At 62.7% G+C, this 106,149-nt stretch carries 79 protein-coding genes and 1 pseudogene; 54 read left to right on the top strand and 26 right to left on the bottom strand.

Annotated elements, in window-relative coordinates; all coding sequences use genetic code 11:
• Positions 1 to 572 precede the first annotated feature (572 nt).
• Positions 573 to 2,318: an NAD-dependent malic enzyme gene (locus G520_RS0108525; RefSeq protein ID WP_051229279.1), complete on the top strand. Its 1,746-nt coding sequence runs from the start codon at positions 573 to 575 to the stop codon at positions 2,316 to 2,318.
• 72 nt (positions 2,319 to 2,390) lie between these two features.
• Here G520_RS0108525 and G520_RS22180 read toward each other — a convergent pair whose 3' ends face one another.
• Positions 2,391 to 4,013 (bottom strand): methyl-accepting chemotaxis protein, encoded by a 1,623-nt coding sequence (locus tag G520_RS22180; protein ID WP_169449824.1) that lies wholly within the window; start codon positions 4,011 to 4,013, stop codon positions 2,391 to 2,393.
• Positions 4,014 to 4,222: 209 nt separating this feature from the next.
• Here G520_RS22180 and G520_RS0108535 point away from each other — a divergent pair, with 209 nt between their 5' ends.
• Together G520_RS0108535 and G520_RS0108540 are read left to right on the top strand one after the other, a co-directional pair.
• Positions 4,223 to 4,972 carry an MgtC/SapB family protein gene (locus G520_RS0108535; RefSeq protein WP_036665837.1) on the top strand — a complete coding sequence of 250 codons (750 nt, stop codon included), beginning with the start codon at positions 4,223 to 4,225 and terminating at the stop codon, positions 4,970 to 4,972.
• 68 nt (positions 4,973 to 5,040) lie between these two features.
• The gene (locus G520_RS0108540; protein ID WP_028535279.1) at positions 5,041 to 5,817 is read left to right on the top strand and encodes an HAD-IIA family hydrolase; all 777 of its coding nucleotides are present in this window, start codon (positions 5,041 to 5,043) and stop codon (positions 5,815 to 5,817) included.
• Between the two features lie 59 nt (positions 5,818 to 5,876).
• On the opposite strand, the gene G520_RS22185 is transcribed toward G520_RS0108540, so the two are convergent.
• Positions 5,877 to 7,118, bottom strand: a complete 1,242-nt coding sequence (locus G520_RS22185) for a dicarboxylate/amino acid:cation symporter (protein ID WP_036665840.1) — start codon at positions 7,116 to 7,118, stop codon at positions 5,877 to 5,879.
• Between the two features lie 258 nt (positions 7,119 to 7,376).
• Entirely contained in the window at positions 7,377 to 9,218 is a 1,842-nt protein-coding gene (locus G520_RS0108550; protein ID WP_028535280.1) for a sigma-54-dependent Fis family transcriptional regulator, read from the bottom strand.
• A 238-nt stretch (positions 9,219 to 9,456) separates the two neighbouring features.
• Between G520_RS0108550 and adh the strand changes: the two genes are divergently transcribed.
• Both adh and G520_RS0108560 read left to right on the top strand, forming a co-directional pair.
• Entirely contained in the window at positions 9,457 to 10,977 is a 1,521-nt protein-coding gene (gene adh, locus G520_RS0108555; RefSeq protein ID WP_028535281.1) for an aldehyde dehydrogenase, read from the top strand.
• Positions 10,978 to 11,085: 108 nt separating this feature from the next.
• The gene (locus G520_RS0108560; protein WP_028535282.1) at positions 11,086 to 11,334 is read left to right on the top strand and encodes a hypothetical protein; all 249 of its coding nucleotides are present in this window, start codon (positions 11,086 to 11,088) and stop codon (positions 11,332 to 11,334) included.
• A gap of 39 nt (positions 11,335 to 11,373) precedes the next feature.
• Here G520_RS0108560 and G520_RS0108565 read toward each other — a convergent pair whose 3' ends face one another.
• From G520_RS0108565 to G520_RS0108575, 3 genes are all read right to left on the bottom strand, one after another.
• A complete protein-coding gene (locus tag G520_RS0108565) occupies positions 11,374 to 12,996 on the bottom strand; it encodes a methyl-accepting chemotaxis protein (protein WP_028535283.1) in 1,623 nt (540 codons plus the stop codon).
• 365 nt (positions 12,997 to 13,361) lie between these two features.
• Positions 13,362 to 14,462: a glycerol dehydrogenase gene (locus G520_RS0108570; protein ID WP_028535284.1), complete on the bottom strand. Its 1,101-nt coding sequence runs from the start codon at positions 14,460 to 14,462 to the stop codon at positions 13,362 to 13,364.
• Positions 14,463 to 14,608: 146 nt separating this feature from the next.
• Complete coding sequence (locus tag G520_RS0108575; protein WP_028535285.1) at positions 14,609 to 16,102, bottom strand: MFS transporter; 1,494 nt, start codon at positions 16,100 to 16,102, stop codon at positions 14,609 to 14,611.
• Between the two features lie 73 nt (positions 16,103 to 16,175).
• Between G520_RS0108575 and G520_RS22190 the strand changes: the two genes are divergently transcribed.
• Positions 16,176 to 17,207: a LysR family transcriptional regulator gene (locus G520_RS22190; RefSeq protein ID WP_051229281.1), complete on the top strand. Its 1,032-nt coding sequence runs from the start codon at positions 16,176 to 16,178 to the stop codon at positions 17,205 to 17,207.
• A gap of 32 nt (positions 17,208 to 17,239) precedes the next feature.
• Here G520_RS22190 and G520_RS24895 read toward each other — a convergent pair whose 3' ends face one another.
• Together G520_RS24895 and G520_RS0108590 are read right to left on the bottom strand one after the other, a co-directional pair.
• Complete coding sequence (locus tag G520_RS24895; RefSeq protein ID WP_156876912.1) at positions 17,240 to 17,608, bottom strand: helix-turn-helix domain-containing protein; 369 nt, start codon at positions 17,606 to 17,608, stop codon at positions 17,240 to 17,242.
• Positions 17,609 to 17,912: 304 nt separating this feature from the next.
• Positions 17,913 to 18,101, bottom strand: coding sequence for a hypothetical protein (locus tag G520_RS0108590; protein ID WP_028535286.1), 189 nt, complete (start codon positions 18,099 to 18,101; stop codon positions 17,913 to 17,915).
• Positions 18,102 to 18,523: 422 nt separating this feature from the next.
• Here G520_RS0108590 and G520_RS0108595 point away from each other — a divergent pair, with 422 nt between their 5' ends.
• Positions 18,524 to 18,973 (top strand): acyl-CoA thioesterase, encoded by a 450-nt coding sequence (locus G520_RS0108595; protein WP_036665843.1) that lies wholly within the window; start codon positions 18,524 to 18,526, stop codon positions 18,971 to 18,973.
• A 24-nt stretch (positions 18,974 to 18,997) separates the two neighbouring features.
• Here G520_RS0108595 and hutH read toward each other — a convergent pair whose 3' ends face one another.
• Both hutH and mnmC read right to left on the bottom strand, forming a co-directional pair.
• Positions 18,998 to 20,524, bottom strand: a complete 1,527-nt coding sequence (gene hutH, locus G520_RS0108600) for a histidine ammonia-lyase (RefSeq protein WP_028535288.1) — start codon at positions 20,522 to 20,524, stop codon at positions 18,998 to 19,000.
• Positions 20,525 to 20,643: 119 nt separating this feature from the next.
• The gene (gene mnmC / locus G520_RS0108605; protein WP_028535289.1) at positions 20,644 to 22,614 is read right to left on the bottom strand and encodes a bifunctional tRNA (5-methylaminomethyl-2-thiouridine)(34)-methyltransferase MnmC2/FAD-dependent 5-carboxymethylaminomethyl-2-thiouridine(34) oxidoreductase MnmC1; all 1,971 of its coding nucleotides are present in this window, start codon (positions 22,612 to 22,614) and stop codon (positions 20,644 to 20,646) included.
• A 160-nt stretch (positions 22,615 to 22,774) separates the two neighbouring features.
• On the opposite strand from mnmC, the gene G520_RS0108610 reads away from it, so the two are divergent.
• Positions 22,775 to 24,781, top strand: a complete 2,007-nt coding sequence (locus G520_RS0108610; protein ID WP_028535290.1) for a methyl-accepting chemotaxis protein — start codon at positions 22,775 to 22,777, stop codon at positions 24,779 to 24,781.
• A gap of 75 nt (positions 24,782 to 24,856) precedes the next feature.
• Entirely contained in the window at positions 24,857 to 27,433 is a 2,577-nt protein-coding gene (gene clpB, locus G520_RS0108615) for an ATP-dependent chaperone ClpB (RefSeq protein WP_028535291.1), read from the top strand.
• 6 nt (positions 27,434 to 27,439) lie between these two features.
• Here clpB and G520_RS0108620 read toward each other — a convergent pair whose 3' ends face one another.
• Positions 27,440 to 28,105, bottom strand: a complete 666-nt coding sequence (locus G520_RS0108620) for a YadA-like family protein (RefSeq protein ID WP_028535292.1) — start codon at positions 28,103 to 28,105, stop codon at positions 27,440 to 27,442.
• Positions 28,106 to 28,593: 488 nt separating this feature from the next.
• Here G520_RS0108620 and G520_RS0108625 point away from each other — a divergent pair, with 488 nt between their 5' ends.
• The 4 genes from G520_RS0108625 to G520_RS0108640 all read left to right on the top strand — a co-directional run bounded on the left by G520_RS0108625 (position 28,594) and on the right by G520_RS0108640 (position 39,391).
• On the top strand, positions 28,594 to 30,753 hold the full coding sequence (locus tag G520_RS0108625) for a type I secretion system permease/ATPase (protein WP_246542748.1): 2,160 nt from the start codon (positions 28,594 to 28,596) through the stop codon (positions 30,751 to 30,753).
• The gene (locus G520_RS0108630; protein ID WP_036665846.1) at positions 30,750 to 32,156 is read left to right on the top strand and encodes an HlyD family type I secretion periplasmic adaptor subunit; all 1,407 of its coding nucleotides are present in this window, start codon (positions 30,750 to 30,752) and stop codon (positions 32,154 to 32,156) included. The genes G520_RS0108625 and G520_RS0108630 overlap by 4 nt, the downstream gene beginning before the upstream one ends.
• A 446-nt stretch (positions 32,157 to 32,602) precedes the next feature.
• Positions 32,603 to 36,454 carry a retention module-containing protein gene (locus G520_RS0108635; RefSeq protein ID WP_028535295.1) on the top strand — a complete coding sequence of 1,284 codons (3,852 nt, stop codon included), beginning with the start codon at positions 32,603 to 32,605 and terminating at the stop codon, positions 36,452 to 36,454.
• Positions 36,455 to 36,478: 24 nt separating this feature from the next.
• Positions 36,479 to 39,391 (top strand): VCBS domain-containing protein, encoded by a 2,913-nt coding sequence (locus G520_RS0108640; protein ID WP_084637547.1) that lies wholly within the window; start codon positions 36,479 to 36,481, stop codon positions 39,389 to 39,391.
• Between the two features lie 26 nt (positions 39,392 to 39,417).
• On the opposite strand, the gene G520_RS22205 is transcribed toward G520_RS0108640, so the two are convergent.
• The gene (locus G520_RS22205) at positions 39,418 to 40,017 is read right to left on the bottom strand and encodes a transglutaminase-like cysteine peptidase (protein ID WP_169449825.1); all 600 of its coding nucleotides are present in this window, start codon (positions 40,015 to 40,017) and stop codon (positions 39,418 to 39,420) included.
• A gap of 202 nt (positions 40,018 to 40,219) precedes the next feature.
• On the opposite strand from G520_RS22205, the gene G520_RS22210 reads away from it, so the two are divergent.
• Both G520_RS22210 and trhP read left to right on the top strand, forming a co-directional pair.
• The gene (locus G520_RS22210) at positions 40,220 to 41,581 is read left to right on the top strand and encodes a TolC family outer membrane protein (protein WP_084637549.1); all 1,362 of its coding nucleotides are present in this window, start codon (positions 40,220 to 40,222) and stop codon (positions 41,579 to 41,581) included.
• A 157-nt stretch (positions 41,582 to 41,738) separates the two neighbouring features.
• On the top strand, positions 41,739 to 43,085 hold the full coding sequence (gene trhP, locus G520_RS0108655; RefSeq protein ID WP_028535297.1) for a prephenate-dependent tRNA uridine(34) hydroxylase TrhP: 1,347 nt from the start codon (positions 41,739 to 41,741) through the stop codon (positions 43,083 to 43,085).
• Positions 43,086 to 43,107: 22 nt separating this feature from the next.
• Here trhP and G520_RS0108660 read toward each other — a convergent pair whose 3' ends face one another.
• The 3 genes from G520_RS0108660 to G520_RS0108670 all read right to left on the bottom strand — a co-directional run bounded on the left by G520_RS0108660 (position 43,108) and on the right by G520_RS0108670 (position 44,727).
• Positions 43,108 to 43,590, bottom strand: a complete 483-nt coding sequence (locus G520_RS0108660; protein ID WP_028535298.1) for a hypothetical protein — start codon at positions 43,588 to 43,590, stop codon at positions 43,108 to 43,110.
• 79 nt (positions 43,591 to 43,669) lie between these two features.
• Positions 43,670 to 44,152, bottom strand: a complete 483-nt coding sequence (locus G520_RS0108665) for a hypothetical protein (RefSeq protein ID WP_028535299.1) — start codon at positions 44,150 to 44,152, stop codon at positions 43,670 to 43,672.
• A gap of 71 nt (positions 44,153 to 44,223) precedes the next feature.
• Complete coding sequence (locus G520_RS0108670; protein ID WP_028535300.1) at positions 44,224 to 44,727, bottom strand: hypothetical protein; 504 nt, start codon at positions 44,725 to 44,727, stop codon at positions 44,224 to 44,226.
• A 547-nt stretch (positions 44,728 to 45,274) separates the two neighbouring features.
• Between G520_RS0108670 and G520_RS0108675 the strand changes: the two genes are divergently transcribed.
• From G520_RS0108675 to argS, 6 genes are all read left to right on the top strand, one after another.
• Positions 45,275 to 46,372, top strand: coding sequence for a polyamine ABC transporter substrate-binding protein (locus G520_RS0108675; protein WP_028535301.1), 1,098 nt, complete (start codon positions 45,275 to 45,277; stop codon positions 46,370 to 46,372).
• A gap of 67 nt (positions 46,373 to 46,439) precedes the next feature.
• Positions 46,440 to 47,579: an ABC transporter ATP-binding protein gene (locus G520_RS0108680; protein WP_051229284.1), complete on the top strand. Its 1,140-nt coding sequence runs from the start codon at positions 46,440 to 46,442 to the stop codon at positions 47,577 to 47,579.
• The gene (locus G520_RS0108685) at positions 47,576 to 48,481 is read left to right on the top strand and encodes an ABC transporter permease subunit (RefSeq protein ID WP_028535303.1); all 906 of its coding nucleotides are present in this window, start codon (positions 47,576 to 47,578) and stop codon (positions 48,479 to 48,481) included. The genes G520_RS0108680 and G520_RS0108685 overlap by 4 nt, the downstream gene beginning before the upstream one ends.
• On the top strand, positions 48,478 to 49,317 hold the full coding sequence (locus tag G520_RS0108690; RefSeq protein WP_028535304.1) for an ABC transporter permease subunit: 840 nt from the start codon (positions 48,478 to 48,480) through the stop codon (positions 49,315 to 49,317). The genes G520_RS0108685 and G520_RS0108690 overlap by 4 nt, the downstream gene beginning before the upstream one ends.
• Positions 49,318 to 49,370: 53 nt before the next feature.
• On the top strand, positions 49,371 to 50,846 hold the full coding sequence (locus tag G520_RS0108695; protein ID WP_028535305.1) for a DUF3138 family protein: 1,476 nt from the start codon (positions 49,371 to 49,373) through the stop codon (positions 50,844 to 50,846).
• Between the two features lie 143 nt (positions 50,847 to 50,989).
• Positions 50,990 to 52,702: an arginine--tRNA ligase gene (gene argS / locus G520_RS0108700; RefSeq protein ID WP_028535306.1), complete on the top strand. Its 1,713-nt coding sequence runs from the start codon at positions 50,990 to 50,992 to the stop codon at positions 52,700 to 52,702.
• Between the two features lie 70 nt (positions 52,703 to 52,772).
• Here argS and G520_RS0108705 read toward each other — a convergent pair whose 3' ends face one another.
• Positions 52,773 to 53,954 carry an acetyl-CoA C-acetyltransferase gene (locus tag G520_RS0108705; RefSeq protein ID WP_028535307.1) on the bottom strand — a complete coding sequence of 394 codons (1,182 nt, stop codon included), beginning with the start codon at positions 53,952 to 53,954 and terminating at the stop codon, positions 52,773 to 52,775.
• A gap of 203 nt (positions 53,955 to 54,157) precedes the next feature.
• Positions 54,158 to 55,924, bottom strand: coding sequence for a PHA/PHB synthase family protein (locus tag G520_RS0108710; RefSeq protein ID WP_028535308.1), 1,767 nt, complete (start codon positions 55,922 to 55,924; stop codon positions 54,158 to 54,160).
• 232 nt (positions 55,925 to 56,156) lie between these two features.
• Between G520_RS0108710 and G520_RS0108715 the strand changes: the two genes are divergently transcribed.
• From G520_RS0108715 to G520_RS0108790, 16 genes are all read left to right on the top strand, one after another.
• A complete protein-coding gene (locus G520_RS0108715; protein WP_028535309.1) occupies positions 56,157 to 56,804 on the top strand; it encodes a fumarylacetoacetate hydrolase family protein in 648 nt (215 codons plus the stop codon).
• Positions 56,804 to 57,208, top strand: a complete 405-nt coding sequence (locus tag G520_RS0108720) for an RNA-binding S4 domain-containing protein (RefSeq protein ID WP_028535310.1) — start codon at positions 56,804 to 56,806, stop codon at positions 57,206 to 57,208. Before G520_RS0108715 ends, G520_RS0108720 begins: the two co-directional genes overlap by 1 nt.
• A 65-nt stretch (positions 57,209 to 57,273) precedes the next feature.
• Positions 57,274 to 58,434 carry an MFS transporter gene (locus G520_RS0108725; RefSeq protein WP_028535311.1) on the top strand — a complete coding sequence of 387 codons (1,161 nt, stop codon included), beginning with the start codon at positions 57,274 to 57,276 and terminating at the stop codon, positions 58,432 to 58,434.
• Between the two features lie 251 nt (positions 58,435 to 58,685).
• The gene (leuC, locus tag G520_RS0108730) at positions 58,686 to 60,092 is read left to right on the top strand and encodes a 3-isopropylmalate dehydratase large subunit (RefSeq protein ID WP_028535312.1); all 1,407 of its coding nucleotides are present in this window, start codon (positions 58,686 to 58,688) and stop codon (positions 60,090 to 60,092) included.
• Between the two features lie 12 nt (positions 60,093 to 60,104).
• Positions 60,105 to 60,743 (top strand): 3-isopropylmalate dehydratase small subunit, encoded by a 639-nt coding sequence (leuD, locus tag G520_RS0108735; RefSeq protein WP_028535313.1) that lies wholly within the window; start codon positions 60,105 to 60,107, stop codon positions 60,741 to 60,743.
• A 17-nt stretch (positions 60,744 to 60,760) separates the two neighbouring features.
• A complete protein-coding gene (leuB, locus tag G520_RS0108740) occupies positions 60,761 to 61,825 on the top strand; it encodes a 3-isopropylmalate dehydrogenase (RefSeq protein ID WP_028535314.1) in 1,065 nt (354 codons plus the stop codon).
• Between the two features lie 115 nt (positions 61,826 to 61,940).
• Positions 61,941 to 63,053: an aspartate-semialdehyde dehydrogenase gene (gene asd / locus G520_RS0108745; protein WP_028535315.1), complete on the top strand. Its 1,113-nt coding sequence runs from the start codon at positions 61,941 to 61,943 to the stop codon at positions 63,051 to 63,053.
• Positions 63,054 to 63,280: 227 nt separating this feature from the next.
• Positions 63,281 to 64,300, top strand: a complete 1,020-nt coding sequence (locus tag G520_RS0108750) for an aspartate-semialdehyde dehydrogenase (RefSeq protein WP_028535316.1) — start codon at positions 63,281 to 63,283, stop codon at positions 64,298 to 64,300.
• Between the two features lie 125 nt (positions 64,301 to 64,425).
• On the top strand, positions 64,426 to 66,066 hold the full coding sequence (locus G520_RS0108755) for a motility hub landmark protein FimV (protein WP_028535317.1): 1,641 nt from the start codon (positions 64,426 to 64,428) through the stop codon (positions 66,064 to 66,066).
• Between the two features lie 88 nt (positions 66,067 to 66,154).
• Positions 66,155 to 68,146, top strand: coding sequence for a type IV pilus assembly protein FimV (locus G520_RS0108760; protein ID WP_211222792.1), 1,992 nt, complete (start codon positions 66,155 to 66,157; stop codon positions 68,144 to 68,146).
• Positions 68,147 to 68,262: 116 nt separating this feature from the next.
• Complete coding sequence (gene truA / locus G520_RS0108765; protein WP_028535319.1) at positions 68,263 to 69,051, top strand: tRNA pseudouridine(38-40) synthase TruA; 789 nt, start codon at positions 68,263 to 68,265, stop codon at positions 69,049 to 69,051.
• Between the two features lies 1 nt (position 69,052).
• Positions 69,053 to 69,682 carry a phosphoribosylanthranilate isomerase gene (locus G520_RS0108770; protein WP_028535320.1) on the top strand — a complete coding sequence of 210 codons (630 nt, stop codon included), beginning with the start codon at positions 69,053 to 69,055 and terminating at the stop codon, positions 69,680 to 69,682.
• Entirely contained in the window at positions 69,669 to 70,868 is a 1,200-nt protein-coding gene (trpB, locus tag G520_RS0108775) for a tryptophan synthase subunit beta (RefSeq protein WP_028535321.1), read from the top strand. Before G520_RS0108770 ends, trpB begins: the two co-directional genes overlap by 14 nt.
• 10 nt (positions 70,869 to 70,878) lie before the next feature.
• Positions 70,879 to 71,667 carry a tryptophan synthase subunit alpha gene (trpA, locus tag G520_RS0108780; protein WP_028535322.1) on the top strand — a complete coding sequence of 263 codons (789 nt, stop codon included), beginning with the start codon at positions 70,879 to 70,881 and terminating at the stop codon, positions 71,665 to 71,667.
• A gap of 75 nt (positions 71,668 to 71,742) precedes the next feature.
• A complete protein-coding gene (accD, locus tag G520_RS0108785; RefSeq protein ID WP_028535323.1) occupies positions 71,743 to 72,612 on the top strand; it encodes an acetyl-CoA carboxylase, carboxyltransferase subunit beta in 870 nt (289 codons plus the stop codon).
• Between the two features lie 270 nt (positions 72,613 to 72,882).
• Positions 72,883 to 73,533: a LuxR C-terminal-related transcriptional regulator gene (locus tag G520_RS0108790; RefSeq protein WP_028535324.1), complete on the top strand. Its 651-nt coding sequence runs from the start codon at positions 72,883 to 72,885 to the stop codon at positions 73,531 to 73,533.
• Between the two features lie 167 nt (positions 73,534 to 73,700).
• Here G520_RS0108790 and G520_RS0108795 read toward each other — a convergent pair whose 3' ends face one another.
• Both G520_RS0108795 and tsaD read right to left on the bottom strand, forming a co-directional pair.
• A complete protein-coding gene (locus tag G520_RS0108795; RefSeq protein ID WP_028535325.1) occupies positions 73,701 to 75,605 on the bottom strand; it encodes an ATP-binding cassette domain-containing protein in 1,905 nt (634 codons plus the stop codon).
• 57 nt (positions 75,606 to 75,662) lie between these two features.
• Entirely contained in the window at positions 75,663 to 76,700 is a 1,038-nt protein-coding gene (gene tsaD / locus G520_RS0108800) for a tRNA (adenosine(37)-N6)-threonylcarbamoyltransferase complex transferase subunit TsaD (protein WP_028535326.1), read from the bottom strand.
• 100 nt (positions 76,701 to 76,800) lie between these two features.
• Between tsaD and G520_RS0108805 the strand changes: the two genes are divergently transcribed.
• The 11 genes from G520_RS0108805 to flgL all read left to right on the top strand — a co-directional run bounded on the left by G520_RS0108805 (position 76,801) and on the right by flgL (position 86,791).
• Complete coding sequence (locus G520_RS0108805) at positions 76,801 to 77,217, top strand: OsmC family protein (RefSeq protein WP_028535327.1); 417 nt, start codon at positions 76,801 to 76,803, stop codon at positions 77,215 to 77,217.
• A 167-nt stretch (positions 77,218 to 77,384) separates the two neighbouring features.
• Complete coding sequence (gene flgB / locus G520_RS0108810) at positions 77,385 to 77,798, top strand: flagellar basal body rod protein FlgB (RefSeq protein ID WP_028535328.1); 414 nt, start codon at positions 77,385 to 77,387, stop codon at positions 77,796 to 77,798.
• Positions 77,799 to 77,803: 5 nt separating this feature from the next.
• On the top strand, positions 77,804 to 78,214 hold the full coding sequence (flgC, locus tag G520_RS0108815) for a flagellar basal body rod protein FlgC (RefSeq protein WP_028535329.1): 411 nt from the start codon (positions 77,804 to 77,806) through the stop codon (positions 78,212 to 78,214).
• Between the two features lie 20 nt (positions 78,215 to 78,234).
• Complete coding sequence (locus G520_RS22215; protein WP_051229285.1) at positions 78,235 to 79,017, top strand: flagellar hook assembly protein FlgD; 783 nt, start codon at positions 78,235 to 78,237, stop codon at positions 79,015 to 79,017.
• A 21-nt stretch (positions 79,018 to 79,038) separates the two neighbouring features.
• Positions 79,039 to 80,313 (top strand): flagellar hook protein FlgE, encoded by a 1,275-nt coding sequence (gene flgE / locus G520_RS0108825; RefSeq protein ID WP_028535330.1) that lies wholly within the window; start codon positions 79,039 to 79,041, stop codon positions 80,311 to 80,313.
• A 34-nt stretch (positions 80,314 to 80,347) separates the two neighbouring features.
• Positions 80,348 to 81,103 carry a flagellar basal body rod protein FlgF gene (locus G520_RS0108830; RefSeq protein ID WP_246542774.1) on the top strand — a complete coding sequence of 252 codons (756 nt, stop codon included), beginning with the start codon at positions 80,348 to 80,350 and terminating at the stop codon, positions 81,101 to 81,103.
• Positions 81,104 to 81,135: 32 nt separating this feature from the next.
• Positions 81,136 to 81,921 (top strand): flagellar basal-body rod protein FlgG, encoded by a 786-nt coding sequence (gene flgG, locus G520_RS0108835; protein WP_028535332.1) that lies wholly within the window; start codon positions 81,136 to 81,138, stop codon positions 81,919 to 81,921.
• A gap of 43 nt (positions 81,922 to 81,964) precedes the next feature.
• Positions 81,965 to 83,062, top strand: coding sequence for a flagellar basal body P-ring protein FlgI (locus G520_RS0108840; RefSeq protein ID WP_028535333.1), 1,098 nt, complete (start codon positions 81,965 to 81,967; stop codon positions 83,060 to 83,062).
• 51 nt (positions 83,063 to 83,113) lie between these two features.
• The gene (gene flgJ, locus G520_RS0108845) at positions 83,114 to 84,019 is read left to right on the top strand and encodes a flagellar assembly peptidoglycan hydrolase FlgJ (protein ID WP_028535334.1); all 906 of its coding nucleotides are present in this window, start codon (positions 83,114 to 83,116) and stop codon (positions 84,017 to 84,019) included.
• Between the two features lie 54 nt (positions 84,020 to 84,073).
• Positions 84,074 to 85,858 carry a flagellar hook-associated protein FlgK gene (flgK, locus tag G520_RS0108850; RefSeq protein ID WP_028535335.1) on the top strand — a complete coding sequence of 595 codons (1,785 nt, stop codon included), beginning with the start codon at positions 84,074 to 84,076 and terminating at the stop codon, positions 85,856 to 85,858.
• Between the two features lie 18 nt (positions 85,859 to 85,876).
• A complete protein-coding gene (gene flgL / locus G520_RS0108855) occupies positions 85,877 to 86,791 on the top strand; it encodes a flagellar hook-associated protein FlgL (protein ID WP_028535336.1) in 915 nt (304 codons plus the stop codon).
• Positions 86,792 to 86,813: 22 nt separating this feature from the next.
• Here flgL and G520_RS0108860 read toward each other — a convergent pair whose 3' ends face one another.
• Positions 86,814 to 87,602 carry an enoyl-CoA hydratase-related protein gene (locus G520_RS0108860; protein WP_028535337.1) on the bottom strand — a complete coding sequence of 263 codons (789 nt, stop codon included), beginning with the start codon at positions 87,600 to 87,602 and terminating at the stop codon, positions 86,814 to 86,816.
• Positions 87,603 to 87,614: 12 nt separating this feature from the next.
• Positions 87,615 to 88,403, bottom strand: a complete 789-nt coding sequence (locus G520_RS0108865; protein ID WP_028535338.1) for an alpha/beta fold hydrolase — start codon at positions 88,401 to 88,403, stop codon at positions 87,615 to 87,617.
• A 151-nt stretch (positions 88,404 to 88,554) separates the two neighbouring features.
• On the opposite strand from G520_RS0108865, the gene G520_RS0108870 reads away from it, so the two are divergent.
• From G520_RS0108870 to speA, 3 genes are all read left to right on the top strand, one after another.
• Positions 88,555 to 90,333, top strand: coding sequence for an EAL domain-containing protein (locus G520_RS0108870; RefSeq protein ID WP_028535339.1), 1,779 nt, complete (start codon positions 88,555 to 88,557; stop codon positions 90,331 to 90,333).
• Between the two features lie 122 nt (positions 90,334 to 90,455).
• Complete coding sequence (locus tag G520_RS0108875; protein WP_028535340.1) at positions 90,456 to 91,745, top strand: NAD(P)/FAD-dependent oxidoreductase; 1,290 nt, start codon at positions 90,456 to 90,458, stop codon at positions 91,743 to 91,745.
• A gap of 291 nt (positions 91,746 to 92,036) precedes the next feature.
• Positions 92,037 to 93,917 carry an arginine decarboxylase gene (speA, locus tag G520_RS0108880; RefSeq protein WP_028535341.1) on the top strand — a complete coding sequence of 627 codons (1,881 nt, stop codon included), beginning with the start codon at positions 92,037 to 92,039 and terminating at the stop codon, positions 93,915 to 93,917.
• A gap of 58 nt (positions 93,918 to 93,975) precedes the next feature.
• On the opposite strand, the gene G520_RS23940 is transcribed toward speA, so the two are convergent.
• Together G520_RS23940 and G520_RS22225 are read right to left on the bottom strand one after the other, a co-directional pair.
• A complete protein-coding gene (locus G520_RS23940; RefSeq protein ID WP_051229286.1) occupies positions 93,976 to 98,160 on the bottom strand; it encodes an ATP-binding protein in 4,185 nt (1,394 codons plus the stop codon).
• A gap of 12 nt (positions 98,161 to 98,172) precedes the next feature.
• Complete coding sequence (locus G520_RS22225; RefSeq protein ID WP_051229287.1) at positions 98,173 to 98,919, bottom strand: response regulator; 747 nt, start codon at positions 98,917 to 98,919, stop codon at positions 98,173 to 98,175.
• Between the two features lie 344 nt (positions 98,920 to 99,263).
• Between G520_RS22225 and G520_RS0108895 the strand changes: the two genes are divergently transcribed.
• Complete coding sequence (locus tag G520_RS0108895) at positions 99,264 to 99,992, top strand: pseudouridine synthase (protein WP_028535342.1); 729 nt, start codon at positions 99,264 to 99,266, stop codon at positions 99,990 to 99,992.
• A gap of 23 nt (positions 99,993 to 100,015) precedes the next feature.
• Positions 100,016 to 101,029 (top strand): hypothetical protein, encoded by a 1,014-nt coding sequence (locus G520_RS22230; protein ID WP_051229288.1) that lies wholly within the window; start codon positions 100,016 to 100,018, stop codon positions 101,027 to 101,029.
• A gap of 352 nt (positions 101,030 to 101,381) precedes the next feature.
• Here the strand turns inward: G520_RS22230 and G520_RS22235 are convergent, their stop codons facing one another.
• The 3 genes from G520_RS22235 to G520_RS0108915 all read right to left on the bottom strand — a co-directional run bounded on the left by G520_RS22235 (position 101,382) and on the right by G520_RS0108915 (position 104,977).
• Positions 101,382 to 102,689 carry a DEAD/DEAH box helicase gene (locus tag G520_RS22235; protein ID WP_211222794.1) on the bottom strand — a complete coding sequence of 436 codons (1,308 nt, stop codon included), beginning with the start codon at positions 102,687 to 102,689 and terminating at the stop codon, positions 101,382 to 101,384.
• Positions 102,690 to 103,058: 369 nt separating this feature from the next.
• Positions 103,059 to 103,856 carry a response regulator gene (locus tag G520_RS0108910; protein WP_028535343.1) on the bottom strand — a complete coding sequence of 266 codons (798 nt, stop codon included), beginning with the start codon at positions 103,854 to 103,856 and terminating at the stop codon, positions 103,059 to 103,061.
• A 119-nt stretch (positions 103,857 to 103,975) separates the two neighbouring features.
• Entirely contained in the window at positions 103,976 to 104,977 is a 1,002-nt protein-coding gene (locus G520_RS0108915; RefSeq protein ID WP_028535344.1) for a class 1 fructose-bisphosphatase, read from the bottom strand.
• Positions 104,978 to 105,499: 522 nt separating this feature from the next.
• Here G520_RS0108915 and G520_RS0108920 point away from each other — a divergent pair.
• Positions 105,500 to 106,149, top strand: a pseudogene (locus tag G520_RS0108920) (bifunctional aconitate hydratase 2/2-methylisocitrate dehydratase); the annotation flags it as partial.

The following is a 106,149-nucleotide window of genomic DNA, read 5'->3' on the forward strand; positions in this document are numbered from 1 at the left end:
ATGGGGAAGTTCTCGAGCGCGCGCAGGGTATGCACACCATAGTAGGCTTCGTCCGGTACGTCTTTATCTCCCAGCAGATCGTGTTCGATGCGATAGGTGTTCATGGTGGCTTCTCCTGTAAATGCGGGCGGCGGCGCTGACTGCCGGCTTCACCCCGTATAAGCAGGTGTTGTGCCATGGCGGAGTATCGTCTAGTCATATAGCAAGGCATTGAAAATAAACGGGTTGTTGAACCGGCTCGATATCGTTCGTTCGGTTTTCCGAACGCGCGCCGTCGCTGCCGATTCGGCGTCGCGAACGACTGTCGACAGGGAGAGGTGACGGGATGCCGACGCGTGTGCGGCAATCTGTACGGTATTCCGAATGCGACTCATTTTACTTTGCGGGAGAAGGGGGCAAAATCAAAGGTTTGCACGGCCTGTATCGTTGCGCATCGCCAGGCACGGCTTGTGCTAGTGACGGGGTGATGCCGCGCACGCTGCGGCGAGCTTGAATTGATCTGACGCCAGGGCGGACGCGCTCCGTTTTGCGTAAAATATCATTTAATAGTTATTTGATGATGGAGATTTGAAATGGGTTCCAAGTTTAGTGCGGCACCGGTGCCGAAGCATGCGACCGTGTGTTCGATAGAAACGGCTTTGTCTGAAATGGACCTGTTGTCCGACCCCTTGCTGAACAAGGGAACCGCTTTTACCGAAGCCGAACGCGATCAGTTCGGTCTGCACGGCCTGCTTCCCCCCAATGTCATGACGATCGAAGAACAGGTATCGCGCCGGCTGGAAGCGCTGCGCGCGCTGCCGACCGACCTCGATCGCTACGTGATGCTGCGCGAGTTGCAGGACACCAACGAGACCCTGTTCTTCGCCTTGCTGACGGATCACATCGAAGAGATGCTGCCGGTTATCTACACCCCGACCGTCGGCGCCGGCTGCCAGCGTTTCAGCCAGCTCTACCGCAAGCCGCGCGGCCTGTTTCTCAGCATCCCGCACAAGGACCTGATCCGCAAGATCCTGGCCAATCCGCGCTTCGACAACGTCGAAGCCATCGTGGTGACCGACGGCGAACGCATTCTCGGCCTCGGCGACCAGGGTGCCGGCGGCATGGGTATCCCGATCGGAAAACTGGCGTTGTACTCCGGTGTCGGCGGTCTGCACCCGGCCACCACGCTGCCGATCACGCTCGACGTCGGTACCGACAATCAGGAGCGCCTGGCCGATCCGCTCTATATCGGCTGGCGCCATGAGCGCGTGCGTGGCGATGAATACGATGCCTTTATCGATGAATTCATCCGCGCGGTGAAAGAACGCTGGCCGCACGTGCTGCTGCAGTGGGAAGACTTCGCCAAGAACAATGCCAGCCGCCTGCTGGAACGCTACCGCGACGAGCTGTGCTCGTTCAACGACGACGTGCAGGGCACCGCCGCCGTCGCGACCGGCACCCTGCTGGCGGCGATCAATGTCACCGGCAAGCCGCTGACCGAACAGCGCATCGCCGTGTTCGGCGGGGGCTCTGCCGGCTGCGGCATCGCTTCGCTGATCCAGCGCACGCTGGTCGAAGCCGGTCTGACGGCTGAAGAGGCGGCCGGCCGCTTCTACGTCGTCGACCGTTTCGGTCTGATGCTGGAAGGCGTCGTGCCGATGGAGTCGCTGGAGCCGTTCCAGCGTCGTTTCGTGCAGAAAGCGTCGACGGTCGACGGCTGGGAGCTGGAACAGGCGGGTCGGGTCTCACTGTTCGATGTGATGAAGAATGCGCATCCGACGGTGCTGATCGGCGTATCGGGCCAGACCGGCGCTTTCAGCGAGAAGATCGTGCGCGAAATGGCGCGCCACACCGAGCGCCCGGTGATCTTCCCGCTGTCCAACCCGACCGCCAACAGCGAAGCGCGGCCGCAGGATCTGGTCGAGTGGACCGGGGGACGCGTGGTGATGGGAACCGGCAGCCCGTTTCCGCCGATCGACCGCAACGGCGTCGAGTTCAAGGTCGATCAGACCAATAACTCCTATATCTTTCCGGGCGTCGGTGTTGCCGCCATCGCGTTGAAGATTCCCCGCATTACCGATGCGCTGTTCATGGCCGCGGCCAAGGCCCTCGCGGAATTGTCGCCGGCCCGTCTCGATGCGCAGGCCAATCTGCTGCCGCCGGTCAGCGATCTGCGCAGCGTGTCGCGCGCGGTGGCTCTGTCGGTCGGGAAGCAGGCGCTGGCCGATGGCCTGATCCACGATCTGAGTGCGCAGCAGATCGCGCGCCTGGTCGACGAAAAAATCTGGGAACCGCGCTATCCGGAGATGCGCTTGAGCGAAGACGGCACGCAGGCCTGAAGCCTCGCTGCCCGTGCACGAAGAAGCCCGGCCTTGTGCCGGGCTTTGTCGTGCACGGGCAGGCCGTCTTGGCTAAAGTGTGTACTGCGCAAGAATGCCTATCTGGATATGGGCCAGCTCGTTGAGCCGGGCCGCGCTGCTGGCGGTTTGCTCTGCCGCTGCGCTCGACTGCCCTGTCATCTGCGCCGTCTGTTCCACCTGCGCGGCGATGGCATTGCCGGCGCTGCCTTGCTCCTGGATGGCCAAGGTGATTTCGTTGACCCGGTCGGCGGTGTCGTGCGAAGAATTGCCGATGCGTCCGATGGCCTGGGCGGCGACATCGGCGCGCCCCACACCCGTCGTGACCAGGTCTTCCGCCGATTGCATCTGGGCGGTGGCGTCCTGTGAATGCTTCACCATGGTTTCGATGGTGGCGGCGATTTCCTGCGTGGACAGTGTCGTACGCTCCGCCAGCTTGCGGACTTCATCGGCGACGACGGCGAAGCCACGCCCCTGTTCTCCTGCGCGTGCCGCTTCGATGGCGGCGTTGAGCGCCAGCAGATTGGTCTGCTCCGCGATCTCGCCGATGACATTGATGACACTCCCGACCTTGCCCGTATAGCGCACCATTTCCCGGATGCTCGAGCCGGCCGTCCCGACCACGCTGGAAATCTCATGGATGTCGCGGATGGTCTGGCCTATCGTGTCTCCGCCTTCGCGGGCGAGCGCGCCGGCTTCGCTGGCGAGGTTATAGGTTTCGTGTGCGCGATCGGCGACGTGGTTGATGCTGACTGTCATCTGCTCCACCGTCGCGGCCATGGCGGCCGAAGCTTCGCTCTGCTGCGTTGCGGCATCGGCCACTTGCCCGGCTGTCTGCTTCAACTGATCTGCGGCAGCGGCCACTTCGTTGGCACCGTCCAGTATTTGGCCGAGATTGGCGCACATGCGTTGCTGCAGATGATTGAAGGCGGCGGCGGTGCGGCCAAGCTCGTCCTGGGTCAGGACATCGATGCGGGTGGTCAGATTCTGAGAGACGCTGATCTCTTCCATCACTTCGCGAAAGGTGTTGAGCCGACGGCGTATCATACTGGCCAGGCGGTAGCCCAATGCCCCGACAATCGCGGCGACGGCGATCAGGATGCCGAGCTGCGAGGCTTTCTCGATGGCGTAGGCATGCTCGTTGGTCTGGCGCAGCGTGGCGGCGAGCCGGGCGTTGTAGTCCATGTGCGCCGACAAATCGCGGTTCACCGCGACGGCGGCGCGGCGGAACTCGCTGTCCGGCGCTATCGCCTGCTGCAGGCCGATGGTGTCGTTGGCGCGAGATCGTGCAAAAACCGTCGCCTGAACCGCCATATAGTGGTCCATATCGGCTTTTTCCTGCGCGAGCATTCTGCGCTCGTCATCATCGGCGGCGAGGTCTTTTTCAAAACGTGCGATATCCTGCAGGAAATGATCGTGCAGGGCGGCGACACGCTGTTCGTAGGCGAGCTTGTCTTGCGCGCCGGCGGCAAGCGCATGGTCGCGGGTGGCGATGCGGATCTGGCTGGCGGTGTCGCGCGCGTCGTCGAGCAACTGGATGGCGGGTATTTCCCGTCCCTGTATCAGCTCGAAGCGCTGCTGGGCCGTGCTCAGCCCCCACAAGCCGTTGACTCCGATGCCGAGCAGCCCGAGCAAGGCGAACAGCAGCATAACGGTGATACGTCCGGCAATACTCATGTCAGCCTCCATCTGAATATTCATTCAAGCGAGTTATGCCTTAAACGTTCCTTCACAACAACAGACCGCGATTGCCCGGGGTCAAGTAATGACCATCGCATCGAAGGGGGCGACGATTTCGGCTTGAACACTGCATGAATCATGCTAGCGATGTTGCGTACATGTAGGCATGTATACTTAAGGGTCGATGCATGCTTTCAGGAAGCTATATGCCAGTGACATTATCTGAATTGTTTTCACAGTACTGGGGCGCTCCCAAGTTATTCATCAACCTGATGATCTTTTTGCATCTGCTGGGTTCGCTGGCACTCGGGATGATGGTGGGCTACGAGCGGTCCTACAACGGCAGGGCGGCCGGCATGCGCACCTACGGACTGGTCTGCATGGCATCGACGGCGGCTGTCGTCATCGTCGGGTATTCGCAGAGCTGGTATGGCGGCGGGTTGGGCAATATGCTGCACGGGGATATGACCCGGGTGGCGCAGGGCATCCTCTCCGGCATCGGCTTTCTTGGTGCCGGCCTGATCATGAAGGAGGGCTTCAGCATCAGCGGACTGACTTCAGCCGCCTCGATCTGGGCATCGGCGGTGATCGGCATCCTGGTCGGGGTCGGTTTCTATGCCGCTGCCATCATGCTGGCAGTGCTGGCTGTCCTGTGCCTGGTTGTGGTCAGCCGTATCGAGAGAATGTTGCCAGGCCGGGCGAGTCTGTACATCACGATGCGTTTCTCGCGCGACCATCCATGGACGATGGAGCGCCTGCGCGGCGATCTGGACAGCTTCGGTTTCATCCTGCACGAGGATTCTCTGTCGGTGCGGGTAAGCGAGGCATCTTCAGAGTGGAGTTATATGGTGTCCGCCAAGGACAAGAAAAATACCCGCACGGTCACGCATCTGACGATGGATATCCTGCGGGTCGAGCATATCGAAGAATTCAGCGTGCAGCCGGCACGAAATTGAGAGACGGGCCATGGCCCGCCAGCGCGTGGCATGGATGCCGCGCAAACGATCACTGAGAAGGGAAAGTCATGGGCAAGAGCATTATTTCCGACATGGATGGCGTGATTTATCGTGGCAAGCAGCTGATTCCGGGGGCCCGGGAGTTCGTGCAACGCCTGTTCGATACCCGAACTCCGTTTCTGTTTCTGACCAATAACGCCGAGCAGACTCCGCTCGATCTCAAGCTTAAACTCGAAGAACTCGGGATTCCGGGCTTGAGCGAGGACAATTTTATTACCAGTGCGATGGCGACGGCGATGTTCCTGAAAAGCCAGAAGCGCAAGGAGCAAGCGACCGCCTATGTTGTCGGCGGCGGTGGTCTGATCAATGAGCTCTATAACGTCGGGTTTTCCATTTCCGAATCGCGTCCCGACTATGTCGTGGTCGCCAAATCGTCGACTTTCAGTTTCGAGCAATTGAAAAAGGCCGTGCGCCTGATCGACCAGGGCGCCAAATTCATCGGCACCAATCCCGACATGATCGACCCGGTCGAGGGGGGGTACGAACCGGCTGCCGGGACGTTGCTGGCCGCCATTTCGGCCGCGACCGGCAAAAAACCGTATATCGTCGGCAAACCCAATTCTCTGATGATGTTGCTGGCGACACGCAAGCTGGGGGTACATCCTGATGATGCCGTCATGATTGGCGATAGGATGGATACCGATATCGTGGGCGGACTGGAGGCGGGCATGCGAACGGCGCTGGTGCTCTCCGGTGTCTCCACGCTGGCGTCGGTCAGCCATTTCCCCTATCAGCCCGACTATGTCTTTGACAGCGTTGGCGATATCGACCCGTTGGCCTTGTAAGACGGACAAAAAAAAACGCATCGCAGCCGCCGGCTGCGATGCGTATCCGAAAAGACGGCTCAGAGCTCTTCGTTCTGTGCCCCGATAGCGCGTTCCGACTGGGCGACCACGGTCGTGGCCAGCGCGTTGCCGATCACATTGGTCGCGGTGCGGAACATGTCGAGGAAGTGGTCGACGCCGAGCAGCAGCAGGACGCCGGCCTCCGGCAGATGGAACATCGGCAGCACGGCCGCCACCACCACCAGCGCCGAGCGCGGAACGCCGGCGATCCCCTTGCTGGTCACCAGGAGCACCAGCAGCATGGTGATCTGCTGGCCGAGGCTCAGCGGAATGTTATACACCTGGGCGATGAACAGCGAGGCAAAAGCCGAGTACAGCATCGAGCCGTCCAGATTGAAGGAATAGCCGAGCGGCAGCACGAAGCCGGCGACACGTTCGCTGACGCCGAACTTCTCCAGTTGCTCCAGGACTTTCGGGTAGGCGGCTTCCGAACTGGCGGTGGCGAAGCCGAGCAGGAAGGGGGTACGCATGCTTTTGAGCAGCGCGAACACCTGGCGGCCGAGAAAGGCGTAGCCGGCTGCGACCAGGATGGCCCACAAGGTCAGCGTGGCCAGGATGAAGGTGCCGAGGAAGCGGGCGTAGACAGCCAGGATGCCCAGACCGTCTGTGGTGATGGTGGCGGCTACCGCGCCGAACACGCCGAGCGGGGCCAGGCACATCACATAACCGGTTACCTTGAGCATGACATGCGAAATCTCTCCGATGGTGCCGAGCAGATAGCGCGGTGCCTTGTCCTTGATCGCACCCAGTGCAAAGCCGAAGAACATCGAGAAGATCACGATCTGCAGCACTTCGTTATTGCTCATCGCCTCGAAGAAGCTCTTCGGGAACATGTGCGCGACGAAATCCTTGAGATTGAGCGCATTGGCCTTGATGGTGCTGGCAGCGCCGTCGGTCGGGATCGGCAGGTTGTAGCCGACGCCAGGTTGCATCACATTGACAAACAGCAGGCCGAGGAATAGCGAGATCAGCGAGGCGACGACGAACCAGCCCATGGCCTTGACCCCGATGCGTCCCACCGACTTCGAGTCACTGCTGGCAACGCCGTAAACCAGCGTGGAGAAAATCAGGGGGCCGATGATCATCTTGATCATGCGCAAGAAGATATCCGTCAACAGCGCGAAGTTGGCGGCCAGGTCCTTGGCGGCCTTGGGGTCGAGTGAATTGTGGTTGATATAGCCGACGACGACCCCGAGAATCAGCGCGATGCTGACCCAAAGGGTGATTTTGTTTGTTTTCAACGTACTTCTCCAGTTCATTGTGATCGCCTGCCCGCCGCCTGCGGGGCTTTCCGCTGCGTCTGCGCGCAATTGGACGGAGAGTGGCAATGCAACCTGCAGGGTCGCACTCAGGGCGAGCGGGGCGTGACAGGTGCCACGGACGACATTACCCAAATATCGGAACTAACCGATCAAGCTCGCGATTTTATGGGTTTTGCCTTGAATGTGCCACCCGCATTGTGTGACCCGCAGCGACATCGACCCTCTCCATGACCGGGGTCAGTGTTTGCTGCCGAGTTTGCGGTAGATGGTGTTGCGCGAAATGCCGAGGGCGCGCGCCGCCGCGGAAACATTGCCGCGATGGGCGGTGACGGCCGCCGCGATGGCATCGTGCTCCTGCCTGCTCAAGGCGACCGAGGGGGCGTCGTCGGGCATGAAGTCGTCGGGCAGATGCGCGGGGCGGATCACGCCATCGTCATCTGCGATCGCGCAGGCGGTGCGCAACAAGGCGGCCAGCTGCCTGAAGTTGCCGGGCCAAGCGTAGCGGTGGAACAGGGCCATGACCTCGGGTGAAACCTCGCGCGCGCCGCAATGCCGGCTTTCTGCCTGCAGGATCTTGCGTACGATGACATCCAGATCGCTGCGCTCGCGCACGGGAGGCAGGCGGACGACGAGGCCATTGATGCGATAGTACAGGTCTTCGCGAAAGCGTCCCGCGGCTATCATGGCCTGCAAGTCGCGGTTGGTCGCGCAGATCAGGCTGAAATCGACCGCGAGCGGGCCGCTGCCCCCGAGCGGCTCGACCTCGCGTTCCTGCAGTACCCGCAACAAGCGCATTTGCAGCGGCAGCGGCATGTCGCCGATTTCATCGAGGAACAGGGTACCGCCGTTGGCTTGCATGAGCTTGCCGCGGTAGCCCTTGCGCCGGGCACCGGAAAAAGCGCCGTCGACATATCCGAACAGTTCGGATTCGATCAGGGTTTCCGGGATGGCCGCGCAGTTGACCGCGACAAAGCTGGCGCCGGCGCGCGGAGAGTCGCGATGGATGGCCTGCGCGAGCAATTCCTTGCCGGTCCCGGTCTCGCCGGTGATGAGAATCGGGATGTCGCGGCCGATGACTTTGGCCACTTTGTCCAGCAGCCTGCCGACCTGGGCGTCGCCGGTGTTCAGGTAGCGCAGATGGGGCAGGGCGGAGGTCCCCGGCGTCGGCGCGGGTGCGGCCCCGGGCGTGGCGCCGCGCCATTGCGCCTGCACGCAGACCTGCACGCCGCCGTGCAGGTGCAGCTCCAGCCAGGCGCTCTGCAAGCGGCAGCGCTCGAGCAGCGCGCCGGGGGCGATGCCGAACAAGGCCGCCAGAGTCCGCTCGTGGGCCATGCCATCCAGTCCCAGCTGAAAGCGCGCGCTGCCGTTCGCCGCCAGCAGGATTCCGTCGCCGGAAAAGGCGACCAGCCCTTCCATCAGGGTGCCGATGAATTCGCGGCGGCTGTGGAAACGCAAATAGAAACCATGACCGAAGGCATGATCGAACAGATGGTTCTCTATCATCTGTGCCGACATGCGGACCAGGGCCAGGGTGTGGGCGTGATAGCCGCGTTGATCGCCCGTCACATCGAGAATGCCTCCGAGCTGGCCGGAGGGTTCGAAGATGGGAACGCTGGAGCAGGTTAGGAACTGGTTGGCGCGCAGAAAATGCTGGGTGCCGTGGACGGTGACGGCACGGCGCTCGGCCAGTGCGGTGCCGATCGCGTTGGTGCCCTGATGCTCCTCGTTCCAGTCGGACCCGGCGCGCAGGGCGACGCGCGCGGCTTTCTTCAGAAAATCGTCATCGCCGAACGAGTGGAGGATCAGGCCCTTGGCATCGGTCAGCGCCACCATGCTGTGCGTATTGGCGATCTGCTGATACAAGGCTTCCATCACCGGCAGCGCATGGGTCTGCAGCGCGCGGTTCTGCTCGCGGCGCAGGCGCAGCACATCGGCCGCCAGGATGGGGTAGTGCGGGGTATCGTACTCGAGCAGACCGTAGCCGCGCGAACGCTGGTGCGCCCGGTCGAGGCCGCCGTCGGACGGGGGGTCCGCTGGCATCCCCCCTTGCGTTGTCGTCGCTACGGTCCGCTCCGGCATGCTTTGCTCTCCTCTAGACGTGACAACTGTCACACGCCCCGTGACAGTTGTTGCAGATTGGTACAGCTCCTGTCGCCGCCGCTGCCGCTCATGAGCGGCGAGGACGCGTAAGTCCTTGTATTACAGGCCCGCCGAGACACGTATGACGTTTTTACCCTGATGGCACGCCGATTGCAATTGGCAAGGCTCCGGCGTCGCATCAGGTGGCGGCGGAGCCACAACACGGGAGACTACGCTCATGAATCAGGCAGAAATGCAGCATCTCGGTTTGCCCTTTCCCTTCAAGCAGGAATACGGCAATTTTATCGGCGGCGAGTGGGTCGCCCCGGTGGACAATGTCTATTTCGACAACACGACGCCGATCAACGGCGAGGTCATCTGCCGCGTCGCCCGTTCCGGCGCCGCCGATGTCGAGCTGGCACTGGATGCCGCCCATGCCGCGCGTGTGGCCTGGGGACGTACATCGGCTGCCGATCGCGCCAACCTGCTCAATCGCATCGCCGACCGCATGGAAGCCAATCTGGCCATGCTCGCGGCGGCGGAGTCCATCGACAACGGCAAGCCCATCCGCGAGACGCAGGCGGCCGACCTGCCGCTGGCCATCGACCATTTCCGCTATTTTGCCGGTTGCATCCGCGCGCAGGAAGGCGGTATTTCGGAACTGGATCGTGACACCGTGGCCTATCATTTCCAGGAGCCGCTGGGAGTGGTGGCACAGATCATTCCGTGGAATTTCCCGTTGCTGATGGCGGTGTGGAAGCTCGCCCCCGCGCTGGCCGCCGGCAACTGCGTGGTACTCAAGCCGGCGGAACAGACTCCGGCTTCCATCATGGTCCTGATGGATTTGATCCGCGATCTGTTGCCGCCCGGCGTCGTCAATGTGGTCAACGGCTTCGGGCCCGAAGCCGGCAAACCGCTGGCCATGAGCCCGCGCGTGGCCAAGGTCGCGTTTACCGGCGAAACCGGCACCGGACGCCTGATCATGCAGTATGCGAGCCAGAACCTGATCCCGGTCACGCTGGAGCTGGGCGGCAAGAGCCCCAATATTTTCTTTGCGGATGTGATGGATCGCGACGATGCCTATTTCGACAAGGCCCTGGAAGGCTTTGCCATGTTCGCGCTCAATCAGGGCGAGGTGTGTACCTGCCCGTCGCGCGCGCTCGTCCAGGAGTCGATTTTCGATCGCTTCATGGAGCGGGCGGTCAAACGCGTTGCGGCGATCAAGCAAGGGCACCCGCTGGACCCGAACACCATGATAGGCGCTCAGGCATCGCGCGAGCAGTACGACAAAATCCTGTCCTATCTGAAGCTGGGGCCGGAGGAAGGCGCGCGCTGCCTGATCGGGGGCGCGGCGGCGAAGCTCGGCGGCGGGCTGGAAAACGGCTACTACATCCAGCCGACTGTGTTCGTCGGCCATAACAAGATGCGCATCTTCCAGGAGGAGATTTTCGGGCCGGTGGTTTCGGTCACCTCCTTCCGCGACGAAGACGAAGCGCTGGCCATTGCCAACGATTCGCTGTACGGCCTGGGCGCGGGGCTGTGGACACGCGATTCGACGCGCGCATACCGCTTCGGACGCGCGATCGAGGCCGGGCGGGTGTGGACCAACTGCTATCACGCCTATCCGGCGCACGCCGCGTTCGGGGGGTACAAGCAGTCGGGCATCGGCCGCGAGAATCACAAGATGATGCTCGCGCATTACCAGCAGACCAAATGTCTGCTGGTCAACTACTCCGACCAGGCGCTCGGTTTCTTCTGAGCCTGAAGCGCTGCCGCCCGGCTGCCGGGCGGCAGCTTGGGCAGTGCCATCCTGGTAGTGTTATGCTAGCGACTTCGATATAACCATGACACTGAAAAGGATATAGCGATGGCAAGCGAAACCTGGCAAGAAGGCGATTACCTGCTGCGTGTCGATGTTCAGTTGTCCCTAGGCGGCGGCTACCTCGGCATATTGTCCATCGACCGCGTCGCGGGCATCCCGGACGCTCCCAAAGTGGCCGTCGCTCCGTTCGCCGTGTGCGACGGGGAGAAATTCGAAGACCGGGCGCTGGCCTCCATCAATGCTTTCACGGTCGGCAGGCAGCGGGTGAGCGAAGGCGACGGCTTGTTATGCTGAGCGTCGAGCCGGCATGCCGGCCCGACGGCAAAGGCGCGCTCAGGCGCTGACTTTGAAACGTGCGATGGTGCTGTGCAGGGTCGAGGCGTGTTGCCGCAGATCATGTGCCGAGGCGGCCGTGGCACGGGTGCTGGCACTGCTTTCTTCCGTCATCTGTGCAACCCGCTCGATCTGCTGCGCGATATTGTTGCTGGCCTGCGACTGTTCGCGCATGGCGCCGGATATCTCGCTGACCTGATCGACTACGGCGTGGGTGCTGCCGAGTATCCGCTCGATCGCCGCCGTTGCCCGTTCCGCCTGGCTGACGCCGGCCTGGACCTGGCTCACGACCTGCTGCATCGACGCCACGGTGTGTTCGGCACCGTTCTGGATTGCCTCTATCATGCCGCTGATTTCCCGGGTCGAGGTCGCCGTGCGCTCGGCCAGCTTGCGGACTTCGTCGGCGACCACGGCAAAACCGCGCCCCTGCTCGCCTGCGCGTGCGGCCTCGATGGCGGCGTTGAGGGCGAGCAGATTGGTTTGTTCTGCGATATCGCGGATCACGCCGACCACGGCGTCGATGCGTGCGGTCTGCCCTTTCAGATTCTCGATCTTGTCCGCGGCTTCGGCGACAGTGTCCGAGGTGGTCCGGATGGCGGTGATCGTGTTGTTGATCACGTTACTGCCGTCGCTGGCGTCGGAGCCTGCCTGGCGACCGCTGTTGTCGGCCTGCTCCGCCCGGTCGGCCACGTGGGTGACGCTGACCGTCATTTGCTCGACGGCGGCCGACATGCCGGCCGTGGCTTCGCTCACGTGCTGCGTGGCCTGTGCCATCTGGTGCGAGGCGGTGGCGACGTTTTGCGCGCTGCCGTTGATATCGTCGCCCACCCGGCTGATCTGGTTGAGCGCCTCCTGCAGCGTGGACAGCAAGTGGTTGACCGCGGCGACGGTCTCGCTGATTTCGTCGTGGCCGCCGACTTCGATGCGCCGAGTGAAGTCGAGACTGGCAGCCAGCTCGATGACGCCACCGCGCAGCGTTTCCAGCGGAGTTCGGATTTGTCTGACCAGCCAGATCCCGCCGGCGAGCAGGATGGCGGTCGTGGCGGCCAGAATCGAGGTCAGCATGAGCCGGCTCGTGCTCAGCGTTGCCGCGACATCGGCGTTGGACTTGTCCACGAGTTGCTGATTATAGGCGACCGCCTTGTTGATCGCGTCGGCCGCAGCCTGGGACATGGGGGTCGTCTCGTTGGCGATCAGCTCGCGTGCGGCATCGATTTTTTCCTGATCGGACAGGGCGAGCACCCCGGGTACAACCTTGAGCAGGCGGTCGATCGCCGCCTCGGCGGCGTCGATTTTGGCCCGGTCCTGAGCATCCGAAATCATGGTCTGCTTGTAGTCGGCAAACCCCGTGGCGATTTTGGCTTGCCCCTGATCGATGACCTGGCGCTGGGCGTTCTTTTCGGCGGCGCCCTTGGCCAGTACATGTTTGAGAATGCCGCGGCGCACGTCGCTGAGCTGGCTGCGTATTGCCACGAGTTTGCTCATCGAGGGAATCGCATCATGCGTGATGTTCTCGACCGACTGGTTGATTGCGCTCAACTGGCGCAGGGTGATCCCGGCGTTCAGCAGCAGGCCGAACAAACCGAACGCAAGCAACAGGTATAGCTTCCCGGATATTTTCATCGCGATGTCCTCGGTGATAGGGCTAGCGCCATGTCGCGCGGCGATAACGCACGTGGGCGAGCCGTATTTGTAATTAATTATTCGCTTTGTGGAATATAGTACATGGCCATTTCGCCAGTACATCTCTTGCGGGTGCGTGAAGATAACGGCTCTGAGCCCCGTCTCTGTTGCGGTGACGGGGTGGGTGGAGTCAGGCCTGGGTGCCTGCGAGCGCGGACGCCCAGGCGCAAGGTGCGGCCGATGGATGGAAATCGAGGGAGGGTCGCGGTGCGCCGGCGTTGGCGAGCGAAGCTAAAGCCGGGCGGTACGAAAAACGGCGAGCCTGGGCTCGCCGTCTTCCGCGGCAGTGCGGGGGTGCGAAGCGCTCAGGCGTAGCGTTTGCCTATCGCATCCGCGGCGCGCATCGCGTCATAGACTTGGTCCGGCGTACAACGACGAAGCATATTCGCCATCGAATCGCCCTCCGCGCAGGCGATCTCGGCCACGCGCCGCCAGTCTGCTTCGATGAAGGCGGTCAGCCCGAATTCGTCCAGCGACAAGGGAAGGCCGACCGTTTTCATGATGCGGATGACTTCGGCGAACTCCTCTTCCGGCGCCCCTTCCAGCACCAGCTGCGTCAGCAGGCCGAAACCGACTTTTTCTCCATGCTGGGCGTTATGCAGTTGCGGTATGGCCGACATGCCGTTATTGACCGCATGCGCTGCCGCCAGGCCGCCGGCTTCGGCTCCGACGCCGCTCAGATAAATCGTGGCTTCTATGATGTGTTCGAACGCGGGCGTCGCAGCTTTGGCGCGTACCGCATCCGCGGCCATGGCGACGTTCTCGCGCAATAGCTGGTAGCACAGCTCGGCCAGACCGAGCCCGGTGCGCGAGGGTTTCTTGTTGACCAGATTGACCCCGTCGGACAGATAGCAGGCGCGGGCTTCGAAATAGGTCGCGAGGGCATCGCCGACACCGGCTGCGAAAAAGCGGAAGGGGGCGGCAACGAGAATGCCGGTATCCGCCAGAACCACATCGGGATTCTGCGGCAGCCACAGATAGCGGTCGAATTCGCCGCCCTCCTTGTAGATGACCGCCAGAGCCGTGCACGGGGCGTCGGTGGAGGCGATGGTCGGGAAAATCAGCACCGGCCTGGCCGCATAGAACGCGACCGCTTTGGCGGTATCCAGCGTCTTGCCGCCACCGATGCCGACAATGACGTTGGCACCGCTGGCCTTGAAGCGGGCGAGTTGGCGATCGATTTCGGTCTGGGTGCATTCGCCGCCGAAGCGCTCGTAGCTGGCGCCGACCTTGGCCTGCGCGAGCGCGGCCCCTGCCTGTTCGCGAGTGCGCTCGAGGATGAACTCATCACAGATAAAGAAGGCATGGTCCCCATAGGCACGGACATACTCATCGATTTCGCTGAGCAGGTCGCTGCCTATGATGAACTTTTTGGGCGAGGTGACGGTGCGGGTGGGTTTTTGCATGACAAATAACTCCCTTGGCTTGGTGGTGAGCGGATGATTTCCGAAGACATCCGCCTTAGCCTAACAGCATGGCGCAAGCCCGCTGTTGATATCGATCTAGGAGCGGTGCGGCCTGCGGGAGGCTGGCCTGACCTCGCGCCGCAACCTCAGCGGAAGCGGCGCTGCAGCAGTGAAATCAGCACGCAGACGGTCCCCAGGCAGCCTATCGCGAAGAAAAAATCCAGGCTGGCCATCAGAGTCGATTGTTGCGCCACGGCGCTGGCCATGGTCTGCCAGCGTGCGGGGTCGGCCCCGGACGCCGCCGTCAGCGTCGGGTCGAGGCCCGGGCTGCCCGGGGTGAAGCGTTCGGCCAGTCGTGCGTAGTGCAGCGAGCTGCGCATCTGCAAAAGTATCGTGGCCAGCGATATTCCGGTCGAATTGAATAATTCCCGCAGCATGTTCTTTGTCTGATAGGCCTGCGAGAAAACATCCTCATCCAGCCCGGCAAAGGTATTGAGCGCCGCCGTACCCTGCCCGAGTGCCGAGAATACGGCAAACGCGGCCAGTGGCAGCAGCAGTTGCCAGCGGGCGATGTCGGGACTGGTCCGGCTGAGATCGAAGCCGAACACGGCCAGCATCAGGAAGGCGATGACCAGGTATTTGCGTTGCAGCGGGTAGTGCTTGACCAGGGCGACATGCCCGAGCGCGACCACGATAGAGAGGGTGGCCGCCGCGGAGAGGATGGCGCCGGTGCCCAGGGCGGGAAAGCCGAGTCCGCGTTGCATCATGATCGGCAGCATATAGTTGCTGCTGGACAGGACCAGGTAGCACAAGCCATAGATCAGTAAACCTGCGCGGTAGCGATCGTTCATGAAGCGTTCGAAGGGCAGAACCGGGCGCGGGCGGGAGAACTGGCCGCGTACATACACGAACAGGCAGGGGGCGCCGATCGCCAGCAAAAACAGGATGCGCGTGCCGTCGCTGAAAATATCATAAGGCGCGCGTTCGAGTGCGTACTGGATGCAGCAGGCTGCCGCCGCCAGCATGATGGTTCCCATCGGATGCAGCTGAGCGCGTTCGCGCGTGTCGTCGTGTTCCTCCAGCGTGATTTCCGACAAAATGGCGACCGGCAAGGCAAGCAGCAAGGGGCCGAGGAAGATGCCGCGCCAGGAGTGGCTTTCGAGCAGGCGTGCCGCCAGCCAGGGCGCCAGGGCGCTGGCCCCTATCAGTCCGCAGGCCAGGTAGCGGATGGCGACGCCGCGCTCTGCGCCGACGAAACGGTTGACCTGGACCCGGGCGCCGGTGAAGAAGGCCGATCCGCCCAGTGCCTGCAGCATGCGCGCCGCGATCAGCTCCTGGGGATTTCTGGCGCAGGACGCGGCCAGGGCGCCCAGGGTAAACAACAGCAAGGACAGGCGGATGAAACGGCGGTAGCCAAGCCGCTCGACCAGCCAGTTATGTTTGGCGATCATCAGGATCGCGGTGCCCGCATACGCGGCGGCGGCCAGGCTGAACTCCTCGGGGGCGGCATTGACGCCGCCCGAGATATAGGCCGACGCAAAGGAGAGCATGCCGTTTTGCATGAACTCGAGCGCCGCCATCAAGCCGATGTTGATCAGTAACAGCTGTCGATGAAACGGGGTGTAGTGCGAAAGACTCATTGATGGACTCCTGCTTTCGCTGATTGTCCTCCCAACGCTATAATGCATCAAATTAATAGATGTGATTAATAATATGCACGATATTAATGATGTGCGTTCGGCCGATTTTCATCGACAGTTCCGGCGCTGGGACATGAATCTGATCGTGGCCTTCGATGCGCTATTGCACGAGTCGGGCAACGTGACGCAGGCGGCGGCCCGGCTCGCCATCAGCCAGTCGGCCATGAGTCATGCGCTCAACCGCCTGCGCATGATGTTCGATGATCCACTGTATATACGCACGGGGTCGCGGATGACGCCGACAGCACGCACCCTCGCGCTTGCGCCCGGCGTTGCCGCGTGGCTGGATGCCAGTCGCGAGATGCTGGCGCCGCCGCAGTTTGTCGCCGCCGAAGCCAAGGCGCGGGTCCGTCTCGCGCTGCCGGAGCTGTTCGAGCGCCTGTTGCTGCCGCCCTTGCTCGCGCATCTCTACCACCATGCGCCCGGCATCGAGATTCACGCCGCCGCCCAGCCATTGCCGCAAGTGCTCGACGCCCTCGATCAGGGCGAGATCGATATCGCGATCGTGGCGTCGCCACTGGCCTTGCGCGAGTGGCATGGTTCGGCACTGCTGCTCGAGACCTGCTTCATGCTCGCGTACAACCCGTTGCTCGTTCCGCTGCCGGTTCCGGCTACGCTTGCCGACATCGCCGCGTTTCCGCATCTGTCTTCCAGTTATGTCGGTTCATTTCCGACGCTGATCGACCATTATTTCGAGGCGCATGGCCTGGCCCGCGACAAGCGTGCGACATCGATCGGTCTGACGGCCATTCCCGCGATTGTGGAGGCAATCCCCATCATTTCGATTCTGCCTTCGCTGGTCATCGAGATGATAGGGACCCCGCCCGGGGTCATGCTGCAGCCGTTCGCGCAAGACGAGTTGCGTATTCCCGTGCAAATGGTATGGCATCTGCGCAATGCGGGGGATGCGGTGCAGGCGTATGTCAGGCAGTTTCTCGAACACCGTTTACTGGACGGGAGAGGCGGCGAGCATGGCATCGAGCCGGCTGCGGCTCGCGACGGGACGGGGAGGCAAAACGCCGGCAAGGTCGGCGCAGGTGCGTAGAAAGCCACGGGGCAGGGCCCGTGGCTCGCGGATCAGCGGCGGCTGAGCAAGGCTTCCGCAGCGGTGGACAGTTTGGCGGCTTCCTTTGCGAGTGCCTCGCTGGCACAGAGAACCGCCTGAATCCGCTCGACATTGTCGCGCAGGGTCTCGGTATCGAGTTCGCCACTGGCGATCGCGCGGATGATGGGGGCATTGTCCAGCGTGATGCCGTCGAGCGGGATGCCCAACTGGTAGCGCAGACGCAACAGCTCCATGACGGGTTTGGGGATCCGGCGGTCGTTTTCGTAACGAGATCCGCCCGATTGCGTAACCCCGATGGCACTCCAGAATTCCTGCTGGTTCAGGTCGAGCTGAACTCTGAGCGCACGTGGGTCAAAGATAATATTGTTATCCGTACTCATTCGAAAATGTTCCTCTGTTGTGGTTTTTTACTATCGGGCGCATGCGTACTTTGTCTGAAGTGTGCTGCGCTTTTTGGGGACGCCAGTGCCTATCGTACATCGGTACTGTGTCGTCTGTAATTATCTATATAGGCTTATTTATTACAAGCTGTTGTAATAATGAGGACTAGTCGAGGATTTTTGCTGTCAATGAGACTGCGAGAGGGTCGGTACGACGCACGCGCTTGAGGCGGGAGAAGAGTGTTGCACCCGTCGCGGGACGGGTCTGCGGACAGGGCCGGCAGGCGGCCCCGCCTGATGATGTCTAGAAAACGTCTTCGCAGCGTTCGGCCAGAAACCGGGCATCATCCCGGTCGTGCGCCCTTTGGCGGACTTTCTGTTGCCGGTTGCGCTCCAGATCGCTCAACTGGGGTTTGGCGACTGCATAGAGAAAGCTCTCGTGCTGGTCGCGCGCCTGCTTGCGGCGGATGCTGAGTGGGATGCGTGAAATCATCCTGATACCTCACTGTCGGTTAGACTGCCAAGCCTGTTACTGACTGTCCGACTGCCCGCTTTCTGGGCGGGCGTCGCCAACTCCGTAGCCGCAGTTTCCGGTTGCGGAGCGCCCCTTGCTGTCTCACGACAGTTACGGAGCGTTGGCATTGCTAAGTTGATCTTTTTTTTAGAGGTTTGTAAAGCCCATCGTAACGCGCGGCGGCTTCGAGCGCCCGCTTATTGCGTCGCAGCCGGCTTTTACACTGCCGTTCATCCTGCCTGCGCTCTATTACAGAACGTCGCGCTGTCACGGATGGTGGCGACAAATCCGGCATCGCCGCATCTCGCCGCTGGCAACAGCGGTCGAAAGCACTGACTTTTTATGGTTTAGTGTTATCAGCTGGCTTGATCAAACCGCTTGTCATGGAGAAAGGGACGGGAATGAAGATCGCCGCCTGGCCGATCATCGATCGGCGCCGGATCGTCATGCGCTGGGGGGATATGGATGCCCTCGGGCATCTGAACAATACCTGCTATTTTCGCTATCTGGAGCAGATTCGCATCGATTGGCTGGAATCGCTGGGAGAAGCGATCCGGCCCGGCGCCGCCGGTCCGGTCATCGCCAGCACAGGCTGTACCTTTCTCAGGGAGTTGCGCTATCCGGGCGAGCTCGATATCACAATAGAAATCGAGCACCTCGGACGCAGCAGCCTGAAGTTGCGACATCGATTCTTCCGCTACGGCAGTGGCGACGACATCGTTTATGCGACGGCGGAAGCGGTGCTGGTATGGGTCGATTACGCGCAAGGGCAGGCAACGGCCCTGCCCGCCGTCTTGCGCGCGGCAGTGGAAGGGGCCCTCGCTGCCGCCGGTCCGTCCGTGCCCGAGTGAGCCGGACGCCGGCGCGCGGTGCCCTTACTGCGCTTGCGACGCGAATGCGAACGGGCTGTGCACCGCGATGGCTTCGCCCCGGACCATGTCTGTGACGGCGGCGATGTCGGGGGCAAAGTAACGGTCGATGTCGTAATGCGGAACCTCGGCGCGCAGGGTCTGCATCACCGCTTGCAGACTCGGCGACGTGGCGTGCGGCGCGCGCAGGTCAACCCCCTGAGCAGCGGCCAGCAGCTCGATCGCCAGAATGGCGGCGGTATTCTCGACCATGTCACCGAGCTTGCGCGCGGCAAAGGTCGCCATCGAGACGTGGTCTTCCTGATTGGCCGATGTCGGCAGCGAGTCGACCGAAGCCGGGTGTGCGAGTGTCTTGTTTTCCGATGCCAGTGCCGCGGCGGTGACGTGCGCGATCATGAAACCGGAGTTGACGCCTCCATCGCGTACCAGGAACGGGGGCAGACCCGAGAGCGTGGCATCGATCAGTAGTGCGATGCGGCGCTCGGCCAGGGCTCCGATCTCGGCGACGGCCAGCGCGAGGTTATCGGCGGCGAAGGCCACCGGCTCGGCGTGGAAGTTGCCGCCGGACAAGACTTCGCCGGTATCGGGGAAGATCAGCGGATTATCGGATACCGCGTTGGCTTCGATCAGCAGCACCTCGGCGGCATGGCGCATCTGGTCAAGGCAGGCGCCCATGACTTGTGGCTGGCAGCGCAAGCTGTAGGGGTCCTGTACCTTGCCGCAGTCGCGGTGGGACAGGTTGATGGCGGAGCCTTGCAGCAGCGCGCGATAGGCTGCCGCCGCGTCGATCTGCCCGGCGTGGCCGCGCAAGGCATGGATGCGTGCATCGAACGGATGAATCGAACCGGCCGCCGCATCGACCGACAGGGCGCCCGCGACGAGCGCCGTGCGGTACAGGTCCTCGATGGCGAACATATTGTTGAGGGCCAGCGCGGTCGATGCCTGGGTACCGTTGAGCAGGGCCAGTCCTTCCTTTGCCTGCAAGGCCATCACGTCGAGACCGGCGGCTTTCAGCCCGTCCCGGGCGCTCGCGCGTTCGCCCTTGATAAAGACTTCGCCGACGCCGAGCAGGACGGCCGACATATGTGCAAGCGGCGCCAGATCGCCCGAGGCGCCGACCGAGCCCTTGAGCGGAATCAGCGGCAGCACATCCGCATTGAACAAGCTTACCAGTGCGTCCATCACGACACGGCGGATACCGGAGTGGCCGCGGCCCAGGCTGGAGAGCTTGAGCGCCAGCAGCAGGCGGACCACGGGGCGCGGCATCGGCCCGCCGACGCCTACCGCGTGCGACAGGACCAGATTGCGCTGCAGCAGCTCCAGCTGCTCGCGCGGGATGTGCGTATTTGCAAGACGACCGAAGCCAGTGTTGATGCCGTAGGCCGGGTCGCCCTTGGCGGCGATATCGGCAACGGTGCGGGCGCCGGCGTCGATGGCGTCGTAGCTGGCGGGGTCCAGCCTCAGACCCGCGTCGCCGCGAGCGATGGCGCGCAATTGCGCGAGGGTGAGGTGGCCGGGGGTAAGGGTGATCATCGCGTGGCTCCAGTCGAAATAAGTCTATACAACAGCGGGCCAGTCTAGGGGATATTTGATGTATAGACAAGAGCGCGTCCGCGCAGGACATCGCAGGATGCCCGGCGCGGACGGCCCGTTCAGCGCGGGGTGCTGCGGATCAGTTCGCGCAGCAGAAAGCGGCTCGGATGCAAGGCGTCCAGCAAGGGGCGGTCGAGAATGCCGGGCTCGTTTTCCAGCATCGCCGCCAGGATCTCGCCGGCCAGCGGCGCCGTAATCATGCCGCGCGAGCCATGCGCGGTATTGACGTAGAGTCCGTGTACCCAGGGCGAGGGCGTGTCCATCCTCAGCGTCGCGTCGCGGCTCAGCGCACGATAGGCGTGGCGAAAGGCCGCGGCATCGGTGACGGGGCCGACCAGGGGCAGCGTGTCCGGGCTCACGCAGCGGAAGGCGGCGCGACCGTCGATACGCTCGGGGTCGAGTCCGGCGCCGTTGAGTGCGCCGAACAAGGCCGGAGACAGCCCGCCGAGCATGGCCAGGTTCTCGCGATGCTCTTCCACCGTCGTTCCGTTCTGCTCGCTATTGAACTTGAATGTCGCGCCCATGCAGTGTCGTCCCGCGCGCGCGGGGGCGACATAGCCTTCGCCGCACACGACGGTTTTGAGCGCTCCGCTTTGTGCGGTGGCCGGCACCTCGCTGATTTGCCCGCGGATGCGGTTGAGCGGCAAATGGCTGGTGGCATCGAAGGATGAGCAATCGGCGGCGGCGGCGAGTATGGTGACCGCCCCGACGGCCAGCGGTCCGTTCTCGCCGAAGGCCAGCCATTGCCCTTCTGAAGGATCGTAGGCGAGTTCCAGCGCCGTGGCGGCGGTAATGACCCGTATATTGCGATGCGAGCACAGGGCGGCGACCAGCGTCGGGGGATGGACCCAGCCGCCGCGCGGGAAGAACAGGCCGCCGCGTTCGAGTGCAATGCCGGCGATGCGGCCGGCTTCGGTCGCATCGACCGGATGCAGCATGTCGGCGGGCAGCCCGCAGGCCGCGAGCGCGGCCTGCCGTTCGTCCCCGCTCTCGCTCAGTTGCAGTACGCCGCAGGCTTGCCAGGCATCGGGGTCGTCGCCAAACAGCGTCTCGGCGAGGGTGAGCGTGTAGGCGTAGCCGGCCAGGGCCAGCCGCGTCAGCGAGGTGAAGTGCGGGGACAGCTTGGTATACAGCATGCCCTGAGGATTGCCGGAGGCTTCGCTCGCCAGGGCGTCGTGCCGTTCGAGCAGGGTGACCTGCCAGCCGCGCCGCGCCAGACTGTAGGCGCTGGCGGCGCCGGCTATCCCGCCGCCGATGACGATGGCACTGCGCTCTTTGAGGTGCGAGCGCGGGTGTTGGTACCACGGAGCCTGCCATTCGGGGTCGGGGATGCGTTCGAGAACGCCGCGGCTCATCTCGCGCTTGTTGGCAAAGCCCGGAACTTTTTCCACGCGGAAACCAACGGCGCTCAGGCCGCGGCGAACGAAGCCGGCGCTGGTGAATGTCGCGAAGGTCGCGCCGGGCGCCGACAGCCGGGCCATGGTCTGAAACAGGGCCGGCTGCCACATATCCGGGTTTTTGGCCGGGGAAAAGCCATCGAGAAACCAGGCGTCCACTCTGGCCTCGAGGCGCGGCAGCGTCTCGAGGGCGTCGCCGACGAGCAGGGTCAAGGTGATGCGGGTTTCGGCGAAGTTCATCCGGTGCCAGCCCGGAGTCAGCAAGGGGTACTGGCACAGCAGTTGCTTTCCCAGATCCGCCAGCTGCGGCCACAGGGCCAGCGCCTGTTCCAGATCGTCGGCGGCGAGCGCAAAGCGCTCGGTCGAGACGAAGTGCAGGCGGGCGCCGGGCGGAGCATGCTCGAGAAAGCATTGCCAGGCGCACAGGAAGTTCAAGCCGGTGCCGAAGCCGGTTTCCGCGATGACAAAATGGCTGTCGTTCGACAGAGCGGCGAAGCGTTCGGGCAACGCGTTATGGTGCAGAAACACATGGCGTGTCTCGTCCAGGCCGCTGTCGCGCGAAAAATAGATGTCTTCGTAGCGGGAGGAGTAGGGCTGACCGTCTTGCCAGTCGAGTCGTGCGGTGTGAGTCATCAAGCGGTGGCCATCATGCAAGTGTGAGCTTTGCGATGGCAATAGGATAGCAGTTAGCCGCTGGCATGGGCAGTGGAAAACCGCACGCATGCCGTCAAGCAAGGCCATTTAGACAGTGTTCCGCGGCGGCGCCAGGCCGACGCAGAGGGGGAGTGCAATAATGAAAATCGGGACCCGTTTGGTGCTGTCGCAGTTTGTGCTGATGGTGGCGCTCATCGCGGCCTTTGTCGTGCCGCTCTCTTTTGTCGCCCAGCGTCTGATGCTGGAACGGACGCGGATGATACAGACGCAATTGATCGATCAGTCCATCAATATGGTCGACGGCTTTTACGACGCGATGCAGACCTCGACCCGTGAATTCGACAAGGTATTCCAGGCCGGTCTCGAAGGGCGTTTCGGCCTCGGCGGCGGCCGGCGGCCGCTGCCGAACGGCAAGACGGCGCCTGAGTTGCTGCTCAACGGACATGTACTCAATGAGCAGAACGAGCAGGTCGATCACTTCAGTGCGCTGACCGGCAATGTGGCGACCTTGTTTGTGCGCGATGGCGACGAATTCGTGCGGATATCGACCTCGCTGCTGCGCGAAGACGGCTCGCGTGCGGTGGGGGCGCCGCTGGACCACGATAATCCCGCCTATGCCAGCCTGCTGCGCGGCGACAACTACGTCGGCTACGCACTATTGTTCGGCAAGGATTTCATTACCAGTTACACCCCGCTGCGCGACGCCGCCGGCAAGATCATCGGCGCATCCTTTGTCGGCGAAGGGGCGACCCAGGGCCTGTCCAGCCTGTTGGCGCGCCTGTCGCGGGTCAGGGTCGGAGCCAGCGGGCATATCTTCATTGTCGACATACGCCAGAACGGCAAATTTCTGCTGCACCCGAAGTTGACCGGGAAGTCGGTTTCACAGGATGTCGACGCCAGCGGTCGCGCTTACCTGAGCGCCCTCGTCAAGAACGGCAGGGGTTCGCTGTTGGTCCGGCTCCGCGATGCAGAGGGTGTTCGCGAGCATGTGTTGGCCTATGCCAGCTATACCCCGTGGGGCTGGCTGGTCATCAGCGACGAGGTCAAAGCCGAACTCGAGCACGATAACCAGCTATTGCTGCAAACCCTGTTCGCGCTGAGCCTGGCCTTGCTGGTGTTTCTGGCCCTGGCCTTGTGGTGGCTGACGCGGCGCCTGGTCGCCCGCCCGGTCAACCGGCTGGTGCAGCAGGTGGCAGCCATACGCGATAGCCGCGATCTTACGCAACGGCTCGATATTCTCGGCCGCGACGAGGTGGGCGAGGTCGCGACTTCGCTCAATGGCTTGCTCGAGACCTTTCAGCAGGCACTCAAGCGCACCAACGCCCATTCGCAGAATCTCGATCAGGCCGCGCGGGAACTGGCCGACAAGGCGCGCACGGCCGCCGAGTGCTCGCGCGAGCAGCACGCCAGCTCGACGGCGATGGCGGCCCAGGCCAGCGACCTTCTGTCGGGGGTCGAGCAGATCGGCGCCGCGACGGTTCAGGCCAGCCAGGTCGCGCGCGAGTCGAGCAGCGCAGCGAAGAGCGGCAGCGAGCAGCTGGTGTCGGCGGAGAGCGATGTCAAGCGCATCGCCGACACCCTGAGCGAGGCCGCCGACAGTCTGGCTTCACTGGAGAAAGATGCGGACGAGGTCAGCGCCATCGTCAACGTGATTCACGATATTGCCGATCAGACCAATCTGCTGGCGCTCAATGCCGCGATCGAAGCCGCTCGCGCCGGCGAGTCGGGCCGAGGCTTCGCGGTGGTGGCCGATGAAGTGCGAAAACTGGCCGAACGCACCAGTCAGTCGACACGTGAAATCGACCGCGTGATTTCGCAAATGCAGCTCTCGACCGGCAGCGCCGTGGACGCGATGAAACAGTCGGTGGCGCAGGCGGCCCAGGGGGCGGCCACGACCGGCGAGGCGCGCGCGGCCATTATCCGCATCGTGGACGATTCGCGCACCGTTGCCGAAGCGGTGTCCGCTATCGATCTGCAGCTCAACCGGCAACGCGAACTGGTCGATGGCATCGTCCGTCAGGTCGACAATGTCGCCCGCCAGGCCGGGGCCGGCAACGAGGCCGCCGACGTGTCGGCGCAGACCGCGCATCAGATGGCGCGTCTGGCCGATTCGTTGCGCGAGGACGTCATGGCCTTTCGCACTTGAAACGATTGCGCTTACCTTGAAAAGCGGCCTTTCCCTCCCAAACTTGTAGCTATAGCTATTAAGAGGGAGATGGCGATGCGATTCGACAAACTGACGACTAAATTTCAGCAAGCGTTCGGCGATGCGCAGAGTCTGGCTCTGGCCGCCGACAATCCATATATCGAGGCCCTGCATGTGTTGCTGGCCTTGCTCGACGACGCGGACTCCGGTGCCGGGGGCTTGCTCGCGCGCGCCGGCGTCAATGTCCCCGTTCTCAAGACAGGGCTGCGCGAGGCTATCGCGCGCCTGCCCAAGGTCCAGGGCAACGACGGCGAGATCACGGTCTCGCGCGAGTTGGGCAATCTGCTGAATAGGGTAGAGAAGGCGGCGCTCAAGCGCGGCGACGAGTTTATCGCCAGCGAGATGTTCCTGCTGGCGTTGGAGGAGGATCGTGGCGAAGCTGCCCGTCTGTTCAAGCAGGCCGGCGCGACCCACAGCGCACTGAGCACGGCGATCGATGCGGTGCGCGGCGGCCAGGCCGTCGACTCGCAGGAGGCCGAGGGCCAACGCGAAGCGTTGAAAAAGTATACGCTGGACCTGACCGAACGCGCGCGCGAAGGCAAGCTCGATCCGGTGATCGGACGCGACGATGAAATCCGGCGCACGATCCAGGTTCTGTTGCGCCGCACCAAGAATAATCCGGTCCTGATCGGCGAGCCGGGGGTCGGCAAGACCGCCATCGTCGAAGGGCTCGCGCAGCGCATCGTCAATGGCGAAGTACCGGAAAGCCTCAAGCATAAAAGACTGCTGGTACTCGATCTGGCCGCCCTGCTGGCCGGGGCCAAGTATCGCGGCGAGTTCGAGGAACGTCTGAAGGCGGTACTGACCGATCTGTCGCGCGACGAAGGCAATACCCTGATCTTTATCGATGAAATCCACACCCTGGTCGGCGCTGGAAAAGCCGAAGGCGCGATGGATGCCGGCAATATGCTCAAACCGGCGCTCGCACGCGGCGAACTGCACTGCCTTGGCGCGACGACGCTGGATGAGTACCGCAAATACATCGAGAAGGATGCCGCCCTCGAGCGTCGTTTCCAGAAAGTCCTCGTGGACGAACCGTCGGTGGAGGATACCGTCGCCATCCTGCGCGGCTTGCAAGAGCGCTACGAAATCCATCACGGCGTCGATATCACCGACCCGGCCATCGTGGCCGCCGCCGAGTTGTCGCATCGCTATATCACCGACCGTTTCCTGCCCGACAAGGCTATCGACCTCATCGACGAGGCCGCCAGCCGCATCAAGATGGAACTCGATTCCAAGCCCGAAGAAATGGACCGTCTCGATCGCCGGCTGATCCAGCTCAAGATCGAACGCGAGGCGGTGCGCAAGGAAAGCGATGAAGCCTCGGTGCGCCGCTTCGGTTTGATCGAAGAAGAGATCGCCAAGCTGACCAAGGATTATTCCGATCTCGATGAAATCTGGAAATCGGAAAAAGCCAGCGCGCAGGGCAGTCAGTCGATCAAGGAAGAAATCGACAAACTCAAGGTCCGCATGGACGAACTCAAGCGGCAGGGCGACTGGCAAAAGCTGGCCGAGTTGCAGTACGGACATTTGCCGCAGCTGGAGGCCCGGTTGAAGGAGGCGGAAGCGGCGGGCAAGGGCGAGCAAAAGCCCAACCGTCTGTTGCGCACCGAAGTCGGTGCCGAGGAGATCGCCGAAGTCGTCAGCCGCATGACCGGCATTCCCGTGTCGAAGATGCTGACCGGCGAGCGCGACAAGTTGCTGCATATGGAAGATTTCATGCACCAGCGCCTGATCGGCCAGGACGAGGCCGTGGTGGCGGTGGCCGATGCGATCCGGCGCTCGCGTTCCGGCTTGTCCGACCCCGACAAGCCCTACGGCAGTTTCCTGTTCCTCGGCCCGACCGGGGTCGGCAAGACCGAGCTGTGCAAGACGTTGGCTGGCTTTCTGTTCGATTCGGAAGACCATCTGATCCGCATCGACATGTCCGAGTATATGGAAAAGCATTCGGTCGCGCGTCTGATCGGCGCCCCTCCCGGCTATGTCGGCTATGAGGAGGGCGGTTATCTGACCGAGCAGGTGCGCCGTAAACCCTATAGCGTGATTCTGCTCGATGAGGTGGAAAAAGCGCACCCGGATGTGTTCAATGTGCTATTGCAGGTTCTGGATGACGGGCGCCTGACCGATGGCCAGGGGCGTACCGTCGACTTCAAGAACACCGTAGTGGTCATGACGTCGAATATGGGCAGTCAGCATATCCAGACGATGGCGACCGACGACTATCAGGTGATAAAACTCGCGGTCATGGCCGAGGTGAAGTCGTACTTCCGTCCCGAGTTCATCAATCGTATCGATGAAGTGGTGGTGTTCCACGCCTTGGACGAAAAAAACATCCAGGCCATCGCACGCATCCAGCTGAAGGCGCTCGAGCAGCGCCTGAGCAAGCTCGATCTCGACCTGCAAGTGAGCGAGTCGGCGCTGGCGCTGCTGTCGGAGGCGGGGTTCGACCCGGTCTACGGCGCACGCCCGTTGAAGCGCGCGATTCAGAGCGAGATAGAAAACCCGCTCGCTCGCGCGATTCTCGACGGCAGGTACCCGCCCAAGTCGACGGTGCTGGTCGACGAGCGCAACGGACAGCTGGTCTTCGAGTGAGGTTTGCTACCAGCTGAGTGTCGCTCCGACCGAGCCGGCCAGCGGCCGGCTCGGTCCCGTGGTGGCCATGCTCGCGTTGAGCATCGCGCGCTGGCCCAGCTGCATGAAATAGCCCAATGCCAGCGCCTGGCTGCCCGCGTAGCTGCCGACCCCCATGGCCAGGTGGTGGCTGTCCGTCCCCCTAGGGTTCGGACGCAAGCCGGCCAACGCTGCCCCGAGCGCGACACCCTCCCTTGTCCTTTTTTCCAGCGAGTCGATGCGTTGCTCCAGCCGCCGCTCGCCTGCGGCTATCCGGTATTCGAGCCCGCTCTGCACGTTGCGCATGTCGATGGCGACGGCGGGGGGGTCGGGTAGCGGCACCCTGTATTTCTGCCCGTCCTGCACCGGGCGCTGGGGGCGGGTGTTCTCGCCGTTGTCAGGCGGCTTCCTGATGGGCCAGTAGCTGCGCTGGTAGATATAAGAAGCCGTCTCGGTGCGGAGCGGGACCGCGCCCTCGCGGGGGTCCTGCCGCGCGGCAAGCGGGGCGGGCGATTTGCTGTTCATCTGTCCGCTATGGCGCTTGTCGGCGTTGCTGACCACTTCGGCCTGCGGCGGGGGCATGAGCTGGGACGGCGCGTTCGAGCTCATCGGCGTGAATAGCAACCATAGTGTTTTGTCGATGATGAATGGCATTCTGGATCTCCATAGCGTGGGTCAAGGGGCCGTGATGCCCTGTTCATCACTATCCCCATCCTGCGACGCAGGAAAAAGCGGTTCCGGGCGCGCCGTCATGGCGATTCTGCCATCGCATGTCAGCGATGACGGGCGAAGGCGGCTGGCCGTTTGCCTGCGCCGGGCCGAGCGGCTTTACCCGTTCCCGTTCGCTTGCCGCGAGTTCGTCATTCTTCCGCATCGAACCCCCTAGCCTTGAGCCCCCTTCTTTCCCGCGCACGCTAGCGTCTGTTCGCGTCCTCTTGTCTTCCATTTCTTTTTTTACCTTTTGCTGTTCAAGCTTTTCTGATTCTTTCCGTGCCATCCGGGATTGAGCGAATTCGGCAAGTCTGGCATCCACCGGAGCGCATACGGTTCGCCCTTGCTTGCTGTGCGCCGGGTGCGCTACGCCGCATCCGGGCTTTTCGGAAAACCATGTGAAAGGGATTTGGGTATTTATGGAGTCAAATGTGATCTCTCCGCCGGCCCAGTGCGCGCCCGGCCCGCGCCCGGGAGTCGACGGCTTGCGCGAATGTCTGTTTCAGCTTGCGTCGGAAAACGGACTGCACGGTACTCCCGATGCGCTGACAGCGGGTTTACCCCTGGTCGATGGTCGGCTGACGCCATCGTTGTTCGACCGCGCGGCGCGCCGCGCCGGCATGTCAAGCTGCCTGCGGCGTCTGACGCTGGCCGATATCGGCGTTCCGACCCGGCCGCTGATCTTGCTGCTGAACGGCGACGTTGCCTGTTTGCTGCGCGCGGTCGATGCGAGTGCCGGGCGTTACCGTCTTTTCATGCCCGGTGCGGCCGATCCGGAGTGCGAGCTGGATATGGCCGGACTGGATGCGTGCTACAGCGGTTTTGCCATCCTGCTCAAGCCGCGCTTCCGGTTCGAATTGCGGGCGCCCGAGTATGTTGCCAAGCGCTCGCGACACTGGTTCTGGCGTACGGTCTACGAAGCAAGGCCGCTGTACCGCGATGCCATGATCGCGGCCTTGCTGATCAATCTGCTCGCCCTGGCTCTGCCGCTGGTCTCGATGAATGTCTACGACCGCGTTTTGCCGAACATGGCACTGGATACCCTATGGGTGCTCGCAATCGGAGCCGCTCTGGCGCTGGGGTTCGACTTCATGCTCAAGATCGCGCGCACGAGCTTGCTGGATCAGGCCGGAAAACGTATCGATGTGGTCCTGTCGGCGCGGATCATGGAACAGGTGCTCGGCATGCGGCTGGAGGGGCGTCCAGCCTCGGTCGGGGCCTTTGCCGCCAATCTGCGCGCCTTCGAGGCGCTGCGGGATTTCATCGCCTCGGCCTCTATCGTGACTCTGATCGATCTGCCCTTCGTGCTGCTATTCATGCTGGTCATGGCGTGGATTTCGCCGCTACTGGCGCTGCCGGCCCTGTTTGGCGCCATATTGATGCTGGGCCAGGTCTGGCTGACCCAGCAACGGGTGCACGATTTGGCGCAAACCACCTTGCGTGCGTCGGCGCAACGGCATGCCTTGCTGGTGGAAAGTCTGGCCGGGCTTGAAACCATCAAGGCGCTCGGCGCCGAGGGGCATCAGCAAGCGCGCTGGGAGCGCGCGACTCTCTTTCTGGCGCAGATCGGTGCCCGCCTCAAGCTGCTGAGTGCGAGCAGCGGCCATTTCGCCGCCATGATGCTGCATCTGGTTTATCTCGCCACTCTGGTGCTTGGCGTCTATCAGGTCGCAGGCGGCGGTCTCAGCCAGGGCGGCCTGCTGGCGCTCGCGCTGCTTTCGGGGCGGGTGATGGCCCCGCTCAGTCAGCTCGTCGGTGTGCTCACCCAGTACTACAATGCGCGGACTTCGCTGGATTCGCTTGAGGTGCTGATGGCGCTGCCACAGGAGCGCGAAGCGGAGGCGGCGTTTTTTCACCGCCCGCACATTCTCGGAGCGATCGAATTGCGTTCGGTCTCGCTGACCTATCCCGCCTCGCCGCAGGAAGCCTTGTCCAGGGTCTCGCTCAAGGTGGCAGCCGGCGAGCGCGTGGTGATCGCCGGCAATGTCGGGTCGGGCAAAAGCAGCTTGCAGAAACTGGTCATGGGTCTGTACCGACCAAGCTCCGGCGCCATTCTGATCGATGGCATCGACATGCAGCAACTCGATCCGGGCGAATTGCGGCGCCATGTTGCCTATGTCCCGCAAGACATCGTGCTGTTTTACGGCACACTGCGCGACAACATTGCCATGGGACTGTCCGGCGTCGACGACGGGGCCGTCGCTGCCGCCGCCGAGCTTGCCGGGCTCGCGCCTTTCGTCAATACCCATCCCCACGGATTCGCAATGCGGGTGGGCGAACGCGGCGAGACCTTGTCGGGCGGACAGCGCAAGGCCGTCGGAATCGCCCGTGCCTTATTGGGTAATCCTTCCATTCTGCTGCTGGACGAACCGACCGGGAATCTGGATGCCGGCAGTGCCGCGCATATTCGCGACACCCTGCACAGGCTGTCGCGCAACACGACGCTGCTGCTGGTGTCGCACCAACCGGAGATGTTCGATCTGGGGGAGCGGCTGGTGATTCTCGACCGCGGCCGTCTGGTTGCCGACGGGCCGAGGGAGGAGGTGCTGGATGCCTTGCGCCGCCGCCGCGAAGCCGGGAGAGCAGCATGATGGCGCGCGCGGTTCGCCATTGGGTGCGTCGGCTGGCGGATGTTCGTGCACGCATCGGCCGCTGGCGGCGGGGCAAGGGGGAGGCCGCCGCCGTCGATGACGCGCGCACGACCGATTTTATCGCCGATGTGCAGTGGGGGATCCAGCAACAGCGGCCGCGACGGCCCCGTCTGTTTATCCTGACTGTTGCCGGCCTGGCGGGAGCCGCCGTGCTGTGGGCGGCACTATCGCAGGTTGATGAAGTGGCACGCGGGGAAGGCAGAGTGGTGCCCTCGTTTCAGAATCAGCATATCCAGAGCCTGGATGGCGGGATCGTGGCCGAGATACGGGTGCGCGAGGGCGAGAAAGTAAGCAAGGGGCAGCTGCTGTTGCGTATCGACAGCACGCGGGTCGAATCCTCGCTCGGCGAGAACCGCGCGCAATGGCTGGCGCTGCAGGCGAAGGCGGCGCGCTTGCGCGCCCTGGCGAGCGCGCAAGCGCTGCAACTGCCTCCTGCAGTGGCGGCGGCGGCCCCCGATCTCGCGCAGCAGGAAACGGCTTTGTATGCGTCGCGGCGGCAGGAACTCGATACGGGGCTGGCCATCGCCAGGCAGCAGCTTGCCCAGCGCACGCAAGAATTGGGCGAAGTCAGGGTCCGGCGCGAGCAGGCGCAGCAGAGCTTCGAGCTGACATCAAAAGAACTGGCGGTAACGGCACCATTGCAGGAGTCGGGAGCGGTGTCCGATGTCGACTTGCTACGGCTGCGACGCGAAGTCGCGCGTGCGCGCGGTGAACGGGATATGGCGACAGCCCAGATTCCGCGACTGCAGGCGGCCATTGCCGAAGCCGCGCGCAAAGTGCAGGAAGTCGAGCTGGCATTCCGCAATGCAGCGAGCATCGAGTTGTCGGATACCCTGGCCAAGCTCGGCAGTCTGAAGGCCGGCAGCGTGGCCCTGCAAGACCGCGTACGCCTGACCGAGGTACGCGCGCCGGCCAGTGGCGAAATCAAGCGTCTTTATCTGAACACCGTCGGCAGCGTGGTCACGCCGGGCAAAGACATCATCGAGCTGGTCCCGTCCGAAGAGGTCTTGCTGGTCGAAGCCCGGGTCTCGCCGCGCGATATCGCCTTCCTGCATCCGGGGCAGCGTGCCTATCTGCGTTTCACCGCATACGATTCGACTGTTTACGGCGGCATGGAGGGCGAGTTGCAAGAGATCGGAGCCGATACCTTGAGCGACGAGAAAGGCCAGCCCTACTATCTGGTGCGGGTGCGAACGCGCGCCAGCGCGGCCGGGGGACGCCATTGGCGCATCATCCCCGGCATGGTGGTCCAGGTTGATATCTTGACAGGTAAAAAAAGCATTTTGTCATATTTGCTCAAGCCGGTGTTGCGCGCCAAGGCACAGGCCTTGACCGAGCGCTGACTGTTTCGCTGTGCCAGGGCGAGCTGGCAGTGTGGGGTTCCGTAGACGGATTCTTCGGACCCGACCCGCGCTCCCCGCCCCGAGTGTGCCCGCAGGCGGCCCTGCCTTGCCAGCGGCAGCGCGAGGGGCGGACTTCTCCATCACCATTGTCACTTCCGCTGCGCGTCCGGCATTTGTCATGGTCTGCCGGACGCGTCGCGATTCCTAATGTTCAAACACGTAATGCAAGTAGGAAAAATCCCAATCGATGACCAGGGTATGGATGCCTGTTGTTCGATATGTCTTAATTCGCCTTCAAGCATTTGCTTTCGAAACACTCTGAAATTTATCAAATAAGCCAAGTCCATTTCCGGTAAATCATCATTTTCCGATACCGGGATGACGGCGGCAGGGAAGGCCGGAGCGGATCCGGCTGTCACGAATTCAAACGAATCGAGGGATGCAGCATGAGCAGTCGAGTCATTTCCGTACAAGGGCAGGCAACCGTGCGCGATGTGCAAGGTCAGGTGCGTGCCTTGCGCATAGGCGATGCGTTGGAGCAGGGGGCGCGCGTGGAGTTGGGGGACGGTGCGCGGGTCGAGATTCAGAATGCAGATGGGCGCAGCGAAATCCTGTTGCCGGAAGAGGCCGTGGACTCGGCCTGGCGGCTCGACGCCCCGCTGGCGACGGAGACGAGTCCACTGCAGCGTAGCGTGCGTGCCGCCGTGGCTGCCGTCGAGCGCGGGCAGGACGACCCGCTGCGCGCACTGGCGAATCCGGAGGCGGGTTTGAGCTCCGATGGCGACGGCGATAGCGGCCATGGTTTTATCCGGCTCGGCCGCCTGAGCGAGGCAGTGGACGCGTCGTCGAGGGAGGCGGGCCGGTCCGCTCAGGCCGGCACGGCCGCCCCTGCCGTTGCGGAGGCGCAGCCCATCGCGGCAGGCCAGGACACCGCCGACGACGAAGGCCGTGGCCGATCGCGGCGTTCGCCATCGCTTCCCGGCCACGGCCGGGTCGAGGAGGATGGAACGCTGACCGTATCGGGTGTCCTCGCCGATCCGCTCGACTCGGACGACCAAGGCTTTGCCATCGGCCATTACGCCGGAAAATATGGCGATCTGAGCATGCAGAAGGATGGCGGCTGGCACTATGCGCTCAGAAACGGCTCGGCGGAAGTTCAGCAGTTGGGCGATGGCGACCTCAAATACGACGCGTTCACGGTGTTCACCGTCAACGGGGCGCGCGAGCAGGTGCAGATCGAGGTGCATGGCAAATCGGAAGTCGCATCCCGCGGCAATGGGGCGGTGCAGGAAGACGTCAGCTTGCAGGCCAACGGGCAGCTGCTGGCGTCATCTCCCCATGTCGGCTTCAAGAGCGTGATCGACAAAAAGGGCGCTTATGGCCGACTGACGCTGGACAGCGCCGGCAACTGGCTGTACGTCCTGGACAACGATGCGGCACACGTTCAGGCGTTGACCGATGCGGACAGCCGCATCGATAGCTTCGTGGTCGATCTGCTCGATGGGGGGGCTAGCGCGGTGGAAGTCAAGGTGCAGGGACGCGATGATCCGGCAAGGATACGCGGCGCCAGCAGCGGGCTGGTCGTCGAGGACGGCGGGTTCAATGGAGCCGATCCCGTGGTCGATGGCTGGTTGAACGTGGACGATCCGGATGCGGGGCAGGCGGAATTCAAAACGGTGGTCAAGGTGCAGGGGAAGCATGGCGAGGGCAGCCAGGCTTCCCAGGGCTACTGGAAATACCGGCTTCACAACGACAGCGAGGCCGTGCAGACACTGACGGCCGGGGAGACCTTGACCGATAGCGTCATCGTGGAAACGAAGGATGGGACGACGCAGGCAATAACGATCACCATCCGGGGCGAGACCGAGTCGGCGCAGGAAGGGCGCGGCCGGGTGGCGGAAGACGAGATCCTGATGATCGACGGCCAGCTTGTGTCGTCGTCGCACTTCGTCGGATTCAAGCCTGCCCAGCAGCAGGGCGGCTACGGCAAGTTGTCGGTGGATGCCAAGGGCAAATGGCGCTACCAGCTCGATAACGACAGCGCGAAGGTGCAGGCGCTCGATGGCGGTGAACAGCGGGTCGACAGCTTCGCCGTCGCCCTGGCTGACGGCGGCGAGACGCGCGTCGCGATCGATATCGATGGCAAGGATGATCCGCGGCTGAGGTCGGACATGCAAGGCGACGTGGCGGAAGCGCTGCTGCCGAACGGTTTGTACCCTTTGCCAGGGAATGCGCCTGTCGTGGCCAGCGGCGAGGTGGCGGCGGCGGCGGGGCTCGGCGGCGGCGAGGTCCGCTTTGCCGCGCCGACGCTCGCCCTGAGCTCGGGGGGCAAGCCGGTTCGCTGGCAGGTGTCGGCCGACGCTCGACGCCTGGTGGCGGTGACGGATGAGCGGGAAGTGCTGCAGTTGCAACTGGACGGGCAAGACCGCTGGCAGGCGACCTTGCGCGCCGCCATCGATCATGCGAGTAGCAGCGACGCGACGACCCTGGATATCGGGATCGAACTGTATGACGGCAAGGGACATGTGCAGGATAGGGGCGTGCTGAAATTACGCATTTGCGATGACGGTATCGCCGCTGCCGAATGCGGGACGCAAGAGGTTCTGATGACCCCTGTTTCGACCAATCTGCTGATCGTGTTCGATGTTTCCGGCAGCATGCGCCATCGCGGAACCGGCGGCGAGTGGCTGGACGAGGCCGGGAAGTCGAGACTTCAGGTGGCGAAGGAAGCGTTGCTCAATCTGGTCGATCGCTATCGCGATGCCGGCGACGTCAAGGTTCGTCTGGTGCTGTTTGCCACCGACGCTTCTACCGGCTGGCACTATCCGGTGGAACGCGACGATCCCGGTTGGGTCACGGCGGATCAGCTGCGCGAGTATATGGACAGCGGGGCGCTGGAGCGCATGGTACTGGGCAATGGCGCCACCAACTATCGCAAGGCCGCCGAGGTCGCGATGGATAAATTCCACACTCCGGGGGCGCTGGAAAACGCGCAGCACGTGGCCTACAGCCTTACCGACAGCATCCCGACCGGCAAGGAATCGCACATCGACGGCAAGACGCAGGGTAACTGGGAAGCGTTTCTGAGCGATAAGAAAATGACCAGCTACGCGCTGGCCATCGGCGAGGACATCAAGGACAGTTCCAAGATCAAGCCGCTCGGTTTCGACGGGCTCAAGCACACAGGAATCGAGCCGTTGCTGGTCAGCGATATGTCGCAGCTGGATACCGCCCTGACCGGGGTCACGCATACCAATGTCCATACGGGAAACCTCGCGCGCTTTGGCGCAGACGGCGGTTTTGTGCGCACATTGCAACTGGGCAGCCGGGGCTTTATCTATGACCGGGAGGCCGGAACGCTGACTGCGACCGACGCCTTGCCTGGCAGCTATCACTTTGATGCGGTCACGCATCTGCTCACCGTTGAATATGAAGGCGGCAGCGTGAAGGTGGACATGGATGATGGCAGCTATGCCGTACACATGCCGGTTCGCCTGCCGCGCGAGATGAAGGTCGAATTCACTCTGGAGGACGGCGACGGGGACAGTGTCCACGACAGCCTGCTGTTTCAGCCGTTGCTGAGCAATGGCGGCCCCCTTCCTGCGGCGACACCGGCCATCAACCGGGTTTCGGGCAGTAGCGGGGATGACAATGTGCTGGCCGGCACCCCCGGTCGCGATGAGATCCACGGCGGGCGCGGCAGCGACACCTTGACCGGTTTGGGGGGCAACGATTACCTGGTCGGCGGCGGCGGCGACGATATGCTCGACGGAGGCGACGGCAACGATATTCTGTTTGGCGGATATGGCAATGACATACTTTATGGCGGAAACGGCCGCGATACCTTGTACGGCAACAGCGGCAACGACCGGCTGTTCGGTGGCGATGGCGACGATTTTCTGATCGGAGGCATAGGCAACGACACCATGACCGGCGGTAACGGGCGCGATGTGTTCCAGTTCTTCCGCAGCAGGGGACAGGGCGAAAAGCTGGAGGACAGCGCGACGCTGATCACGGATTTCGACCGGCGCGAAGACCTGATTGACTTGCGCGGGCTGAACCCCAGGGGATTTTCCTTTGCCGGCACCCGGACGCCGATGGAGCACGATATCACCCTGCACCGGGAAAGCGATGGGACGCACATCGATATCGCGATGCGCGGTGCCGATAACAACTCCAGGCTGGTGCAGTACCAGACCCGCATCGTGGTCGAGGGGGCCGATCTGCTGGAGGGGCGCAGCAGCCACGACGCGCTGGAGGCGTTGACAGGCGGTCCGGGAGCGATCGTGCTGATGTAATGGTGTCGTGTTAAAGGAATTAAAATGGATATTCGAATGAAGTATGAACGGTTTGCGAAGGCGCAAGCGGCCAGCCTGCTGCTGATAGACGGACGCGCGGCCAGCGTGCGCACGGTCGACGGACGAGTGGTCGAGGACGAGACCGGAGAGGCGCGCGGTCAGTTGACCGAGCCGCAGAGCTCGGATGACACCGGTTTTGCCCGGAGCGAGCATCAGGGACGCTACGGTAGCCTGTCGATGGGGCAAGACGGGCGCTGGGTCTATGCGCTGGCCCACGAGAAGGTGCAATCCTTGCGAGCGCTCGATGTCGACTACGACGAAATCGACGTGTTCACCGCGACCGGTGCGCGCGAGACAATACGCATCGAAGTGAGCGGGAGCAACGATATCGCCGTCATCGATGGCGACGACAGCGGGCGCGTACGGACGGACGGGGCCTCGAGCGTGCGCGGTCGATTGACGATAAGCGACGTCGACCGCGGCGAGGCGCTGTTTCGCGCATCGGAGCAAACCGATGCCTACGGCACATTCAAATTGTCGGCCGAGGGCGAGTGGGAATACCGGCTCGACCAGAATGCCTCTGCGGTGCGTGCGCTGGCTGCCGGCCGGAGCGTCAGCTGCGAGTTTGACGTGCTCTCGCTCGACGGCAGTGCGATGCGTCGGGTCACGGTAGCGGTGATCGGTCAGGAGCCGACCGTGGCGGCCAGCTTGTCCACTGCCGGCGTGGAGCTGGATGAGTCCGTCCTGCCGCAGGGAACGGCGTGTTCCGGTGTCCAGATGACCGCCAGCGGCGTGCTGTACCGGAACCTGCCGGCGGGCAGCCAGTTGTCGTTGAGCCTGCCTGCCGCCCATCTGACATCGGGGGGCGAGGTCGTAAACTGGACGATCTCGGCCGATGGGAGAACGCTGGCCGGCGCGACGGCCAGCCGAGCGGTACTGGATGTCAGTATTGATGATCATGCCGTCTGGCATACGCAACTGCATGCGCCGATCGATCATGGCAGTGTCGAATCCGGCGTCTTGCAATTCGGCATCCAGGCCCGCGTGGGCGGGCGGCGGGTGGCGCTGTCGACGCTGACGGTCGGGATCAACGATGACGGTGCGATTGCCGACGCGAACGGCGATCAGCCCTGGATGGGCGCAAGCGGAACGCTCGGCCGCTTCGGTGCCGACGGCGGCTATCTGAGCCGGGTCGAAGTGGAGGGCGGGGTGTATGACTATACGCCGACGGCCGGCCTCAGCACGACCGCTTCGGCCCGAGACTACAGCTACGAGGCCGACACCCGGCAGTTGCGGGTCAGCGGCGCCTTCGGCGTCGTGCACGTGAATATGGAAACGGCAAGCTATCTATTCCAGGGAGCGGACAAGCATGCGCTTCCCGTGCGACTGGGTTATGCCTTGTCCGACGCGGATGGCAGCAGCGCGAGCGGCAGTCTCCGCTTCGTCCCGCCGACGGCCGGATCGGAATCATTCGGAGCGACGCCGATGCCGACCGAATCAACCGTCCTGTCGGAGATGATGCTGGGTACGGCACAGCGAGACTGCTTTCTGGGGACGCCTGCGGACGATTTTTACGATGCGGGCGAGGGCGACGATAGTGTGCACGGAGACGCTGGCGACGATGTGCTGTACGGCGGGTTGGGCGACGATCAGATGTCCTGCGGCGACGGTCGCGACATTCTGTACGGAGGGGTCGGCAACGACCGGCTGTTCGCCGGTGCGGGGCATGACCGTCTGTTTGGCGAGGACGGCGACGACCTTCTGGAAGCCGGATCGGGACGTGCCGAGATGAACGGCGGAGCCGGGCGCGACACGTTCGCCGTCGCCTTGACCTATATGGCGCGTCATGCCGGCGAGCACGAGATGATCGTTACCGATTTCAACCGCTCCGAGGACAGGTTCGAGTTGTACACGGTGGGGGGGGAGGGACGCAAGGGCGGCCCCGTGGAGGGGACGCACATGGAACTGAGCCGGGACGGCAGCGATACGGTCTTGCTGATCGATCGCTACTGGGAGCCGGGGACGGCCGGCGCGCGTGAAATGAAGGTCGTGTTCAAGGGGGTCGACCTGAGCGATGGGCACGACTCGGCGAGCGCATTGCAGAATTTGCACGCGCAGGGCGTTTTCGTCACGGGCGAGAGCCGCGAGCAGCGGTGGGCACGCCCGAATGACGCCGTGCCGGCGGTGGAGCCGGAACCGGGTACGAGCGATGTGGCGGAGCCGGCCTTCCCCCCGCCCCACATGTCTGTCGACAGCGACTGGCGCGATACTTTCCTCCCGGTTTTCGGTTGCCAGGGGGAGCTTGCGCAGTGGTTCGGAACGGATAGCGACGACTATTTCCCCGGTACCGACGGTCGTGACAGAGTGTCCGGCGGGGAGGGCAACGACTTGCTGTACGGAGGCGGCGACGACGACGAATTGTGGGGCGACTCCGGCTTCGACGAACTGCATGGCGGCAGGGGGCGTGACGCGCTGTTCGGAAGCGACAACGGCTTTACGCGCCTGTTCGGCGACGAGGGCGACGATATTCTGTACCTGGGGGCCGACCGCGCGGAGATGGAGGGCGGGCAGGGGAGGGACACTTTCCACCTTGGTCTCGGCCACATGACGCGCCATGTCGGCGGCGCACGCGAGACGACGATCTCCGATTTCAAGCGTGGGGAGGATCGTTTCGTGGTCGATGGTCAAGCCATCGGTGAGGGGAGCGATGTCCTTGCCCACCGGCCGCAGATGAGGGTCGAATTGCAGCGTGTCGGCCCGGATACCGTCCTCGGGATCAATCGTTACTGGGAGCCCGGTTTCGATCCGGGCAGCCACGGCCGGGAGTCGTGGCCGGGCGAGGTGACGGTCATTTTCAAAGATATCGACCTGCTGGGCGGCGAGTCTTCGCAGGCGGCGCTGGAAAAACTGCGCAGCGAAGGGGCTTTTGTGATGTAGGCAGCGGGCAGCGGGGCCGGTCGCGTTCATTCGCGTCCGGCGCCCACTTCGCGCAGAACCCTGCGCCAGCCGGGAAGCGTGTGCGGCGGATGCCGAACGGCGCCGATATGCAGTGCGTCGCTGTTGAAGCGGAACACCGGGCGCAGATCGGGGCGCTGCGACGCGGGTTGCAGCGAGGACAGCATATTATCGAGAATCAGGGCTTCGGACGTCGGCGTCGGGTAATAGGCGAGCACCATATGCGCTTGTTCGACATGGCTGCCGGGCTGCCCGATGCGCAGCATCACGTAGGTGAGCCACAGCCTGTCGCTTGCGACTCCGAGCCGCCGCAGCGAAAAATACTTGGCGATCGCATAGTCTTCGCAGTCGCCGCGGCCAAGCGCCAGCGTCTCCCGCGGGCTTGCCCAGTGGTCGGGGCGGCCCCGCGTCGTTTTGTCTTCCGCAAACGCTATCGTCCGATTGAAGTAGCGATTGATCGCCGCGATCTGTTCCCGCTCCTCGGCCGGCGCCAGTTCGGCCAGCAGGGCCTGCCATTCGCGCAGGCGCTGTGCCCCCGTGTCCGCCTGCGCCGCGGCGGTCGGCATGCAGCAGATCAGGAGTCCTGCAACAAGCGCACGATATCGCATGATTTTCCCCGTGGCATGCCATGCCACCATCTTGGCAGACCTGGCGGGAAGGCCTAGGGCAAAGACGGACAATCAACGTGGGAAAAATCGTATTCAAGCCTCGGTATATGGCCTTGGTTTGGCGTTCATGGGTTAATTGCAGCGTGTTTATTCTTTTTTCTCTTATAACAAATCGTTTTCAATAGAAAAGGTCATTCTGCCCATGAAGACTCCCCTTACCCGATCCCTCGCCGTTGTGGTTCCTTTCATCCTGCTGCACGCGCAGCCGGCTGCCGCGATCGAGCTCAAGGACGCCGTCGAGAAAACCATCATCAATAGTCCGGAAGTGCGCTTGAAGCTGCACCAGTTCCATCAGACACAGAGCGAGCAGGACCTCGGGCGCGCCGGCTTTCTGCCTAGCGCCGACATCAGTTACAGCCACGGCCGGGAGACCCGGGAGCAGCAACAATGGGGCCGCAACGGCAAGAGCGGGATTCCGCGCTGGGGATGGTCGCTCAATCTGACGCAGAACCTGTTCAACGGTTACCAGACGGTCTACAACGACAAGCGGCTTGGTCATTCCCAGCGGGCAAGCTACTACCGCTTCCTCGATATGTCCGAGCAACAGGCGCTGGAAGCCGGGCGAAGCTATCTCGACGTGTTGCGCTATCGTCTTCTGGTCGAGCGCGCGCAGGCCAATTTTGCCAGCCACCAGGAGATCTACCGGCAGATCGAGCAAAAGGTCGGCGCCGGCGTCGGTCGGCGTGTCGATCTGGAGCAGGCAAATGGCCGGCTGGCGCTGGCCGAAGCGAATCTGTTGACCGAGAAGACCAATCTGCATGATGTCATGTCGCGCTATATCCGCATCGTAGGCGAAGCGCCGCCCGCGCTGCTGGCGCCGCCGGCCTCGTTCGCCGCCGTGTTGCCGGATGGGGTCGATGGTCTGGCCAGCCTGCTGGCGAACAGTCCCGGCCCGCTTGCCGCGCGCGAGATGGTGCGCGGAGCGCGCTATGGTGTCGATGCCCGCCGCGGAGCCTTCATGCCCGCCATCGATCTGCGCGCGCGCCAGGACTGGGGGCGCGGCGGCGAGCAGATGGGAGCGGGACAGTACACGCGTTCGGTCGTCGAAGTCGTCACGACCTTCAATCTGTCGCGCGGCGGCGCCGACCGCGCGCGCCTGAAGCTGGCGAGGCACGAACTCGATGCGGCGCTGGACGAGCAGGACAAGGCCTGTCGCGATACGCGCCAGACATTGCATATCGCGTATAACGACGCGCGCCGGCAACAGGAAAAAATAGCCTATCTGCGCCAGCATGCGCTGTCCACGGAGAAGGTGCGCGAGGCCTATCGCAAGCAGTTCGACATCGGTCAGCGCTCTCTGCTCGATTTGCTGGATAGCGAGAACGAGTTGTTCGACTCGCAGCGCGCGCAGGTCAACGGCGAGACCGATCTGGCGCTCGCGCAGTTGCGGGTGGCGGCGGCGAGCGGAACCTTGCTCGCGCATCTGAAGCTCAAGCCGGTCGAAGCCGCGCTGGCGGGCGATAGCGCCACAGGCGAAGCGCCTTGCGGCAAAGCCGTGTCGTGAGAAGGGGCATGTCGATATAAAACAGGCGCTTAGCGCGGGGGAGACCGAGCTTGACGCCCGGCCCGCGCCGCGCGCATAATCGCGGCGCGTTTCTCCGCTCAATCCTTGTCCCTTCCCGCTTTTATCGGCCGGGGCGGGCGTCAATCGACCACATGCAATGAAATCTCCGGAACTGCTTTTGCCAGCCGGCTCGCTCGACAAGATGCGCGCCGCTTTCGATTTTGGCGCCGATGCCGTCTATGCCGGCCAGCCGCGTTATTCCCTGCGGGCCCGCAATAACGAATTCAAACTCGAAGAGCTGCAGCAAGGCATAGAAGAAGCCCATGCCCGCGGCAAGCAGCTGTTCGTGGCATCGAATATTCTGCCGCATAATGGCAAGATCAAGACATATCTGGCGGATATGGAGCCGGTGATCGCAATGCGTCCCGATGCTCTGATCATGGCCGATCCCGGACTGATCATGATGGTGCGCGAGAAATGGCCGCACGTGCCCATCCATTTGTCGGTGCAGGCCAATACCGTCAACTATATGGGCGTCAAATTCTGGCAGCGGATGGGGCTGACGCGCATCATCCTGTCGCGAGAGCTGTCGCTGGACGAAATTGCCGAAATCCGGCAGCAATGTCCGGATATGGAAATCGAAGTCTTCGTGCACGGCGCTTTGTGCATTGCCTATTCCGGACGCTGTCTGTTATCGGGCTACTTCAACCACCGCGACCCGAACCAGGGGACGTGCACCAATTCCTGCCGCTGGGATTACAAGGTGCATGACACGGGAGGCGATGACAGCGGCGATGTGGTGGCGAAGATTCCGCTGGATTTCCAGCGTGCGCTCAGCGACGCGAATCAGAGCTTCGCGGCTTGCGGCGGGGCCGAGCGTCATCCGCTGGCCGACAAGACCTATCTGATCGAGGAGGCGAGCCGTCCGGGCGAATTGATGCCTATCGTCGAAGACGAGCACGGCACCTATATCATGAACTCGAAAGATCTGCGCGCTGTCGAGCATGTGGCGCGTCTCGCCCAGATCGGCGTCGATTCGCTCAAGGTCGAAGGCCGCACCAAGTCGCTGTATTACGTGGCCCGTACCGCCCAGGTCTACCGCCGCGCGATCGACGATGCGGTGGCGGGGCGACCGTTCGACCCTTCCCTGCTGTCCGAGCTGGATGGCCTGGCTAACCGTGGCTACACCGACGGCTTTCTGGAGCGGCACCATACCCAGGACTACCAGAACTATATGAGCGGGCATTCTCAGGCCCGGCGCAGCCAGTATGTGGGTGAAGTGCTGGAGGTCGACGCAGAGGGCTGGGCCTTGATCGACGTAAAGAACCGCTTCGCGCTCGGCGACCGGCTGGAAATCATCCATCCGGCGGGAAACCGTACCGTAACGCTCAACGCGATGACGCGCGACGGCGTCTCCGTCGACGTGGCGCCCGGCAATGGCGTCAAGGTGCGCATGCCCGATATGGCGGGCATGGAAAAGGCGCTGATTTCGCGCCTGCTGTAAACGCTTGCCGCCGCCGCGCGGTTCAGGGCGCTGCGGTGGCGACCAGTTCGCCCGCTCCCCCCATCATTCCGCCGCTCTGGACCGGGCTTGCGCCGGCGAAGCAGGCGAAGGCGCCGTTTTCGTCCCACCACAGGATGGTGATCAGCGATGCGCTATAGTTCGCGATAAACCAGATGGGCAGGTTCACGCCCGGCTTCAGTGGCCGCGTCAGACAGCAGTCGCCCCAGAACTGGGCCCTGGCGATCAAGCTCCCGCCGCCCCGGCCCTGAAACGTCCCCTCCGTGACGGAGCCTGCGAAGAAGACGGCACGCAGATCAATGGCGATATCGGCGTCGATACTGACCCGGGTCGCGTACGCCGCGCCCTCGATGGCCGGTGCGATGGCCTGTTGCCGGCGTGGTGCCCGGCGTCGGGTCTCGGCCTGCAGAATATCGTGCGCGAGGGTGCGGTGGGCGGCTGCCAGGTGCTGGGGGCGGCTATCGATGCAGCGGGCCTGCGCGGTCATGATTTCATCCTCCTGAATAAACGGCCGCTGCCGGCATGGGCAGCGGAACGTGCGGCCACAGGGATAAAGGGCTTCCCGCCTAGCGTGGCGCGGGGGCGGTGAACATGCCGCTTCCGCCTGCGATACCCGCACCGATGGAGAGCCCGCCTCCGACAAATGAGCCGAGAGCCCCACTGTCGTCCCACCAGTTGATATTGAGTGCGAAGGGGAAGGCATTCGCTTCGAAGGAGGCCACGAGTCCGTTCATTTCGCTGAGCGGCCGCATCAGCCAACTGGTGCCCGCCATGATGCCGCTCCCGACGACGGCGCCTCCTCCCCGGCCCAGATAACGGCCGCGTCCGGCATCGCCTTGTTCGTCATAGAGCAGGGCTTCCAGCTCCAGATAGGCCAGCGCGCCGAAGCTGGCGCGCGTGTAATAGGCGAAGCCGCTTTCATACCGTGCGCCTGCCGCCTGGCGCGGGGCCGTGCCAAAACGGTCGACGCAGCCGGTGAACGCCGCGCGAGCCAGTTCGGTGTGTGCGTCGCGAAGCGCCGGGCTGCGCAAATCCCTGTCGTCGGTCATGCCGGTTTTTCCTGCGCATGTCGTTTTCATGGTCATGCCGCACCGTCCGACGGACGGAAGCGGCATCACGCTCAGGCGGCGCAAGCCAGTGCGCCATCCAGCGAGTCAAGCGACTCGAGCTTGCCCTGTCCGCCGAACAGGCCGCCACCCGTGCCGGGACCGGCGCCGACAAAGCTGGCCAGCGGACCCTCTTCGTCCCACCACACGATGCTCAACATTCCGGGAATGCAATGCGCGGCAAACGAGAGCCGCCAGCTTTTTCCCTGTTTCAGCGCTTCATACAACCAGCAACTGCCCCAAAGTTGGGCGTCGCCTATCATCGTGCCGCCACCTGCCCCGGAAAACTGCCCCAGAATGGAATCGGGGTGCTGCGGCGCATACAACTCCACCGACAGATCGACCTCGAGAAAGCCGTGAAGGTCGACCCAGGCGGTATACGGCGTCAGCCCTTGCTGAGTGGCTGAGAACGCCGGGCGGCGCATGGTTTGGCGCAGGCGCTCGGATTCCAGGATTTCGCGCGCGAGTACGGCGTGCGCTTCGAGCAGCGGGGACGAACGGGTGTCGGTCGGGTGCATATGCAGTCCTTTCTTTGAGGAGAGGAAAACGGGATGTGGAAGGTCCCGCTATCTGAGACCAAGTATGGAAGCGCAAGCGTGTGTCCGTCAGGGGCGGGAGGATCGCCGTTCTGCCGGTTTTTCCCAACTGCGGCCCCGGATGCATGCTATCTGGCCCGCGCTTTTTCCGCGGGCGGCGAGGGTGTGGCATACATTGTGCATGTATGCGCTGAGCATCGCGGGTGTGGTTTTGTGCCACTGCGGAAAATGCGGGTGATGATTATTTTCATCGGCGGGCTGGCGCAAGTTTCGCGTGCAGGATAATTTTTGTCGACAATGCGTCGTGTTGTGATAAAAAGTGATGGTGCTGTTGCAGGTGTGTATATTTTTTTAAACGAGCCCGTCCGGGCCGCCTGGTCGCCGATCGGCCAGGGGCAGGGCGCAGGGCGAGGGAGATGCCGCTCGCGCGGCGTCAGTGCTGTTGAGGGTTCTTAGGGTTCCGTTGCCGGTGCGGCGGTGTCGGCGGCTGCGGAGTTCATTTGCGCGAACGCGGATTTAGGAAGCCATCATGAATCAGAAATTCCCCGGTAAAGTTCTTTGTGCCCTCCTGACCTTGTTGCCGGCGGCAGCGATGGCCGAGGACAAGGCTCTCAACGTCTATAACTGGTCGGACTACATCGCCAAGACCACGATTCCCCGCTTCGAGAAAGAGACCGGAATCAAGGTCCGCTACGATGTCTACGATAGCGACGACACCTTGCAGGCCAAGATGCTGACCGGCAAGGCCGGGTACGACATCGTGGTTCCCACGTCGAACTATATGGCCAAGCAGATCGAAGCCGGCATCTACCAGAAGCTCGACAAGTCGAAAATTCCCAACCTGGCCTATCTGAATAAAAGCCTGATGAAGATGGTCGAGGGCGCCGATCCGGGCAACGCGCACGGCGTGCCCTGGGCATGGGGGACGGATGGTCTCGGCTACAATATGAACAAGGTGCACGCGGCGCTGGGCAAGGATGCGCCGCTGGACAGCTGGGATATTCTATTCGAGCCGAAATATCTGTCGAAACTGAAAGGATGTGGCGTGTCGTTGCTGGACCAGGCCGCCGACATCTTCACGATCACCCTGGCCTACCTTCATAAAGATCCTAATAGCCATAACCCCGCAGATTATCAGGCAGCATTCCAGTTGTTGAAGAAAATCCGCCCGTATATCACGCAGTTCAATTCTTCCGGTTACATCAACGATCTGGCCAACGGCGACGTCTGTTTTGCCGTCGGCTTCTCCGGCGATGTCCACATCGCCAAGCAACGCGCGGCAGAAGCGGGCAAGAGTTATACCGTCAACTATGTCATCCCCAAGGAGGGCGCCCCCTTGTGGTTCGACGTGATGGTGATTCCGCGCGACGCCGCGCATCCGGAGGCGGCGACCAAGTGGATCAACTATATCCAGACCCCGCAAGTGAACGCGGAAATAACCAATCAGGTGTTCTACCCGACGGCGAACGAGGCGGCGCGCAAATACGTGAATCCCGCCATTGCCAACGACCCTACCGTGTACCCGCCTGAGTCGGTACTCAAGACCCTGTACCTGATGAAGCCGCTGCCGCCGGACATCCTGCGCCTGGAAAACAGGCTGTGGACCCAGCTCAAGTCCGGTCGCTGAGCCCGCGGGCGGCGCTCCCGGCGCCGCCCGACCGTGTTTTCATCCAGCTTGAAAGAGTCCCCAAACCATGATGAACGAGCGCATAAGCAGTCAGACACTGGCATCGGCCGCGACGGGACGCAGCGATTTTGTCCAGATCATCGATGTCGTCAAGAAATTCGGCGATGCCACCGCCCTGAACCAGGTCAGCCTGACGGTACGCAAGAACGAGCTGTTCGCCCTGCTCGGCAGTTCGGGGTGCGGCAAGTCGACCCTGTTGCGGATTCTGGCCGGATTCGAAACGGCGACCTCGGGCAAGATCCTGATCGATGGTGAGGATGTCGCGAGAATTCCGCCGTATAAACGGCCGGTCAATATGATGTTCCAGTCGTACGCTTTGTTCCCGCACATGTCGGTCGAGAGCAATATCGCCTTCGGCCTGAAGCAGGAGGGCTTGCCCGCTGCCGAGATCCGCGAGCGGGTCGGCGATGTGCTGGAACTGGTGCAGATGGGCAAGTATGCGCGCCGCAAGCCGCATCAACTGTCGGGCGGACAACAGCAGCGCGTGGCGCTCGCGCGCAGCCTGGTCAAGCGGCCCAAGCTGCTTTTGCTCGATGAGCCGATGTCGGCGCTGGACAAGAAAATCCGGCAGCAAACGCAGCTTGAGCTGGTGAACATCCTGCATCGGGTCGACGTCACCTGCATCATGGTCACCCACGATCAGGAAGAGGCGATGACGATGGCGCACCGCCTGGCCGTGATGAGCGAAGGCGAGGTGGTCCAGGTCGGCGTGCCGTCGCAGGTCTACGAATACCCTAACTGCCGGTTTTCGGCGGAATTCATCGGCTCGACCAATCTGTTTCCCGGGGTGGTGTCGGAAGACGAGCCCGATCATATTTTCGTCGACAGCAGCGCGCTGCCCGCGCGCCTGTACATCAGCCATGGCATTACCGGGCCGGTGGGCATGGAAGTCTTCATTTCGATTCGCCCCGAGCGAGTACAGCTGTCGCGGAGCAAGCCTCAGCAGACGTGCAACTGGGGGCAGGGCGTGGTCAAGGATGTCGCCTATCTCGGCAGCTACACGCTCTACCACGTCGAGCTGGAGAGCGGGATGCGGGTGATGGCCAATCTGTCCAGCCTGTTGCTGACCGAGATCGAGGCGCCGGCCTACGGCGACGAGGTGTTCGTCAGCTGGAGCGAAAGCAGCCCGGTGGTGCTGACATCATGAAGGCACGACTCCTGCGCTGGCTGCCCTCCGGACGCGTCGGGGTGATTTCCATCCCGTTCGCTTTTCTGTTTCTGTTCTTTTTCGTGCCTTTCATTCTGGTGATCGGCATCAGCTTCTCGCAGCAAGTCCTGGGGGTCCCCCCCTATGCGCCGCTGACCCAGTGGAAGGACGGCATATTGGGCATTTCGCTCAATATGAGCCACTACCAGTTTCTGCTGCATGACGATCTGTATGCGGAAACATACCTCAGTTCGCTGCGGATGGCGCTGATCTCGACCGTGTGCTGCCTGCTGATAGGCTACCCGGTAGCCTACTGCATCGCGCGGGCGCGGGAGTCGATTCGCGGCACCCTGATGATGTTGGTGATGCTGCCGTTCTGGACGTCTTTCCTGATCCGGGTCTACGCCTGGGTGGCGATTTTGAAGAACGATGGCCTGCTCAACAACTTCCTGATGTGGATCGGGCTGATCTCCACGCCCTTGCGGCTCTATCACACCGACTGGGGCGTCTATATCGGCATGGTCTATTCCTACCTGCCATTCATGATCATGCCCTTGTACGCCCACCTGGTGAAGATGGATCTGACCCTGCTTGAAGCGGCCAACGATCTGGGCGCGAAGCCGTGGAAGTCCTTCATGCTGATCACCCTGCCGCTATCGCGCAACGGCATCATCGCCGGCAGTCTGCTGGTGTTCATCCCCGCCGTCGGCGAGTACGTGATTCCCGAGCTGCTGGGGGGCTCGGACACGCTGATGATAGGGCGTGTGATGTGGGAAGAGTTCTTCAACAATATCGACTGGCCGATGGCTTCCGCCGTCACCTGCGCGATGGTGGTCCTGCTGCTGGTGCCCATGGCGTTGTTCCAGCATTACCAGGTCAAGGAAATGGAGGAAGGGCAATGATCCGTTCGAACAAATGGGTGTCCGGTTCCGTGCTCGGCCTGGGCTATCTGTTTCTTTACCTGCCCATCGTGCTGCTGGTGGTCTATTCCTTCAACGAGTCCAAGCTGGTGACGGTGTGGTCGGGGTTTTCTACGCGCTGGTACGCGGCCCTGCTGGACGACGACGAATTGATGGGTGCCGCCTGGCTCAGCATCCGTATCGCCTTGATGACGGCCACCGCCGCGGTGGTGATCGGCACCGTCGGCGGTTTCGTGCTCGCGCGGTTCGGGCGCTTCCGCCTGTTCACCGTCTTCGCGGCGATGATCAACGCGCCGCTGGTGATGCCCGAGGTCATCATCGGCATCTCGATGCTGCTGTTGTTCGTGCAGATGGAGCAGGCCTTCGGCTGGCCGCAGGGGCGAGGCATGTTCACCATCTGGATCGGCCATGTGACCTTGTGCGTGTCCTATGTGGCCATCATTGTGCAATCACGGGTCAAGGAGCTCGATCGCGCGCTGGAAGAGGCGGCGATGGATCTTGGCGCCACTCCCGGCAAGATCTTTTTCGTGATCACTCTGCCGCTGATCTCGCAGGCGCTGATTGCCGGCTGGCTGCTGTCCTTCACGCTGTCGCTCGACGATCTGGTTCTGACCGCCTTCCTGTCCGGGCCGGGATCGACCACGCTGCCGATGGTGGTGTTCTCGCGCGTGCGACTCGGGCTGAATCCCGAAATGAACGCCCTGGCGACCTTGTTCATCGCATCGGTGACGATAGGCGTAGTGGGCGTCAACCAGTTCATGCGCGCGAGCGAACGCAAGCGGCAGCGTGAAATCCGCCTGGCCCTGGCCGAGGCCTGAACCGGCGCAAGCCGCAATAATAATGATGTCGTTGCAAACTGGAGATTCTTGAAATGAAGAGAATAGTGATAGCGGCAATCATCGCCGGCTTGCCCGGCATGGCGCTGGCAGACAGCAATGCGGATGCCATCGCCAAGTTGAAGGCTCAGCTGCAAGCGCTGCAGACGCAGCTCGAGACCTTGCAGAAAACGGTCGACGCGCAGGCGCAGCAACAGCCGGTGCTGACGCCGGACGATGCGCAGACGATGAAGGAACAACTGGCCAACCAGCAGTTGAAGGTCGATGCGTTGCAGCAGGCCTCGACCGACGGACCGCTGGCGGGCCTGTCGGTGACCGGCTACCTCGATCCGACCTATATCTTCAACCGCAACGCCGGTTCGTCGTCCTTCCTATTCGTCAACCACAGCAACGCCTATACCTACGACAACAGTACCTTCGGCGACGTCTATCTCGATATCAAGAAGACCTTCGGCGTCGGCCCGACCGCGCCGTCGGCCGAAATCACCATCATGCCGAACCGCGGCAATGGCAGTACCCTGCTCAGCAATAGCGGCGGTTCGGTCGGCAACAACATCATCAATACCGCCCAGGTGAATCTGCCGTTGTCGGATAGCACCAGCGTGATGGTCGGTCTGGTGTCGGGCTTCGGCGGCTACGAGCTGCAGCAGTCCAATCAGATGCTGACGCTGACCCACGGCCTGCTGTACGACTGGTCCGACCCGGGCAGCTACGTCGGCGCCGGCGTCAACTGGAGCCACGGCAACTGGGCGACCAAGCTGCTGGTCGGCAACGAGCAGAACCATACTTCGGGCTCGACCGCCACCACCAGCACCGGGACCAAGTCGAACAAGACGCCGACGGTGACCGGTCGCGTCGACTACACCTGGTCGTCGGCCATCGATCTCGGCGGTTCGTTCAATCTGGGCCGGCAGACGCTGGTAACGCCGATCTCTTCAGCGACGGGGGCATCGGCTTGTGCCACTGGCAGCTATGGCTACCAGTGCTCGTCCAGCGATCCGTTCAGCGGCTACCGCTTCGGCGAACTGGATGCGACCTATAACCTGAACGATGTGATTCTGAATGCCGAACTCGATTACGGCCAGCAGGATCGCGCGGCGTTCAACGGCGGCACCGCAAGCTGGTACGGCGTGTCGCTGCTCGCGCACGAGAAGTGGAACACCGAGCTGCTCGGGCGCATGGGGGCCACCGTGCGCTACGACTATCTGAACAACAGCAAGAACGGCGGCGGCGGCGGCGGGATCCTGCTGTCGAGCAGCGGGGTCGACGGCACCGATGGCTTCGGCGTCGATCCGGTCTGCTATGCCAATTCCGCCAGCAAGGGCACGGAGTGCAAGGGCGCCAACCATCAGGCGCTCACCGCCGATCTGCTGTTCTACCCGACCGATCAGCTGACGATCAAGTTCGAGTATCGTCACGACTGGGCCAGCCAGGCGGTATTCGTGAAGAGCTCGGGCGATTACGTGAAATATAACGATCTGTTCGGCATGCAGCTGGTGTATTCCTTCTGATGCCGGCGCCCCGCCGCGGCGCGTGCGCGTCGGCGGGGCGGTCGTGGTTGCTCGGGGTCATGGGCAGGGCTTACAATTCGCTAATCAAGAATTCGTCCGCCGGCGCGCGCCATGCACGCCGGCGGATTTGCTCAGAGCCCAATATGACCATTCTGCAACTGATCTCCCAGCGGGCGTCCGCTGCGCTGGACGCTGTCGGCGCCGCCGGTGCGCCGGCCCATGTCCAACCCGCTTCCAAGCCCGAATTCGGCGATTACCAGATCAACGGTGTGATGGCTGCGGCCAAGCAGTTGCGATGCAATCCGCGCGAGCTGGCCACCAAGGTGCTGGCCGTGCTGGATCTGGCAGGGATAGCCGAGAAGCTGGAAATCGCGGGGCCGGGCTTTATCAATATCCACCTCGATCGCCAGTTTCTGGCCGACAAGTGCCAGCTGGCGCTCACCGACGCCCATCTCGGTGTCGAATTGCCGACCCGCCGTCGCGTGATGGTCGAGTATTCCTCGCCCAATCTGGCCAAGGAAATGCACGTCGGCCACTTGCGCTCGACCATCATCGGCGATGCGCTCGCGCGCGTGATGAGCTTTCTCGGGCACGAGGTGGTGCGCGCGAATCACGTCGGCGACTGGGGCACCCAGTTCGGCATGCTGACCGCCTTTCTGGTCGAGAACCATCAGGACGACGCGGGGCTGGCCCTGAACGACCTCGAAGACTTCTACCGCAAGGCCAAGATCCGTTTCGACGAAAGCCCCGAGTTCGCCGATCGCGCCCGCGACTACGTGGTGCGGCTGCAGGGCGGCGACGAGCAGGTGCTGCAACTGTGGCGCCGTTTCGTCGAGGTCTCGCTTGCGCATTGCCAGGCCGTGTATACGACGCTGGGCGTCGGCCTCGGGCGCGAGCATGTGCACGGCGAATCGGCCTATAACGACGATCTGCCGGTCGTGGTAGAGGAGTTGACCCGCGCGGGTCTGTTGACCGAGAACGATGGCGCCAAGGTGGTCGTCCTGGAGGAGTTCCGCACCCAGGACGACAAGGCGATGGGCGTGATCGTTCAGAAGAAGGACGGCGGCTATCTGTATACGACCACCGATATCAGCGCGATCCGCTACCGTCACGCGACGCTGGGACTCGACCGCGTCCTCTACGTCGTCGACGCGCGGCAGAGTCAGCATTTCCAGCAGCTGTTCACCATCTGCCGCAAAGCCGGCTTTGCCGGCGATATGCAGTTGCAGCATATCCCCTTCGGCACCATGATGGGCGACGACGGCAAGCCGTTCAAAACCCGCAGCGGCGGCACTGTCAAACTCATCGAACTGCTGCACGAAGCCGAAGAGCGGGCCTTTGCGCTGGTATCGGCCAAGAACCCGGATCTGGAGGAGGGCGAAAGACGGCATATCGCCCATGCAGTCGGCATCGGCGCCGTCAAGTACGCCGATCTGTCCAAGAGCCGCGTCAGCGACTACATTTTCAACTGGGAAACGATGTTGTCCTTCGAGGGCAATACCGCACCGTATCTGCAGTATGCGTTTACCCGCGTGCAGAGCGTGTTCCGCAAAGCCGGCGACTACGACGCTGCGGCGCCCATCGTGCTGGAAGAGGCCGCCGAGAAGCAGCTGGCGGTCGCGCTCGCCCAGTTCGACGACGTGGTGCTCGCCATCGAGTCGGACTGCTATCTGCACGGGCTGTGCCAGTATCTGTACCAGATCGCCACGCTATTCTCGCGCTTCTACGAAGCCTGCCCCATCCTCAAGAGCGAGGGCGCGCTGCGCGCGAGCCGTCTGCAATTGGCGGCGCTGACCGCGCGCACTCTGCGAACGGGGCTGGATCTGCTCGGCATCGAGGTGCTCGACACGATGTAGGCCTTGCATGCGCCACGAAAAACGCCGCCGCGGGATGTGACCGCGACGGCGTTTTTTCATTTCAACCGGCTCACGCGCGTTCGATCGCCAGCGCCACGCCCATGCCGCCGCCTATGCACAGCGTTGCCAGAGCCTTGCGAGCCTGGCGGCGTTGCATTTCGTGCAGCAGGGTCACCAGGATGCGGCAGCCGGATGCGCCCACCGGGTGTCCGATGGCGATGGCGCCGCCATTGACATTGAGTTTGCTGGTATCCCACTGCAGTTCGCGGGTTACCCCCAGCGCCTGCGCGGCAAAGGCCTCGTTCCCTTCGATCAGGTCGAGCTGATCGATCGACCACCCCGCGCGTTGCAGTGCGCGGCGGGTCGCCGGAACCGGGCCCATGCCCATGATGCTGGGCTCTACGCCCGCCGACGCATAGCCGCGAACCACGGCCAGCGGGGTCAGGCCGAGTTCGCGCGCGCGCGAAGCGCTCATCAGCATGACCGCCGCCGCGCCATCGTTGATGCCCGAGGAGTTGCCGGCGGTGACGGTGCCGTCCTTCTTGAAGGCCGGTCGCAGCTTGGCAAGCATTTCGGCGGTGGCATTGGTGCGGATGAATTCATCTGTCGCGAAGCTGATGGGATCGCCCTTGCGCTGCGGAATCGACACCGGAACGATTTCGTCGGCAAAGCGACCGGCCGCTTGCGCTGCCGCGGCCTTCTGCTGCGAGGCCAAGGCGAAAGCATCCTGCTCTTCGCGGCTGATGTCATATTTGGCCGCGATGTTTTCGGCGGTGACGCCCATGTGGTACTGGTTGTAGACGTCGGTCAGCGCATCGTGGACCATGCTGTCGACCAGCGTCGCCGGCCCCATGCGGAAACCGTCGCGCGAGCCGGGCAGCAGGTGCGGCGTGAGGCTCATGTTTTCCTGGCCCCCCGCGATGACGATATCGGAGTCGCCGGCAAGAATGGCCTGGATGCCGAGATGGGTGGATTTCAGGCCCGAGCCGCAGACCTGATTGATGGTGAGGGCGGGAACCTCGATCGGGATGCCTGCCTTGAGCAAGGCTTGCCGTGCCGGATTCTGCCCGGCTCCAGCGGTCAGTATCTGCCCCATGATGACTTCGGACACCAGTTCCGGCGCCACGGAGGTTTGTGCCAATAGTGCCTTGATGACGGTGGCTCCGAGGTCGGCGGCGGGAATGGCGGCCAGAGACCCGCCAAAATTGCCTACCCCGGTGCGCGCTGCGGCAACGATTACGACTTCTTGCATCAGTCTACCTCCCATTGTTATTTCAAGGCTGTTTCCGGACTCTCCGCGACCACGCCCGCTGGGCGTTGACAACAGTCGGCCGGGGCGGGAGATCCCGCCCAACGGCGCTGCGGCCGGGGCTGTCCGGTTTGGCGAATAACGGCCGACGCGGGTCAGCCGGTTCTGCTTCCCTGTTTCTCCTTTTCCGGCGGCGTTGAACCGCTCTATTGAACGACGGCGAGCGCGGTTGGCAGGGCGCGCGCACGCACATACTGTCCTGGGGCGTCTTCCAGCGGCGGAAGATCCTTGTTGCCTAGCGTCTTGGGCGCGGCGATTTTTTTGCCGGACTGCGGGGCCAGCCACGCATCCCAGTCTTTCCACCAGCTGCCCGGGCGGCTCTCCGCCGCTTCCAGCCATTCTTCCGCGTCGTCGATCAGCTCTTCGTTGACCCAGTAGTTGCGCTTGTCGCGGGTCACGGGATTGATCGAACCCGCGATATGCCCCGATGCGCCGAGCACGAAGCGGCGCGAGGCGGCACCGGTCAGGTACTTGACGCCGGAATGCGCCGAAGTCCACAGCACGATGTGGTCTTCGCGCGCGGCGAAGACATACATCGGCTGCTCCAGTGTTCCCAGATCGATGGGCACGCCGCACAAGGTGATCGCGCCGGGATGTATCAGTGCGTTGTTCACGTAGTACTGACGCAGGAAGAAGGTGTGCATCGGCAACGGCAGGTCGACCGCGTCATTGTTCCAGTATAGAAGGTCGAACGGAGCCGGGGTCTTGCCGAGCAGGTAATTGTTGACGACGTAGTTCCAGACCAGATCGTTGGCGCGCAGAGAGGCGAAGCTGCGGCCGATTTCCTTGCCGCTGACGATGCCCCCCTGTGCCATCTTCAGCTCGCGTGCCTCGATGACCTTCTCGTCGATATAGACCTTGATCTCGCCCGGTTCGGTATGATCGAGCAGCGATGTCATATAGGTGGCCGAGTCGACCCACTTCTGGCCGCGAGCCTTCATCACGCACAGCGCGGTGGCGAGGATGATGCCGCCGATGCAGAAGCCCAGCGCATTCATGCTCGGCTGGCGGGTGATCGTGCGCACCGCCTCGGCGGCGGCCACCACGCCGCGTTCGATATAGTCATCCCAGGTGTAGTGCTTGATTTCCGGGACCGCGGAGCGCCAGCTGACCAGGAAAACGCGGTAGCCCTGGGCCACGAAATGGCGAACCATCGAGTTATCGGGCTGCAGATCCATCAAATAGTATTTGTTGATGCAGGGCGGAACGATCAGCAGCGGTTTTTCGTAGACCTTGTCGGTGGTGGGGGTGTACTGCAGCAGTTCGATCAGCTCGTTGCGGAAAACCACCTTGCCCGGGGTGCAGGCGATATTGCGCCCGATCTCGAACTGGCTTTCGTCGGACATCGAGATATGCCCCTTCTGGATGTCTTCAAGCATGTTTTTCATGCCTTCGACCAGGCTCTCGCCCTTGGTCTCGATTGCGCGCTTGACCACCTCCGGGTTGGTGAGCATGAAATTGCTGGGCGCCATGGCGTCGACATACTGCTTGGTGATGAAGGCGAGGCGGTCCTTGCTTTCTCCTTCAAGCTGCGCCTGGTCGACCAGTTCGGTCATCCATTTCGCAGTCTGCAGATAGCTTTGGCGCAGGAAGCTGTAGAACGGGTGATTGCTCCATTCCGGCGCGGCGAAGCGCTTGTCCTTGTCGGCGGGGGCCGGCACGGCGCTCGCTTCGCCCTGACCGAGGAACTGCATCCACAGATCGACCTGGCGCTGGTAGAGGCTGCTCTGCATGGCCAAGAACTGGTTGGCCCCCGTAAACATCTGCGCCCAGGCGCCGGCGATCGGGTTGTCCTGTCCTTCTTGCGGCGCGACGGACGTCAGCGTGGCGACGAACTGCTGCATCCATTTCTGGTTGGTTTCAGACAGTTCGGCGAAGAACTTTTCCAGGGAAGCGGGGGTGTCCTGACTCAAAATCGTCTCCTTCTGCAGCATTGACCGGGAGGTTCCCCGGAGCGGTCGTGTCACTCAAACTTTACCAGTAGTTTATGACGTGTGCACGTGAGATGTGTCTTGCTCAGGACATTTTTTTGCGATGCGGCGATGGCGGGCGGATGGCGCTGATTCGAGTCAAAAGAGGCACTCAATTTGGTTCATTCATTCAATAAAATTTGTCATAATGAGTGGCTAAACCAAGGAGAGTGACATGACGCATGTGCGCATCGCCGGGCGCGATACACGGGTTTCCAGCATCTATTGCATAGGCCGGAACTACGCCGCGCATGCCGCCGAAATGGGTAGCCGCGTCGAAGCGCACCCTATGGTTTTCCTCAAGCCCGTGACGGCCTTGCTTGCCCCCGGCAAGGCAAGCCTGCCGTCCTTTTCCTCCGACGTACACCACGAAGCCGAGCTGGTGGTCCTGATCGGCAAGGGCGGGGTCGATATTCCTGCGTCGTCTGCCCTTGAACATGTGGCGGGCTACGGTATCGGCGTCGATCTGACCGCTCGCGACGTGCAGGCCGAGTTGAAGAAGAAGGGGCATCCGTGGGCGCTGGCCAAGGGCTTTCGCGGGTCGGCCTGGTTGTCGGAGATGGTTCCGGCCGCCTCCGTGTCCGACCTGGCCGCGCTAGAGTTCAATCTGGACGTCAATGGCGTACGCCGCCAGCATGGCGTCGTACGCGACATGGTGTTCCCGGTCCCTGAGCTGATCGCCTACATCTCGTCGGTATATGGCCTGGCGGACGGCGATCTGATTTATAGCGGGACACCCGAAGGCGTGGGAGCGTTGCACCTCGGCGATCGCGTCGATCTCGAACTGGCAGGCCTGGTGAGCGCCAGCTGGAGCATCGAGTAATGGCGCAGGCAAATGAGCAGGATGACGACCGGGTTCGCCTCGACAAGTGGTTGTGGGCGGCCCGCTTTTTCAAGACCCGGCAGCTCGCGCACGAGGCACTTGACCTCGGGCGGGTACTGGTCAATGGCGAACGTGCCAAATCGTCCCGCCTGGCGCGCGTGGGCGATGCCTTGTTGCTCCGTATCAATCAGCTCGAATACCACATCGAAGTTCGCGTCTTGTCCGGCCAGCGGCGCCCAGCGGTCGAGGCACGGACCTTGTATTCGGAGGGGGCGGAGTCGGTGGCCGCCCGTGAGGCGAAGCAGGCCTTGCTGAGCGCCGGACGGGCCAGCTTCCCGCATGGTGACGGTCGTCCGACGAAGAAGGCGCGACGCGAGATACAGCGCTTGAAAAGCACGTACTGATTTCGCCGTCTCCCGGGGCAGCGGGACTCCGGGCGTTTTGTTCCGTATTTCACCGGATCATTGCCATGCCGCTTTATTCCCCGCTGCGGGCGTTCGCCGCTTTCTATTTTTGCTACTTTGCCTACAACGGCCTGTTCGGGCCGTTCTGGGGGCTGTACCTGGATTCCCTGGCGTTCGACCCGTGGCAGATTTCGGTCCTGATCGCGCTGTCGACGCTGGCTCGCATTGTCGCGCCCGGGCTGTGGGGCTGGCTGGCTGACCGTCAGGGCCGGCGGCGCCCCATCATTATCTCGACCTCCCTGCTGGCACTGCTGGTTTTCGCTGTGCTCTGCATGCATGGCAAGACCTTCGGCTGGCTCTTCGTCTGCCTGGCCTTGCTGCATCTGTTCTGGACGGCATCCTTGCCGCTGGTCGAGGCCAGTACCGCACATCTGACCCGCGCGCAGCCGGGGCGCTACAGCCGGGTGCGGGTCTGGGGGTCGATCGGTTACATGATCGTTGCCATCGGTGGCGGTTATGTCATGCAATGGCTGGGTATCGCCAGCATGCCCTGGCTGGTGCTGGCCTTGCTGGGGATGATTTTCGTCGTCTCCTGTACGGTACCCGAGGTCCCGATAACGCACACCCTGCGCTCGGTGGTGCGCTTCGGGGATACCCTGCGCCGCGGGCCGGTGCTGGTCTTGTTTCTCTGCTGTTTTCTGATGGCGTTCGCCTTCGGGCCCTACTACACCTTTTATTCGATAGGACTCAAGCAGGCCGGCTATTCCAGCAGCGTGATCGGCTGGCTGTGGGCGGTCGGCGTGCTTAGCGAAATCGCCGTTTTCTGGTTTATGCCGCGCATCATGCGACGCTTCAGCCTCGAACGGTTGATGCTGGCCTCGCTGCTCGGCGGCGTGGCGCGCTTCGGTCTGATCGCGTTCGATATCGGCAATCCGGTCCTGGCCGTGCTGTCGCAGTCCTTGCATGCCCTTTGTTTTGCCGTTCATCACGCCGCCTCGATCGGGCTTATTCATCGTTTCTTCGCACCGCAGCATCAGGCGCGGGCGCAGGGGGTGTACATCATCGCCTCCTTCGGCGTCGGGGGCAGCGCCGGGGGTTTGCTGGCGGGGGCGTTGTGGCCGCACGGCGGCGTCGTGCTGACCTTTGGCCTTTCGGCTTGCGCCGTACTCATCGGTGCCGCGGTCTGTCTCAAGGGCTTGCGGCCGCTGCCGGCGGTTGCGAATTGAAATTCCGGGCCCGTTGGCGGCGGCTGATCGGACAGGTCGTCCGATATTTCGGACAGGCTGTCCAAAACGCTACGCGCCTTGCGGGGCATGGCTTCCGGCCTGGTGTGCGCTGCGCAATGCCGGGCTTGTACGAGCGCGGGACGCTATGCAAGAATGGTTCGGAGATCATCGTCGAACGGGTTCCCCGAATTGTCGATTCCGGCCACGGACGACGTCGTGTTTCCCGGTCATGAACAGGTAGACAAAGAGATATGAGCGCACAAACACTATACGACAAGCTCTGGTCCAGCCATGTGGTGCATGAAGGAAGCGACGGCACCGTCTTGCTCTACATCGACCGCCATCTGGTGCATGAAGTGACCAGCCCGCAGGCCTACGAAGGCTTGAAACTCGCCGGACGAACGCCCTGGCGCAGCGACTCGGTGGTGGCGACCGCCGACCATAACACCCCGACCGATCACTGGGAACGGGGCATCGTCGATCCGGTTTCGCGCCAGCAGGTCGAAACGCTGGACGCCAATATCGCCCACTTTGGCGCGCGCGCCTATTTTCCCTTCCGCGATGCGGCGCAGGGCATCGTGCATGTGATGGGACCGGAGCAGGGCGCGACTCTGCCCGGCATGACGGTGGTGTGCGGCGACAGCCATACTTCGACCCACGGCGCCTTTGGCGCGCTGGCTTTCGGTATCGGCACCTCCGAAGTCGAACACGTGCTGGCGACGCAATGCCTGGTGGCCAAGAAAGCCCGGAACATGCGCGTCTGCGTCACGGGCGAACTTGCTGCCGGCGTGACCGCCAAGGATGTTGCGCTGGCCGTCATCGGGCGCATCGGGACCGCAGGCGGCACCGGTTACACGATTGAATTCGCCGGCAGCGCCATTCGCGGCCTGTCCATGGAAGGGCGCATGACGCTCTGCAATATGGCGATCGAGGCGGGCGCGCGCGCCGGTCTTGTCGCCGTCGACCAGAAAACCATCGATTACGTCGCGGGGCGTCCGCTCGCACCGAAGGCGGATGCCTGGGCGCGCGCGTCGGCCTACTGGGCGACTCTGGTTTCCGATCCCGATGCGCACTTCGACCACGAAGTCGTGCTCGACGGTGCCGAAATCGAGCCGCAAGTGACCTGGGGCACCTCGCCGGAAATGGTGTTGCCCATCGGCGCCAAGGTGCCGGACCCCAGGGCCGAACCCGATGCCACCCGCAGGGCCGGCATAGAGCGCGCGCTCGCCTATATGGGGCTGGATGCCAATACTCCGCTTGCCGAGATTCCCGTCGACAAGGTCTTTATCGGTTCCTGTACCAATTCGCGCATCGAAGATCTGCGTGCCGCCGCCGCCGTCGTGCGCGGGCGTCGCAAGGCCGATTCGGTGACGCAGGTGCTGGTGGTCCCGGGCTCCGGCCTGGTCAAGGCCCAGGCCGAGGCGGAAGGGCTGGACCGGATCTTTCTCGCGGCGGGTTTCGAATGGCGCGAGCCGGGTTGCTCAATGTGTCTGGCCATGAATGCTGACCGGCTCGAGCCGGGCGAACGCTGCGCCTCGACATCCAACCGCAATTTCGAAGGGCGCCAAGGCCAGGGCGGTCGTACGCATCTGGTCAGTCCCGCCATGGCGACAGCCGCGGCGATTGCCGGGCATTTTGTCGATGTCCGCACTTTTTGAAAGGCTGACCGCATGAAAGCGTTCACGACTCTCGACGGGCTGGTATGCCCGCTCGATCGCGCCAATGTCGATACCGACGCGATCATTCCCAAGCAATTCCTGAAATCGATCAAGCGTTCCGGTTTCGGCCCCAATCTGTTCGACGAATGGCGTTATCTGGATCACGGCGAGCCGGGAATGGATCCGTCCAGCCGCCGCCCCAATCCCGACTTCGTGCTTAACCAGCCGCGTTACCGCGGAGCGCAAGTCTTGCTCGGACGAGAAAATTTCGGCTGCGGTTCCAGCCGCGAGCATGCGCCATGGGCACTCGAGGATTATGGCTTCCGCGTGGTGATTGCGCCGAGTTTCGCCGATATTTTCTTCAATAACTGCTACAAGAACGGCGTGCTGCCGATTGTCCTGGACGCCGCCGTCGTCGAGACCCTGTTTGCCGAGTGTTTCGCGCACGAGGGGTATACGCTGCATGTCGATCTGGCCTTGCAGCGCGTGACCGCGCCGTCCGGCGCTTCGTGGGCATTCGATATCACCGGCCATCGCAAGGATTGTCTGCTCAAGGGATTGGACGAGATCGGCCTGACTTTGCATCATGCCGACGCCATTCGGGCGTTCGAAGAGCGCCGTCGCATCGAACAACCGTGGCTGTTTGCCTGAAATAAGGAAAAGAAGCAATGAAAATCGCCGTATTGCCGGGTGACGGCATCGGGCCGGAAATCGTCGGCCAGACCTTGAGGGTTCTCGACGCCTTGCGCGCAGACGGGCTTCCCATCGAAATCGAGCAGGCTCCGCTGGGCGGCGCCGCTTACGATCAGTATGGCCAGCCTTATCCCGAGGCCACGCAGACCCTCGTCCGCGCGGCGGACGCCGTACTGCTCGGAGCCGTCGGCGGGCCGCAGTACGACCAGCTTGACCGGCCCCTGCGCCCCGAGCGCGGCTTGCTCGCGATCCGCAAGGACCTGGGGCTGTTTGCCAACCTGCGCCCGGCCGTGCTCTACCCCGAGCTGGCCGACGCCTCGACGCTGAAGCCGGAAGTGGTCTCCGGGTTGAACATCATGATCGTGCGCGAGCTGACCGGCGATATCTACTTCGGGCAACCGCGCGGAATATCGGTCAACGAACTCGGCGAGCGCGAAGCGTACAACACCATGCGCTACAGCGAGAGCGAAGTCCGTCGCATCGCACATGTGGCCTTCGCCATCGCCATGAAGCGCAATCGCCGCCTGTGTTCGGTCGACAAGGCCAATGTGCTGGAGACGACCGAGTTCTGGAAGGAAATCATGATCGATGTGGCGCGCGACTACCCCGAGGTGACGCTCAGCCACATGTATGTCGATAACGCGGCCATGCAGCTGGTGCGCAATCCCAAGCAGTTCGACGTGATGGTGACCGGCAATATTTTCGGCGATATCCTGAGCGACGAGGCGTCGATGCTGACGGGGTCGATCGGCATGTTGCCTTCGGCTTCGCTCGACGAAAACAATAAGGGGTTGTACGAACCCAGCCACGGTTCGGCGCCCGATATCGCCGGCAAGGATTTGGCCAATCCGCTGGCGACCATCCTGTCGGCGGCGATGATGATGCGGTATACCTTCAATCGCGAAGACGCGGCGACGCGCATCGAAAACGCAGTGAAGCGCGTGCTGGCCGAAGGCTATCGCACCGGCGACATCGCGCAGGCGGGCAGCCGGCGCGTGAGCTGCTCCGGCATGGGCGACGCCGTGGTGGCCGCGCTGTAGCAAGGTCGTGGCAACCGGTTGCCGCCGCAAGGTGGCGTCCGGCATAACAACGGTCGCGGCGCCGCCTGGCGCCAGCGGCCCGATAATCGCAAGGTCTATTGAGGAAGGAATCAGAATGAGAGTCGGATTCGTCGGATGGCGGGGCATGGTGGGTTCCGTGCTGATGCAGCGCATGCAGGAAGAGGGCGATTTCAGCCGGATCGCCGAACCGGTGTTCTTCACCACCTCGAACGTCGGCGGTGCCGCGCCCGCCATAGGGAAGGCGGTGCCGCCGCTGAAAGATGCGCGCTCGATCGACGAACTGAAAACCATGGATGTGATCGTCACCTGTCAAGGCGGCGATTACACCGGCGACGTGTACCCGCGGCTGCGTGCGGCCGGCTGGAACGGCTATTGGGTCGATGCCGCGTCGACGCTGCGCATGGACGAGCGCGCGATCATCATCCTCGATCCGGTCAACCGCAATGTGATCGACGCGGGGCTGGCGGCAGGCGTCAAGGACTACATCGGCGGCAACTGCACGGTCTCGCTGATGCTGATGGCGCTGGGCGGCCTGTTTCAGAACGGCCTCGTCGAGTGGGTCACCTCGATGACCTACCAGGCAGCCAGCGGTGCCGGTGCGCAGAATATGCGTGAACTGATTTCCGGCATGGGAGCGATTCATGCCGCCGTGGCCGATCGCCTGGCCGATCCCGCATCCGCGATCCTGGATATCGACCGCGCCGTCGCCGATACCCAGCGTTCGGCGGCCTTTCCGACCGAGCATTTCGGCGTACCGCTCGCCGGTAGCCTGATTCCCTGGATCGACAAGGATCTCGGCAACGGGCAGTCGAAGGAAGAGTGGAAAGGCGGGGCGGAAACCAACAAGATTCTCGGTCGCGGCGCGAGCCCGATTCCGGTCGATGGGCTGTGCGTGCGCGTGGGGGCCATGCGCTGCCATAGCCAGGCGCTGACCATCAAGCTTGTGCGCGACATTCCGCTCGACGAGATCGAAGCCCTGCTGGCCGCTGCCAACCCATGGGCGCGCGTGGTGCCGAATACGCGCGAAGCCTCGATGCGCGAGCTGAGCCCGGCTGCCGTGACCGGGACGTTGACGACCCCGGTCGGACGTTTGCGCAAGCTGGCGATGGGTGGCGACTACCTGTCCGCTTTTACCGTCGGCGACCAGCTGCTGTGGGGGGCGGCCGAGCCCTTGCGGCGCATGCTGCAGATCCTGATCGAGCGCTGAAGGGCGCGCGACATCGGTTTTGCCGGCGTGAGGCTGCCGCGCGGGCTCGCAGCGAGGTAGAATGACGCCCGAACCTGCGTTCGGTGCGAAGATGGCTTTCAGGCATGCGCCGCGGGGCGCCATGGGTTTACCCCCTGGCGCCCCGCGGCGTTGTTGCCCCCGTTTGCCGCGGACCGGAGCAGGCGGGCCATTTGCCATTGCAAGACTCTTTACTGGATTTACTATATATGTCGCAAACGATTCAGATCGCCGTAGTCGGTGCCACCGGACTGGTTGGCCGCTCTATCCTCGAACTGCTGGCCGAACGCCAGTTTCCCGCGTCGCGGGTATTTGCCGTCGATGTCGGCGACGTCGATGGGGAAACCGTGTCCTGCGGCAATCTGGAACTGGAAGTCCATGCGCTCGACAGCTTCGCTTTCGATAACGTGGCCTTGGCCCTGTTTGCCGCCGGCAGTGACGCTGCGCGCCGCTATGTGCCCGATGCGCGGGCGGCGGGCGCGAGCGTCATCGATTTCAGTTCGGCGTTTCGCGAAGACGACGGCGTCCCGCTGGCCGTGAGCGGCATCGACGACGCCGCGCGCGCAGTCCTCGACGACGCCTCGCTGCTGGCTACGCCCAATTGCACGGTCACGCCGCTGGCATTGGCGCTGAACGCCCTGTCTCCCAATGCACCGCAGCGGGTGACCGTGTCGACGTATCAGTCGGTATCGGGCTCGGGGCAGGCGGCGATGGAGGAGTTGGCCAATCAGACCACCGCCCTGTTTGCGCAGCGCGAACTGGAACGCGAAGTCTATGCCAAACGCATTGCATTCAACGTGCTGCCGCGTATCGGCGCGCTGGATGCCGACGGCGTCAGCGAGGAAGAAGCCTCGGTGCGCGCCGAGTTGCGTCGCGTGCTCGGCTTGCCGGCGCTGCGGGTCGAAGCGACGTGTGTGCGCGTACCGGTTTTCTTTGGCCATGGCTGGTCGGTGAACGTCGAGCTCGACGCGGCGCTGGACCCCGTGCGTGCGCGCCAGCTGTTTGCGGCAGGCGGATTGCATGTGGTGGATCTGCCCGAACGCGACGATGGCTATGCCACGCCGATGGAAGTGGCCGGCAACGATTCTGTCTGGGTCAGCCGTGTCCGCGTCGATGGAAATGTCGTCAGTTTCTGGCTGACGGCGGACAATGTCAGGGTCGGGGCGGCGCTCAATTGCGTGAAACTGGCAGAAACCTTGCTGCGTCAGGGGCGCTTGTCCACGAATTGAATCAGCCTACGGGCGCGGGGAAAAGTGCGCCGTACGTGCCTGGAGCGAGGCACGGTCTGGCTTATCGGGCCATTTACGCCTAATATCCGGGTATTTACAGCTAAACGTTTTGCTCCTGAGGGTGGATGGTGCCAGTTAAATTGCGTTTTGCCGTCGCGCTGCTGATTTTGCTGCTTTCGGCCCAGGCTTGGGCCGCTCTCGGCAAGCTCCATGTCCGCTCGCATCTGGGCGAGCCTTTTTCCGGCGAAATCGCGCTGACCGACATGCGCGAGGCGGATCTGTCCGCCCTCAAGGTCGGATTGGCAGGACGCCCGGTATTCAAGAGTTTCAACATCGACTATGTCCCGGTGCTGGAGACCTTGCGCTTCTCCGTGACGAAGACGGCGCATGGCGCAAGCATCCGGCTGAGTTCCCAGAGCCCGGTCGCGGAACCCTATCTGCACTTTGTCCTGGAGGCGCGAACCGGGGGCGGGGTGCAGCGACGCGAGTATATCGTGCTGCTCGATCCTCCCGCTGACGAAGCCGCATCGGCCCCGCTTGTCGCCGAAACGCGGCGCGCGGTCGCGCCTTCGCACTCGCACTCTCACTCGCATGCGCGCCATGCCGTGCGCCCGGCGCCCGTCCGTCCGGCGTCTGCGCCTGTCGCGCGGACGGACCTTGCTCCCGCCGTGCCTGTTTCCGCCCCCGTTCCCGCCGTTCAGGCCGTCCATCCCGCTAGCGCCCCCCTGCCGGCTTCGGCTCCACGGGTCGACGAGGCGAGGCTGCTGCAGCTTCGCGGCAAGGTCGACGAGCGCGAGCGTGCGCTCAAGCAGGAGCGCTCGCATATCGCGGAGCTCGAACAGCAACTCAAGGCGCTCGAATCGTCGAAGGCCCCTCCGCCCTGGTGGCGCAGCCACTGGCGCCAGATGGGCGTCGGCGCCCTGATCGCCGCCGTCCTGTTTCTGCTGACGATCTGGATCGTCAAGCGCCGCCGCTCGCATGCTGCGGCGAAGACCGCTGCGCGCCCGAAACGCCGCGATCTGATTGCCGAGGCCGAGGCCTTGCTGGCCCAGGGCGAGGAGATGCGTGCCGAAGATTTGCTGAAAGAGGCCATGCTGTACGAGTCTTCGCATCAGGATGCGCGTCAGCGCCTGCTTGACCTGTATGCCGCCCGTCCCGACACGGTACGCTTCGAGGTTCTGGCGCGCGAGGTTCATGCCCTGTACGACGGCCGGGGTGCGGCCTGGCAGCGCGTTGCCGCCCAGGGCAGCGCGATCGATCCGGAAAATCCGCTCTATCAACCCGGTTCATCCGTCCCCCCCGCCGTTGCGCCGTTGCGCGAAGCGGTGCTGGAAATGGATGGGCTGGACTCGGGCGGTTTCGCGCCAGCGGCGCCGCCTGTGCCCGAGCCGGCGGCGTTCGATCTGTCCGACTCGATGATGACGGCCCCAGTCGTGCCGACGGCGGCAGACAAGGGCAACGACATGCTGGATTTCGATTTTGCCATAGAGAAACCGGCGACCCCGTCGCCGGCCACCGCGGCCGCGCCGGTCGCCGAAATGGCATTTGAAATGCCCCCCGACGATTTTGCCGAACCCGCGAAGACGGCGGTCATGCCGATGCGCGACGAAGCGATGGATGCCGGCTCGACCAAACTCGACCTCGCTCGCGTCTATCTCGACATGGGCGATCGTGACGGCGCGCGCGAAGTGCTCGGCGACCTGATCCGCGAGTCGCAGGGCGAGCTGAAAGAACAAGCCGAAGCGTTGCTGGCTTCCATCGTATGAGCGCGATAAACCAATGTATGAAGGGGTAAGGGTGAAGCCGATATTTCATAAGACTCGACTGGTGTTGGCTTTGGCCGGGCTTGGCTTCATGTCGGCCGCCTGGGCCGGATTGGGGCCGATCCGTGTGTTGTCGTCGGATGGCGATCGCTTCTCCGCACTGGTGCCCGTGATCGACGAGGCGCCAGGCGATGCCGCCGCTGTCAGGCTGGCCGACCGCAATGCCTTTCCGTTGCTGTCGCCCTATAGCGACGGCGCCTCGCAACTGAGTTTTACCCTTCGCAAGCGCGCGGATGGCAGCGTCGACGGTATTCTGATCAGCGGCCCTGACCGCTTCGCCGAGGATGTCCTGCGTTTCGCGGTCGAGATGGACTGGCCTTCGGGGCGCGATGTTCGCGAGTTTCAGGTTGATTACCGGCACGATGGTCCACACCGGAACGAACCGGCCCCCGCGCGGGACGACGGCGGCAAGAAACAGTTTCCGCCACCGCAGCCGTTTCCGCGGCTCGACAGCATCGGTCTGGGCGAACTGAAGGTCAGATCGTTGCCCGGTGAGCCGTTCTCGGCCGAAGCCGAGCTGTTCGGCAGCGCGCTCTCGGCCCACGATCATGTCGCCGTACGCCTGATCCCGGTCGCTGACGGAGGTAGACTGGCCCTGGCTCAGGCGCAGATGATCGCCGACATCTCGCACACTATCCAGACGGTGCCATCCGGTCGCCAGCACCTGCTGTTGACCTCGTCCGTACCCATCGATACCCCCGTGCTGACGTTCCGGCTCGATGTCGCCGTCGGGCGCGCGCATCTCGGCAAGCGCTACACTATCGAACCGCGCGATGGCGCCTTTACGGTGTCCGAGCGGACCCTGGGGGCGCATCCGCTTCCGTTCCGGATCTATCGCGTCCTGCCCGGCGATTCGCTGTCCGTCATCGCGCAGCGCATGCATCATGGGCAAGCCCTGCAGTCGGCCGTCGACCTGTTGTTCCGGGCCAATCCGGGGGCTTTTGTCGATGGCGACGTCAATCGGCTCAAGGCGGGGGCGCGTCTGCTCTATCCGCGCCAGTGGGCGCCTCCCGCTCTCGCGCACAAAGCGCTGGCCAAACCGGCCGCCGCAAGCGCAGCGGTGAGGCCTGCATCGGGTTCCGCGCCGGCCGCGGCTTCCGCTCCGGTTCAGGCTCCTGCCGCCTCGGCACCAGCCATGGATGCGATGCTGGACGCGCGGCTGCAACAGGAGGCGCGCCTGCATGCGCACCTGAAGCAGCAAGAGGCGCTGCTGGCCGAGGCGCATGCGCGTTCGCGCGCGCTACAGGAAAAAATCCGCCAGATGGCACGCCCTGCCGAGCCGGCGCCGGTAGCCGACAGCGGGATGCCGCGTGTCGTTGTCTCGGGCGGCGCCCATCGTTTGAGCCTCGGTAACGGCTTGTTCACTACCGCCGATTACGCCTGGGTCGGGGCAGGGGCCATCGCGTTCGCCGCCGCCGCCGCCGCCGGATTACTCGCCCGTCGCCGCCGTAAGGAGGACGAGGGGGGGGCTGAATCCGCTGCGCCTGCCGGCGGGGAGTCGGAGCCCATCATGAGCGATCCTCTGGTCGAGGCCGATCGTCTGGCCGGACAGGGGCGCTGGCTTGCGGCAAGCCTGCTGCTGCGTGAAGCGCTCGAACATCATTCGATGCGGCACGACCTGCGCTTCAAGCTGCTCGAAGTTCTGGCGGCTCAACCCGACGTTCCCGGGTTTATCGACGAGGCGCGGCAGGCCAGGCGTTTGTTCGGGGCCGGGAGCCCGATGTGGCGGGCCGTCGCCGCCATTGGCCTGCGCCTGGCACCGGGAGAGCCCTTGTTTGCCGATGGGGCGCTCGCAGGCGAGGCGGAGGACGGCCCCGTGGCCGCACCCGAGCCACGGGGGCCCGAGACGCCGCTGGAAATGGCGGGCCTGTTTGATAATCCGGCCGGGATCACGCCCGCGGCCGCGGCGCCACCACCCTCTGCCGCCGCCGGGGAGCCGGATACCGAAGCCCTGGCCCGCTTGTACCGCGAGATGGGCGATAACGAGACGGCCGATGCCTTGCTGAAGGAAGCCGGCCTCTGAGGCCGACGTTTCAGGGCTGGCGGTGTTTCGGGTGGATAGGGTAGAGTAAACGATTGAAGAATTTGGCCGGACCGATGCGTTGCAGAATGCGGCGGCGATCTGGCGAAGGTGTCGGGATGAGAATTGCGCTGGGTGTCGAATACGATGGCCGGGAGGTGGCCGGCTGGCAGACCCAGCCGCATGGCAATACCGTACAGGATATGCTGGAACGTGCGCTTGCGAAAATAGCCGGACGGCCGATCGCCACCGTAGCGGCCGGCCGCACCGATGCCGGCGTTCACGCCCTGATGCAAGTGGTTCATTTCGATTGCGATGTCGAACGGCCGCAGACCGCCTGGGTCCGCGGAGTCAATAGCCATTTGCCGCCGGCTGTCGCCGTATTGTGGGCGCGGCCGGTGGATGAGCGTTTTCATGCCCGTTTTTCCGCCTTTTCGCGCCGTTACAGTTATTTTCTGCTGAATCATCCGGTCCGGCCGGCCATGGGGGCAGGGCGGGTAGGCTGGTTTCATCAGCCCCTGGACATCGACGCCATGCGCGAGGCCGCCGGGCATTTGCTGGGCGAACACGATTTTTCCAGCTTCCGCGCGGCGGAGTGTCAGGCCCGCTCTCCGCTGAAAAACCTGCAACGTCTGGATATCGACGCCTACGATGGCGTGTTCCGCTTCGATCTCGAAGCGGATGCCTTTCTGCACCATATGGTACGCAATATCGTGGGTGCCCTGGTTTACGTCGGCAAGGGGCGCTTGTCCGCCGCCGCCATGGCGGACCTGCTTGCGCAGTGCGACCGCACCTGCGCTCCTCCGACTTTCATGCCGGACGGCCTGTATCTGACCGGCGTCGGCTATCCGGCGGAATTCGACCTGATGACGAGGGCCGACCCCGGGCGCTTGACCTTGTGGAGATGAGATGACAACCCGCGTTAAAATTTGCGGCATTACCCGTCCCGCCGATGGGGCATTGGCTGCCGAGCTTGGCGCCGATGCCATCGGCCTGGTGTTTTACGAAAAAAGCCCGCGCCATGTGTCCATCGGGCAGGCGCGCGCGATCGTTGCGGCCCTGCCGCCGTTCGTGAGTGTCGTCGCTCTGTTCGTCAATCCCGAGCGCGCCTTGGTCGAGAGCGTGCTTGAAGGCTGTCCGGTCGATATCCTGCAGTTTCACGGCGAGGAAACGGCCGCGTTCTGCCGCTCCTTCGCCCGTCCTTATCTGAAGGCCGTGCGCGTCCGCGAGGGCGGCGTCGACCTGGCCGAACTTGCGCGGCAGTATCACGATGCGCGCGGTTTGCTGACGGACGCTTATGTCGAAGGGACACATGGCGGTACCGGCTGTCGTTTCGACTGGGATCTGCTGCCTTCCGGCGGCGTGTCGTTGCCGCTGATTCTATCGGGGGGGCTGGACGAGCATACTATCGCCGAGGCCGTCAGCCGGGTGCGCCCGGCGGCTGTCGATGTGTCTAGCGGTGTTGAATCGGGCAAGGGAATCAAGGATGCCGCCCGCATGGCGGCGTTCATCAAGGGAGCCAAGCATGGGTCAGTATGATTTGCCGGACGCAGGCGGCCATTTTGGCCCCTATGGCGGTATGTACGTCGCAGAAACCTTGGTGGCGGCGCTGGAAGAACTCAAGGTCGAGTATGCGCGGGCCAGAAACGACCCGGCTTTCTGGGCCGAGTATCGCCACGAGTTGAAATACTACGTTGGTCGGCCTTCGCCCATCTATCATGCCCGGCGCTGGTCGGAGCGGCTCGGTGGTGCGCAGATCTATCTGAAGCGCGAAGATCTGAACCATACCGGCGCCCACAAGATCAACAACACCATCGGCCAGGCCTTGCTCGCGCGGCGGATGGGCAAGCGGCGGGTCATCGCCGAGACCGGTGCCGGCCAGCACGGCGTCGCTTCCGCAACGGTTGCGGCCCGCTACGGCATGGAGTGCGTGGTGTATATGGGCGCCGATGATGTCAAACGCCAGTCGCCGAACGTCTATCGAATGAAATTGCTTGGCGCGACCGTGGTGCCTGTCTCGTCCGGTTCGCGCACGCTGAAGGATGCGCTGAACGAGGCCATGCGCGACTGGGTGACCAATGTGGACTCGACCTTCTACATCCTGGGGACGGCGGCCGGTCCGCATCCTTATCCTATGCTGGTTCGCGACTTTCAGGCCATCATCGGCGAGGAGTGCAAGCAACAGATGCCCGAACTGACGGGCAGGCAGCCGGATGTGGTTGTCGCCTGCGTCGGTGGCGGCTCTAATGCGATTGGTATTTTTTACCCGTATATCGATGTCGATGGCGTCCGTCTGGTCGGCGTGGAAGCGGCTGGCGACGGTATCGCCAGTGGCCGCCATGCCGCTCCGCTGGCCGCCGGCCGTCCCGGCGTGCTGCACGGTTTCAACGGGTATTTGATGCAGGATGCCAACGGCCTGGTCATGGAGACGCATTCGGTTTCGGCCGGCCTCGACTATCCGGGCGTCGGGCCCGAGCATTGTTATCTGAAAGACAGCGGTCGTGCCGAGTACGATTCGGTCACCGATGATGAGGCACTGGCCGCCTTCCACGATTGTTGCCATCTGGAAGGCATCATCCCTGCGCTGGAGTCCAGCCATGCGCTGGCCTGGGCGGCCCGTACCGCCCCGGCCATGTCGCGCGACCAGGTCATTCTGGTCAACCTGTCGGGGCGTGGCGATAAAGATATCAACACGGTTGCCGCCCTGTCCGGCATTACCCTGTAAGGAGCCATCGATGTCGCGAATCGCCGCATGTTTCAAAGCGCTGGCTGGTGGCCGGGCGCTGATCCCGTTTATCACGGCGGGAGATCCCGAGCCCGGCATGACCGTAGAACTGATGCACGCGCTGGTCGCCGGTGGGGCCGATATCATCGAGCTCGGCGTGCCTTTTTCCGATCCGATGGCGGATGGCCCCGTCATTCAGCGCGCGAGCGAACGCGCGCTGAAGCATGGCGTTTCGCTGGCCCTTGTGCTGGACATGGTGGCCGAATTCCGTCGCCGCGATGCCTCGACTCCGGTGGTGCTGATGGGCTATCTCAATCCGTTTCTGGCGATGGGCTTGCCTGGCTTCGCCCTCAGGGCGGCCACGGCCGGCGTTGACGGCGTGTTGACCGTCGATTGCCCGCCGGAGGAAATCGAGTCGCTGGCTGCGTTGCTGGAACAGTCCGGCCTCGATCCCATTTTTTTGCTGGCGCCGACCACGCCGGCCGAACGGGTGGCCCGAATCGGCCGCCTGGCGCGCGGATATGTCTATTATGTGTCGCTAAAAGGGGTTACGGGCTCGGCTAATTTGGACATTGCCGAGGTAACGGGTAAAATTGCGGCCCTTAGAGAGAATATTCCAGTCCCGATCGGTGTCGGCTTTGGTATTCGCGATGCCGAGACCGCACGGGCCATCGCGGTGGCGGCCGATGCTGTCGTCGTCGGTAGTCGACTGGTGCAGGAAATCGAGGCGGCCTCGCCTCAGACTGCCGCGGGTAATCTTACCCGTCTGGTGGCTGAATTGAAGGCCGCCATCCGTTAGACCATGCCGGGAGGGCGGAGTGCGCCCGGCAGCCCGGGCGCCTGGCGCCCGATCGAAAATGTGTAAGGAGACTGCATGAGCTGGTTGAACAAGCTCCTGCCACCGAAAATCAAACGTGATGGCCGTGGCGATCGTCCTTCCGGTGTGCCGGAAGGGTTGTGGAGTAAATGCTCTGCCTGCGAGGCCGTGTTGTACTACACGGACCTGGAAAGCAATCTTCAGGTATGTCCGAAGTGCAACCATCATCACCCCCTGTCGGCGCGCGCCCGGTTGGCGGTGTTGCTGGACGAGGAAGGACGCCGCGAGATCGGCGCCGACGTCGTCCCGGTCGATATCCTGAAGTTCAAGGATAGCCGCCGTTACCAGGATCGCCTGACCGCGGCCGCCGCCGATACCGGCGAGGACGATGCGATGGTGGTGATGCAGGGCAGCATCCAGTCGGTGCCGGCGGTAGTGGCGGCGTTTGAATTCAAGTTCATCGGCGGGTCGATGGGCTCGGTTGTGGGCGAGCGCTTCGTTCGCGGCGTGCGCGCCGCCGTCGAAGCGCGGGCACCCTTCATCTGCGTTTCCGCTTCCGGAGGCGCCCGGATGCAGGAAGGCCTCAATTCCCTGATGCAGATGGCCAAGACGAGCGCGGCGCTCGACCTGCTGACGCAGGCCCGGCTGCCTTTCATTTCCGTATTGACCGATCCGACCATGGGCGGGGTTTCCGCGTCCTTCGCCTTTCTCGGCGACGTGGTGATAGGCGAGCCCGGCGCCCTGATCGGCTTCGCGGGTCCGCGCGTGATCGAGCAGACGGTCCGCGAGACCTTGCCCGAAGGGTTTCAGCGTTCCGAGTTTCTGATCCAGAAGGGCGCCATCGACATGATCGTCGATCGTCGCGAGATGAAGCAGAAAATCGCCGCTCTGGCTACGCTGTTGATGAAAGAGCCGTCTCTCGCCTGAGACCGACTGGCCCGTTGTGATGACGCCTCCCTTGTGGAGGCGTTTTTGCGTTCGGACAGGGCGGGCGCTTAATGGCTTTTTACCTTTGCGCTGCGAATTACCTTCCAATCATGACAATCGCGACAAGTACGTCAAAAAATGTTATTAATATGAAAGCAACGAGTTTATTATCTCGTTAGAGAAACTTACTTTTGGAGGATTCTCCGGCTCCGCCGGAGACGTAGCTATGTTTGATCCGGATTATCGTATCCGTTGCGCACGGGAGAGATTATGCATCATGTGCTGATGATGAGCGACCAGCCCGGCTGGAGGGATGTGGCAGCCCGCATCGAGGTACGCCTGACGGTCAAATGCGCAAGTTGTGGCATGAATGGCGCAACCACGGTGGCGGCATTGCCGCCGGAGAGCCTGGTTGTCATCGATGCGGAAGGGTTGAGGGGCGAGCGTGTCGGCGAAATTCTGGATATGGTGTCGCGACAGGCGCCGACGGCCAGGACGGCGGTGATCAACCTGGCGGGCGATACGCCGCTCGAGTCGTTGGTGCTGCAGCCGCGCCTGATGGGCCTGTTCGTCGATTTGTGCGCCGAGGAGGTGTTGGTGAAAGGGATAGCCGGCATGCTGTGCGGCGAATACTGGCTGCCGCGCAAAGTCATGGAGCATTTTTTCGAGCGGTATCGCGGCATGCAGGTGGGGCGGCCGGAGATGGCGGCGGCCCTGACGCCGAAGGAGCAGAAAATACTGCAGCTGATCGCACAGGGCAAGGCAAACCAGGATATCGCCGATACGCTCTTCGTCAGCAAGCACACGGTGAAGACCCATATCTACAACCTGTTTCGCAAGATCAATGTCAATAGCCGGTCGCAGGCGGTGTTGTGGGCGATACGGCATATGGACGAGGCGCAGGAAGCCAGGATGGGCTGACGGGTGGGGCCGGGGCCGTTTCTTGCCCCGGTGTGAACTTTATGCTTTATTTGGAGATCAAAGGCTCTTTTATTGAGCATTGAAGCCAAGTCTCTCTGCGGCAAGGACAATTTCGAGTTTTCCATAGCTTATCCACAATCTTATCCCGGATTGCTGTGGATAAACCGTCACTCGCGCGCATCCAGCGCCTCTATCTGTTCCTGCACTTCCAGCCAACGTTCTTCGGCCTGTGCGAGCCGACTCGCGACCTCGCCCTGTTGCCGGACGCTGTCTGCCAGGCGGGCTCTGTTCTCGGCAGCATAGGCTTCGCCCGAGGACAGGAAGGCATCCAGAACCGCTTTTTCTTCTCCCAGTGCGGCCAACTCCTTATCCAGCCGCGCGAGTTGCTGCTCGAGGGGTTTGCGCGCCCGTGCGAGCCGTTGCCGTGTTTCGGCCTCCAGCCGTTTCTGTTCCTTGCGGTTGACGCCCTGCGCATCTCCGCTGGATGGTTTGCCGGCTAGCGCCAGTTGTTCCAGGCGCCACTGGCGATAGTCTTCCAGATCGCCGTCAAAGGGGCGGGCGCTGCCGTCCGCGATCAGCCAGAAGGTGTCGGTGGTCGACTCGAGCAAGGCGCGGTCGTGCGAGACCACGACCAGTGCGCCGGAGAAGTCCTGCAGCGCCATGGTCAGCGCGTGGCGCATTTCCAGGTCGAGGTGGTTGGTCGGTTCGTCGAGCAGTAGCAGATTGGGTTTTTGCCAGACGATGAGCGCCAGCGCCAGCCGGGCCTTCTCGCCGCCGGACATCGGGCCGACCGGATCGCTCACGGTATCGTTGCGGAAATTGAAGCCGCCGAGGTAGGTGCGCAACTCTTGTTCCCGCGCCGTGGGCGCCAGCCGCGTCATGTGCGCAAGCGGAGAGTCGTCTTCGCGGAGCGTTTCGAGCTGATGCTGGGCGAAATAGCCGATTTTCAGGGTCTGCGCCGTCACCATTTGCCCGCCGGCGGGGGCGAGGTCGCCTGAAAGCAATTTGACCAGCGTCGATTTGCCTGCGCCGTTGACGCCCAGCAATCCGATGCGGCTGCCCGCTTCGATCGAGAGCGTCAGCTGCGACAGAATGGTGACATCGCCGTACCCGACTCGCACCGAATCCAGGCTGAGTAGCGGATTGGGCATTTTATCGGGTGTCTCGAAGTGAAAGTCGAAGGGCGAGTCGACCTGCACCGCCGTGATGCGTTCCAGTTTTTCCAGCGCCTTGACCCGGCTTTGCGCCTGACGCGCCTTGGACGCCTTGGCCTTGAAGCGGGTGATGAACGATTCGAGATGGGCGATCTGCCGTTGTTGCTTGTCGTACTCCGATTGCTGGCGCGACAGGCGCTCCGCGCGCATGACTTCGAACTGGCTGTAATTGCCGGTGTACAAGGTCAGCGTCTGGTTGGAGAAGTCGACGATATGGCTGCAGACGGCATCGAGAAAATCGCGGTCGTGCGAAATGATCAGCAGGGTGCCGGGATAGCCTTGCAGCCAGTCTTCCAGCCACAGTACCGTCTCCAGGTCCAGGTGGTTGGTCGGCTCGTCGAGTAATAGCAGGTCGGAGCGGCACATCAGCGCCTGGGCCAGGTTCAGCCGCATGCGCCAGCCGCCGGAGAAGCTGGCGACAGGGCGTGTCTGGGCGTCGGTGTCGAAGCCGAGTCCGGTCAGCAGGCGGGCGCCGCGCGATGCCGCGGAATAGGCGTCGATGCGACTGAGGTCGTCGTGCAGATGACCGATGCGCACGCCGTCGTCGGCCGATTCGGCGGCCAGCAATTGCCGTTGCAGCTCGCGTAATTCCCGGTCGCCGTCGAGGACGAACTCCAGCGCGCTGACTGTCAGCGCCGGCGTTTCCTGGGCGACGTGGGCGATCACCCAGTTCGGCGGGATGTCGGCGCTGCCGGTGTCGGCGTGCAATTCTTGCATCAATAGCGAGAACAGGCTGGATTTGCCGGCGCCATTGGCGCCGACCACGCCAGCCTTGTAGCCGGGGTTGAGCGTAAGATTGGCGTCGCTGAGCAGGGTTTTCAATCCCCGGCGCAGCGACAGGTTTTTCAGCTGGATCATGACTCGGTTTCTAGTGGCGCCGCAGGCCGGCGGCCCGGGCGGATATCGTGGGTGAGGTCAACGCGGCGCGACGGCGGGCAGGCTGCCCAGATCCCAGCGCGGCGCCACGCTGTAGCCGTAGTCGCGGCTGGCGAAGGCGATGCGCAGAGCGCCGGCCTGGGCGATCATGGCCCCGTTGTCGGTGCACAGCGCTAGCGGCGGATAGAAAACCTGCAGGCCACGGCGCGCGGCCGCCTGGTCCAGCGCCTCGCGCAGCTGCCGGTTGGCGCCGACGCCGCCGGCGACGACCAGGCGGCGCATGCCGGTCTGCTTGAGCGCTTTCAGCGATTTTTTCAACAGAACTTCGACGATGGCTTGCTGGAAGGCATGGCAGATATCGTTGCGAGTGGCGTCGTCCAGCGTGCCGCCAAGGCGGGACTGTTCTTCGCGTACGCGCGTGAGGACGGCGGTCTTCAGGCCGGAGAAGCTCATGTCCAGGTCGGGCGAGTTGAGCATGGGGCGCGGCAGGGTAAAGCGGCCGGGTGTGCCCTGTTCGGCCAGCCGCGACAGGATGGGGCCGCCCGGGTAGTCTATGCCGAGCAGCTTGGCGGTTTTGTCGAAGGCTTCGCCGGCGGCGTCGTCCAGCGTTTCGCCGAGAACTTCATAGTCGCCGATGCCGCGTACGGCCATCAACTGGGTGTGGCCGCCGGAAACCAGCAGCGCCACGAAAGGAAACGCCGGGCGCGGCGTCGCCAGCAGCGGCGACAGCAGGTGACCTTCCAGATGGTGGACGGCGATGACGGGAAGGTCGAGGCCGAAGGCCAGTGCGTTGGCGATGCTGGCGCCGACGAGCAAGGCGCCGCCGAGGCCCGGCCCGCGAGTGTAGGCGATGGCGTCCAGGTCGCGCAGGGTGACGCCTGCTTCGGCGAGGCAGGCCTCGGTCAGGGCGATGGCACGGCGGATATGGTCGCGGCTGGCCAGTTCCGGTACCACGCCCCCGTATTCGGCGTGCATCGCCATTTGAGTGTGCAGCTGATGAGCCAGCAGTCCGCGCTCCGTGTGGTAGAGCGCGACGCCCGTCTCGTCGCAGGAGGATTCGATACCGAGTACCAGCATGATGGTCTTATAACAGTGCAATCTTTGCATTTTACCGTCTATTCTTTCATCCCCCAAATCGCTGATGGTAGTCTGGGGCTTAAACCATAGGAGAAAGTGGATGAAAGCGACGGTGAAGTGGGTGGATGGCGTCTGTTTCCTGGGTGAAAGCGGCAGCGGTCATGCCGTGGTGATGGATGGTGCACCGGAAGGAGGGGGGCGCAATCTCGGGCCGCGGCCGATGGAGCTGCTGCTGCTCGGCACCGCCGGCTGCACCAGCTACGACGTGGTCAGCATTTTGCGCAAGGCGAGGCAGGATGTCCGCGACTGCCGGGTCGACGTCAGCGCCGAGCGCGCGTCGGAAGAGCCCAAGGTGTTTACCCGCCTGCACATGCATTTCGTCGTCAGCGGCCGAGGCGTCAAGGAAGAAGCCGTGCGGCGTGCGATCGATCTGTCGGCGGAAAAATACTGCTCGGCCTCCATCATGCTGGGAAAGACCGCCGAGATCACCCACGATTTCGAAATCATCGAAGACTGAAGCCGTCGGCAGCGTTGCGAGCCCGACCGGCAATTCTTGCCGCCCGCTTTGCGGGTGGCTTGCCGTTTTTCTGCCTATCCTGGGCAAAGTTCATAATAATCATAGCATTGTGTAAGTAATTTATGTTGGCATGGTTCCTGCTATAACCGAGCGGTCAGGAGAGGGTCATGCTAGATAAAATTGCCAAGGATTTCGATTTCAACCAGCGAGCGCTCGATCTTGGCGCGTATCGCAGCGAGGTGCTGGCCAGCAATATGGCTAACGCCGAGACGCCGAATTACAAGGCGGTCGATTTCGATTTCGGGCAGGCGATGAAGAACGCGCTGTCGGCGAGCCAGCACCAGAGCCTGGGGTTGACGACGACCGATCCGCGCCATTTCGGGTTGAAAGGCAGCGCCAACGCCGATCTTGGCGTCAAGCTGCAGTATCGTTCTGCGGTCCAGCCCAGTATCGATGGCAACACCGTGGACATGGACGTCGAACGGGGCGCGTTTACCGATAATTCCTTGCAATATCAATCGACACTGACCTTTCTGAACCACCGCATCTCCGATCTGAATTCGGCGATCAAGGGAGAATAAGACCGATGTCGCTCTCGAACATCTTCACTATTTCCGGCTCGGCGCTGACGGCGCAGTCGATGCGCCTGAATCTGGTGGCGAGCAATATCGCCAACGCAGAAAGCGCGACCAGTTCGACCGGGCAGCCGTATCGAGGGCGTCATGTGGTGTTTACCGCGATTCCGGTCAGTCTCGATCAGCCGCAGGTGGCCGGTGTGCGCGTGACTTCGGTCGTGGAAGATACGACGCCGCCGGTTCTCAAGTACGACCCGGCCAACCCGCTGGCCGATGCGCGCGGCTACGTGAACATGCCCAATGTGAATCCGGTGGAAGAAATGGCCGACATGATCTCGGCTTCGCGTTCGTATCAGACCAACGTTGAAGTGATGAATACCGCCAAGACCCTGCTGCAGAAAACACTGCAGATGGGCCAGTGAGATAGCGAAAGGTGACGACAATGACTAGCGCAATCGCCAGTACCAACCCTAGCAGCCCGGCCGGTTCAGCCAGCTCGGCCAATCCGTATGCGGCATTGAACGGCCAGCAAGCGGGAACGGCAGGCGCGGCGTCTCCGGCCAAGGCCGGCGGCGCCGATGCGGCGGGCAAGTCCGGCAACGTCGGTTCCGGCGCCGGCGCCGCCAGCGCGCAGGCGATCCAGAACCAGTTTCTGACCTTGCTGGTCACGCAGTTGCAGGCGCAGGACCCGAGCAATCCGATGGACAACAGCCAGATTACCAGTCAGATGGCGCAGATCAGCCAGGTCAGCAGCATGCAGACGCTGAACCAGACCATGCAAGCCATGCAACAGTCGCAGCTGGCGTCGCAATCGCTGCTGGCCGCATCGACCATCGGCGGCCATGCACTGGTCGTCGGCAATCAGGTCGACTGGGATGGCAAGTCCCCCTCCGTGCTGGGTGTGTCGCTGTCGGGTGCGGCGGACACCTTGAATATCAATGTGCTCGATAGCGGCGGCAATGTGGTCGACACCGTGAACGTGCCGGATCCCAAGGCCGGCATGAACAACTTTACCTGGAACGGCAAGGACAGCAGCGGCAATACGCTGCCAGCCGGTTCTTACAGCTTCGTGTCGCAGGCCTCGCTGCAGGGGACCGGCGTGACGACGCAGAATTACGATAATCAAGTGATCAGCGCGGTGTCGTGGGACAGCAACGGCAGCCCCCAGCTGGTTCTGAGCAACGGCAGTCGCGTTGGCATGGCCAGCGTGGCGCAGATTTCCTGAGTGGATTGATCGGAGAGCATCATGAGTTTTCAGCAAGGACTTAGCGGCCTGGATGCCGCATCCAACCAGTTGAATGTGATCGGCAACAACGTGTCCAACGCCAGCACGGTCGGCTTCAAGAGCTCGACCATCGAGTTTGGCGATTTGTATGCCTCGAGCTTCTACGGTACGCCGTCGGCCCAGCCTGGCATCGGCGTGGACACGCTCGCCGTGCGTCCGGACATGGCGCAGGGCAATATCACCACGACCGACAACAACCTCGATCTCGCGATCAACAACAACGGCTACTTCGTGGTGTCGGCAGGCCTGGCATCCTCCTCCACGACCGGCGCCGCGGCCGGCAGCGCGATGTACTCGCGCAACGGGCAATTTCACGTCGACCGCAACGGTTATCTGGTCAATGCCAGCGGCGACAATCTGCAAGGCTGGATGGCGAGCAAGGGTGTGATCAATCAGGGCTCGCTGGCCAATCTGCAGTTGAACACGACCAATATCGCCCCGTCGGCATCGACCACGGTCGGCATGGGCGTCAACCTCGATTCAAGCCAGTCGGTGCCGACGCAATCGCCGCTCGATCCGACCAATCCGGCCACTTACAACTGGTCGAATTCGTCGACCGTGTACGACTCGCTCGGCAATGCGCACTCCTTGACCCTGTACTACGTCAAGAATGCGGCCACGACCTCGGGAACGACCTGGGATGTGACCTCCTACGTCGACGGTACGGCGACCGGCAATACCACCAAGCTCGGCTTTACCACTACCGGCGCGCTCGATACCGCCGGCACGCTGGGTGGCAGCACCGCTCTGGTTGTCAGCTACAACGCACCGACGGCGAACGGCTCGACGACGCCGATGAATTTTTCCATCAACTATGCGAACTCGACTCAGTTCAGCCAGGCTTCCGGTACCAATACGCTGACCAACGACGGCTATGCGGCCGGCGAGTTGTCCGCGATCAATATCTCGCGTTCCGGCGTGATCCAGGCCTCGTACACCAACGGCCAGACTTCGACCGTCGGGCAGGTGGCGCTCGCCAGTTTCACCAACCAGCAGGGCTTGCAGCCGTCGGGCAATAATTTGTGGTCTGAAACCTACGGGTCGGGCCCGGCGAAGCTCAATGCGCCGGGTTCCGGCGGGGCCGGTACCATCCAGTCGTCGGCGCTGGAGTCGTCCAACGTCGATCTGACCACGGAGCTGGTGAACATGATCACCGCGCAGCGCTACTACCAGGCCAATGCGCAGACGATCAAGACCCAGGACTCCATCATGCAGACCCTGGTCAACCTGCAGTAATACGACGGCTAAAGAGGCTTAAATCGTGGATCGGATGCTTTTTCTCGCCATGGGCGGCGCCAAGCAGGCTGAGTGGCAGCAAGCCACCACCAGCAACAATATGGCGAACGCCAGCACCAACGGATTCAAGGCCGACCAAGTGTCGTTCCGCGCCTTGCCCGCGGTGGGACAAGGCGCTCCGACCCGTGTGTTCGTAGCCGACAACACCGTCGGCCAGGACATGAGCCAAGGCGCGCTGGAGCGCACCGGCAACGCCGAGGATTTTGCCCTGGTCACTCCCGGCTTCTTTGCCGTGCAATCGCCGGACGGCAGCGAAGCCTATACGCGCAGCGGCGGCTATGTGCTGGACAACACCGGCATGATGCGGACCCGCGGGGGGCTGCCCATCATCGGCAGTACCGGAGCTCCGATCACGGTCCCGCTTGGGCAGAAGATCGAGATCGGCAGCAACGGCGCGGTGATGGCGACCTCGCAGACGGGGGCGCCCGCCGCTCCGTTGCAAGTCGGACAGATCAAGCTGGTCAACCCCGGCACCAAAGCCGTATACAAGGGGGGGGATGGGCTGTTTCACCTGAATGTCACCGCCACCGCTCCCGCCGGAAGCAAGGCGCCGGTCGATCCGACCGTGCAGCTGGTTTCCGGTAATCTGGAGTCCAGTAATGTCAATGTTGTCGATTCGCTCGTGCAGATGATTTCGCACAGCCGCATGTTCGACCTCAACACCAAGCTGATGACGACTGCCGATCAGGACGATAGGCAGGCCACCGAGTTGCTGACGATTTCCGGTTGACCCGTAGATCAACAATAAAAGGATGACGCAGCATGATGCGTTCGCTGTATATCTCGAAAACCGGGATGGATGCCAGCCAGTTCAAACTGGACACGGTATCCAACAACCTTTCGAACGTGAATACCACGGCGTTCAAGCGCGGGATCGCGGTGTTCCAGGATCTCTACTACCAGACCTTGCGTCAACCGGGCTCGCAGCTGCCGTCCGGTTCCAGCGTTCCCATCGGTCTTCAGGTCGGTACCGGCGCGGCCGGGGTGGCGACGTCGACCGATATGAGCCAGGGCTCGCTGACCAGTAGCAATCAGAGCTACGATATGGCCATCAACGGCGACGGTTTTTTTCAGGTGCAGATGCCAGATGGGTCGACCGCGTACACGCGTGACGGCAGCTTTCACCGCAATGCCAATGGCGATATCGTTACGGCCTCGGGCTATAACCTCAACCCGAACATCAACATTCCTGCGACGGCGACCAATATGACCGTGTCGGCGCAAGGGCTGGTGCAGTATACGCTGGTCAACAACCCGACTCCGCAGACGGCGGGCACCATGCAGTTGGCGACCTTCATCAACCCGCAGGGCATGCTCAAGCTAGGCGGCAATCTGTATCAGGAAACGGCGGCCTCCGGTACGCCCCAGGTCGGCGATCCGGGTACGGATGACCGTGGCCCGCTCAAGCAGGGGTTTCTGGAAAGCTCCAACGTCAATGTGACGCAGGAGCTGGTCGACATGATCACGGCCCAGCGCTCGTTCGAAATGAATTCCAAGGCGATTACCGCCGCCGACCAGATGTTGCAGAATCTGACGCAGGTCGCGTAAACGCGTGAGAGGGCCGCGGTGGCCCGGATAGGCAGGACAGGCAATGAAACGATTTCTCATACTGCTGTTGGCCGTCTCGCTGGCAGGCGGGGCTGTCGCTGCCGAACGCATCAAGGATCTTGCCAATATCGGCGGGGTGCGTCCCAACCAACTGACCGGCTACGGTCTGGTGGTCGGTCTGGACGGCACGGGCGACAAGACCAATTCGTCGCCGTTCACGGGCCAGTCGATGACGCTGATGCTCAACCAGCTTGGCGTGCAACTGCCTGCCGGAACCAAGGTCGACCCCAAGAATTCCGCCGCCGTCATCATGACGGCCACCTTGCCGCCGTTCGCGCGGGTGGGGCAGACGCTGGATATCACGGTGTCGTCGTTCGGCGATGCCAAGAGCTTGCGGGGCGGCACTCTGGTGATGGCGCCGCTGAAAGGTGCCGACGGGCAGATTTATGCGATTGCGCAGGGTAATGTCATTGTCGGCGGCGCCGGCGCATCCGGCGGCGGCAGCAGTGTGCAGGTGAACTCGCTGAGCGTGGGGCGTATTCCCGAGGGGGCGACGGTCGAGCGCGAGGTTCCCAATGCCCTGGGAAGCGGCGATTTCATCAATCTCGAACTGCTGACTACCGACTTTACGACAGCAAATCGCGTGGTGCAGGCGATCAATCGCGAATTCGGCGGTGCGACCGCGCGCGCGGTGGATGGCAGGCTGGTGCAGGTGCGCGCGCCGTTCGACAGCAATCAGCGCGTCCAGTTTTTGTCGCAGCTGGAAAATATTGCCGTCAACCCGGCAGATCTTTCCCCTGTCGTCATTATCAACGCCCGTACCGGGTCTATCGTGATGAACCAGGCGGTCCGTCTCGAGCCCTGCGCGGTGGCGCATGGCAATCTGACTGTGACGGTGAACAGCACGCCCGAAGTCAGTCAGCCAAACCCGCTGTCGAACGGCAATACGGTGACGACCAATAACGCCAATATCAATATCACTGCGGCTGCTGGCAAGGTGATCTCGGTGCCGCGCGGCGCCAGTCTCAATCAGGTGATCAGTGCGCTCAACGCCCTTGGTGCCTCGCCGCAGGACCTGGTGACCATTCTGCAGGCGATGAAAGCCGCCGGTTCGCTGCGCGCCGAATTGCAGATTATCTGATCGCGCTTGCCCTGGCCCGGTTATTGCTGTAAGACGGGGTCAGGAGGGTTCATGTCCACTCAATTTCCGAGTTCCTTGTCGCCGGTGCAGTCGTTGGCGGTCGACCCGCAGGGTCTGGCCGCCCTGTCGTCGCGTGCGTCCGCCGACCCCAAGGGGGCGGTTGGCGCGGTTGCCCGGCAGTTCGAAGCCATGTTTCTCGACAACCTGATGAAGACCGTGCGCGAAGTCCATTACAGCGACGATGAGCAAAGCAGCGAGATGCAGACCTACCGCGGCATGCTCGACCAGCAACTGGTGCAGTCGCTGACACAGGGAAACGGCATCGGCCTGGCCAAGATGCTGGAAAAGCAAATCGGAAAAATGGTAGGCGCCGATCCCGGGGGCGATGTTCTGCCGACATCGGCGGCCAATGCCCCCTCGCTGTCGCGCTCGCTGCAAGCATACCAGCAGGCGCAGTATGGCCGCGGCGCGGTGGGGGATGCCGATTCGGCACAAGGCGCACGCCAATTCGTCCAGAACTTGCTGCCGCAAGCCGGCACCGCAGCCAGGCAGCTCGGCGTGGACCCGCAGCTGGTGGTGGCGCATGCCGCGCTGGAGAGCGGCTGGGGCAAACGCATCATTCGCAACCAGGACGGCAGCAACAGCCACAATCTGTTCGGTGTGAAAGCCGGCGGCGACTGGCATGGCGCGACGACGCAGGTGGCGACGACCGAGTTTGTGAACGGCAGCGCGCAGCGCAAGGTTGAGACTTTCCGCTCTTATGCGAACTACCAGGAGGCGCTCGGCGATTACGCGAGTCTGCTGGGTACGTCGCCACGGTATCGCAGTGTGCTGAATCAGGGGCGCAATATCCAGGGGTATGCACAAGGTTTACAAACGGGCGGTTACGCAACCGATCCGCGTTACGCGCGCAAGCTGGTCGACGTCATGTCTTCGTTGGCGCAATACGGCGCCTGAGGCCCGGGCTCAAGTCCCGTGCCGGACGGTCGATATCTGAAGTAGAGGTGAATCATGGGCGGAAGTCTTTTTTCTATCGGTGTCAGCGGCTTGAAAGCGGCGCAGGTCAATTTGGGCGTGACCAGCCACAACGTGACCAATGCCAGTACACCAGGGTATTCGACGCAGACGGCTTATCAGGCCGCCGCGCAGCCGTTCGGCCAGGGCTATGGCTTTACGGGGCAGGGCGTCGACGTTACCGACGTAGGCCGCGCCTATAACTCCTTTCTCGGCACGCAACTGCAGACGGCGCAGGCGGCCGACTCGCATAATTCGAGCATGCTGTCGATGTTGAGCCAGGTCGACAATCTGATGGGCGATTCGTCGCAGAGTCTGAACTCCAGCATGCAGACCTATTTCGGTAGCGTGCAGACCTTGTCGCAGAATCCGGCATCGATTCCCAGCCGCCAGGCTGTGATCAGCAGCGCGGAAGGCCTGGTGACGCAGTTCAAGGGCATGAATACGCAGCTGCAGCAGCTTCAGGCCAGTGCCAATGGCCAGATCAGCGACAGCATCAACAGCATCAACGCGCTGGCGACCAATATCGCCGATCTGAACGGCCGCATCATGGCGCTTTCCGGCGCCGGCTCCGGCCATGAGCCGAATGACCTGCTCGACCAACGCGACCAGGCGGTGCTGCAGTTGAACAAACTGGTCAAGGCAACGTCCGTGACCCAGGCGGATGGCAGCTACAGCGTGTTCATCGGCAACGGGCAGACCCTGGTACTGGGCACGACCACGAGCAAGATGTCGACGCTTCCCAATCCGAGCGACCCGGCCAACGTCAATGTCGTGCTGGATAATCCGAACGGAACCACGACCCAGCTCGCCGATTCGCTGCTCAAGGGCGGGCAGTTGGGCGGCTTGCTCGATTTTCGGGACAATACCCTGATTTCTGCCCAGAACAGGCTGGGCAATCTGGCGATCGACCTTACGACGTCCCTGAACTACCAGAATAAACTGGGGCTGGACCTGAATGGCAATCCCGGCGGCAATCTGTTTTCGGATCTGACGTCGTTCGCGACCAAGCCGACGGATGCCATCGCGAACATGAGTGTGACGGCTGGGGATCCGACCCTGATCGCGGCGGCATCGAACATGACGGCAGGCGCGATCAGCCCCAGCTCGAGCGGGGCGGTGGTGACCAGCGTCGAAGCGACCCTGCCCGCTTCCTACGGCTGGACCAGCACTACGACGCCGCCTGACAGCACGACCCACCCGTCCATCGGCATCAGCGGCATCGCGGTCAGCGCGACGAGTGCGAGCAATATCACGGCGACGATCAGCGGCGGCTCCGCCCCCGGCACCTATAACGTCGTGGTCGACCCGACCACGCAGAACGGCTACAAGATCGTCGACGCCAGCGGCAAGGATCTCGGCATCAATTTCAGTACCTCGTCCCAGATGACGGGGGGCATGTCGTTCACGATCAAGCCGAATACCGCATCGACCTTCGGTAGCGGCGACAACAGCAATCTGATGCAACTGGCGCGGCTGCAGACCAAGACCGTCGTCGACAATAACCGCAATGGCAGCAGCTCGGGTCTGCAGACGTTTGCCAATGCCTACAGCACCACGGTCAGCGCGGTCGGGTCGGCCACCAGCTCGACCAAGCTGCAGCAGGCGGCCTCGCAGACGGCGCTGGAGCAGGCCACCACCGCGCAGTCGAATTTCTCCGGGGTCAATCTCGATCAGGAAGCGGCTTTGCTGATACAGCAGCAACAGCAATATCAGGCGTGCAGCAAGGTCATCCAGACGGCGCAGACAGTCTTTGGGCAGTTGTTGGCTATCTTCAACTGATAGCCGGGAGGTTTTATCATGCGAATCAGTTCGGCCTCGATTTTTGCGCTTGGCGCCTACGATATGAGCAATTTGCAGTCTTCGCTGCAAAAACAGCAGCTGCAGATCGACAATCAAACGCGTATCGTGACGCCTTCGGACGATGCGGTGGCGGCGACCGAGATTCTGCAGCTGAACGAGTCCAGCGGTCGCAACGATCAATTCAAGACCAATAGCCAGACCGCGCAGTCACAGCTGTCGTTTGCTTCGACGGCGGTGCAGAATGCGACCAATCTGGTGACCGAGATTCAGACGCTGGCGATCCAGGCCGGCAATGCCTCGCTGGCAGCGCCGCAGCGGCTGGACATGCAGTCGGAACTCGCGCAGAAATTCGCGGCGCTGATCAGCAACGCTAACGCGACGGACGGTAGCGGCATCTACCTGTTTGGCGGCAACCAGCTCGATAAACCGCCATTCATCGCCGACCCGGCGATGAATGTGACCTACCAGGGCGATACCGGACAACGGCAGCTTGCGATCACGGACTCGCAAACGGTACCGATCAGCGAAGCCGGTACCCTCATTTTCGGTGATCCGAGCAATCCGCCCACGGTTTTCTCGAATATCCAGGCCTTGTCCAATTTGCTGCAGCAAGACCCCAAGCCGGCGACTTACGACAGCCAGTTGTCGAGCATCATCAGCGGACTGGCGGATTCCCAGACGCAGATCCAGACCGCCGGCGCCGCCATCGGCGCCCAGCAGCAGGCGGCGCAGGTGGCGGAGACGACGAGCACCAGTCTCGACGATCAGTTTCAGCAGGCGATCGGCAATCTCCAGAATCTGGACATGCCGAAAGCCATCAGTCAGTTTTCAATGACAAGAACATCCCTGCAATATGCACAGCAGGCCTATGTCAAAGTGACGGGACTATCGCTGTTCAACTATATCAATTGAAGCCGGGCCGTTGCCGGCCCGTTCAAGGCTTCAGCCAGCCCGGCGCCCGCTTCTCGATAAAGGCGGCGATGCCTTCTTTGCCTTCCGCCGTCTGCCTGACCCGGGTCAGGGTGGCGATCGCATCGGTCCGCGCTTCGCTGCCGACTCCCAGCCCGGACAAGCGGTTGACCAGACTCTTCGCTTCGCGCATTGCCTGCGGTGCGTTGAGCAGCAACTGATGGACCGCTTGCTCGACCGCGGCGTCGAGTTCTTCCAGTTCGACCACCTGATGCAGCACGCCCAGCCGTTTGGCCTTGCCGGCATTGAAGCGCTCGGCGCTGATCAGGTAGCGCCGGGCCGCGCGCGCGCCTATGGTCCGAATCAGGTAGGGTACGGAGACGGCCGGCACGGTTCCCAGTTTGACTTCGGAAAAGCCGAACAGGGCGCCGGACGCGGCGATGGCGATGTCGCAGCAGGTGACGAGTCCGACGCCGATGCCGAAGGCCGAACCCTGAACCCGCGCGATGGTCGGATGCGGGAGCGAGTCCAGCGTCTCCAGCAGACGGGAAAGCAGGCTTGCGTCGCGGCTCAGTTCTTCTTCGGTAAAATCGGCCTGGCGTCTCAGCCAGTCGATATCGTGGCCGGCGGAGAAACTGATGCCGCTGCCGGTCAGTATGACGATCTTGACGCTGTCGTCGTCGGCCAGCGTTTCCAGTACCGCGATGAGGTAGGCGGTGCTATCGCCGTCGAGCGCATTATGCAGCTCGCCACGGTTCAGTGTGACCGTGGCGACCCCGCGAGGGTCGACAGCCAGAGTGATCGGGTCAGTCATGATGAGATCCTGTCAATATGGGCAGAAAGCGATAATGGCGTTGGCCATGGCGCCTGCGGCTTCCAGGTGCAGTACGTGTCCGGCGCCGGGCAGGATCTCCAGCCGGGCGCGCGGGATGAGTGATGCGAGAATGTCGGTCTGGTAACGCGGAGTCAGTCTGTCCTCGCTGCCCAGCAGTATCAGTGTCGGCAGGTTCACATTGCCGAGCCAGGTCCGCGCGTCGTGCCGCTTGATCCCTTCGATCAGGCGGATGACGGCATCCCAGTCGACCATGGCGGCCAGGCGCTTGAGTTCGGGGAGATGGTCGCCGTGTTGCGACAGATAGCGCGAGGAAAACAGCCACGGGATGCTGATCGTGTAGCGCAGATCGATGCCTCCGACCCGGTTGGCCTCGATCCAGCTGTCGCACATGGCCGCATTGACCGCATCCGACCAGGCCAGAGTCGACGCCAGGACAAGGCAGTCCACGCGGTCGGCGTGCTTGTGCACGACGTGCTGCGCCACCATGCCGCCGTAGGACAGGCCAAGCAGATGGACGCGGCTGAGCCCCAGGCGATCGAGCAGGCGCACGACGATGTCCGCTTGTTCCTCCATGGTATGGAGGGCCGTGTGCGGCTTGGCGCTTTGCCCCTGTCCGAGAAAATCGAGGCGCAGCACCCGGTAGCGGTTTTCCAGTATCGGCATCAGCAATGCCCAGGATGCGGTGGCCATGGTAATGCCGTTGAGCAGTAGCAAGGTATGCTCACCCTGTCCGCTCAATTCGTAAAAGATGTCGTGGCCGTCGAGCCGTATCAATCCCATGGCGTTCTCCTTGCTGCTTCATTTTAGTGGCGCGCGAGGCCGTGGCGTCAAGGTGAATCGTGGCATGCGAGAGCGCTAGTAAGTCATGTAACGTGATATTCATACTTTGGGTATAGAGTGACGCTACTTTTCTTGCCAGTCCCTCCGTATTATGGCTATACCCCTGCAGTGCGCGCTTGACGCCGCCCCGCCTTCGTACGCCGAGGAGCTGTCCGCCATTCTCAACGAGCGGCGACTCAATCCGGTATTCCAGCCTATCGTCGATCTGAATACCGGCGCCATTCTCGGCTGCGAGGGGCTGATCCGCGGACCGTCCAACAGTGCCCTGCATGCCCCGACCATGTTGTTTGCCCAGGCGGCCCGCCACGGGCTGACCGCACGCCTGGATCTTGTCTGCCGGCGCATCATCACCGAGCGATTCGTCGAACTGAAGCTGCCGGGCCTGCTGTTTCTCAATGTCAACCCCGAGTCCTTGCTGAGTCCCGAGCATTCGCCCGACAAGACGCGCTCCAATCTGCGCCAGATCGGGCTCGATTGCCGACGGGTCATCATCGAGCTGACCGAAACGCAGCCCAATGCCAGCTATCAGGACTTGCAGCAAGTGACCGCGCGCTATCGCCAGCAAGGCTACCGCATCGCGCTCGACGATCTGGGGGAGGGGTTTTCAAACCTGAGGCTATGGTCGGAATTGCGCCCGGATTTCGTCAAGCTGGACAAGCATTTTGTTCAGAATATTCAGCACGATCCCCTCAAGGAACAGTTTGTCCGTTCCATGGTCGATATTGCGCAACAGTCCGGCGCGTTTCTGGTGGCGGAGGGAATCGAGTCGGCGGCAGAATTGCGGGTGTTGCGCCATCTCGGGGTGCAGTATGGGCAAGGCTATCTGATTGCGCGTCCGTGTGCCGTGCCGGCGCTGGATATGAAGGCCTCGATAGATGGTGTGGTGTGGACCGGCGCGCGCGGCAGGGCACGGCAGCAGCCTGTGGCGGCCGATCTTCTGATCGAGATCCGTGCGCTCGAGTTGTCCGACAACAATGACACCGCGTATCGCCTGTTTGCCGACAATCCGGACTGCTTTGCGATTCCGGTGCTGGAGAACTCCGTGCCGGTCGGCCTGTTGCGGCGCGAACATTTTCTCGAACGGTTCGCCCGGCCCTTCAATCGCGAGCTGTACGCGAAGAAAAGCTGCTGCGTGATGATGGACCCGGAACCGCTGGTGGTGCCGGCTTCGATGACGATACAAGAGTTGTCAGGGCGGGTGGTGGCCTCTGGACGCAAGTATTTGAGCGATGGCTTCATCATCACGGAACAGGGCTTCTACCGGGGCATGGGCACGGGCTTCGATCTGATGCGCAAGATCACCGAACTGCAGATTTCGGCCGCACGCTATGCCAACCCGCTGACCGGCCTGCCTGGAAATGTGCCGATCAACGAGACGATCGATCGTCTGCTGCTGTCGTCGCTGCCCTTCGTGGTCGCTTATGCCGACCTGGATAATTTCAAGCCGTTCAATGATATGTACGGTTACGCTGCAGGCGACGAGTTGATCGAACTGCTGGCCGGGCTGTTGCTGGAACAGGCCGATGGCGAGCGCGATTTTGTCGGCCATGTCGGCGGGGACGATTTTGTCCTCCTGATGCAGAGCGGGGATTGGGAAGCCCGCTTGCGCGGCACGCTACAGGCTTTCGATCGTCAGGTGGCGGCCTACTTCGAGCCCGCGCATCAGGCCGCGCGCGGGTTTCATGTGCGCGATCGCCGCGGCGAGCCGGTATTCGTACCGCTGACCACGCTTTCGATAGGCGTGCTGGGGGTCGAGCCGGGGCGTTTCGCCAGCTATTACGAAATCGCATCGGCGGCGGCGGAAACCAAGAAGATGGCAAAGCGTTCGTCCGGCAGTAGCTTGTTTATCGAGCGGCGGCGCGGCGATTGAGCCGGTTGCCGCGCGGATGCGTGGATGGACGGGTTGTGTAATTTATTAAACATACGATAGGCTGCGGTTATCCCACCTTATTGCATATTGCACTCAGGTGTTGCCGACCTCCGGAGCCTGTCATGCCGAATCGCACGAACCCAGCGTCCGTACCATCGTACTACAGCGCCACTGCCCACCCTTGGGAAGGATTTCCTGCGCTTGAGGGCGACGTCCTCTGCGATGTGTGTGTGGTCGGGGGCGGGCTTGCGGGTCTGTCGGCAGCCTTGAACCTCGCTGAGAAAGGCTACTCTGTCGTACTGCTGGAAGCGGCCGTCATCGGGTTCGGCGCTTCGGGACGCAACGGGGGGGAGGTCATCAGTGGTTATTCCTGCGATATGGCGACCCTTCGTGCCCAGGCGGGCGACGATGCCGCACGCGCCTTGTGGGATATGTCGGTGGAAGGGGTCGAAATCGTCGGCGAAAGAGTGGCGCGGCATGGCATCGCTTGTGACTGGACGCGCGGCTATTGCACGGCCGCGACGCGCCCCGGCCATGTTCGCGGGCTCGAAGATTGGCAGCGTACCGCCGCCAGCGTGTACGGCTATCGGCATTATCAGCTGTGGGGACGGGAGCGCCTGGCCACGCAGCTGGCGAGCGAGCGCTACCACGGCGCCCTGTTCGATAGCGAAGCCGGGCATCTGCACCCGCTGAACTATACCCGTGGCCTTGCACGTGCAGCGCAGGCCGTCGGCGTGCGCATCTTTGAGCATAGCCGGGTAGGGCAGTTGATGACGCAAGCGCGTCCGCAGTTGTCGACGTCGCGCGGGACGGTAAGGGCGGGCGAGGTGGTGCTGGCCTGCAACTGCGATCTGGGAGAACTGGTGCCGCAGCTGTCGCGCCGTATCATGCCGGCGGGAACGTATATGGTGGCGACGCAGCCTCTGGGCGAAGAGAGAGCCCGCAGCCTGATCGCAAACAATATGGCGGTAAGCGACACCCGCTTTGTGCTCGATTACTACCGGCTGTCGGCCGATCACCGCCTGTTATTCGGCGGCAAGGTCAGTTACAGCGGTCACGAGCCGCGCAACCTGGCCGCCGCGATGCGACGCGATATGCTGCGTGTGTTTCCCCAACTGGCCGATGTCGCGATCGATTATGCCTGGGGTGGATTTTGCGACATTACGATGAATCGCGCGCCCGATTTCGGACGTTTGCAGGATCACGTCTATTATCTGCAGGGTTTTTCCGGTCATGGCGTCAATGTGACCGGTGTCGCGGGTAAAGTGGTGGCGGAGGCCATTGCCGCCGAGACGTCGCGTCTCGACGTGTTCGGTCGTCTGCGGCATCGCGATTTTCCGGGAGGCAGGCGGCTGCGCGCACCGGTGCTGGCCCTGGGAATGCTGTACTATCGCTTGCGCGATCTCTTGTGAGACCAGGGCTGGCGGACGCGGGGTGCGGCGGTAAAATTTTTGCTTGTTATATCGCGTGGTATTGATAAAATCCGCGCTCGTTTTGTCGTCGGGCGCAGGCCTGGCGGCGGTAGATACAATCTGTTTCGCTCCGACAAGCCGCGTCTCGCTGCCAGGAGCCCGCGTACCGATAATCGATCGGCCACAGACCGGATCAGCCGGGTTTGGGACAGGATCGTTTCCGTTGCGCAGGCCCCCCGCTGGCCGCGAACTTGGAGCGGGGTTATCCATCGCAGCAAAGAGGGAACTCTCATGGCTTGGTCTGTGGCTGATAGCCGGAGCCTGTATGGCGTCCGGCACTGGGGGGCGGGTTATTTCGACGTTGGCGACAAAGGTCGCATCGTGGTGCGCCCCAATGTGAACGAAGACCGTGAAATCGATCTGTACGAACTGACGGAAACGCTCGGTGAAAAAGGGCTGGAACTTCCCCTTCTGGTGCGCTTTCCCGATATCCTGCAGGATCGTGTGACACGCTTGTGCCACGCCTTCGATCGCGCCATCGCCAAGATCCACTATCGCAATCGTTACACCGCCTTGTACCCGATCAAGGTGAACCAGCAGGAAGCGGTGATCAAGAGCATCATCGCCACGCCCGACGTCTCCATCGGTCTGGAGGCCGGCTCCAAGCCCGAATTGATGGCGGTGCTGGCCCTCGCGCCACAGGGGGGCACCATCACCTGCAACGGCTACAAGGACCGCGAGTTCATCCGTCTGGCCCTGATCGGGCAGAAGCTCGGCCATCGCGTGTTCATCGTGATCGAGAAGGAGTCCGAAGTCGATCTGGTGATCGAAGAGTCGCGGCTGCTCGATGTGCGCCCGAATGTCGGCGTGCGGGTGCGCCTGTCGTCGCTGGCCTCGTCCAAATGGGCCGATACCGGCGGTGAAAAAGGCAAATTCGGCCTGTCCGCCGCACAACTCATTTCGGTGACCGGCAAGCTGGCCGCCGCCGACATGAGCGATTGCGTGCGCCTGCTGCACTTTCACATGGGTTCCCAGATTGCGAATATCAGCGATTACCGCGCCGGTTTCCGCGAAGCGATCCGCTATTTCGGCGAATTGCGGCGCATGGGCCTGCCCATCGATCATGTCGACGTTGGCGGCGGGCTGGGCGTCGACTACGATGGCACGCACTCGCGCAATTCGTCGTCGATCAACTACGATATGGGCGAATACGCGCATGTGATCGTGTCCATGCTGGCCGAGTTCTGCGACGAGAACGGCCTTGAGCATCCGTGCATCCTGTCCGAGTCCGGACGCGCCATGACGGCGCACCATGCCGTCTTGATCATGAACGTTACCGACGTCGAACGCCTGCCGGACGAATTGCCGCAGGTGGACGACATCGCCGCGTTGCCCGAACCGGTCGCGACCCTGTACGAACTGCTCGGGCACCATAGCGAAGAGATGTTTACCGAGGCCTATTACCGGGCCTGCAACTGCCTGGCCGAGGTGTCGGACATGTATGCGGCGGGGCGCGTGTCGCTGCGCGAGAAGGCGATCGCCGAGCAGGTGCACGCCGTCCTGTGCCGTCGGCTGCAGAGCCGCTTGCAGGTTTCGCAGCGCTCGCAGCGTCAGGTCTTCGACGAACTGAGCGACAAGCTGGCCGACAAGTATTTCTGTAATTTCTCGGTTTTCCAGAGTCTGCCCGATACCTGGGCCATCGATCAGATATTGCCGATTGCGCCCATTCATCGTCTGCAGGAGCAGCCGACGCGGCGCGCGGTGCTGCAGGATCTGACGTGCGACTCGGACGGGAAGGTCAAACAGTATGTCGACCAGCAGAGCATAGAGGCCAGCATGTCGGTGCACGACGTCGACCCCGGACAGGAATATCTGATCGGGGTGTTTCTGGTCGGCGCCTACCAGGAAATTCTTGGCGACATGCACAATCTGTTCGGGGATACCGACTCGGTCAACGTTTATGTGCGCGAGAACGGACGCCTGGAGTTTTCAGGTGTCGAAGAGCACGACACCATCGAAGATATGCTGCGCTACGTGCATCTGTCGCCGGAGGAAATCCTGGCTCGCTACCAGGAAAAAACCGATCGGGCCGACATCAGCGCCGAAGAGCGGCTGAGCTTCTTTGCCGAGTTCGTCCGTGGCCTGAAGCAGTCGTCCTACCTCACGGTTTGAGCGGCGATCACCGCGCCGCTTTCTGCGACGCGGTGGCGGGCATGGAAAGCGGGGCCGGTCAGGTCCCGCTTTCGCGTGCAAACCAGGCTTCCAGCGCCTCGCGCTGCCCTGTCAGTGTCTCCCATGCCTGACTCTGGTCCGCCCCGCTAGCGGCCAGAGCCTCCATCGCGCGCGCGCTGTCTGCGAGCGCATTGGCGCCGATCATCGCGGCAGCGCCCTTGATGCGGTGGCAGAACCATTTGACTGCGGCATGATCGCCCCGGTCGTAGGCCAGCCGCAGCCCGCTCATGTCTTCATCGTCGCTGTCCATGAATTCGGCGATGATGGCATTTTCCACCTCACGGTTGCCCTGGCTGTAAATCGAGAGCGCCTCGCGATCCAGCGGCGCCGTCGTGGCAACGGGTTCGGCTACCGGCCCGGCCATCGCCGGTTCCAGCGCGCCGAGGCTTAACCACTTGCGCAGGCAGGCTTCCAGTTCGGCGATGCGTATCGGCTTGGTCAGGACTTCGTCCACGCCGGCCTGGGCCGCCTCTTCTGTTTCCTCTCGTGCCGCATTGGCGGTGTAGGCGATGATGGGCGATCGCCGTGGCGGATCCTGCTGTGCTTCGAGCGCGCGGATGGCCCGCGCCAACTGATGGCCGTCCATCTCCGGCATGTGGAAGTCTGTCAACAGCAGCGAGTAGGAGCCGGCCAGCCACATGTCGAGGGCCTGGCGTCCATTTTCCGCGACCTCGCACGGGATGCCTATGCGCTCAAGTTGCATGATCGTCAGCTTGCGGTTGGTCGGGTTGTCTTCGGCGAACAGGATGGGGGTCGCCAGCTGCGGCGCACGCGGCCCATCCTGAACGGCCATGTGGGTATGCGCGGCGGTGTCCTGTTCCGGTGCCGTGCCCAGCGTCAGGATCAGGCGCGCAGTCGTGCCCTGTCCGGGCTTGCTGCTGAGGTCGATGCTGCCATCCATCAACTCAGCCAGCCGCCGGCTGATGGCCAGGCCGAGGCCGGTGCCGCCAAAGCGGCGCGTGGTATCGGACTCGGCCTGGGTGAAGGGTTGGAACAGGCGGGTCAGGTTTTCGGCGCTGATCCCTATCCCGCTGTCGCTGCAGGTGAAGCACAGGATCTGCTCATCCTCCAGAGTCGCCATGACCTGGACCGACAGCCGGATATTCCCGCTGTCGGTGAATTTCAGTGCATTACTGATAAAATTCTGCAGTATCTGTCTCAAGCGCAAGGGGTCGACCCGGTGGCAGGGCGCGAGAGCGGGGTCGATGTCGATATCGAAGCCGAGCCCCTTGGCGGAGGCTTGATCCTGATACAGGCTGCGGACCTTTTCCATCAATGCGCCGAGCGGCGCAGTGGTGAGTATCAGGTCGAGCTTGCCGGCTTCGATCTTGGAAAAATCCAGAATGTCATCGATCAGGCGCAGCAGGCTGTATGCGGCTTCCTGGGCGGTGTGCAGGGTGTCTTTCTGTTCGTTGTCGAGGCGGCTGAGCGACAGCATTTCGAGCAAGCCCATGACCCCGTTCATCGGGGTGCGGATTTCGTGGCTGATCGACGCCAGGAACGCACTCTTGGCCTTGTTGGCGGCATCGGCCTGGTTTTTGGCGAGGAACAGCTCCTGCTCGCGCGCCTTCATCTCGGTGACGTCGGCGCGAAGACTGACGACGCCCAGCCCGGGGATGTGGCGGTCGCTGGCCTGCAGCCAGCGGTTGCCGAGTTTGAGCAGATAGGTGCTATGGTCGCTGCGGTGGCGCCGGATGCGCTCCGCTACCCAGCTCTCCTGATCTCCGAAGCCGGGGTCCATCTGCTCGCCGCCTTCGATCGATTTCAGCAGCAGCTGCCGGAACGACTGTCCGACCAGATCGGCCGGGGTGGTGTCGCCGAAGAACAGGTGGGCGTAGAGCTCGTTGCATTGCACCAGATGGTCGTTCTCGTCGAAAAAGGCGAAGGGCTGCGGCGTGGCTTCGATCGCGGCGACCATGCGCTGCCGCGACTCGGCGGCCTCGTCTCGTGCCTGGCGCAAGGCGATCTCGCCGAGTTTGCTCTGGGTGATATCGACGCAGGAGACCAGCGTGCCGCGCTCGGGCTGGTCGTGGTACAGGCGCCGGGTTTCGAACAGGACCCAGAGCGGCCTGCCGTTGATGGAAACGCAGGGCAGTTCGGTCACGGCCGACATGCCATCCGCGCTGACCCGATCGAGCTGTTCCGACAGGCGTTCCCAAGCGGCGTTGTCCTTCAGCAGCAAGGTCGGATGCAGACCGAGCAGGCCCTGGTCGGGCATGTCGAATTGCGCGCAGGCCGTCGGGTTGCAACGGACGATGATGTGTTTTCTATCCAGCAGCAAGAGGCCGGTCGGCGAAGCCGAGAACATGGCTTCCTGCTCGGCCAGGATATCGCGGACCTGTTGTTCCGATTTTTGGCGCAAGGTCTCGTTGATCACGAAACCGAGGATGCTGCCGTAGGCGCCGAGCAGCGGCTCCAGTATCGACTCCCTGCCTTCGATGGAGGGCGTCTTGAGGCAGACGATGCCGCTGATCGACTCCGAAGGCGTCACCGGCCACACGACCCAGCCATCGCGCGGCGACAAGGTCTCGAACAAGTGATCGAGCGGCAGCGTTCCTTCTTGCATTTTGTCCAGCGCCGACGTGGCCGCAGCATGCACGTGATAGCGGTCGCCGTCTTCGTGGTGCTCTACCTCGAGCAGCGCGCCCTCGGCGGCCGAGCAGTGGTAAAGCATGACCGACAGCAGATCGTAGAAGACGCCGGAAGCTTCCAGTGGATGAAACAGCCGCTCCTGGATATAGGTGATGGACAGGATGACTTCCTGGTGCTGGCGTTCGCGCAGTACGGCCCTATGGCGTTGGTCTTCGTCGCGGATCACCAGCAAGGTGCCTTCGCGCTTGCCGGGCAGGGCTACGCGGCTGGCCAGGGCGCGGGTCATGATACGGCTGCCGTCGCTGCGCAGTGCCTCGGTTTCGACCACGGCCGGCTCTTGAGGCAATGCGAAGTCCGGCAGCAGGGTTTCGAGCCGGCTGTGCCACAATGTCGTTTTGTCCATCAACCAAAGTCGCTCGGCTCCGGCATTGGCCAGATAGATGTGGCCGCTGGGCAGCACCAGAATGATCGCCTCCTGCGTTGCATCCTGAATCGCCTTGAGTAAATTCAGCGGCGCCAGCACTTTGCGCCGTAGCCAGAACAGCAGCACCAGGTTGAGGGCCAGCGCGAACGCGGCGAGTATCGCGTCGAGCAGAAGCTTGTAGCGGTACTCGATGCGTTTGGCATCGATCATCTGGTTCAGTGCCTGGTCGGCATGATTGAACAAGGCGAGAAAAGCCTCCTGGTTACGTACCGCATTCTCCAGGTAGTGGCGTTCGCTGTATGGCAGCTCACGCCCGTTGCGTAGCGCATCCAGTTGCTGGTCGCCGAGCCGGCGGACATCGATCAGGTGCCGGATCAGCAAGGCGCTCTGACGCAGAAACTCGGTGTCCTTGAGAAAGCGCGCCTCAAGCTGCAACTGTTCGAGCAGGTAGTCGACGCCGCTGCGGTCCTGAAGCAGTTTCTCTTCATCGGTGCTATTGAGCGGGCGGCGCGAGGCCGCGCGCAGCACCAGGGCGATGCCTTCGCCTTCGGCTGCCTCGCGTGCGCTCCACAGCATATAGTTGGCCTGGGCGAGGCGGGGGAGCGTCTCGCCATTGCCGCTGCTCTGCAATGCGCGGGTCAGCTCGTGCAGGGCCAGGTCGGCGGCGTCGAACAGACGTATGGTGGCCAGCGTCAGCAGAAACCGGTGGGTTTCGTCGCCGGGAACCGTATTGCTGCGCAGGGCGAGATCGCTGGCGGGGCGCAGACTTGTGAACTGCTTCCATTGTTCGGTCAGCGACTGGCTGACTTCGGGCGCTGGCCGATTCGAGCTGCCGTTCAGATGCATCAGGGCGAGCCGCATCAGACGATCGCCCTCCTGTCGGATGCCGGCGAGTTGTCCCTGATGGAGGGGAGTGCGCTGGGAGGGGCTCGCCAGCATGATTTGGGTCAGATTGCGTTCGCGCTCGGTGTAATCCGTGGCCAGTACCAGGTCGTGGCTGATACTGGCGTCGCGCAACAGGACGGTCGTGCTTTGGAAACCCTGCAAGGAACTCTGCACCGCCAGGGAAAAGGCCAGTAACTGGGCGAGACCGACCAGCGCCATGATGGCTATCAGGCTGCGGCCAATGGCCAGGGGGTGGGGGTCGCGTAGACTGGCGTTGTGCATCGGATCCTCCTGTCAGCCGTTGAGCAGACGACTCATGATGTGCAGTTCCCGGGGGCTGAGCGTAGCGATGGACAAGCAGTCGACACGGTAAAGTTCACGGAAGTCGCGCAGGACTTTCAGTTGCATGCTGCTGATGTGCAGGCCGCGCGGCAAGAGCACGACTCCGTCGGGGGTGACCAGATCCTGAGCCAGCAGCGATTCGGGCTTCGCCTCGTCCAGCGGCACGCTACAGGCGTTGCCGGCCAGAATCGCGTCGAGGTCGCGGCTTTGTTCCGGAAGCATCGATAGCCCGAAGAGGGTCGAGTCATAGTCGCTGCCGGTTGGGATGGGGATATAACTGAATGGATCGATCGAAGGCCGTTTGCGGGCGAAGGCGGCATCCAGGTTTTTCTCGATGTCCGCCGGTTTCGGCGGTTTGACAATAAAGCCGTCGACATGCAATTTGGCCGCCGTCATGATGTTGCTGCGATCGGGATGGGCGGACAGAAAAACGAAGGGCAGATTGGGCGGATTGCTGGTGCGGCCGCTGCGAACCGCCTTGAGCAGATCGAGGCCGTTGAGCGGTTGCATCTGGATATCGCAGAGCACGATATCGACTTGCCTTACCCCCATGATGTGCAATGCATTATTGCCATCGAAAGCTTGCTGGATGTTCTCCGAACGAAACCCCAGAGTCCGCACGGCCTGGCTGACCAGAGTCCTGACCAGGGTCTGATCGTCGACGACAAGAATGCGCATGCTGGAAAAATCTGCTGACATGCTATCGCTACCCACGGGCTGAGAATGACAAACGTTTATAGATGTTAATTCAAATATTGTTTTTGATGGTTTTTATTCGATATTCCGAATCATAGTCCAGCTTTCCCGCTACGGCGAGAAGGGGTGACGGCATGGTCGCCGACCTCGTAATCCCCTACAATGCGAAGTGTCGTTCGTCGGCTGAGCAGTGTGATCGATGCATACCAGCGACGCGCCGCGTTTTTTCTGATCCGCGGGCCTGACAAGGCCCGCGGGTCATCAAATCAACCGGCGGCTCCCGGGCCCGGATCAGGATGCATTGCCTGCCGATCGGACGGGGGCCGTTTTTTTATTCAGGAATTGGCATGGAACCGGTACGCCTCTCCAAACGTCTGGCCGAGCTTGGAATTTGCTCGCGCCGCGAGGCCGATAGCTATATTGAGCAGGGCTGGGTCAAAATCGATGGCGAAGTGGCTATCCTCGGCGTCAAGGTTTTGCCGCATCAAAAAATAGAGGTCGACCGCCGGGCGCGCGATGCGCAGTCCGCCCGCGTCACTATTTTGCTCAACAAGCCGGTCGGCTATGTGTCCGGTCAGGCCGAAAAGGGGTATTTGCCGGCGGTGACGCTGATCACGGGCAGCAGCCGCTGGGTGGAGGATCGCAGTCCCCAGCGTTTCAATCCCTCGCAGCTGAAGGGCCTGGCCCCGGCGGGGCGCCTCGATATCGATTCGGTCGGCTTGCTGGTCTTGACCCAGGACGGGCGGATCGCCAAACAGTTGATCGGAGAGAATGCGCAGACCGAGAAGGAGTACCTGGTGCGCGTAAGCGGCGAGATTGCGCCGAACGGGCTGGCCCTGCTCAATCACGGGCTCTCGCTGGACGGCGAGGTCTTGCGTCCGGCCGAGGTCTGCTGGCAAAACGACGATCAGCTGCGCTTTGTCCTGCGCCAGGGGAAGAAGCGCCAGATCCGGCGCATGTGCGAGCTGGTCGGTCTGCGGGTGACCGGTTTGAAGCGGGTGCGCATCGGCAAGATCATGCTTGGACACTTGCCGCCCGGACAATGGCGCTATCTGCGCGCGGACGAGTCGTTTTAAATCGCTGTTTTACGGATGGGGCAATGATGTTCGGCAATCTCTTGCGGCATTTCGGCGAATCCTCTCCCAGCGCCCGGCAGTCGAAGGCGCTGGCCCAGCAGGCGATCGAGCAACTGGTGGACAAGATCGATCCGCGCCTGCGCCTGGTTCCTGTCTATCAGAAGGCGCTGCTGCCCGCGGTCAAGCTCAGCCTCGACTATATCAAGTCCCTGCCCGGGGCAATGCAAAATCCGCTCGATTTGTCGCTGAGCGCATTTCGTCAGGATAGCCGGCTCGGTTTGTTTTTTGCTTCGCCTGGAAGCTTGCTGGCCCTGTTGCGCGGTAGTCCCGAATTGCAGGAGTATTTCGCCTCCCCGTCCAGCAGCGATACGGTGTTTGCGCTGCTGCTGATGAAACGCAGCGAGACGCAGCGCTTCGGGATCGCCGACGAAAATGGAACGCTGCGCGGCGATGTGGCGCAGACCGTGGTCAGTTTCGACAACCACAAGCTGGTATTTCCGTCGCTATCGCTGGAGGCCCTGCTCGGTACGTCGAGCGAGCGCAGCATGGATGTGCTGGGCGATGTGATTGCGCGACGCCTGCAGCTGCTGGAAATGACCCGGCTGAGCCTGGATGTCGAACTCACGCGCATCGAACTCAAACTCTCCTGTCTGACGACACCCGGTACGGTTCTGATCGACGCGATGGAGGCTGATGGCCCGGTGTTGCCGGACAGTCGCGGGGAACTGGAGGCCCGTCGCGCCGAAGTGAAGATGTGCTTGTCGGAATTGCGGCCGCTCGCGACGCCTGACGGCCTGCTCGCCGCGTTGGTCGACATGCTCAACCGCCCGGCCGACTTTGTCCGCATGTCCTTGTCCACGCTCTATCTCAGTCGTTTCGGCATCAAGCTGAACGAAGCGGCGGGCGAAGCGGCCACCGAATTGTGCTTCGAGGAGGTCGAGCTGGGCGCCGGCGTGGTGGAGCATCGGGCGGTGGTGCCGGTGCGCACATCGCGTCAGGCGCTGGCGGAGCTCGAGCAGGCTTTCGGCGAGCCCTGAGGGGCGGTCTGTACTGCAATCATTCGCATCGTTGTCTGGCCGGTGTCGCCCGTCGCGGTGGTGCCGTGGCGGCCTCCGGTTCTGCGCAGCGGCGAACCGGCCGCGTATTTCTGCTTCCGCACGTTCCTGTTTCTCTCTTCCCCTGTCGTGCACGGTAGTGGCGGGCTTGTCCGAAGCGGTTTGCCGTTCGTGCCCGGACGACGGGTCGGTCTGGGCGTGCAGTACCCGGCTGGGCGAGGGCGGGCATGATCACGATAGTGGAGGCGTGCTCGTTGCCCGAGCGCCGCGGCTGAAAAACAAAACCCCCGGCCAGGAGGCCGGGGGTCGGGAAGGTGCGTGCTATTCGCTGCGATCAGCGGTCGCGGCTGCCCTGATGGCTGCCTTGCGGGCGCGGACCACTGCTGCTGCGCTTGGCGTAGCTGCTGCCATTGCCCGGCTTGCCGTTGCGACCGGCGTAGGACCCGCTGCGGCGTTGACCGTCCGGCTTGCCGCGCGAGGAGCCGCCCTTGGGCGGACGACGGGTCGGTTCCATGCCTTCGATCACGCCCTCGACGATCTGACGCTTCAGATATTGCTCGATGCGGCGGACGCGGTGGTATTCCTTGGTCTCGGCCAGGGTGATGGCGACGCCGTCACGACCGGCGCGGCCGGTACGGCCGATACGGTGCACGTAGTCTTCAGCCTGCTTGGGCAAGTCGTAGTTGATCACGTGGGTGATCGTCGGTACGTCGATGCCACGGGCGGCGACATCGGTCGCGACCAGAACGCGGATGCGGCCGCGGCGCAGGTCGTTCAGGGTCCGGTTGCGCCAGTTTTGCGGCATATCGCCATGCAGGCAGGCGGCAGAGTAGCCGAGATCCGACAATTTGTCGGCCAGCTCTTCCGAGCCGACTTTGGTCGCGGTGAAGATCACGGCTTGGTCGAAACCGGCTTCCTTCAGAATATGGTCGAGCAGGCGTTCCTTGTGGCGACTGTCATCGGCGTAAAGCAGATGTTCTTCGATATTGCCGCCGCTTTCGGCGCGGGCGATTTCGATGCGCTGCGGATCGCGGGTCAGCTTCTGGGCGAGTCGGCCGATATTGCCGTCCAGCGTGGCGGAGAACAATACGGTCTGGCGCGATTCCGGGGTTGCGCGGACGATGGTTTCGATGTCTTCGATGAAGCCCATGTCCAGCATGCGGTCGGCTTCGTCCAGAACCAGCATTTCCAGGCGCGAGAAGTCGATACGCCCCTGGCGCATATGATCCATCAGGCGGCCCGGGGTCGCGACCATGATATCGATCGGACGCGACATCGCACGGACCTGATAACCGAAGGAGGCGCCGCCGACCAGGCAGACCGTGCGCAACCAGCGCAGGTTGACGCCATATTCGGTCGCATTCTTTTCGACCTGCTGCGCAAGCTCACGGGTCGGGGTCAGAACCAGAATGCGGGGGCCCATGCCCTTGCCCGTCGACTTCTGAGCCAGCTTCACCATGCCGGGCAGCAGGAAGGCGGCGGTCTTGCCGCTACCGGTCTGTGCCGAAACCAGCAGATCGCGCCCGGCCAGTGCGGCGGGGATGGCTTGTGCCTGTACGTCGGTCGGGGTGGTGAAACCGGATTGGTCGAGAGCGGAGGTCAGTTCGGGCGTGAGGCCCAGTTCGGAAAACAGCATTAATATCCTTTCGTGCCGGTGGCGTTCGGCGATTCACTTGGCCTGGGGTGTAGGCGGTGGTTGCGCAGCCTGACTAATGGCTGCATGACTCATCGGCACCAACCAGGCAAGCGGCGAACAGCGGTCCGGACGAAAGTCATTCCGTGGACGAAGCCTGATAAAGAGGTTAGGGACGCGATGAAACTAAGAGTTTGCCCGGGCTGAGGTTGTTTCCATGCCGGGTAAATCGTAAAAGGGCAATACTACGCTAATAAAGGCACATTGGCAACAGGTTTTGCCAATGTGCCTTTATAAGTATTTGTTTTACAAGTCGGCGGCAGACTTGCGGCGTTAAGGCATTCCGATACGGCATGCGAAAACCGTATCGGAGCGGGGTCAGCGGTGAGTCACGAAACGATGAACCAGCTGCCGTACCTGGGCCGTTCCGAAAGGCTTGTTGCAAATGGCCGAGACGCCCGCAGACTGGACCGCGGCAAGACGTCCTTCGTTATCCTCGCTCGAAACCATCAGGATGGGAACCGAGCTTTGCATGCTGCGTGTGCGGATGTGCTCAACCAGCGCCTGGCCATCCATTTGCGGCATATTGTAGTCGGTGATCACCAGGTCGAACAGGTGCTGCTCGAGCAGCGGCATCGCCTCCAGCCCGTTGCGCGCTTCGGATATTTTTTCGAACCCCAGTTTCTCCAGCATGCTGCGGATATGGCGGCGCGCGGTCAAGCTGTCGTCGACGATCAGCACCATCAATTCGGCAAAGTCGTCGTGCTCGTCGCTCTGTTCGAGCTCTGTGTTGAGAAAATCGAGTGTGTTGTCGAGCGCGCTTTTCAATTGTCCGGTCGAGAAGGGCTTGGGCAAGATGGCCATCGTCCCGGCCTGGCGCACCGGATCGAGATAGTAGGGATTGGTCTCGCTCGACAGCAGCACGAAGGGCAGCGCCGTGGTGCGCGGGTCGTCGCGCAGCATGTAGACGAGTTCAGTGCCGGTCAGGTCGGGCAGGTACAGGGCGCTGATGACGAGATCGGGGGTTTCTTTCTCGAGCGAGAACAGAAATTCGTTGCCTGAACCGTAAGCCCGGACCTGGTCGATGCCGAGTTCGGCGAGTGCCTGGCGGACGATGACCGATTGGACGTGCGATGGTTCGATCAATGCGACGATCAGGTGCTGCATTTCCAGCATAGGGATCTCCGGGGGCATCCATCACGATACAGCAGCCTAGCCGAGCACGGGCGTTTCCGATATGACAATTGTCATCCGCGGCCCGCAAACGGCGGGTTGAAACCCGCCGTTTGCGGGGTTTATTCCGCGTGGTAGCCGGTGACGCGCTCTACCTCTTCGCGTGAGCCGAGGAAGACGGCCACGCGCTCATGCAGCTTGCCCGGCTGGATGTCGAGGATGCGGCGGTGGCCGTCGGTCGCCAGGCCGCCGGCCTGCTCGACGATGAAGGCCATCGGGTTGCCTTCGTACATCAGGCGCAGCTTGCCCGGTTTTTCCGGATCGCGCGCATCCTTCGGGTACATGAAGATGCCGCCGCGGGTCAGGATGCGGTGCACTTCGGCCACCATCGAGGCCACCCAGCGCATATTGAAGTCGCGGCCGCGCGGGCCGGTGCTGCCGGCCAGAAGTTCGTCCACATAGCGCTTGACCGGGGCTTCCCAGTGCCTTGCATTCGACATGTTGATCGCAAACTCGCCAGTGCTTTCCGGAATGCGCATATTCGGGGTGGTCAGCACGAAAGCGCCTTGCTCGCGGTCCAGCGTGAAGCCGAATACCCCATTGCCGAAAGTCAGTATCAGCTGGGTCTGCGGTCCGTATAGCGCGTAGCCGGCGGCGACTTGCCTGGTGCCCGGCTGCAGGAAGTCGGCCTCGGTCGGATTCACGGTGCCGGGGGGGCAGCGCAGTACGGAGAAGATGGTGCCGACCGAGATGTTGACGTCGATGTTGGACGAACCATCCAGCGGGTCGAACATCAACAGGTAATCCCCCTTCGGATACTCGCCGGGGATGTGATAGGGAAGCTCCATCTCTTCCGATGCCATCGCCGCCAGACTGCCGCCCCACTCATTGGCGTCGAGCAGGTAGTCGTTGGCGATGACATCCATTTTTTTCTGGGCTTCGCCCTGGATGTTGCCGGTGCCGGCTTCGCCGAGAACGCCGGCCAGCGCGCCCTGGTTGACGGCATGGTTGATCGCCTTGCAGGCGCGGCCGATGGTTTCGATCAGCAGGCGGAGCTCGGGGGGCAGCGTGCCGCCCTGGCGTTGCTGTTCGATCAGAAAACGAGAAAGCGTAATGCGACTCATAAGGTCCTCGCGACAGTCAAGACCGCTCGCTCCGATAGTGGGCGGGCACGTCATCCCGATTATATCCCATGGGCCGGGCCCATGGGCACCGCTACTTGCGCTGCGCCGCCAAAAACATAAATCGGTGCGATAGGTGCGGCGCAGGACGAATTATCCTTGTTCCGGGCTAATCGGGCAGCGGCAGGGTTGTTCTTCACTTCCGCTTGTCATCAAAGTAGAATGAATCAACAGGGAAGCGGGGTCCGCGGTTGCAGCCGCGGGGCAATCAGAAAAAATCAACGCCGCCGCTTCAGCCTGTTCCGTGCCCCGTCCTCTCGGGGGGCGGTGGCGGTTTCCGCCCGGGATCAACCATTCAACGCAGGGGATCCCCTGAAAAAAACGGCTGGACGAAACACGCGGCGCACCAATTGTTTGCCGCTGCCAAAGCGTGTTATAGGTAACAGGATGCCGTTTTGCCGCCTCCGCTTACGCAAGACAGCGAGGTTTTCAGGTGTGCCCGCACAAAAGAGAGAGGATGAAGCCGTGTTACTAGCCTACCGTCAGCATGTCGCCGAGCGTGCCGCTCAAGGTATTCCCCCTTTGCCCCTCACCGCTGCCCAGACCGGGCAACTGGTTGAATTGCTCAAGGCACCGCCGGCCGGCGAGGAGGCATTTCTGCTCGAACTGATCACGCATCGCGTGCCGCCGGGCGTGGACGACGCCGCTCGCGTCAAGGCCTCTTTTCTGGCTGCCGTCGCCGATGGCAGCGCCGTCTCTCCGCTCTTGCCGCGCGTCAAGGCGGTGGAACTGCTGGGGACCATGCACGGCGGTTTCAATATCAAGCCGCTGATCGACATGCTCGACGACGCGGCGGTGGCACCCGCGGCAGCCCGCGCCTTGAAGACGACGCTGCTGATGTTCGACGCTTTTCATGACGTCGAAGAAAAAATGCGCGCCGGCAATGCGTACGCGCGCGAAGTCATCGAATCCTGGGCGGCGGCGGAGTGGTTCACCAGCCGTCCCGCCCTTGCCGAAAAAATCACGGCCAGCGTGTTCAAGGTCAACGGCGAGACCAATACCGACGATCTGTCGCCGGCGCCCGACGCGTGGAGCCGTCCCGATATTCCGCTGCATGCGCTGGCGATGCTGAAGAATGCGCGCGAAGGGATCGTGCCCGATGCGCCCGGCAGCGT

Source organism: Paludibacterium yongneupense DSM 18731 (assembly GCF_000422925.1).
GTDB classification, from domain to species: Bacteria; Pseudomonadota; Gammaproteobacteria; order Burkholderiales; family Chromobacteriaceae; genus Paludibacterium; species Paludibacterium yongneupense.

Bases quoted from the DNA above. Each gene is read 5' to 3' on its own strand.
- G520_RS0108805 (WP_028535327.1), top strand. From the start codon at position 76,801: ATGAAAGCGACGGTGAAGTGGGTGGATGGCGTCTGTTTCCTGGGTGAA.
- G520_RS0108915 (WP_028535344.1), bottom strand. From the start codon at position 104,977: ATGAGTCGCATTACGCTTTCTCGTTTTCTGATCGAACAGCAACGCCAG.
- flgE (WP_028535330.1), top strand. From the start codon at position 79,039: ATGAGTTTTCAGCAAGGACTTAGCGGCCTGGATGCCGCATCCAACCAG.
- flgL (WP_028535336.1), top strand. From the start codon at position 85,877: ATGCGAATCAGTTCGGCCTCGATTTTTGCGCTTGGCGCCTACGATATG.
- G520_RS0108690 (WP_028535304.1), top strand. From the start codon at position 48,478: ATGATCCGTTCGAACAAATGGGTGTCCGGTTCCGTGCTCGGCCTGGGC.
- G520_RS22225 (WP_051229287.1), bottom strand. From the start codon at position 98,919: ATGTCAGCAGATTTTTCCAGCATGCGCATTCTTGTCGTCGACGATCAG.
- G520_RS0108550 (WP_028535280.1), bottom strand. From the start codon at position 9,218: ATGCCGGAGCGGACCGTAGCGACGACAACGCAAGGGGGGATGCCAGCG.
- G520_RS0108695 (WP_028535305.1), top strand. From the start codon at position 49,371: ATGAAGAGAATAGTGATAGCGGCAATCATCGCCGGCTTGCCCGGCATG.
- clpB (WP_028535291.1), top strand. From the start codon at position 24,857: ATGCGATTCGACAAACTGACGACTAAATTTCAGCAAGCGTTCGGCGAT.
- leuD (WP_028535313.1), top strand. From the start codon at position 60,105: ATGAAAGCGTTCACGACTCTCGACGGGCTGGTATGCCCGCTCGATCGC.
- G520_RS0108910 (WP_028535343.1), bottom strand. From the start codon at position 103,856: ATGCTGGAAATGCAGCACCTGATCGTCGCATTGATCGAACCATCGCAC.
- G520_RS22215 (WP_051229285.1), top strand. From the start codon at position 78,235: ATGACTAGCGCAATCGCCAGTACCAACCCTAGCAGCCCGGCCGGTTCA.
- G520_RS0108685 (WP_028535303.1), top strand. From the start codon at position 47,576: ATGAAGGCACGACTCCTGCGCTGGCTGCCCTCCGGACGCGTCGGGGTG.
- asd (WP_028535315.1), top strand. From the start codon at position 61,941: ATGAGAGTCGGATTCGTCGGATGGCGGGGCATGGTGGGTTCCGTGCTG.
- G520_RS0108595 (WP_036665843.1), top strand. From the start codon at position 18,524: ATGAAGATCGCCGCCTGGCCGATCATCGATCGGCGCCGGATCGTCATG.
- G520_RS22190 (WP_051229281.1), top strand. From the start codon at position 16,176: ATGCACGATATTAATGATGTGCGTTCGGCCGATTTTCATCGACAGTTC.
- G520_RS0108725 (WP_028535311.1), top strand. From the start codon at position 57,274: ATGCCGCTTTATTCCCCGCTGCGGGCGTTCGCCGCTTTCTATTTTTGC.
- G520_RS0108680 (WP_051229284.1), top strand. From the start codon at position 46,440: ATGATGAACGAGCGCATAAGCAGTCAGACACTGGCATCGGCCGCGACG.
- trpB (WP_028535321.1), top strand. From the start codon at position 69,669: ATGGGTCAGTATGATTTGCCGGACGCAGGCGGCCATTTTGGCCCCTAT.
- G520_RS0108870 (WP_028535339.1), top strand. From the start codon at position 88,555: ATGGCTATACCCCTGCAGTGCGCGCTTGACGCCGCCCCGCCTTCGTAC.
- flgB (WP_028535328.1), top strand. From the start codon at position 77,385: ATGCTAGATAAAATTGCCAAGGATTTCGATTTCAACCAGCGAGCGCTC.
- mnmC (WP_028535289.1), bottom strand. From the start codon at position 22,614: ATGACTCACACCGCACGACTCGACTGGCAAGACGGTCAGCCCTACTCC.
- G520_RS0108790 (WP_028535324.1), top strand. From the start codon at position 72,883: ATGCATCATGTGCTGATGATGAGCGACCAGCCCGGCTGGAGGGATGTG.
- G520_RS0108565 (WP_028535283.1), bottom strand. From the start codon at position 12,996: ATGAAAATATCCGGGAAGCTATACCTGTTGCTTGCGTTCGGTTTGTTC.
- G520_RS0108750 (WP_028535316.1), top strand. From the start codon at position 63,281: ATGTCGCAAACGATTCAGATCGCCGTAGTCGGTGCCACCGGACTGGTT.
- G520_RS0108660 (WP_028535298.1), bottom strand. From the start codon at position 43,590: ATGACCGCGCAGGCCCGCTGCATCGATAGCCGCCCCCAGCACCTGGCA.
- G520_RS0108630 (WP_036665846.1), top strand. From the start codon at position 30,750: ATGATGGCGCGCGCGGTTCGCCATTGGGTGCGTCGGCTGGCGGATGTT.
- G520_RS0108760 (WP_211222792.1), top strand. From the start codon at position 66,155: ATGTCGGCCGCCTGGGCCGGATTGGGGCCGATCCGTGTGTTGTCGTCG.
- leuC (WP_028535312.1), top strand. From the start codon at position 58,686: ATGAGCGCACAAACACTATACGACAAGCTCTGGTCCAGCCATGTGGTG.
- argS (WP_028535306.1), top strand. From the start codon at position 50,990: ATGACCATTCTGCAACTGATCTCCCAGCGGGCGTCCGCTGCGCTGGAC.
- trpA (WP_028535322.1), top strand. From the start codon at position 70,879: ATGTCGCGAATCGCCGCATGTTTCAAAGCGCTGGCTGGTGGCCGGGCG.
- G520_RS22230 (WP_051229288.1), top strand. From the start codon at position 100,016: ATGATGTTCGGCAATCTCTTGCGGCATTTCGGCGAATCCTCTCCCAGC.
- G520_RS0108675 (WP_028535301.1), top strand. From the start codon at position 45,275: ATGAATCAGAAATTCCCCGGTAAAGTTCTTTGTGCCCTCCTGACCTTG.
- G520_RS0108525 (WP_051229279.1), top strand. From the start codon at position 573: ATGGGTTCCAAGTTTAGTGCGGCACCGGTGCCGAAGCATGCGACCGTG.
- flgK (WP_028535335.1), top strand. From the start codon at position 84,074: ATGGGCGGAAGTCTTTTTTCTATCGGTGTCAGCGGCTTGAAAGCGGCG.
- G520_RS0108575 (WP_028535285.1), bottom strand. From the start codon at position 16,102: ATGAGTCTTTCGCACTACACCCCGTTTCATCGACAGCTGTTACTGATC.
- G520_RS22210 (WP_084637549.1), top strand. From the start codon at position 40,220: ATGAAGACTCCCCTTACCCGATCCCTCGCCGTTGTGGTTCCTTTCATC.
- leuB (WP_028535314.1), top strand. From the start codon at position 60,761: ATGAAAATCGCCGTATTGCCGGGTGACGGCATCGGGCCGGAAATCGTC.
- G520_RS0108895 (WP_028535342.1), top strand. From the start codon at position 99,264: ATGGAACCGGTACGCCTCTCCAAACGTCTGGCCGAGCTTGGAATTTGC.
- G520_RS0108720 (WP_028535310.1), top strand. From the start codon at position 56,804: ATGGCGCAGGCAAATGAGCAGGATGACGACCGGGTTCGCCTCGACAAG.
- G520_RS0108875 (WP_028535340.1), top strand. From the start codon at position 90,456: ATGCCGAATCGCACGAACCCAGCGTCCGTACCATCGTACTACAGCGCC.
- G520_RS0108715 (WP_028535309.1), top strand. From the start codon at position 56,157: ATGACGCATGTGCGCATCGCCGGGCGCGATACACGGGTTTCCAGCATC.
- trhP (WP_028535297.1), top strand. From the start codon at position 41,739: ATGAAATCTCCGGAACTGCTTTTGCCAGCCGGCTCGCTCGACAAGATG.
- G520_RS0108795 (WP_028535325.1), bottom strand. From the start codon at position 75,605: ATGATCCAGCTGAAAAACCTGTCGCTGCGCCGGGGATTGAAAACCCTG.
- G520_RS0108635 (WP_028535295.1), top strand. From the start codon at position 32,603: ATGAGCAGTCGAGTCATTTCCGTACAAGGGCAGGCAACCGTGCGCGAT.
- G520_RS22205 (WP_169449825.1), bottom strand. From the start codon at position 40,017: ATGCGATATCGTGCGCTTGTTGCAGGACTCCTGATCTGCTGCATGCCG.
- G520_RS0108570 (WP_028535284.1), bottom strand. From the start codon at position 14,462: ATGCAAAAACCCACCCGCACCGTCACCTCGCCCAAAAAGTTCATCATA.
- truA (WP_028535319.1), top strand. From the start codon at position 68,263: ATGAGAATTGCGCTGGGTGTCGAATACGATGGCCGGGAGGTGGCCGGC.
- tsaD (WP_028535326.1), bottom strand. From the start codon at position 76,700: ATGCTGGTACTCGGTATCGAATCCTCCTGCGACGAGACGGGCGTCGCG.
- G520_RS0108610 (WP_028535290.1), top strand. From the start codon at position 22,775: ATGAAAATCGGGACCCGTTTGGTGCTGTCGCAGTTTGTGCTGATGGTG.
- G520_RS22180 (WP_169449824.1), bottom strand. From the start codon at position 4,013: ATGAGTATTGCCGGACGTATCACCGTTATGCTGCTGTTCGCCTTGCTC.
- speA (WP_028535341.1), top strand. From the start codon at position 92,037: ATGGCTTGGTCTGTGGCTGATAGCCGGAGCCTGTATGGCGTCCGGCAC.
- G520_RS0108620 (WP_028535292.1), bottom strand. From the start codon at position 28,105: ATGCCATTCATCATCGACAAAACACTATGGTTGCTATTCACGCCGATG.
- G520_RS0108865 (WP_028535338.1), bottom strand. From the start codon at position 88,403: ATGGGATTGATACGGCTCGACGGCCACGACATCTTTTACGAATTGAGC.
- G520_RS0108590 (WP_028535286.1), bottom strand. From the start codon at position 18,101: ATGATTTCACGCATCCCACTCAGCATCCGCCGCAAGCAGGCGCGCGAC.
- hutH (WP_028535288.1), bottom strand. From the start codon at position 20,524: ATGATCACCCTTACCCCCGGCCACCTCACCCTCGCGCAATTGCGCGCC.
- G520_RS0108860 (WP_028535337.1), bottom strand. From the start codon at position 87,602: ATGACTGACCCGATCACTCTGGCTGTCGACCCTCGCGGGGTCGCCACG.
- G520_RS0108770 (WP_028535320.1), top strand. From the start codon at position 69,053: ATGACAACCCGCGTTAAAATTTGCGGCATTACCCGTCCCGCCGATGGG.
- flgG (WP_028535332.1), top strand. From the start codon at position 81,136: ATGATGCGTTCGCTGTATATCTCGAAAACCGGGATGGATGCCAGCCAG.
- G520_RS0108670 (WP_028535300.1), bottom strand. From the start codon at position 44,727: ATGCACCCGACCGACACCCGTTCGTCCCCGCTGCTCGAAGCGCACGCC.
- flgJ (WP_028535334.1), top strand. From the start codon at position 83,114: ATGTCCACTCAATTTCCGAGTTCCTTGTCGCCGGTGCAGTCGTTGGCG.
- G520_RS0108640 (WP_084637547.1), top strand. From the start codon at position 36,479: ATGGATATTCGAATGAAGTATGAACGGTTTGCGAAGGCGCAAGCGGCC.
- G520_RS0108665 (WP_028535299.1), bottom strand. From the start codon at position 44,152: ATGACCGACGACAGGGATTTGCGCAGCCCGGCGCTTCGCGACGCACAC.
- adh (WP_028535281.1), top strand. From the start codon at position 9,457: ATGAATCAGGCAGAAATGCAGCATCTCGGTTTGCCCTTTCCCTTCAAG.
- G520_RS24895 (WP_156876912.1), bottom strand. From the start codon at position 17,608: ATGAGTACGGATAACAATATTATCTTTGACCCACGTGCGCTCAGAGTT.
- G520_RS0108540 (WP_028535279.1), top strand. From the start codon at position 5,041: ATGGGCAAGAGCATTATTTCCGACATGGATGGCGTGATTTATCGTGGC.
- G520_RS0108705 (WP_028535307.1), bottom strand. From the start codon at position 53,954: ATGCAAGAAGTCGTAATCGTTGCCGCAGCGCGCACCGGGGTAGGCAAT.
- G520_RS23940 (WP_051229286.1), bottom strand. From the start codon at position 98,160: ATGCACAACGCCAGTCTACGCGACCCCCACCCCCTGGCCATTGGCCGC.
- G520_RS0108830 (WP_246542774.1), top strand. From the start codon at position 80,348: ATGCTTTTTCTCGCCATGGGCGGCGCCAAGCAGGCTGAGTGGCAGCAA.
- G520_RS0108755 (WP_028535317.1), top strand. From the start codon at position 64,426: ATGGTGCCAGTTAAATTGCGTTTTGCCGTCGCGCTGCTGATTTTGCTG.
- accD (WP_028535323.1), top strand. From the start codon at position 71,743: ATGAGCTGGTTGAACAAGCTCCTGCCACCGAAAATCAAACGTGATGGC.
- flgC (WP_028535329.1), top strand. From the start codon at position 77,804: ATGTCGCTCTCGAACATCTTCACTATTTCCGGCTCGGCGCTGACGGCG.
- G520_RS0108840 (WP_028535333.1), top strand. From the start codon at position 81,965: ATGAAACGATTTCTCATACTGCTGTTGGCCGTCTCGCTGGCAGGCGGG.
- G520_RS0108535 (WP_036665837.1), top strand. From the start codon at position 4,223: ATGCCAGTGACATTATCTGAATTGTTTTCACAGTACTGGGGCGCTCCC.
- G520_RS0108560 (WP_028535282.1), top strand. From the start codon at position 11,086: ATGGCAAGCGAAACCTGGCAAGAAGGCGATTACCTGCTGCGTGTCGAT.